97 protein-coding genes, 1 tRNA gene, 1 other RNA gene and 35 pseudogenes (1 of these 134 only partly in view) are annotated in these 115,343 nt (G+C 29.6%); 68 read left to right on the forward strand and 66 right to left on the reverse strand.

What is annotated here, in order from left to right; genetic code table 11:
- Positions 1–16: 16 nt before the first annotated feature.
- The 4 genes and pseudogenes from hisS to nadC all read right to left on the reverse strand — a co-directional run bounded on the left by hisS (position 17) and on the right by nadC (position 3,892).
- Positions 17–1,383: pseudogene (gene hisS / locus ACZ1HD_RS10000) on the reverse strand (histidine--tRNA ligase).
- A 103-nt stretch (positions 1,384–1,486) separates the two neighbouring features.
- Positions 1,487–2,431: a YihY/virulence factor BrkB family protein gene (locus ACZ1HD_RS10005; RefSeq protein ID WP_472687355.1), complete on the reverse strand. Its 945-nt coding sequence runs from the start codon at positions 2,429–2,431 to the stop codon at positions 1,487–1,489.
- A 26-nt stretch (positions 2,432–2,457) separates the two neighbouring features.
- Positions 2,458–3,030 carry a pentapeptide repeat-containing protein gene (locus ACZ1HD_RS10010; protein WP_340933430.1) on the reverse strand — a complete coding sequence of 191 codons (573 nt, stop codon included), beginning with the start codon at positions 3,028–3,030 and terminating at the stop codon, positions 2,458–2,460.
- A gap of 1 nt (position 3,031) precedes the next feature.
- Positions 3,032–3,892 (reverse strand): carboxylating nicotinate-nucleotide diphosphorylase, encoded by an 861-nt coding sequence (gene nadC / locus ACZ1HD_RS10015; RefSeq protein ID WP_472687356.1) that lies wholly within the window; start codon positions 3,890–3,892, stop codon positions 3,032–3,034.
- A gap of 87 nt (positions 3,893–3,979) precedes the next feature.
- On the opposite strand from nadC, the pseudogene rlmH reads away from it, so the two are divergent.
- A pseudogene (rlmH, locus tag ACZ1HD_RS10020) lies at positions 3,980–4,454 on the forward strand (23S rRNA (pseudouridine(1915)-N(3))-methyltransferase RlmH).
- Here rlmH and ACZ1HD_RS10025 read toward each other — a convergent pair.
- Complete coding sequence (locus ACZ1HD_RS10025) at positions 4,455–5,249, reverse strand: helix-turn-helix domain-containing protein (RefSeq protein WP_472687357.1); 795 nt, start codon at positions 5,247–5,249, stop codon at positions 4,455–4,457.
- 269 nt (positions 5,250–5,518) lie between these two features.
- On the opposite strand from ACZ1HD_RS10025, the gene ACZ1HD_RS10030 reads away from it, so the two are divergent.
- From ACZ1HD_RS10030 to ACZ1HD_RS10055, 6 genes and pseudogenes are all read left to right on the forward strand, one after another.
- A complete protein-coding gene (locus ACZ1HD_RS10030; protein ID WP_472687358.1) occupies positions 5,519–6,100 on the forward strand; it encodes a non-canonical purine NTP diphosphatase in 582 nt (193 codons plus the stop codon).
- Between the two features lie 19 nt (positions 6,101–6,119).
- Positions 6,120–6,374 (forward strand): iron chelate uptake ABC transporter family permease subunit, encoded by a 255-nt coding sequence (locus ACZ1HD_RS10035; protein ID WP_472687359.1) that lies wholly within the window; start codon positions 6,120–6,122, stop codon positions 6,372–6,374.
- Positions 6,358–7,150, forward strand: a pseudogene (locus tag ACZ1HD_RS10040) (iron chelate uptake ABC transporter family permease subunit). Before ACZ1HD_RS10035 ends, ACZ1HD_RS10040 begins: the two are co-directional and overlap by 17 nt.
- Positions 7,119–7,358 (forward strand): ATP-binding cassette domain-containing protein, encoded by a 240-nt coding sequence (locus ACZ1HD_RS10045; protein ID WP_472687360.1) that lies wholly within the window; start codon positions 7,119–7,121, stop codon positions 7,356–7,358. Before ACZ1HD_RS10040 ends, ACZ1HD_RS10045 begins: the two are co-directional and overlap by 32 nt.
- Positions 7,354–7,944: an ABC transporter ATP-binding protein gene (locus ACZ1HD_RS10050; RefSeq protein ID WP_472689325.1), complete on the forward strand. Its 591-nt coding sequence runs from the start codon at positions 7,354–7,356 to the stop codon at positions 7,942–7,944. Before ACZ1HD_RS10045 ends, ACZ1HD_RS10050 begins: the two co-directional genes overlap by 5 nt.
- 68 nt (positions 7,945–8,012) lie before the next feature.
- Positions 8,013–9,062, forward strand: a complete 1,050-nt coding sequence (locus ACZ1HD_RS10055) for a M28 family metallopeptidase (protein WP_079736833.1) — start codon at positions 8,013–8,015, stop codon at positions 9,060–9,062.
- 75 nt (positions 9,063–9,137) lie between these two features.
- Here the strand turns inward: ACZ1HD_RS10055 and msrA are convergent, their stop codons facing one another.
- Positions 9,138–9,791, reverse strand: a complete 654-nt coding sequence (gene msrA / locus ACZ1HD_RS10060) for a peptide-methionine (S)-S-oxide reductase MsrA (RefSeq protein ID WP_472687361.1) — start codon at positions 9,789–9,791, stop codon at positions 9,138–9,140.
- Positions 9,792–10,071: 280 nt separating this feature from the next.
- On the opposite strand from msrA, the pseudogene dnaX reads away from it, so the two are divergent.
- Positions 10,072–11,783: pseudogene (gene dnaX / locus ACZ1HD_RS10065) on the forward strand (DNA polymerase III subunit gamma/tau).
- On the opposite strand, the pseudogene ACZ1HD_RS10070 reads toward dnaX, so the two are convergent.
- Positions 11,759–13,601, reverse strand: a pseudogene (locus ACZ1HD_RS10070) (cation:proton antiporter). The pseudogenes dnaX and ACZ1HD_RS10070 overlap by 25 nt on opposite strands.
- A gap of 600 nt (positions 13,602–14,201) precedes the next feature.
- Here ACZ1HD_RS10070 and ACZ1HD_RS10075 point away from each other — a divergent pair.
- Together ACZ1HD_RS10075 and ACZ1HD_RS10080 are read left to right on the forward strand one after the other, a co-directional pair.
- Entirely contained in the window at positions 14,202–14,783 is a 582-nt protein-coding gene (locus tag ACZ1HD_RS10075) for a MiaE family protein (RefSeq protein ID WP_077809590.1), read from the forward strand.
- A 16-nt stretch (positions 14,784–14,799) separates the two neighbouring features.
- Positions 14,800–15,230, forward strand: a pseudogene (locus tag ACZ1HD_RS10080) (DUF4268 domain-containing protein).
- Between the two features lie 62 nt (positions 15,231–15,292).
- On the opposite strand, the gene ACZ1HD_RS10085 reads toward ACZ1HD_RS10080, so the two are convergent.
- Positions 15,293–15,631 (reverse strand): DUF4870 domain-containing protein, encoded by a 339-nt coding sequence (locus ACZ1HD_RS10085; protein WP_375240859.1) that lies wholly within the window; start codon positions 15,629–15,631, stop codon positions 15,293–15,295.
- Between the two features lie 178 nt (positions 15,632–15,809).
- Here ACZ1HD_RS10085 and ACZ1HD_RS10090 point away from each other — a divergent pair, with 178 nt between their 5' ends.
- From ACZ1HD_RS10090 to mnmE, 5 genes and pseudogenes are all read left to right on the forward strand, one after another.
- Positions 15,810–16,310, forward strand: a complete 501-nt coding sequence (locus ACZ1HD_RS10090) for a Dps family protein (protein WP_472687362.1) — start codon at positions 15,810–15,812, stop codon at positions 16,308–16,310.
- 49 nt (positions 16,311–16,359) lie between these two features.
- On the forward strand, positions 16,360–16,665 hold the full coding sequence (locus ACZ1HD_RS10095; protein WP_472687363.1) for a mechanosensitive ion channel family protein: 306 nt from the start codon (positions 16,360–16,362) through the stop codon (positions 16,663–16,665).
- Positions 16,666–16,700: 35 nt separating this feature from the next.
- Positions 16,701–17,063, forward strand: coding sequence for a mechanosensitive ion channel family protein (locus ACZ1HD_RS10100; RefSeq protein ID WP_472687364.1), 363 nt, complete (start codon positions 16,701–16,703; stop codon positions 17,061–17,063).
- Positions 17,048–17,260 (forward strand): hypothetical protein, encoded by a 213-nt coding sequence (locus tag ACZ1HD_RS10105; protein WP_472687365.1) that lies wholly within the window; start codon positions 17,048–17,050, stop codon positions 17,258–17,260. The genes ACZ1HD_RS10100 and ACZ1HD_RS10105 overlap by 16 nt, the downstream gene beginning before the upstream one ends.
- A 211-nt stretch (positions 17,261–17,471) precedes the next feature.
- Positions 17,472–18,748: pseudogene (gene mnmE, locus ACZ1HD_RS10110) on the forward strand (tRNA uridine-5-carboxymethylaminomethyl(34) synthesis GTPase MnmE).
- 58 nt (positions 18,749–18,806) lie between these two features.
- Here the strand turns inward: mnmE and ACZ1HD_RS10115 are convergent.
- From ACZ1HD_RS10115 to ACZ1HD_RS10135, 5 genes are all read right to left on the reverse strand, one after another.
- A complete protein-coding gene (locus tag ACZ1HD_RS10115; protein ID WP_375240858.1) occupies positions 18,807–19,286 on the reverse strand; it encodes a DUF4625 domain-containing protein in 480 nt (159 codons plus the stop codon).
- Positions 19,287–19,338: 52 nt separating this feature from the next.
- Complete coding sequence (locus ACZ1HD_RS10120) at positions 19,339–20,331, reverse strand: DUF4625 domain-containing protein (RefSeq protein ID WP_472687366.1); 993 nt, start codon at positions 20,329–20,331, stop codon at positions 19,339–19,341.
- A gap of 2 nt (positions 20,332–20,333) precedes the next feature.
- Entirely contained in the window at positions 20,334–22,526 is a 2,193-nt protein-coding gene (locus tag ACZ1HD_RS10125) for a TonB-dependent receptor (RefSeq protein WP_472687367.1), read from the reverse strand.
- A gap of 176 nt (positions 22,527–22,702) precedes the next feature.
- Positions 22,703–23,011 (reverse strand): hypothetical protein, encoded by a 309-nt coding sequence (locus tag ACZ1HD_RS10130; protein ID WP_340933404.1) that lies wholly within the window; start codon positions 23,009–23,011, stop codon positions 22,703–22,705.
- Positions 23,012–23,058: 47 nt separating this feature from the next.
- Entirely contained in the window at positions 23,059–23,436 is a 378-nt protein-coding gene (locus tag ACZ1HD_RS10135; protein WP_340933401.1) for a MerC domain-containing protein, read from the reverse strand.
- A 145-nt stretch (positions 23,437–23,581) separates the two neighbouring features.
- Between ACZ1HD_RS10135 and ACZ1HD_RS10140 the strand changes: the two genes are divergently transcribed.
- The gene (locus ACZ1HD_RS10140; RefSeq protein WP_472687368.1) at positions 23,582–23,833 is read left to right on the forward strand and encodes a Fur family transcriptional regulator; all 252 of its coding nucleotides are present in this window, start codon (positions 23,582–23,584) and stop codon (positions 23,831–23,833) included.
- Between the two features lie 202 nt (positions 23,834–24,035).
- Here ACZ1HD_RS10140 and ACZ1HD_RS10145 read toward each other — a convergent pair whose 3' ends face one another.
- From ACZ1HD_RS10145 to ACZ1HD_RS10215, 15 genes and pseudogenes are all read right to left on the reverse strand, one after another.
- On the reverse strand, positions 24,036–24,782 hold the full coding sequence (locus tag ACZ1HD_RS10145) for a hypothetical protein (RefSeq protein WP_472687369.1): 747 nt from the start codon (positions 24,780–24,782) through the stop codon (positions 24,036–24,038).
- Positions 24,776–25,615, reverse strand: a complete 840-nt coding sequence (locus tag ACZ1HD_RS10150) for an alpha-amylase family glycosyl hydrolase (RefSeq protein WP_472689326.1) — start codon at positions 25,613–25,615, stop codon at positions 24,776–24,778. Before ACZ1HD_RS10150 ends, ACZ1HD_RS10145 begins: the two co-directional genes overlap by 7 nt.
- 82 nt (positions 25,616–25,697) lie before the next feature.
- Positions 25,698–27,569, reverse strand: a pseudogene (locus tag ACZ1HD_RS10155) (alpha-amylase family glycosyl hydrolase).
- A 110-nt stretch (positions 27,570–27,679) separates the two neighbouring features.
- On the reverse strand, positions 27,680–28,735 hold the full coding sequence (locus ACZ1HD_RS10160) for a glycoside hydrolase family 31 protein (RefSeq protein ID WP_472687370.1): 1,056 nt from the start codon (positions 28,733–28,735) through the stop codon (positions 27,680–27,682).
- Entirely contained in the window at positions 28,717–29,997 is a 1,281-nt protein-coding gene (locus ACZ1HD_RS10165) for a TIM-barrel domain-containing protein (RefSeq protein WP_472687371.1), read from the reverse strand. The genes ACZ1HD_RS10160 and ACZ1HD_RS10165 overlap by 19 nt, the downstream gene beginning before the upstream one ends.
- A 36-nt stretch (positions 29,998–30,033) precedes the next feature.
- Entirely contained in the window at positions 30,034–30,582 is a 549-nt protein-coding gene (locus ACZ1HD_RS10170) for an alpha/beta hydrolase (RefSeq protein WP_472687372.1), read from the reverse strand.
- Complete coding sequence (locus ACZ1HD_RS10175) at positions 30,579–30,755, reverse strand: hypothetical protein (RefSeq protein ID WP_472687373.1); 177 nt, start codon at positions 30,753–30,755, stop codon at positions 30,579–30,581. The genes ACZ1HD_RS10170 and ACZ1HD_RS10175 overlap by 4 nt, the downstream gene beginning before the upstream one ends.
- A 378-nt stretch (positions 30,756–31,133) precedes the next feature.
- On the reverse strand, positions 31,134–32,651 hold the full coding sequence (locus tag ACZ1HD_RS10180; RefSeq protein WP_472687374.1) for an alpha-amylase family glycosyl hydrolase: 1,518 nt from the start codon (positions 32,649–32,651) through the stop codon (positions 31,134–31,136).
- Positions 32,648–32,983 carry a cyclomaltodextrinase N-terminal domain-containing protein gene (locus ACZ1HD_RS10185; RefSeq protein WP_472689327.1) on the reverse strand — a complete coding sequence of 112 codons (336 nt, stop codon included), beginning with the start codon at positions 32,981–32,983 and terminating at the stop codon, positions 32,648–32,650. The genes ACZ1HD_RS10180 and ACZ1HD_RS10185 overlap by 4 nt, the downstream gene beginning before the upstream one ends.
- Positions 32,984–33,026: 43 nt before the next feature.
- On the reverse strand, positions 33,027–33,551 hold the full coding sequence (locus ACZ1HD_RS10190) for a glycosyl hydrolase family 65 domain-containing protein (protein WP_472689328.1): 525 nt from the start codon (positions 33,549–33,551) through the stop codon (positions 33,027–33,029).
- Positions 33,530–34,411, reverse strand: coding sequence for a hypothetical protein (locus tag ACZ1HD_RS10195; RefSeq protein ID WP_472687375.1), 882 nt, complete (start codon positions 34,409–34,411; stop codon positions 33,530–33,532). The genes ACZ1HD_RS10190 and ACZ1HD_RS10195 overlap by 22 nt, the downstream gene beginning before the upstream one ends.
- Positions 34,381–35,331: pseudogene (locus ACZ1HD_RS10200) on the reverse strand (hypothetical protein). The gene ACZ1HD_RS10195 and the pseudogene ACZ1HD_RS10200 overlap by 31 nt, the downstream one beginning before the upstream one ends.
- Positions 35,332–35,396: 65 nt before the next feature.
- A pseudogene (gene pgmB, locus ACZ1HD_RS10205) lies at positions 35,397–36,054 on the reverse strand (beta-phosphoglucomutase).
- 3 nt (positions 36,055–36,057) lie between these two features.
- Positions 36,058–37,428 (reverse strand): annotated as a pseudogene (locus ACZ1HD_RS10210) (MFS transporter).
- 147 nt (positions 37,429–37,575) lie between these two features.
- Positions 37,576–38,598: a LacI family DNA-binding transcriptional regulator gene (locus tag ACZ1HD_RS10215; RefSeq protein WP_077809609.1), complete on the reverse strand. Its 1,023-nt coding sequence runs from the start codon at positions 38,596–38,598 to the stop codon at positions 37,576–37,578.
- Between the two features lie 196 nt (positions 38,599–38,794).
- On the opposite strand from ACZ1HD_RS10215, the gene ACZ1HD_RS10220 reads away from it, so the two are divergent.
- From ACZ1HD_RS10220 to ACZ1HD_RS10275, 12 genes and pseudogenes are all read left to right on the forward strand, one after another.
- A complete protein-coding gene (locus ACZ1HD_RS10220) occupies positions 38,795–39,229 on the forward strand; it encodes a carboxypeptidase-like regulatory domain-containing protein (protein ID WP_472687376.1) in 435 nt (144 codons plus the stop codon).
- 16 nt (positions 39,230–39,245) lie between these two features.
- Complete coding sequence (locus ACZ1HD_RS10225; RefSeq protein WP_472689329.1) at positions 39,246–39,635, forward strand: TonB-dependent receptor plug domain-containing protein; 390 nt, start codon at positions 39,246–39,248, stop codon at positions 39,633–39,635.
- A gap of 194 nt (positions 39,636–39,829) precedes the next feature.
- Complete coding sequence (locus ACZ1HD_RS10230) at positions 39,830–40,687, forward strand: TonB-dependent receptor domain-containing protein (RefSeq protein WP_472687377.1); 858 nt, start codon at positions 39,830–39,832, stop codon at positions 40,685–40,687.
- A gap of 53 nt (positions 40,688–40,740) precedes the next feature.
- Positions 40,741–40,998 (forward strand): annotated as a pseudogene (locus ACZ1HD_RS10235) (TonB-dependent receptor domain-containing protein); the annotation flags it as partial.
- 126 nt (positions 40,999–41,124) lie between these two features.
- Positions 41,125–41,658 carry a hypothetical protein gene (locus ACZ1HD_RS10240; protein WP_472687378.1) on the forward strand — a complete coding sequence of 178 codons (534 nt, stop codon included), beginning with the start codon at positions 41,125–41,127 and terminating at the stop codon, positions 41,656–41,658.
- A gap of 81 nt (positions 41,659–41,739) precedes the next feature.
- The gene (locus ACZ1HD_RS10245) at positions 41,740–42,855 is read left to right on the forward strand and encodes a RagB/SusD family nutrient uptake outer membrane protein (RefSeq protein WP_472687379.1); all 1,116 of its coding nucleotides are present in this window, start codon (positions 41,740–41,742) and stop codon (positions 42,853–42,855) included.
- Complete coding sequence (locus ACZ1HD_RS10250) at positions 42,809–43,348, forward strand: RagB/SusD family nutrient uptake outer membrane protein (protein WP_472687380.1); 540 nt, start codon at positions 42,809–42,811, stop codon at positions 43,346–43,348. The genes ACZ1HD_RS10245 and ACZ1HD_RS10250 overlap by 47 nt, the downstream gene beginning before the upstream one ends.
- 19 nt (positions 43,349–43,367) lie before the next feature.
- Positions 43,368–44,465, forward strand: a complete 1,098-nt coding sequence (locus ACZ1HD_RS10255; protein WP_472687381.1) for a SusE domain-containing protein — start codon at positions 43,368–43,370, stop codon at positions 44,463–44,465.
- Between the two features lie 255 nt (positions 44,466–44,720).
- Positions 44,721–45,047, forward strand: coding sequence for a SusE domain-containing protein (locus ACZ1HD_RS10260; protein WP_472687382.1), 327 nt, complete (start codon positions 44,721–44,723; stop codon positions 45,045–45,047).
- On the forward strand, positions 45,011–45,499 hold the full coding sequence (locus tag ACZ1HD_RS10265) for a SusE domain-containing protein (protein WP_472687383.1): 489 nt from the start codon (positions 45,011–45,013) through the stop codon (positions 45,497–45,499). The genes ACZ1HD_RS10260 and ACZ1HD_RS10265 overlap by 37 nt, the downstream gene beginning before the upstream one ends.
- 107 nt (positions 45,500–45,606) lie before the next feature.
- On the forward strand, positions 45,607–46,167 hold the full coding sequence (locus tag ACZ1HD_RS10270; RefSeq protein WP_472687384.1) for a cadherin repeat domain-containing protein: 561 nt from the start codon (positions 45,607–45,609) through the stop codon (positions 46,165–46,167).
- A gap of 64 nt (positions 46,168–46,231) precedes the next feature.
- Complete coding sequence (locus ACZ1HD_RS10275) at positions 46,232–46,729, forward strand: hypothetical protein (RefSeq protein WP_472687385.1); 498 nt, start codon at positions 46,232–46,234, stop codon at positions 46,727–46,729.
- Between the two features lie 61 nt (positions 46,730–46,790).
- On the opposite strand, the gene ACZ1HD_RS10280 is transcribed toward ACZ1HD_RS10275, so the two are convergent.
- Positions 46,791–46,961, reverse strand: a complete 171-nt coding sequence (locus ACZ1HD_RS10280) for a hypothetical protein (protein WP_472687386.1) — start codon at positions 46,959–46,961, stop codon at positions 46,791–46,793.
- A gap of 49 nt (positions 46,962–47,010) precedes the next feature.
- Between ACZ1HD_RS10280 and ACZ1HD_RS10285 the strand changes: the two genes are divergently transcribed.
- Together ACZ1HD_RS10285 and ACZ1HD_RS10290 are read left to right on the forward strand one after the other, a co-directional pair.
- Entirely contained in the window at positions 47,011–48,252 is a 1,242-nt protein-coding gene (locus ACZ1HD_RS10285; protein WP_472687387.1) for an alpha-amylase family glycosyl hydrolase, read from the forward strand.
- 62 nt (positions 48,253–48,314) lie between these two features.
- Complete coding sequence (locus ACZ1HD_RS10290; RefSeq protein WP_472687388.1) at positions 48,315–48,992, forward strand: T9SS type A sorting domain-containing protein; 678 nt, start codon at positions 48,315–48,317, stop codon at positions 48,990–48,992.
- A gap of 61 nt (positions 48,993–49,053) precedes the next feature.
- Here the strand turns inward: ACZ1HD_RS10290 and rimO are convergent.
- Positions 49,054–50,404 (reverse strand): annotated as a pseudogene (gene rimO / locus ACZ1HD_RS10295) (30S ribosomal protein S12 methylthiotransferase RimO).
- Between the two features lie 123 nt (positions 50,405–50,527).
- Positions 50,528–52,176 (reverse strand): annotated as a pseudogene (locus tag ACZ1HD_RS10300) (amidase family protein).
- Between the two features lie 75 nt (positions 52,177–52,251).
- Here ACZ1HD_RS10300 and ACZ1HD_RS10305 point away from each other — a divergent pair.
- Positions 52,252–53,322 carry a serine hydrolase domain-containing protein gene (locus ACZ1HD_RS10305; RefSeq protein ID WP_472687389.1) on the forward strand — a complete coding sequence of 357 codons (1,071 nt, stop codon included), beginning with the start codon at positions 52,252–52,254 and terminating at the stop codon, positions 53,320–53,322.
- A 69-nt stretch (positions 53,323–53,391) separates the two neighbouring features.
- On the opposite strand, the pseudogene ftsY reads toward ACZ1HD_RS10305, so the two are convergent.
- The 9 genes and pseudogenes from ftsY to ACZ1HD_RS10350 all read right to left on the reverse strand — a co-directional run.
- Positions 53,392–54,400: pseudogene (ftsY, locus tag ACZ1HD_RS10310) on the reverse strand (signal recognition particle-docking protein FtsY); the annotation flags it as partial.
- 195 nt (positions 54,401–54,595) lie between these two features.
- Positions 54,596–54,748 carry a DUF4295 domain-containing protein gene (locus ACZ1HD_RS10315; protein ID WP_077809619.1) on the reverse strand — a complete coding sequence of 51 codons (153 nt, stop codon included), beginning with the start codon at positions 54,746–54,748 and terminating at the stop codon, positions 54,596–54,598.
- Positions 54,749–54,801: 53 nt separating this feature from the next.
- Complete coding sequence (gene rpmG, locus ACZ1HD_RS10320) at positions 54,802–54,984, reverse strand: 50S ribosomal protein L33 (RefSeq protein WP_077809620.1); 183 nt, start codon at positions 54,982–54,984, stop codon at positions 54,802–54,804.
- 27 nt (positions 54,985–55,011) lie between these two features.
- Positions 55,012–55,250 (reverse strand): annotated as a pseudogene (gene rpmB / locus ACZ1HD_RS10325) (50S ribosomal protein L28).
- An 88-nt stretch (positions 55,251–55,338) separates the two neighbouring features.
- Positions 55,339–56,579: pseudogene (locus ACZ1HD_RS10330) on the reverse strand (competence/damage-inducible protein A).
- Positions 56,576–56,752: a hypothetical protein gene (locus tag ACZ1HD_RS10335; protein WP_472687390.1), complete on the reverse strand. Its 177-nt coding sequence runs from the start codon at positions 56,750–56,752 to the stop codon at positions 56,576–56,578. The pseudogene ACZ1HD_RS10330 and the gene ACZ1HD_RS10335 overlap by 4 nt, the downstream one beginning before the upstream one ends.
- Positions 56,753–56,895: 143 nt before the next feature.
- Positions 56,896–57,505 (reverse strand): annotated as a pseudogene (locus ACZ1HD_RS10340) (fumarylacetoacetate hydrolase family protein).
- Between the two features lie 54 nt (positions 57,506–57,559).
- Positions 57,560–58,459: a formyltetrahydrofolate deformylase gene (gene purU, locus ACZ1HD_RS10345; RefSeq protein WP_472687391.1), complete on the reverse strand. Its 900-nt coding sequence runs from the start codon at positions 58,457–58,459 to the stop codon at positions 57,560–57,562.
- Between the two features lie 49 nt (positions 58,460–58,508).
- Positions 58,509–59,345: pseudogene (locus ACZ1HD_RS10350) on the reverse strand (1,4-dihydroxy-2-naphthoyl-CoA synthase).
- Positions 59,346–59,411: 66 nt separating this feature from the next.
- Between ACZ1HD_RS10350 and ACZ1HD_RS10355 the strand changes: the two are divergent.
- Entirely contained in the window at positions 59,412–60,572 is a 1,161-nt protein-coding gene (locus ACZ1HD_RS10355) for an alpha/beta hydrolase-fold protein (protein ID WP_472687392.1), read from the forward strand.
- 1 nt (position 60,573) lies between these two features.
- Here the strand turns inward: ACZ1HD_RS10355 and ACZ1HD_RS10360 are convergent, their stop codons facing one another.
- From ACZ1HD_RS10360 to ffs, 6 genes and pseudogenes are all read right to left on the reverse strand, one after another.
- A complete protein-coding gene (locus ACZ1HD_RS10360) occupies positions 60,574–60,672 on the reverse strand; it encodes a hypothetical protein (protein WP_472687393.1) in 99 nt (32 codons plus the stop codon).
- Positions 60,669–61,025, reverse strand: coding sequence for a S1 RNA-binding domain-containing protein (locus ACZ1HD_RS10365; RefSeq protein ID WP_472687394.1), 357 nt, complete (start codon positions 61,023–61,025; stop codon positions 60,669–60,671). The genes ACZ1HD_RS10360 and ACZ1HD_RS10365 overlap by 4 nt, the downstream gene beginning before the upstream one ends.
- Positions 61,025–62,712 (reverse strand): annotated as a pseudogene (gene menD / locus ACZ1HD_RS10370) (2-succinyl-5-enolpyruvyl-6-hydroxy-3-cyclohexene-1-carboxylic-acid synthase). Before menD ends, ACZ1HD_RS10365 begins: the two are co-directional and overlap by 1 nt.
- Before the next feature lie 112 nt (positions 62,713–62,824).
- Positions 62,825–63,478, reverse strand: coding sequence for a fructose-6-phosphate aldolase (gene fsa, locus ACZ1HD_RS10375; protein WP_472687395.1), 654 nt, complete (start codon positions 63,476–63,478; stop codon positions 62,825–62,827).
- Between the two features lie 190 nt (positions 63,479–63,668).
- Positions 63,669–64,471, reverse strand: a pseudogene (locus tag ACZ1HD_RS10380) (SDR family oxidoreductase).
- Between the two features lie 139 nt (positions 64,472–64,610).
- An RNA gene (gene ffs, locus ACZ1HD_RS10385) (signal recognition particle sRNA small type) lies at positions 64,611–64,709 on the reverse strand.
- Between the two features lie 177 nt (positions 64,710–64,886).
- Here ffs and ACZ1HD_RS10390 point away from each other — a divergent pair.
- The 7 genes and pseudogenes from ACZ1HD_RS10390 to ACZ1HD_RS10420 all read left to right on the forward strand — a co-directional run bounded on the left by ACZ1HD_RS10390 (position 64,887) and on the right by ACZ1HD_RS10420 (position 69,999).
- Positions 64,887–65,408, forward strand: a complete 522-nt coding sequence (locus tag ACZ1HD_RS10390; RefSeq protein ID WP_340933349.1) for a DUF4199 domain-containing protein — start codon at positions 64,887–64,889, stop codon at positions 65,406–65,408.
- 51 nt (positions 65,409–65,459) lie between these two features.
- Positions 65,460–66,415: pseudogene (locus tag ACZ1HD_RS10395) on the forward strand (glycosyltransferase family 2 protein).
- A gap of 42 nt (positions 66,416–66,457) precedes the next feature.
- Positions 66,458–66,988 (forward strand): hypothetical protein, encoded by a 531-nt coding sequence (locus tag ACZ1HD_RS10400; RefSeq protein ID WP_472687396.1) that lies wholly within the window; start codon positions 66,458–66,460, stop codon positions 66,986–66,988.
- Positions 66,952–67,331: pseudogene (locus ACZ1HD_RS10405) on the forward strand (phospho-sugar mutase); the annotation flags it as partial. The gene ACZ1HD_RS10400 and the pseudogene ACZ1HD_RS10405, both read left to right, overlap by 37 nt.
- A 99-nt stretch (positions 67,332–67,430) precedes the next feature.
- A complete protein-coding gene (locus tag ACZ1HD_RS10410) occupies positions 67,431–67,670 on the forward strand; it encodes a hypothetical protein (RefSeq protein WP_472689330.1) in 240 nt (79 codons plus the stop codon).
- Positions 67,580–68,170 (forward strand): hypothetical protein, encoded by a 591-nt coding sequence (locus tag ACZ1HD_RS10415; protein WP_472687397.1) that lies wholly within the window; start codon positions 67,580–67,582, stop codon positions 68,168–68,170. Before ACZ1HD_RS10410 ends, ACZ1HD_RS10415 begins: the two co-directional genes overlap by 91 nt.
- Positions 68,170–69,999: an ABC transporter ATP-binding protein gene (locus ACZ1HD_RS10420; protein ID WP_472687398.1), complete on the forward strand. Its 1,830-nt coding sequence runs from the start codon at positions 68,170–68,172 to the stop codon at positions 69,997–69,999. Before ACZ1HD_RS10415 ends, ACZ1HD_RS10420 begins: the two co-directional genes overlap by 1 nt.
- Here the strand turns inward: ACZ1HD_RS10420 and ACZ1HD_RS10425 are convergent, their stop codons facing one another.
- The 3 genes and pseudogenes from ACZ1HD_RS10425 to ACZ1HD_RS10435 all read right to left on the reverse strand — a co-directional run bounded on the left by ACZ1HD_RS10425 (position 70,000) and on the right by ACZ1HD_RS10435 (position 72,185).
- Positions 70,000–70,350, reverse strand: a complete 351-nt coding sequence (locus ACZ1HD_RS10425) for a hypothetical protein (RefSeq protein WP_472687399.1) — start codon at positions 70,348–70,350, stop codon at positions 70,000–70,002.
- A gap of 156 nt (positions 70,351–70,506) precedes the next feature.
- A pseudogene (locus tag ACZ1HD_RS10430) lies at positions 70,507–70,713 on the reverse strand (DUF1647 domain-containing protein); the annotation flags it as partial.
- A 57-nt stretch (positions 70,714–70,770) separates the two neighbouring features.
- Positions 70,771–72,185 (reverse strand): annotated as a pseudogene (locus tag ACZ1HD_RS10435) (CCA tRNA nucleotidyltransferase).
- A 133-nt stretch (positions 72,186–72,318) separates the two neighbouring features.
- Between ACZ1HD_RS10435 and ACZ1HD_RS10440 the strand changes: the two are divergent.
- Both ACZ1HD_RS10440 and ACZ1HD_RS10445 read left to right on the forward strand, forming a co-directional pair.
- Entirely contained in the window at positions 72,319–73,122 is an 804-nt protein-coding gene (locus ACZ1HD_RS10440; protein WP_472687400.1) for an alpha-1,2-fucosyltransferase, read from the forward strand.
- Positions 73,123–73,219: 97 nt separating this feature from the next.
- Entirely contained in the window at positions 73,220–73,864 is a 645-nt protein-coding gene (locus ACZ1HD_RS10445) for a glycosyltransferase family 25 protein (RefSeq protein WP_472687401.1), read from the forward strand.
- Here ACZ1HD_RS10445 and ACZ1HD_RS10450 read toward each other — a convergent pair.
- A complete protein-coding gene (locus ACZ1HD_RS10450; protein ID WP_472687402.1) occupies positions 73,861–74,616 on the reverse strand; it encodes a glycosyltransferase family 2 protein in 756 nt (251 codons plus the stop codon). The two genes, ACZ1HD_RS10445 and ACZ1HD_RS10450, sit on opposite strands and share 4 nt — an antisense overlap.
- Positions 74,617–74,629: 13 nt before the next feature.
- Positions 74,630–75,445 (reverse strand): 2,3,4,5-tetrahydropyridine-2,6-dicarboxylate N-succinyltransferase, encoded by an 816-nt coding sequence (locus ACZ1HD_RS10455; protein ID WP_077809640.1) that lies wholly within the window; start codon positions 75,443–75,445, stop codon positions 74,630–74,632.
- Between the two features lie 120 nt (positions 75,446–75,565).
- On the opposite strand from ACZ1HD_RS10455, the pseudogene ruvX reads away from it, so the two are divergent.
- From ruvX to mazG, 4 genes and pseudogenes are all read left to right on the forward strand, one after another.
- Positions 75,566–75,974, forward strand: a pseudogene (gene ruvX / locus ACZ1HD_RS10460) (Holliday junction resolvase RuvX).
- Positions 75,975–76,114: 140 nt separating this feature from the next.
- Positions 76,115–76,731 (forward strand): annotated as a pseudogene (def, locus tag ACZ1HD_RS10465) (peptide deformylase).
- A gap of 1 nt (position 76,732) precedes the next feature.
- Positions 76,733–77,149, forward strand: coding sequence for a DUF5606 family protein (locus ACZ1HD_RS10470; RefSeq protein ID WP_077809643.1), 417 nt, complete (start codon positions 76,733–76,735; stop codon positions 77,147–77,149).
- A 58-nt stretch (positions 77,150–77,207) separates the two neighbouring features.
- Positions 77,208–77,987 carry a nucleoside triphosphate pyrophosphohydrolase gene (gene mazG / locus ACZ1HD_RS10475; RefSeq protein WP_472687403.1) on the forward strand — a complete coding sequence of 260 codons (780 nt, stop codon included), beginning with the start codon at positions 77,208–77,210 and terminating at the stop codon, positions 77,985–77,987.
- A 47-nt stretch (positions 77,988–78,034) separates the two neighbouring features.
- On the opposite strand, the pseudogene ACZ1HD_RS10480 reads toward mazG, so the two are convergent.
- The 3 genes and pseudogenes from ACZ1HD_RS10480 to rpmH all read right to left on the reverse strand — a co-directional run bounded on the left by ACZ1HD_RS10480 (position 78,035) and on the right by rpmH (position 81,921).
- Positions 78,035–78,600, reverse strand: a pseudogene (locus ACZ1HD_RS10480) (fasciclin domain-containing protein).
- A gap of 184 nt (positions 78,601–78,784) precedes the next feature.
- A pseudogene (gene carB, locus ACZ1HD_RS10485) lies at positions 78,785–81,639 on the reverse strand (carbamoyl-phosphate synthase large subunit).
- Between the two features lie 120 nt (positions 81,640–81,759).
- Entirely contained in the window at positions 81,760–81,921 is a 162-nt protein-coding gene (gene rpmH / locus ACZ1HD_RS10490; protein WP_077809647.1) for a 50S ribosomal protein L34, read from the reverse strand.
- Between the two features lie 230 nt (positions 81,922–82,151).
- Here rpmH and ACZ1HD_RS10495 point away from each other — a divergent pair.
- The 4 genes and pseudogenes from ACZ1HD_RS10495 (at position 82,152) to ACZ1HD_RS10510 (ending at position 91,270) form a co-directional block, all read left to right on the forward strand.
- Positions 82,152–83,764, forward strand: a pseudogene (locus ACZ1HD_RS10495) (CTP synthase).
- 249 nt (positions 83,765–84,013) lie between these two features.
- Positions 84,014–85,865, forward strand: a pseudogene (yidC, locus tag ACZ1HD_RS10500) (membrane protein insertase YidC).
- Between the two features lie 169 nt (positions 85,866–86,034).
- Positions 86,035–87,726 (forward strand): MBG domain-containing protein, encoded by a 1,692-nt coding sequence (locus ACZ1HD_RS10505; RefSeq protein WP_472687404.1) that lies wholly within the window; start codon positions 86,035–86,037, stop codon positions 87,724–87,726.
- 355 nt (positions 87,727–88,081) lie between these two features.
- Positions 88,082–91,270 (forward strand): T9SS type A sorting domain-containing protein, encoded by a 3,189-nt coding sequence (locus ACZ1HD_RS10510; RefSeq protein ID WP_472687405.1) that lies wholly within the window; start codon positions 88,082–88,084, stop codon positions 91,268–91,270.
- A 49-nt stretch (positions 91,271–91,319) separates the two neighbouring features.
- On the opposite strand, the pseudogene ACZ1HD_RS10515 reads toward ACZ1HD_RS10510, so the two are convergent.
- Both ACZ1HD_RS10515 and ACZ1HD_RS10520 read right to left on the reverse strand, forming a co-directional pair.
- Positions 91,320–92,453, reverse strand: a pseudogene (locus tag ACZ1HD_RS10515) (cysteine desulfurase family protein).
- A 13-nt stretch (positions 92,454–92,466) separates the two neighbouring features.
- The gene (locus ACZ1HD_RS10520; RefSeq protein ID WP_079738947.1) at positions 92,467–93,021 is read right to left on the reverse strand and encodes a Smr/MutS family protein; all 555 of its coding nucleotides are present in this window, start codon (positions 93,019–93,021) and stop codon (positions 92,467–92,469) included.
- 488 nt (positions 93,022–93,509) lie between these two features.
- On the opposite strand from ACZ1HD_RS10520, the gene ACZ1HD_RS10525 reads away from it, so the two are divergent.
- Positions 93,510–93,707: a low molecular weight phosphatase family protein gene (locus ACZ1HD_RS10525; protein WP_472687406.1), complete on the forward strand. Its 198-nt coding sequence runs from the start codon at positions 93,510–93,512 to the stop codon at positions 93,705–93,707.
- Here ACZ1HD_RS10525 and ppk2 (ACZ1HD_RS10530) read toward each other — a convergent pair.
- Together ppk2 (ACZ1HD_RS10530) and ppk2 (ACZ1HD_RS10535) are read right to left on the reverse strand one after the other, a co-directional pair.
- Positions 93,704–94,489, reverse strand: a complete 786-nt coding sequence (gene ppk2 / locus ACZ1HD_RS10530) for a polyphosphate kinase 2 (protein ID WP_077809652.1) — start codon at positions 94,487–94,489, stop codon at positions 93,704–93,706. The genes ACZ1HD_RS10525 and ppk2 (ACZ1HD_RS10530) overlap by 4 nt on opposite strands.
- Positions 94,490–94,493: 4 nt before the next feature.
- Positions 94,494–95,348: a polyphosphate kinase 2 gene (ppk2, locus tag ACZ1HD_RS10535; protein WP_079736887.1), complete on the reverse strand. Its 855-nt coding sequence runs from the start codon at positions 95,346–95,348 to the stop codon at positions 94,494–94,496.
- Positions 95,349–95,440: 92 nt separating this feature from the next.
- Between ppk2 (ACZ1HD_RS10535) and ACZ1HD_RS10540 the strand changes: the two genes are divergently transcribed.
- On the forward strand, positions 95,441–96,391 hold the full coding sequence (locus ACZ1HD_RS10540; RefSeq protein ID WP_340933304.1) for a lipid A deacylase LpxR family protein: 951 nt from the start codon (positions 95,441–95,443) through the stop codon (positions 96,389–96,391).
- Between the two features lies 1 nt (position 96,392).
- On the opposite strand, the pseudogene ACZ1HD_RS10545 reads toward ACZ1HD_RS10540, so the two are convergent.
- Positions 96,393–97,816, reverse strand: a pseudogene (locus ACZ1HD_RS10545) (ATP-dependent DNA helicase).
- A 103-nt stretch (positions 97,817–97,919) separates the two neighbouring features.
- Here ACZ1HD_RS10545 and ACZ1HD_RS10550 point away from each other — a divergent pair.
- From ACZ1HD_RS10550 to ACZ1HD_RS10560, 3 genes are read left to right on the forward strand one after another with little or no spacing between them, the layout of a single operon-like run.
- Positions 97,920–98,651, forward strand: a complete 732-nt coding sequence (locus ACZ1HD_RS10550; protein ID WP_079736890.1) for a hypothetical protein — start codon at positions 97,920–97,922, stop codon at positions 98,649–98,651.
- Positions 98,652–98,661: 10 nt separating this feature from the next.
- A complete protein-coding gene (locus ACZ1HD_RS10555) occupies positions 98,662–99,456 on the forward strand; it encodes a DUF3822 family protein (RefSeq protein ID WP_340933302.1) in 795 nt (264 codons plus the stop codon).
- Positions 99,453–100,013, forward strand: a complete 561-nt coding sequence (locus ACZ1HD_RS10560) for an RsmD family RNA methyltransferase (RefSeq protein WP_472687407.1) — start codon at positions 99,453–99,455, stop codon at positions 100,011–100,013. Before ACZ1HD_RS10555 ends, ACZ1HD_RS10560 begins: the two co-directional genes overlap by 4 nt.
- Before the next feature lie 2 nt (positions 100,014–100,015).
- Here the strand turns inward: ACZ1HD_RS10560 and ACZ1HD_RS10565 are convergent.
- The 5 genes and pseudogenes from ACZ1HD_RS10565 to ACZ1HD_RS10585 form a co-directional block, all read right to left on the reverse strand.
- Positions 100,016–100,968: pseudogene (locus ACZ1HD_RS10565) on the reverse strand (AAA family ATPase).
- Positions 100,968–102,350, reverse strand: coding sequence for a peptidylprolyl isomerase (locus ACZ1HD_RS10570; RefSeq protein ID WP_340933296.1), 1,383 nt, complete (start codon positions 102,348–102,350; stop codon positions 100,968–100,970). Before ACZ1HD_RS10570 ends, ACZ1HD_RS10565 begins: the two are co-directional and overlap by 1 nt.
- Positions 102,316–103,161: a hypothetical protein gene (locus ACZ1HD_RS10575; protein WP_340933294.1), complete on the reverse strand. Its 846-nt coding sequence runs from the start codon at positions 103,159–103,161 to the stop codon at positions 102,316–102,318. The genes ACZ1HD_RS10570 and ACZ1HD_RS10575 overlap by 35 nt, the downstream gene beginning before the upstream one ends.
- Position 103,162: 1 nt before the next feature.
- Positions 103,163–104,722, reverse strand: a complete 1,560-nt coding sequence (locus ACZ1HD_RS10580) for a peptidylprolyl isomerase (protein WP_375241132.1) — start codon at positions 104,720–104,722, stop codon at positions 103,163–103,165.
- Between the two features lie 81 nt (positions 104,723–104,803).
- Positions 104,804–105,085 carry a DUF493 family protein gene (locus ACZ1HD_RS10585; RefSeq protein ID WP_472687408.1) on the reverse strand — a complete coding sequence of 94 codons (282 nt, stop codon included), beginning with the start codon at positions 105,083–105,085 and terminating at the stop codon, positions 104,804–104,806.
- Between the two features lie 97 nt (positions 105,086–105,182).
- Here ACZ1HD_RS10585 and ACZ1HD_RS10590 point away from each other — a divergent pair.
- The 7 genes and pseudogenes from ACZ1HD_RS10590 (at position 105,183) to ACZ1HD_RS10620 (ending at position 109,663) form a co-directional block, all read left to right on the forward strand.
- A pseudogene (locus tag ACZ1HD_RS10590) lies at positions 105,183–105,721 on the forward strand (AAA family ATPase).
- Positions 105,718–106,458 (forward strand): RecQ family ATP-dependent DNA helicase, encoded by a 741-nt coding sequence (locus ACZ1HD_RS10595; RefSeq protein WP_472687409.1) that lies wholly within the window; start codon positions 105,718–105,720, stop codon positions 106,456–106,458. Before ACZ1HD_RS10590 ends, ACZ1HD_RS10595 begins: the two are co-directional and overlap by 4 nt.
- On the forward strand, positions 106,443–106,745 hold the full coding sequence (locus ACZ1HD_RS10600; RefSeq protein WP_472689331.1) for a helicase-related protein: 303 nt from the start codon (positions 106,443–106,445) through the stop codon (positions 106,743–106,745). The genes ACZ1HD_RS10595 and ACZ1HD_RS10600 overlap by 16 nt, the downstream gene beginning before the upstream one ends.
- A gap of 170 nt (positions 106,746–106,915) precedes the next feature.
- The gene (locus tag ACZ1HD_RS10605) at positions 106,916–107,503 is read left to right on the forward strand and encodes a RecQ family zinc-binding domain-containing protein (protein ID WP_472687410.1); all 588 of its coding nucleotides are present in this window, start codon (positions 106,916–106,918) and stop codon (positions 107,501–107,503) included.
- Between the two features lie 108 nt (positions 107,504–107,611).
- On the forward strand, positions 107,612–108,556 hold the full coding sequence (fmt, locus tag ACZ1HD_RS10610) for a methionyl-tRNA formyltransferase (RefSeq protein ID WP_472687411.1): 945 nt from the start codon (positions 107,612–107,614) through the stop codon (positions 108,554–108,556).
- 187 nt (positions 108,557–108,743) lie between these two features.
- Entirely contained in the window at positions 108,744–109,016 is a 273-nt protein-coding gene (locus ACZ1HD_RS10615; RefSeq protein ID WP_079736898.1) for an HU family DNA-binding protein, read from the forward strand.
- A gap of 89 nt (positions 109,017–109,105) precedes the next feature.
- Positions 109,106–109,663, forward strand: a complete 558-nt coding sequence (locus ACZ1HD_RS10620; protein ID WP_079736899.1) for a YqgE/AlgH family protein — start codon at positions 109,106–109,108, stop codon at positions 109,661–109,663.
- Here the strand turns inward: ACZ1HD_RS10620 and ACZ1HD_RS10625 are convergent.
- Together ACZ1HD_RS10625 and ACZ1HD_RS10630 are read right to left on the reverse strand one after the other, a co-directional pair.
- Complete coding sequence (locus ACZ1HD_RS10625; RefSeq protein WP_472687412.1) at positions 109,660–110,493, reverse strand: aminotransferase class IV; 834 nt, start codon at positions 110,491–110,493, stop codon at positions 109,660–109,662. The genes ACZ1HD_RS10620 and ACZ1HD_RS10625 overlap by 4 nt on opposite strands.
- A gap of 100 nt (positions 110,494–110,593) precedes the next feature.
- Entirely contained in the window at positions 110,594–110,977 is a 384-nt protein-coding gene (locus tag ACZ1HD_RS10630) for an START-like domain-containing protein (protein ID WP_472687413.1), read from the reverse strand.
- 107 nt (positions 110,978–111,084) lie between these two features.
- Here ACZ1HD_RS10630 and ACZ1HD_RS10635 point away from each other — a divergent pair.
- The 7 genes from ACZ1HD_RS10635 to ACZ1HD_RS10665 form a co-directional block, all read left to right on the forward strand.
- Positions 111,085–111,158 (forward strand) — tRNA-Met (locus ACZ1HD_RS10635).
- Positions 111,159–111,274: 116 nt separating this feature from the next.
- Positions 111,275–112,564: a tyrosine-type recombinase/integrase gene (locus ACZ1HD_RS10640; protein WP_472687414.1), complete on the forward strand. Its 1,290-nt coding sequence runs from the start codon at positions 111,275–111,277 to the stop codon at positions 112,562–112,564.
- Positions 112,564–113,055, forward strand: coding sequence for a hypothetical protein (locus tag ACZ1HD_RS10645; RefSeq protein WP_472687415.1), 492 nt, complete (start codon positions 112,564–112,566; stop codon positions 113,053–113,055). The genes ACZ1HD_RS10640 and ACZ1HD_RS10645 overlap by 1 nt, the downstream gene beginning before the upstream one ends.
- 694 nt (positions 113,056–113,749) lie before the next feature.
- A complete protein-coding gene (locus tag ACZ1HD_RS10650; RefSeq protein ID WP_472687416.1) occupies positions 113,750–113,953 on the forward strand; it encodes a hypothetical protein in 204 nt (67 codons plus the stop codon).
- Complete coding sequence (locus tag ACZ1HD_RS10655; RefSeq protein WP_472687417.1) at positions 113,946–114,257, forward strand: hypothetical protein; 312 nt, start codon at positions 113,946–113,948, stop codon at positions 114,255–114,257. Before ACZ1HD_RS10650 ends, ACZ1HD_RS10655 begins: the two co-directional genes overlap by 8 nt.
- Positions 114,230–114,979 (forward strand): P-loop NTPase family protein, encoded by a 750-nt coding sequence (locus tag ACZ1HD_RS10660; RefSeq protein WP_472687418.1) that lies wholly within the window; start codon positions 114,230–114,232, stop codon positions 114,977–114,979. Before ACZ1HD_RS10655 ends, ACZ1HD_RS10660 begins: the two co-directional genes overlap by 28 nt.
- Before the next feature lie 240 nt (positions 114,980–115,219).
- On the forward strand, positions 115,220–115,343 hold the beginning of the coding sequence (locus tag ACZ1HD_RS10665) for a DUF6371 domain-containing protein (RefSeq protein ID WP_472687419.1). The gene runs 809 nt beyond the window's last position; the window shows 124 of its 933 coding nt (coding positions 1–124); it begins with the start codon at positions 115,220–115,222; its stop codon lies off the right edge, out of view.

Here is a 115,343-nt window from a genome sequence, read left to right on the forward strand (position 1 = left end):
ATCTAACTATAATTTATTAAGCTTTTAATTCTGAAATTAATTCTTCTAATGAAACATCATTCTGTTCACCGTAAATCATATTTTTTAAAGTAAAAATATCATTCTCAACTTTAGAAACAACAAATTCTATTGCTCTATTTGTTACGTATTTCCATTGTCGTTTTTGCGCCTTATTACTTTCACCTAAATCTGGATAAAATTCTGATTTGATATTGTGATTTCTCAATTCTTTAATAGCTTTCATTTTTAACAAATCCGACTCTGCTTCAAAATTTAGAAAAACAACCTTAGGCTTTGGTAAATCTACAGATTTGAACAACCCTAATTCTTCTAATACTAAGTAAATTCTATCTAATCCGAAAGAAATACCAACTCCGAAACATCTTTTAAACCAAAGATTCCTGTTAAATCATCATATCTTCCTCCACCGCCAATAGAACCCATTTTTACGCCTTCCGGTGCTGCAACTTCAAAAATTGCACCTGTGTAATAATTTAAACCTCTAGCTAAAGTTACATCTATTTCTAAGTTAGCAGTTTCTAAACCTAAACCTTCAATAGAATCTATTACAAAACGCAACTCTTCTACTCCGTTTGTTCCTTCTACAGAAGAAGCCAACATTGCTTCTAAAGAAGTTAATTTATCTATATTAGAACCAGAAAAATCGAATAATGGCTGTACTTTTTCGATAGCATCTTCGGTAATTCCTTTAGATAACATTTCTTTTACAACACCATCCTTACCAATTTTGTCTAATTTATCTAAAGCAACCGTAAAATCTATTAATTTATCATGAGCCCCAATTACTTCTGCAATACCGGAAAGTATTTTTCTGTTATTCATTTTAATAGTTGTTTTTGCCAAACCTAGTTTACTAAAAACAGCATCATATAATTGTACAAACTCAACTTCTTGCCATAAAGATTTACTACCAACAACATCTGCATCACATTGAAAAAACTCTCTAAATCTTCCTTTTTGCGGTCTGTCTGCTCTCCAAACTGGCTGAACTTGATAACGCTTAAAAGGAAAAGTAATATCATTTTGGTGCTGTACAACATAACGTGCAAAAGGCACAGTTAAATCATAACGCAATGCTTTTTCTGATATTTGAGAAGTAACTTTTAAACTATTTTTTTCTGACAAAAGTTTTTCGTCAGCTTTTTTAAGAAAATCTCCTGAGTTTAAAATCTTAAAAATAAGCCTATCTCCTTCTTCACCATATTTACCCATTAAAGTTGATGAGTTTTCGAAACTTGGTGTTTCTATTGGCTGAAATCCAAAAGTTTCAAATGCAGTTTTTATCGTATTCATGATATACGTTCTGTTTGCTACTTCTGTTGGCGAAAAATCTCTTGTTCCTTTTGGGATGCTTGGTTTCATTAAAAAAAGTTTTTAGTTTTTAGTTTTAGCAGTTTTACCAAAACCAATTGCTTAAATTAAATATTCTCAATTAAAAATTGCGAGTGCAAATATCGTGAAAAAGTTATAATTTTTTAGGTGTTCTAAAGGTTTTATTTAACCTTCTTAAAGAGTAAATAGAAGCGTTTAATTCGAAACCAAGCAAAAGTATAATTGCATTTAGCCAAATAAACAACATCAATATTAAAAGTGTACCAATAGAACCATACAACTCGTTGTATTTGGCAAATTCGTTTACATAATAACTAAATAAATAAAAGGTTAAAATTGATAAGAGCGTAGTAAATACAGCTCCTGGAGAAAAAAACCTAGAATGTTTACCCTCTTTAACGCCATAATGATATAACATAGAAACTGTTAAAAATATCATCAATAAAAATATAAAACCTCTTACTAATTGAATCCAAATAATATTATCTTCTAACCAACCTAATGTTACCATGTTTTTTAGAATTAATTCGAAAAATATAATTAAAGATACCGTAACAAGTAAAAATAAAACGATAATTATAGATACTAACATTGCTACAAAATAAGAACGAAAAACGTTTCTTACTTCTTTAACATGATACGAATATTCGAAACCACCAAAAATAGCATTTACACCATTTGTCATTAAAAATATTGAACCAATAAAACCAAATGATAGCAAGCCTCCATATTGATTTTTGATAATATCGACTAACACAGAATCTACTGCATCAAAAGTTTTTGGTGGTAAAACATCAGAAATTACAGATAATAAACCTTCTTGAGCACCTTCTATTGGTAAAAATGGAATTAAAGTAAGCACAAATAACATAAATGGAAAAATTGACATAAAAAAACTATATGCAATTCCGCCTGCTCTTGTTGTTAAAGCCCCTTCTACAATACCAATAAAATACATTTCTAAAACATCATATAAAGACATACCTTCTAAACCCGGAATCTTGATTTTCTTACCGAGTTTTACCAAAATATTTATAATTGGTATTTTTTCTAATTTGTCTTCTATTTCTTTTGTCATTAGCTAATACTAATTAGTAATATATATTATTCTATTACAATTTTATAAGAAATTAAAAGTCCTTCGATAGAACTTCTACTAAATTTGGCGCCAGATAATTTATTTTGATTAGGATTGATATTAAAGTTTTTAGCACTTCTAAAATCAGATTTTTCAATATTTGTATTAAAGAAAACAGCTCCTTTTAAATCGGATTTATCAAACAAAGAGTTGTTTACAACTGCTTCTGTAAAATCTGCTGCTTCTAAATTACAATTCAGAAATTTAGAATTCGGAATTTTAAGTTTATAAAATGATGTAAAATTTAATTGACATTCTTTAAAAGAAAGTTCTAATAAAAAAGGATCTACATCATCAAACTTAACACCAATCATCTTACAATTTACAAAACAAACATCTTTAAAAGCAGTATTTCCTATAACTGTATTGCTAAAATTACAATCTATAAACTCACATTCTACAAACTGAATATTTGACGCATGAATTCCTTCGAAATTACAATTGTTAAAAACACAATTGTCATATTCTCCTTTTTTAATTTTGGTCGAAGTAAAATCTATTTTCGAGTAGGTTTCGCTATCAAAAAAACTATCTAGCATTTTAGTCTATTGCTTTTAAACTTAAATCTAAATTATAAACCGAATGCGTTAATGCACCGGAAGAAATATAATCTACGCCACATTCTGCGTATTTTCTAATCGTATCTTCGTTAATTCCGCCGGAAGATTCTGTTAAACAAGTATCACCAATTAAAGCTACAGCTTTTCTAGTATCTTCATAATTAAAGTTGTCTATTAAAATTCTATAAACACCTTCTACAGATAAAATCTCTTTTATTTCTTCTAAACTTCTTGCTTCTACAATTATCTTAATGTCTAAGTTTTTTTCTGCTAAATATTTCTTAGTTTTTGTAATTGCCGCTGTAATTCCGCCCGCAAAATCTATATGATTGTCTTTAATCATTACCATATCATACAAAGCAAACCTGTGGTTTTCTCCGCCACCAATTTTAACAGCCCATTTTTCTAGAGCTCTAATTCCTGGTGTAGTTTTTCCGGTATCTAAAACCTTTGTTTTTGTACCTTTTAACAAATCAGCAAAAAAAGTTGTTTTAGTAGCAATTGCACTCATTCTTTGCATAGCATTTAAAACCAAACGCTCTGCCATTAATATAGATTGCGATTTACCTGCAACATGAAAAACGACATCGCCATACTTAACTTTTTCTCCGTCATTTATAAAAGTTTCTACTTCTAAATCTTTATCTACATAAGAAAAAACTTGTTTTGCAAATTCTACACCTGCAATAATACCATCGTCTTTTACCAATAATTTTGCTTTACCAGTAGCATCCGCAGGAATACAAGAAAGAGACGTATGATCTCCATCGCCTATATCCTCGCGAATTGCATTTGTAATTATGAGTTCTAATTCTTTTTCAAATTGTTGTTTCGATATCATATTTTCTGTATTCTGATGTAAAAATAGTATTTTATATTATGAATTACGAATAACAATTTACTAATTGATAATTTGTAATTTCGCACCATGAAAATTAAATTATTAGCCATCGGTAAAACAGATAATAAAAACCTTTTATTATTGATTAATGAATATGAAAACCGATTGAAACATTACGTGAAATTTCAATTAGAAATTATACCGAGATATTAAAAATGTTAAAAATTTAAGCGAAATTCAGCAAAAGGAAAAAGAAGGAGAATTGATTTTATCGAAACTTCAAAATACCGATCAATTGGTGTTGCTAGATGATAAAGGAAAACATTATACTTCTATTGAATTTTCTAAATATTTACAGAAAAAAATGAATGCTGGTTTAAAACAATTGGTATTGGTAATTGGTGGTCCTTATGGTTTTTCTGATGCGGTTTACAAGAAAGCAACTGGTAAAATTTCTTTATCTAAAATGACTTTTTCTCATCAAATGATTCGTCTTTTTATTGTTGAACAAATTTATAGAGGTTTTACAATTTTAAAGAACGAGCCTTATCATCATGAGTAACTATTCAGTTTTATTACCGATTAAAATTCTGTAAAGTAAAATTATTTCGAAAATTTCTACAATTAGTTGGGTAAAAATGGCAATAGGAGCTAAAATAATTAGTAGTAAACATACACCTGTAATTATTTCTAAGATTCCTGTCCATTTAGATAAATCTCCAAAATTGATTAATCTTTTAATTGCAATACCAAAAAGAATGCTTAAAACACCATAACTTAGTAATTGTACAATACCAAAAACACCAATAAAGTCTTGCCATATATATAAGGATGTAATATCTAATAAAGAGAAAAAGAGCGTAAAAACAATAATTAAAAATGCGCTTATTTGTAATAAATAATTACGAAACAGAACTCCAGTAATCACAAATCCTCGGTAAAATAAAAACATAGAAATAATAGCTACACTTTTTATAATAATGTATATCATTTTAAAAAATGCACTGTCTTTTTCTAAACTTATTATATCTGCCCCTATTTCAAAGAAAACTGTTAAGAAATAAACAATACCAAAAATCATTGCAAGGTTTAGTTGCTTATTGATTCTATTTTTGTTTATTCTTAAAATTCCATCAAACTTACCAACTTGGTAAGGTTCTTTAAAAACGGTTTCATAATCAAAACCTAAAACTTCTAAAATAGCTTTAATTGTATAACTTCTAGGTGAAACATCGCCAGCTTCTATTCTTTGAATTGTTCTAACATTAATATTACATTGTTCTACCAATTCTTCTTGAGTAAAACCTTTTTGCTTTCTTAATTCTAAAATCTTTTTTCCTAGTGCAGGTTGTTCCATAATATGTTGTTTGTTAAATTCCATACAATGTTAATGCTGTTATTTAAAATTACAAATTAATTAGTTACTTTTTAACCCGACATTTTCACGACAAACCAATGATAACAAGGGTTTACAGAGAACATCATTTTTAAGTACTTTATTCTGTTCGATTAAAAAAACAACTTTTTAAAAGGTTTTAATACCTTAAAATAATTAAAGACTAATATAAACAATTCTTTTACCAACACTTTTGTTTGATTACTTTTGTAAAAAACTACGTTTTAAAAATGAAATTAGTCTTCGCCACAAATAACTTAAATAAACTAAAAGAAGTACAAGAAATACTTTCTGATTCTATAGAAATTTTAAGTTTAAAAGATATAAACTGTTTTGATGAAGTTGATGAAACTGAATTAACGTTAGAAGGCAATGCTAAATTAAAAGCAAATCATATTACAAAAAAGTATGGCTTTAATTGTTTTGCAGATGATACTGGATTAGAAGTAGAAAGTTTAGATAATAAACCCGGAGTTTTTTCTGCTCGATATGCTGGTGAGCCTTCAAATTCTGAAAACAACATGCAAAAGTTACTATTAGAATTAAAAGACAAAGAAAATAGAAAAGCGCAATTTAGAACTGCAGTTTGCTTAAATTTAAATAACGAACAATATATTTTTGAAGGAATTTGTGAAGGAGAGATTTTAAAAGAGAAACAAGGTGAAAAAGGTTTTGGTTACGATCCTATATTTAAACCTACAGGTTTTTCTGAATCTTTTGCAGAAATGTCATCCGAAGAAAAAAATAAGATTTCGCATAGAGGTTTAGCGATACAGAAGTTGGTTAATTTCTTAAATGAAAATCATTCTTAAAATTTTGTAAAACAAATTAATGCTTCAAAAGAACTATAAAAGACATTTTATTTTATTAGCTATAGTACTTCTTCTATTGTTTATTTTAAACATTAGTTTAGGTTCTGTTTCTATACCAATAAAAGACATTTTAAACATTCTTTTTACAAATAATACAACCAAAGAAAGTTGGCAAATCATAATTATAAATTTTAGATTGCCAAAAGCAGTAACCGCTGTTTTGGTTGGCTCGCGGTTTATCTGTTGCTGGTTTATTAATGCAAACATTGTTTAGAAATCCTTTAGCTGGTCCTTTTGTTTTAGGTATTTCTTCGGGCGCAAGTTTAGGTGTTGCTTTATTAATTTTAGGAAGCTCTTTATTTGGCGGTTATTTTTTAAGTAATTCGTTTTCTAATTGGTCTTTACCAATCGCTTCTAGTTTAGGTGCATTTCTTGTTTTATTTGCCGTAATAATCGCTGCCAATAAAATTAGAAATACGATGTCTATTCTTATAATTGGTTTAATGTTTGGTAGTTTGACTTCAGCAATTATTAGTGTTTTATCTTATTTTAGTGAAGCAGCACAAATTCAACAATTTATATTCAGAGTTTTGGTAGTCTTGGTAACTTATCATGGCCGAACTTTCTATATTTTTTATTATTTACATTTTTGGTGTTATTGCTACAATTGCAATAGTAAAACCTTTAAATAGTTTTTTATTAGGAGAAAATTATGCAAAAAGTTTAGGCATTAATATTAAAAGAAATAGAAATATCATTTTATTAATTACAAGTTTATTAACCGGTGTAATTACTGCTTTTGCGGGCCCAATTGCATTTGTTGGTTTAGCTGTACCACATGTTGCTAGAATGTTATTTACAACTTCTAATCACAAAATTTTAATTCCGGCAGTTTTAATAATCGGTGCAATTGTTATGCTTATTTGCGATACCATTGCCCAATTACCAACAAGCGAATTTACTTTACCTATAAATGCAATTACCTCTTTATTTGGAGCGCCAATTGTAATTTGGCTACTTGTTCGAAAAAGAAATTATTTGTTTAAATGAACGAAGAAAAAAACATATCGTAATTTCTATTGAAAACCTAAATATAGGTTATCAGCATAAAAAACAAGATAAAATTGTTTTATCTGATATTAATTTATCCATAGAAAAAGGTGAATTGGTCTGCGTTTTGGGTAAAAACGGAATCGGAAAGTCTACTTTGTTAAGAACACTTTCTAAAGTACAAAAACCAATTTACTGGCCATATTAATTTAGAAGGAAAAAGATTAAGTACTTACAAAGAATACGAACTTTCTAAAAAACTAAGTTTGGTTTTAACAGAACGTTTGCCGGAAAGTCAATTAACCGTATACGAATTGATTGCCTTAGGTAGACAACCACACACTAATTGGTTAGATACACTTACAAGCAATGATACCAAACAGATTGATTTAGCGATTTCTCAAACAGAAATTTCACACTTAAAAGATAAAAGGTTTTACGAATTAAGTGACGGTCAATTACAACGGGTTTTAATAGCAAGAGCATTGGCACAAGATACAGAAGTAATAATATTAGACGAGCCAACTGCACATTTAGATATGCATCAAACTTTAAACATTTTTGCACTTTTAAAAAGATTGGTTTTAGAAACTAAAAAAACAATTATTATTTCTTCACATGAAATAAATCTTGCTTTAAAAATGACTGATAAAATTATACTTTTAAAAGAAAATGAAGTACAATTTGGCACTACCGAAAAGCTTATTAAAAGCAATGCCTTCGATAATTTATTTCCCAATAATTTGTTAATATTTAACAAAACCTTACAACAATTTGTAATAAACAAAAGCTAATTTTGATGATAGTGTAACATTTTGTTACATTTGAATACTAATTACAAAAACAAATACTTTTTACATCGATGAAAAAAATACTTTATCTTGCTAGTGCTGTAGCTTTTATGGCTTGTGGTTCTAGTAAAAATGCTTCTAATGAAGATGCAAACGTAGATCATGCTGCTAAATATGCAGCAACAATTACAGCCAAAGATTTAGGTAATCACCTATTTACTTATGCTTCTGATGAGTTTGAAGGAAGAAATACTGGTGAACCAGGACAGAAAAAAGCTGTTGAATATTTAAAAAACTTTTATGTTTCTGAAGGAATTGTTTCGCCATTAGGTGGAGATGATTATTTTCAAGAAGTACCAGCAGAATGGATAAACAAAAATGTACGTAGAGGAAAATTTAAAGATTCTGAAAACGTAGTTGCTTTTATTAAAGGTACAGAGAAACCAGACGAAATTGTAATAATTTCTGCTCACTTAGATCATGAAGGTGTAAAAAATGGAGAAATTTATAATGGAGCGGATGATGACGGTTCTGGAACTGTTGCTATTTTAGAAATTGCACAAGCTTTTCAAATGGCTGCAAAAGCTGGTAAAGGTCCAAAACGTTCTATTTTATTTTTACACGTTACCGGAGAAGAAAAAGGTTTGTTAGGTTCTAAATACTACGCAGATGTAGATCCTTTATTTCCTTTAGCAAATACTGTTTGTGATTTAAATATCGATATGGTTGGTAGAATTGATGACAGACATAAAGAAGACCCAAATTACGTTTATTTAATTGGTTCTGATAAATTAAGTACAGAATTACATAACTTATCTGAAACTGTTAACAAGAAGTATACAAACATTAACTTAGATTACAAATATAATGATGAGAAAGATCCTAATAGATTCTATTACAGATCAGACCATTATAATTTTGCGAAAAATAATGTGCCAATTATTTTTTACTTTAACGGTACACATGCAGATTACCACAGACCATCTGATACACCAGACAAAATTAACTACGAGTTATTAGAAAATAGAACTCGCTTGGTATTTCATACTGCTTGGGAAGTTGCCAATATGGATAAAAGAATTATTGCTGATAAAGCAGAAGCTAAGAAAGAAACTAAATAATAGTTTTTTTAAATTAAAATTGAATAAAAAAAGCAACTCATAATGAGTTGCTTTTTTTTATTCATAACTTAAAGTTTAATGCGCACTTTTCTTTAATAACTGCGGATATTTTTTCTTAAACTTGTTTAACCTTGGCACAGAAACCGCCTTTACATAACTTTGGTTTGGATTTCTTCTTTCAAAATCTTGATGATACTCTTCAGCCTTATAAAATTTTGTGAACTTAGTAACTTCTGTAGCAATCTTACGCTTATAAACTTCGGCATTTAATTGCTTAATAGCATCTTCAATTATCTTTTTTTCATTTTCTGTTTTGTAAAAAGCAATCGATCTATATTGTGTTCCGTAATCTGGATGTTGCCCATTTTTTGTTGTTGGGTTATGAGAACCAAAGAAAACTGTAACTAACGTTTCAAAACTAACTTCCTTAGGATTATAATAAACCGCAACTGTTTCTGCGTGACCTGTTTTACCAGTTCCTATTTTCTCGTACGTAGGATTTAAAGTATTACCACCAGCATAACCAGAAACTGCCTCTTCTACCCCTACTAAACTTTCAAAAATTGCTTCTACACACCAAAAACATCCACTTGCAAAATAGGCAACTTCTGTGTGTTCTTGCGGAACATACGTTGCTTCTTTTTGGGTATCTTCTTTGTTTGTAAAACCAAAACAAGAAACTAATAATAGCGCAAAACTAGCTACAACAATAGATTTAATTATTTTCATATTCTTTATTTTTAATAATTGATAAAATAAAAATTGCACCAAATATAAAAAGCGAATATTTGGCACAATTTTCTGAACTTCTAACTCAAAATATATAAATCCTGAATTATTTATTTAGTCGCAAAATTACGCATCTTTTTACAGTTGTTTACAACTTTAGCATTTTGTTAAGAAAGCTGTTTGTGTAAAACCCCTTAGATGATTATTTTTGTTAAAGATTTATAACAAAATAAGCAATTGTTATTTTTAGCTTTGCTTACATCAATAGAAAATATAATTAATGGAGCATTTTATAGTATCAGCGCGTAAATACCGTCCTAATAATTTTGAGGATGTTGTAGGGCAACAAGCCATTACAAATACGTTAGAAAATGCTATAAAAAACAATCATTTAGCACAAGCACTGCTTTTTACAGGTCCGAGAGGAGTTGGTAAAACATCATGCGCCGAAATTTTAGCTAAAAAGATTAATCAGCAAGATTCAGAAACTTCAGAAAACGAAGATTTTGCTTTTAATATTTTCGAATTAGATGCAGCGTCTAATAACTCTGTAGATGATATTAGAAACCTAACAGATCAAGTTAGAATTCCGCCACAAACAGGTAAATACAAAGTTTATATTATTGATGAGGTACATATGCTATCTCAGGCAGCTTTTAACGCTTTCTTAAAAACGTTAGAAGAACCGCCAGCGCATGCTATTTTTATATTAGCAACTACAGAAAAACATAAAATTATACCAACAATTCTTTCTCGTTGCCAAATTTTCGATTTTAAAAGAATTGGTGTTTTAGACGCTAAAAACTATTTAAAAACAATTAGCGAAAAAGAAAATATTACAGCAGAAGACGATGCACTGCATATCATTGCTCAAAAAGCAGATGGTGCAATGCGTGATGCATTATCTATTTTTGATAGAGTTGTAAGTTTCTCCGGTAAAAATTTAACAAGAGAAGCTGTTACAGAAAATTTAAACGTACTAGATTACGATACTTATTTTGAAATGACAGATTTGTTAATAGATAATAAAATACCGGACGTTTTAAATGCATTTAACACGGTATTAAGTAAAGGTTTTGAAGGCCATCATTTTATTAATGGTTTGGCAAGTCATTTTAGAGATTTATTAGTTGCTAAAGATAAAGTTACTTTAGACTTACTAGAAGTTGGAGACAATGCCAAGAAAAAATATTTAGCTCAAGCAACAAAAGCTAGCATTCCGTTTTTAATGCAATCTATTAAAAAAGCCAATGACTGTGACTTGAATTACAGAGCTTCTAAAAATCAACGATTATTAGTTGAATTAACTTTAATGCAAATTGCCTCTATCACTTTCGATGGAGAAAAAAAGCCAGCTAATTACATAATTCCTGCAACTTTTTTCAATCTTTATCACCCGCAAAAAAGAAAAAACCAGCAGCTATTATAAAAAATGTTGCATCAGAATTAACTTCTAAACAAACTACAACAGATAAAAAAGAAGTTACAGAGGTTGCTAAGCCAAAACCTGTCTTAAAAAACTTTGGTCGTTTAAATAAACAACCTAGTAAATATTCTTTAAAAGGTTTTAATCAACAAACTAAAGTTAAAAAAGTTGTTGTTGAAGAAAATTTTGACAATCATCCTAAAGATTTCTTTACCGAACAAAAGCTACAAGAAACTTGGAAGGAATACGCACAAAATCTACATAAAAAAGGAGAACGAAGCATGGCTTCTATTGTAGGTACAGATATTCCTAAATTAGAAAAAGGTTATAAAATTTCATTTTCTGTACCTAATAAATTGATGAAAGATCAATTTTTAAAAGGAAGACCAAAATTATTAAATTTCTTAAGAGAAAGTTTAAATAATTACGGCATTGACATTAATGTAATTTTAAATGAAACTACAGAAAAGAAATTTGCTTACACTCCGCAAGAAAAATATATCAAACTAAAAGAAAAAAATCCGCTATTAGATAAATTACGTCAGACTTTTGAACTAGACTTATAAACATCACCAATATTTTTACCTAAGTAAGATAATATTAAATTCTCTTTAGTTTCTTCTGTTTTGTCAAACTCGGCACTAAAAATATACCTTGCCCTTTTTCTACAAATAACGGAATCGATTTTTCTTCTTTAGACAAAGCATCTAAAATGGCATTATATTCGGTTTCATTATCTATTTCTACTTCAATTATTGAAGGGTTTTCTCTATAAGCCTCACTTAAATTGATATAATCATCATTAGGTGTAAAAAGTTTTTACGTTCGTTAGCTGTTGCTTCTTTAATTTCTTTAGATGATGCTAATTTATAAGCTCCGTGTTCTCCAAATACATCAGAAAAACTATTTAAAGCATACTTATTAACCATATCACTACCTGTTAAAGCTATTAAATAGCCAACATCATTTAGCTCTATATTATCTGTTAAATCTCCGTCATAAATATCAACATTTAAAGCCTCTAAACCGTCCTTTGAAGCCTGTTCTATAAAGTTTTTATTAGAATCTATTAAAATGACTCTTTTACCTTTATCTTTTAAATAATTTGCTATTAATCTAGAAGGATTAGAAGCACCTACAAATAAAATAGCATCAGATTTTTTAAGAAAAACACCAATCATTTTTGCAAACATTCTTGCTGTAGTAGCGTTTAATAAAACTGTACCTAATACAATCATAAAAACCAATGGCGTAATATATTCTGCTCCTTCGACTCCTTGTTTTAAAAGTTTACTCCCAAATAAAGAAGCAATACCAGCAGCAACGATACCACGCGGTCCTACCCAACTTATAAAAATCTTTTCGTTTAATTTTAATTTAGAATTAAAAGTACTAGCAAAAACGGCTAATGGTCTTATAATAAAAACAACCAAGGCAAATAAAGCAGCAGTTTTCCAGGTATATAATAAAAGTAAATCTTCCATTTTAATATTTGCTGCTAGTAAAATAAATAGAATTGAAATCAGCAATACACTTAAAGATTCTTTAAAATATAATAGTTCTTTTAAGTTTTTTAATTTTCCGTTTCCTAAAACCATTCCCATTACAACTACAGCCAGTAAACCAGACTCGTGCGCAAACATATCTGATAAAACAAAAACCAATAATACCGTTGATAAAGAAACAACATTTAATAAGTAATGCGGAATTAATTTTTTGTTGACAGCATAAGCCAAAGCATGCGCAAAAGTAAACCCGAAAGTAGCACCAAATAATAATATTTTACCAAACTCCATTAATGCAGTTTTTGTAAATCCACTTCCACCTCCAACACTAATAAATTCAAAAACTAAAACGGCAACCAAAGCACCAATTGGGTCAATTAAAATACCTTCCCATTTTAATACTGTAGAGATGTCTTTTTTAAGCGGAATATTTCTTAAGATTGGTGTAATTACTGTAGGACCTGTAACAATAATTAATCCTGCAAATAGAAAAGATAAATCCCAACCTAGATCAAAAAAATATCTAGCTACAATTCCTGCTCCAAAAAAAGTAATGGCAGAACCCAACGTAATTAACTTTGTAATTACAGGACCAACGTTTTTTATTTCACTTCTTTTAAGTGTTAAACCACCTTCAAAAAGAATGATACTTATTGCCAAAGAAACAAAGTAATACAAACTTTCTCCAGGAAACAATCCTTTTTCGCCATTCCATATTGGTTCAATCCACTTAGACCCGTCTTCACTTAAATATGTTGCAGCAATTGGACCTACTAATAATCCTATTAAAATTAATGGTAAAATTGCAGGTATTTTAAATTTCCAAGCAAACCATTGGGCTAATATTCCTAATATGATAATTCCGGCTAACTCTAACATACTTCTTTGTAAATTTATTAATAGGTAAATTTAAGAATGTTTCATCAGCCTAAAAATATAAATGCACTTTATTTTTTATAATACATAAAACTTAAACAAAGATAGAATTACCAACAAAAACCTCTTCAAAAACAAGTTATAAACAAAAACTTTAGATAAAATAACATAAGATACTCATTTTAAATTAAATAAAATAAATTCAAAACGTTTTAAAAAATTTAAAAAAGCAATAAATCAATCAAAAACAACTTTTACAAACAAATAAATACCCAAAACAGACCTAATTACTTTGAATTATCAAAATCTATTCTAACTAAAAACAAAACAAACACTTTATATAAATATAATTAAGATACTGAAAAACAGATATTTAAAATTAAATTAAAAACACAATAAAAAGCTATTTAATATTCAAATAAAACTTAAAAAAGAACAAATATCAACAAACTGGCAGGCGTATTTATTTGAGTAAAAAATTATAAAATAATTACCATCATTGCAAGAGAATAAACTAATTTTGTCGTTTAATTAATTTGTTAAAAGTGAAATTTTTAATATCTTAATTACCTTAATAAAAATAAAATCTACTAGTTATAAAAGATGTTAGGATTACAATTTGAAACAGCTACTTCTTGGGCAGAAATTGCCAAAGTAAATTTAGAACAAATATTAACAGATCATGCTTTTCTAGAACAAAAAGCTGCTTCTAACGCAGTTTCTATTATTATTAATTATTCTGAAGAAACAGAGCTTGTAAAAGAAATGAGTAATATTGCCATAGAAGAAATGCAACACTTTAAAATGGTGCATTTATTGATGGTTAAAAGAGGAATGGTTTTAGGAAGAGAACAAAAAAATGATTACGCAGTAAGACTACAAAAGTTCTTTAACAAAACAAAAGACAGAACAAATGCCTTGGTACAACGCCTACTAATTGCCGCGTTAATAGAAGCCAGAAGTTGTGAGCGTTTTAAAGTTTTTTCTGAAAACATGGAAGATGAAGAACTTTCTAAATTCTATAAAAATTTAATGATTTCTGAAGCAAACCATTATACAACTTTCTTGTCTTTTGCTAGAAAATATCAAGATAGAGAAATTGTAGATGAAAAATGGAATGCTTTGCTTGCTTTTGAAGCAGAAATGATGAGAGAGCGAGGCAATAGTGCAAAGATTCACGGATAATAACACTTTATAGCACATGTTTTCTAAAGCAGAAGCAGAATTAATACGTAAAGAATTTTGGACTAGTTTTGGCAAATCTTTTCCAAAAAAATGGTTACTATACAACACTAAAGTAAAAGGCTTGTCTTTTAAATTTGTTGCAGATAGAAAAAAAGCTGCTGTTTGTCTAGATATCGAAAATCCGGATGAATTGGTAAACCTACTCTACTACGATCAAATGCTTTCTTTAAAAGTTCTATTAGAATCAGAAATACCGAAGTAATTTTTGATGATGATTTCTTGTTAGAAAATGGCAAAACTATTCATAGAATTTATGTTCCTTTTGATAAAAAGTTTAGCATTCATAATAAAAATACCTGGCGAGATTGTTATGAGTTTTTTGTTGATACCATGACAAAATTCGAAATGTTCTTCTACGAATATGAAGATGTTATCAAAAACATATAAATATTATAAATAAAAAAACCGTCTCTTTTAAAGACGGTTTTTTTGTGGACTATATTTAACTATTATTTTAAAAATTTGATACTAAAAGGATAATTTGGTTCTTCATTATTATTCACTTTAATGGCATTTATTATCGGAAAAATTAAATAAAATATACCAATGGTGATAAAACCTAAAATACCTAAGCCAAACAATAATATTAACGGTATGCAAATTATAATATAAATAAACATCGAAATTCTAAAATTTAGAATAGCTTTTCCGTGCTCATCAATACCAAAAACCTCATCTTTTTTTAGCAACCATAAAATTAATGGAACTAAAAAACCACCGATTCCTGTTATAAAGTCTAATAATTGACTTAAATGCATAACTACTAATAACTGTTTGTCTTCTTTCATGTGTATGTATAATTGTTTTTAAAGTTGATTACCTATTAGACGCTAAAACCCTTGTTCTGTTACAAAAAACTTCAAAAAACCTAGCAATATAGCATTTGAGTTAAGAAGAAAACTATTTGAGCAAAACGAAAACGAAGTACTAATGTAATTTTGTATTGAACAATTAAAACATATAATTATGAATTATTTAAATATAGAAAAAGATCAAATTTTACCAGTTGTAACAGAATTAAACGTGCTTTTAGCAGACTACCATGTATACTATCAAAAACTAAGAAACTTTCATTGGAATGTATTAGGAGAAAACTTTTTTGACCTACATAACAGATTTGAAGAAATGTATAATGATACAAAAACTAAAATCGATGAAGTTGCAGAAAGAATTATTACTTTAAAATACCACCCTATTAGTAAATTATCAGACTACATAGAAATTTCTAGAATAAAAGAATCTAGTCCGTTACTAACCGATAAAGAAATGGTTGCTACAATTATAGACGATCATAAGATTTTAATAGAACAATTAAGTAAAGTTATTGATAGAGCGGATAAAGCAAATGACGAGGGTACAATAGATTTAATTGGTGCCTACATTAGAGAGTTAGAAAAATCTACTTGGATGTTGAATGCTTGGTCTAAAAACACCAAAGATGCTTTAGATACTAGTTTTGTTAAATAGTACTTTTTATTTCCGATTGAAATAAAGTATTAATTAAATAAAATATAAAATGAATAAAATAGTAGAAAAGTTAGAAACCTGGAAAGATATATTTATTAAAAACATACCAAACATTGCAATTGCATTGGTAGTTTTAGTGATAGCATACTTTGCCTCTAGAGCAATGAATTCTATCGTAAATAAAACTATTGGTAAAAGAATTAGGCAAAAATCTGTTAGAGATTTAGTCTCTAGAGTTGCCTCTGCAATTACCATTTTAGTAGGTTTATATCTAGCCATGACAGTTTTAAAGTTCGACGATACATTAAAAACAATCGTTTCTGCAGCTGGGGTTTCGGTATTGTTATTGGTTTAGCCTTACAAGGTACTTTATCTAATACAATATCTGGTGTGGTTTTATCATTCAGAAAAAACCTAAATATTGGTAATTGGGTAGAAACAAACGGTTATGCAGGTGAAGTTATCGATATCAATTTAAACTACTTTGTCATTAGAGAAGCTGATAATAATATGGTTGTATTGCCAAACAAAACTATTTTAGAGAATCCTTTCAAAAATTATTCTTTAACAACTAAAATGAGGATTTCTATTGAATGTGGTGTAGAGTATGGTGCAGATTTAAAGAAAGTTGAAAAACTTACCACAGAAACAATCAGAAAAAACTTTAATCAAGATGAAATAGGTAAAAAAGTTGAATTTTATTTTACAGAATTTGGAGACAGTTCTATCAACTTCTTATGCAGATTCAGGTAGATTCAGAAAACGCTTTAGAGAAATTAAAAGCAAAAAGTAATGCGATTATGGAAATTAAACAAGCTTTTGATAACGAAGGAATTAATATACCGTTCCCGATGAGAACTTTAGAGTTTGTACCAAACAATAAACTAAATTTATCTCAAGTTAAAGAGAAACAAGATTCTAAAAAAGAAGAATATTTAGAAAACGCATAACTAAATACAATCATAAATTTCAATTAAATCTGTCAATTCATTTTGACAGATTTTTTTGTTCCATTCACAAAAATCTTTATGTATTTTTGCATCATGATTAAAAACGATACTATTATTGCTTTGGCTACACCATCTGGTGTTGGTGCAATTTCTGTAATTAGACTTTACTGGTGAAAACGCAATTGATATTGTAGATGCCAATTTTAAATCTATTAAAAAAGATAAAACATTAGTAACCCAAAAAACACACACAATTCATTTGGGTCATATTATCGAAAATTCTATAATTATTGATGAAGTTTTAGTCTCAGTTTTTAAAAATCCTAATTCTTATACTGGTGAAAATGTTGTAGAAATATCTTGTCATGGTTCTAGCTTTATTCAGCAAGAAATCATACAATTATTTCTAAAGAAAGGTTGTAGAATGGCTGATAACGGTGAATTTACAATGCGTGCATTTTTAAACGGTAAGATGGATTTATCTCAAGCGGAAGCCGTAGCAGACGTAATTGCCTCTAATTCTGCAGCAAGCCATCAAATGGCAATACAACAAATGCGTGGCGGAATTACAAACGAACTAAAAAACTTAAGAGCACAATTATTAGATTTTGCAGCTTTAATAGAATTAGAGTTAGATTTTTCGGTGAAGATGTAGAATTTGCAGACAGAACCAAATTTAAAGAATTGGTTGCAAAAATAACTTTTGTATTAAAACGTCTAATCGATTCTTTTTCTTTTGGAAATGCCATGAAAAACGGAATTCCGGTTGCAATTATAGGTGAACCAAACGTAGGAAAATCTACGCTTTTAAACGCTCTTCTTAATGAAGAAAAAGCTATTGTTTCTGATATTGCTGGTACAACAAGAGATGCTATTGAAGATGAATTAATTATAGATGGTGTTGCTTTTAGATTTATTGATACCGCTGGTATTAGAGAAACGGAAGATGTTGTAGAGAATATCGGAATTAAAAAAACGTATGAAAAAGCTGAAAATGCACAACTAATTATCTTTTTAATAGACTCTAATAAATATGCATATTCTAGAGAAGATTTTCTAGAAGAAATTGACACCATTAAAAACCGTTTTCCTAATAAAAGACTGTTAGTAATTGCCAATAAAATAGACACTTTATCTTGTCATGACAGTTCTATTTTACAATCGGATATTGAAAATTTACTTTTAGTATCTGCAAAAAGTAAAACAGGTCTAGAAACTTTAAAAGATGAATTAACCTCTTTGGTAAATATTGGTGCTTTAAGTAATAACGAAACAATTGTAACAAATTCGCGTCATTTTGAGGCATTAAACAATGCTTTATCTGCAATAAATTCTGTACAACAAGGTATCGATTTAGAAATTTCTACGGATTTATTTTCTATTGATATTAGAGAATGCCTTCGTTATTTAGGTAATATTACCGGAGAATATGACGTTGATAAAGATATTTTAGGACACATTTTTAGTAATTTTTGTATCGGAAAATAAAATTAAGATTTTTTTCAGCATTAATAAGCTGAAAAAAACCTAAGTTCTAGCTATTAAACTATTCTACTATTTTAATATCTACAGAAGTTCTAGATTGCCAACCAGTTTGGTCTGTTACAGAATATGCACAATGATAATCGCCAGTATCAATATCTTCCGGAATTTTAATTGATACATTAATTTCATAGTTAGTTTGTTCTCCTTCGATCTCAAAATTTTCTACATAAATTAACGGACTATCAGCTTGCTTTAAGGGTTCTAAGCTACATTCTGCAATTTGATCATCGTGCGTATGATGATCGAAATTATGGTGAATATCTATACTATAAGAAGCCAAAGCTTTATTATCTGTAACCTTAGCTCTAAAGCTATAAGTTTCTCCTCTTTTTAATTGAGTACATCCTTTAGGAAAACCTTCGTTGTAATTGATAGTTATTGTCGGTTTTTCTTCATCTATATCTACGCTGTCACTACCGGAACAAGCACTAATAAATAATGTAAATAATAACAGATAAAAATAATTTAGATTTGTTTTCATATAATAAGGTTTAAACCGCACACTAAATTAGTATGCGGTTAATTAGATTTAATTATGCAGTTACATCAATATGAGTTTCATATTCTTTAATGTTACCGTCTTCATCTTCTACAGTAAACATAATATGATACTCTCCTGCTGGTGCAGTTGCTGGTATATCAATGTGCTCATGAAATTCTACTGAATTTTTATCATGGTAACCCTCTGTATATTCTTTTTCAAAATCCCATTCTACTTCTCCGTCTCCTACTGCAAGATCATGTGCATGAATATCTACAGAAATACTGTGGATTCCGTTTACAGCATCAATCATAAATTCTGCGTGTAAATCTTTACCTCTTTGAGCTGTTGCATCCACAGACATATCACTTAAAGTAATTGGGTCTAAAACATCTACATGTCCTTCAACTTCTGTAGTATTTCCTAATTCATCAGTAACTATTAATTCTACATGATATTCTCCTGCAGGAATATTTGCAGGTACATCTACATGCTCATGAAAAGTTGGATTAATAACTAAGTATTTAGCATCTGTATAAACTTGCTCAAACTCCCATTCTACTTCGTTATCTCCAACTGATAAATCATGTCCGTGGATATGTAAAGTAATACTACTTACTACTGCTTCTGCAGTTATATCTGCTTCTAAATGAATATCAGAACCTTTATATGCAACTTGGTCTGTTGTATGATCACTTCCTTCCCCGAATTCGAAGTTAGAAATTACTGGTGCGCTTAATTCAATTTCTTCTTCACTACTACAAGATTGTAAAGTAATACCGACAAAAGCGATAATGGCTAAAAGTTTAAAATTTGTTTTCATAATTTTGGTTTTCATTGTGTTTAAATTAATTATTGTTTGTTGATTAATATTAAAAAGGAATTGTAAAGGATACAGATACGTTTCTACCTGCTTCGGCACATCTATTAATCTGTAAAAGCTAGTGTGATTAAAATATTTAGTATCGAAAACATTATTTAGTTTTACTCTCATTTCTACCGGATTGTTGTTTTTAAAAACATCTAAATCTGCTAAAAAAGACATATTTAAAACCTGATAACCAGCTGTTTTTTCTTCGGTGGCACAATTTCTTCTTGTGCTGCGGTTACTCTTAAATCTGCGATAAATTGCGGATTCTTAAAAAAGAATAAATTTTCTAACTTATAATTAACAGATAAAACAGTAGATAAAGGCGGAGAAAAAGGAAGTGTAAATCCTTCTTTTGGTCCGCTTGTTTGTCTAGAATACACATACTCTAAAGATGCATTTAATAATAGTTGCTTTGAAACAGCTGCACTTGCTCTTAACTCGCCTCCTACTCTAAACACTTTTGCTTGTGTGTACTCGTAAATTTGTAAAGTTTCGTAGTAATTTGGTGTCGGATTTAAATAGATATAATTATCAAAAATATTTACAAACGGACTTACACCAATGCTAAATCTATCATTTGAATGTTCTATATCTAAATCTAATTGATAAGAAACCTCTGGATCTAAATTGATATTACCTCTTTCATATCTATACATATGATAATTAACTCCATCCGAAGCCAACTCACTAGACAAAGGCATTCTAAAACTTCTACCTACATTAACCTTATAAGTTGTTTTATTATGAATATAACTAAGACCAAAAGAAGCACTTAAATTACCAAAGTTTACCGTTTTATTTTTTGATCTCTGTAAAAACACATTAGATGTAGAACCATCATTATTATTTACTCTAGATTGAAACCAATCAAAATATGCTTTTGTATCTACAAAACCATAATCATAACGCAAACCTCCTAAAAAATGTAAATTAGAATTAATCTCAAATTGATCGTATGCAAAAGCACCTGCCGTAAATCGATCATATTCTGGAATCAAAAATCCCCAACCACCAATATTATTATCTTGATATTCTACATTTAAACCTACAACCATATCGTGTTTATAATTAGGTTTAAAAGCATCTCTTACATTAAATGTAAATGTATTTTTCTTAAAAATTCTTTCTAAAGGATTTGGAGGAGTTGGCATAAACCCATGTGGCACAGGTTCTGAATGTTCTTCTCTATGATTGTTTTGAAATCCGAAGTCGAAATGCAACGTATGATTATCTAAATTAACTGTAGTGTTATTTGTAATTTTAAAGTGATTTACTTTGTGAAACGGCAAATCGACATCTCTATTAGAACGATCATAATCTATACTAGATGTTCTAACTTCTAAACCGTGTGCATTTGCAAAAAATCCGTTTTTAGCATTTACATTACTAAATACAGTTTCTGTAGTAATATTTTCTCCAACAAACCCAATACTAAAACTAGCATCTGCCTCATTACCTGCTGTGTTTCTTAAATTATTATCATGTAAATTAAAAATATAATTTTCATAATTAATTTGATCTGCTGGCACTTTGTAATCTGCATAATCTCTGTAAGTTAATCGACCACGATAAAACCAGTTTTGTTTTCGAGTAGAAATTCCTGCAGATACTCCTAACAAATCGTTATTGGTTTCTGCTAGAATATTTACTTCTCCTTTTGTTGAATTTGGTAACGGAATTTTATTTGGCTGAATATCTACAACACCGGCAATTGCATCCGAACCATATAATAAAGATGCGGGGCCTTTAATAATTTGAATATTTTCTATACCGTGTTGATCTATTTCTAAACCATGATCGTTTCCCCACTGCTGTGCTTCGTGTTTGATTCCGTTTTGCACAACCGCAACTCTATTAAAACCTAAACCTCTAATTACAGGTTTAGATTGACCGGAACCAATATTAATAGTGCTTACCCCAGGAATTTTACTAAGAGTTTGCATTAAACTATTTTCTCTATTACTTTTTAAAAATTCTTTTGAAACCACTTGAGATACAATTGGTGTTTCTTTAAGCTTTCTTTGTTTAGATTTTCCTAAAACTTTAATTTCGTTTAATGTTGTAGTGGCTTCATTCAAATAAATAGTTAACTCTTTGGATTCAGAATTAATAGTTTCTGATATTGTTTTGTCTATAAAACCAACATGAGAAACCTTAAAACTATAAGTACCTTTTATTAGATTATTTAATTTAAACTCACCTTTTTTAGAGGATATAGCATAGCCTTTCTTACCAATAACATTAGCACCTTCTATAGGTTTTAACGTTTTTGCATTTAGAACAGTTCCGTTAATTTGATAAGTCTTTTGTGCTGTTATATTAAAACAAATACTACAAAAGAGTATTAAACTCAATAAAAATTTAAACATAATTGTATTCTATAAGATTTATACAATATTCTCTAACAAGAATTTTGATAAAACCCGTACATTATTCCGTCTTAAAAAGACAAACTAAATTGTTATTAATCTACTAAAATGCAGATAATTAGATATTATTATTTACCTGTAAAAGTCTACAGTAAATACTAAAAGTTGATAGAAAATTAAACTAAAGAAGGTGGTGGTCTCGAAAGGAGTTTTCTTAGTTTTTTGTTTTTAGAAAGAGAAAAATTGTAGTTAACTATTTCTTCTTTTTGTAATGTAAAATTAGTAGTACTTACATCAAAATCAATTGAATTTGGTACAAGTGTAGGTGTTAAATTATGATCTATAGAACTGTCGCAAATAGCGCAATATATTACATCGTCACTCTCATCAGAATGCGATAAACTATGTATACCAGCCATTTTCATAGAAAGAAAAAGCGCTAGTAATAGATAGGTAATGCTATTTTTAACAATACTTAGTTTCATTATTTGTATTAACTGAAACCTCTAAAATTATTCAGAGATTTCCATTTCTAATTTGTTTTAAATCTTAATAATTTCCAATTTAAATAATGCGCATAAGAAACAATAAAAGCACCAGCAACGGTATTTACTATTTCAAATATTTCTGACAGATTTAATCTACCAAATGCAATTAATAAAAAACCTAAAAAAGCAATTATAAGTGGCTTACTATTTTTATGAATCTTTTTATAGCTGGGTAATAAAGAAATTATGACAAAAATAAGGCCGAGACTAATAAATGCCCATTCAATAAATTTATTTCCTAGAAAATGTAAACTACTTAAAGATGAAAATGAAAGTAATAAAGGTATTGTTGCACAGTGCATAGCACAAATTAAAGAGCTAAATAGAGCTACAATATCTATAGAGTTGTTATTAATTTTCATTTTTTTAATTCCCGTTAAACAAAGTAAATTAGCAAAACCTTCTCGTTAAAGCAATGTTGTCGCGTTAACAAGGTTGCAAACATATTATATTTTTTATAATATTGCAATAGAATCGCAATAATTATTGCAAATACATCGCATTAATATGAAAAGAAGAAGTACACCTACTAAACAAGCTGTTTTAGAAGTAATTACAAAAACAGGTAAAGCGATGAGTCAAGATGCTATTGAGAAAAAAATTGATATTGATATCAACAGAGCAACTATTTATCGCGTTTTAAATCGTTTTTGCGATGACGGCGTGCTACATAAAGTAGTCGCAGAAGATGGTAAACAGTATTTTGCATTGTGTAAAGAGTGTGATTCAGAAAAAAGAAGTACATCATTTTCACTTTAGATGTGTAAACTGTGAAACTATAGAGTGTTTACCAGATGAAGTAAACTTTACTGTACCAAAAGATTACCAATTGCAAAATGCCAATTGCGTTTTAACAGGAATTTGTAAAGAATGTGCCTAAAATTAAAAAGTTTGTAATAACATAAAAAAAGCCTCATTATTTTTAAGAATAATGAGGCTTTTTAAATTTATTAGAAAAAATTTAGTTATTTTTTTCAAGTAAAACAATATCAAATTCAGATTCTAATGTAACTACCCCTTGTTTTACTATCGAAGATTTTTTTGAATAAAAATCATGAAGAGTATCTCCATTTTCAAAAACAGATTTTACATTTATTACTTTTTTTCCTTTAGGTAAATTAATTCCAGCAATAATTTTATCATCATTTCTAATTCTAGAAAAAACCAAACCGTTTTCATCACTAATTAAATGATGTCTTCCTGCTCCTACTGCCATATGATTTGCTCTAAATTGACCTAATTTTTGCCAATGAGTCATAATTTTTTGAGTCTCTGCATCTTGCTCAATATCATTCCAATTCATAAAAGAACGTAAAGTTGCATCACCAACTGCGCCATCTATTGTTAAATCTCTTGCAGATTCGTCTCCGTAGTATACTTGAGAAGTTCCGGGAGTTAGCATTAACATTGTTGCCGTTTTATAAGGCTGTTTTCTTTCTTTATCAAAAGGTTGCCCATCATCATGAGAGGTTAAATAATTTAAAATTCCGTAATCTTTTAATCCATTATTTAAAATTGAATCATATTTACTAAAAACATCTTTAGCTGCCATTTGTTTCGCATTCCATTTAATTTCAAAATTTATCAAACTATTAAAAGCTTTGTCAAAATAGTTTACTTTTTTATCACCAAAATTAAATGCCTTTTCTGCTGAAATACCATAGTTATAAACTTCTCCTACCAAATAGAAATTCGAATTATCTAACACTTTTTCTGCATTATTTTTTTAAATTCTTCGAAAGCAAAATCACATTCTTTTTTAAATTCTTGCCAAACAAATTCTTCCGTATGCTTTACTGTATCAACTCTATAACCATCAATTCCAAATTCCGTAATATAATCTGTTAACCATTTCATGATATAAAAACGTGGCGCTCTAGGGTGTCCTGTTCTTTCAAAAAATTCGTCAAGTTCTTTTAATTCTTGTTCATACCTTCCTTCTGCTTTCCATTTTGCTACCAATTGTGGTGGCAACTCTACATTTTTATTACTCTCGGTTCTAATATCTGGTAAATTTTTAACTAAAGTACAAGTAATAGTGTTTTCGTAGTTACTATACTGACATTGTGGATCTGTTCTAACCCAATCTGATGGCCAAACTGAATCTTTATCTGTAACCGGACCTGTATGGTTAATTACAGCGTCTAATAATATTCTAATTCCGTTTTTATGAGCAACTGCAACCAATTCATTTAAATCTTCTTTGGTTCCGTAGTTAGGGTCTATTTTAGTCCAATCTTTTGCCCAATAGCCATGAAAACCATAAGAAACTCCTGTACCTTCATCTGTAGCTCCGTGAATTTGCTCTACAATAGGAGTCATCCAAATAGCATTGATTCCTAAATTTGTAAAATAACCTTCTTTAATTTTATTTGTAATTCCTTTGATATCTCCTCCTTTAAAACCTCTTAAGGTTCCGGTTTCTTTAGTTCTATCAAAATTGATATCATTTTCTAAATTCCCGTTATTAAAACGATCTGTTAAAAGAAAATAAATATTTGCTCCTTCCCAAGTAAACTCTTTTGTTTGCTTATCAGCAATCTTATTGTTTTCCGCTTTTTTTGACTACAGCTAATTGTTGCTGCTATTAAAAATAAAAATAATAGTTTTTTCATGCTAATTATTATTGAAGTTTTAAAATGTAAGATTCTAATGGATTAATTTGTAAGTCTAAAGTACCTCTACCCTCTTTAACCTTTAAACCAAAAGATTTTTCTAAGTATAATTGGTCTTTTACGACATAATCTCCGTCTTTTAAATTCCATTTTTTTATGATGTTTGCCGGAACTTCTAAATTGAACTCAAATTCTTTTTGATCATCAAAATTAGAAACAATTATCAATTTTTCGTTTTCAGACCAACGTACAAAAGATAATATTTTAGAAGAATAGTTAGCTGTATTGTCTCTGTTGTATTTATGAATATCTTTATAATTACCCATTAAAGCATCACTTTTAATAGTGAAATTTAACAATCGCTTATAAAAATCTCTTAAAGCCAATTCTTGCTTTGTAGATTTACCGCCATCAAATTGTTTATTATTTACCCACCTTTGTAAAGATGGTACACCAACATAATCAAAAATAGAAGTTCTAGACGGTGTTCCAAATCCTGCGTTTTCAGAACCATCTTCCCCAAATTCTTGCCCAAAATAAACCATAGTTGGTGCAGTAGAAATAGTTGTAGAAACTACCATTGCTGGTTTTCCTTTTTCTGCACTACCAGCAAATTCTGTACTTGCGATTCTTTGTTCGTCATGATTTTCTAAGAAATGTAACATATGATGTTCTATATCTTTCAATTCTTCTTGAATTGGCGGAATGTTATCTGTTAAACCATGACCTTGCATTACATGTTTTATAGTATCATACAACTGTACTTTGTCATATAAATAATCCATTTTTCCTTTTTTAATGTAATCTCTATACATTTTTGGATTGTATACCTCTGCCAATAAAAAAGCATTTGGATTTTTCATTTTAATTGCAGAATTCATAAAACTCCAAAATTCTACAGGTACCATTTCTGCCATATCATATCTAAAACCATCAACACCTTTTGCAGTCCAATACAAAGCAATATCCTTAAATTTTACCCAAGAATTTGGTACTTTTTTATCTTGCCAAAACTTAAAATGTTTTTTGTAATCTTCATTATCAAAACCTTGTGGCAATTCATCAAACTCTTTTTTCCTTCCGGCGAAATACCGTAATTTACTTTAACAGTTTCATACCAATCATAAAAACTAGGTTTTACAGATTTAGATCCATTTCCTGTCCATTTTGCTGGATATTCTTCAAATTTTAGATCAGACAAAACATTTTTTCTCCTCCTAAAGGTTTATAACCGTTTAAAAAATCTGGAACTTCAAATGCTTTATTTGGTGTGTAATAAAAATTATTATCGACATGATACACTACAGAAGTATCATCATCTGCACCAAAATCTTTTGTTCCTTTTGGGTTTGTTAAACTTTGATAGTTTCTAGCCACATGATTTGGTACAATATCTATAATAACTTTTAAACCATTTTTATGTGAACGATCAATTAAAGCTTCAAATTCTTCTAATCGATTTGCTACATTTTCTGCTAAATCTGGATTTACATTATAATAATCTTTTACAGCATAAGGAGAGCCTGCTCTACCTTTTACTACATCTGGGTCGTCATTAGAAATACCGAATGCTGTGTAATCACGAATAACATCATGATGCGGCACACCTGTGTACCAAATATGAGTAATTCCTAAATCTTTAATTTCTTTTAACGCCTTATCTGTAAAGTCGTTAAACTTACCTACACCATTTTCCTCTATTGTTCCCCAAGGCTTATTCGTTGTATTTGTGTTACCAAATAATCTTGTAAACACCTGATAAACAACTACCTTTTTTTACTCGACACAGATTTTTCTTTTATTTCTGATTTCTTTTCTGATGTACAACCTAATGTTATAATCAAAATTAAAGTTACTAAAGCGCTATTAATTCCCTTCATTATTTTTATTTATTTTAATGAAATTTTTATTTCTAATTCTTTATCAGTACTCCATGTCAAAGGAATCGAAAGTGTATTACTATCTATAGCAACTCTTTTTCTTTTTCCGTTTACTTTGATTTTTTTGGATTGAAATTGATATTATGTATAATTAATTGGATTTCTTTTTTCTTCGGATTCCAATTTTTACCTAAAACAACATCAAACTCTATTTCTAAATATTTCTTTGAAAAAGCAGCGTCAAACTCTAAAATTTCATAAGCGCCTTTTTCAAAAGAATTAGCTGTTTCGCCATCATCATTATAAAAAGTTCTTTTTGTTGCTTGCTTTTCTTTATTAAAGTAGTAATGAACTTGCAATTTATCCGAATTATAGTTGTCTGTACTTTGCACAACATCAGACATTAAAATAAATGCGCCTTCTCTTACATAAGTAGGTATTGAATTCTCTTTTACATTAACCATTTTAAATTGCCCGCCTTCTACTTTTTCATTTGTATAAAAATCTATCCAATTGGCAGTTTTAGGAAAAAATACTTGTTTTGTAATCACAGAATCTTTTAAAATTGGTGTAATTAAAAAATCTTTTCCCCACAAATAAGTAGATGAATTTGTAATTAATTCAGGCGTATCTTCTTCAAAAAAAACAGGACGCATTAAAGGTGTTCCTTTTTGATTATTTTGAAAAGCCAAATTGTAGTTATAAGGCAATAATTTGTAACGCAATTCGATAGATTCTTTTGCCAATTGCATTGTTTCTTTGCTTCTAAAAACGGGCTCGCTAGCTACTTCTTCTTGTGCATGCGGTCTAAATATTGGCTGAAAAACACCATATTGCAACCAACGTGTATATAAATTATCGTCTAAATTTGCTCCGGCAAAACCACCTAAATCAGAATGCATATATCCAAAACCTTGCATTCCCATTTGCAATGCAATTTCCGGTTGACTTTGCAATCCGCCCCAAGTTCTATTTACATCACCGGACCAAGGTATCATACCAAAACGCTGCGAACCAGCAGCGCCAGCACGCATTAAAATAAAGGGTCTTTCGTTTGGATACTCTTTCTGATAACCTTCAAAAATTAATCTAGCCCAATCATGACCGTAAATATTATGAATTTCATCTGCTTTTTTAGTTCCAAAATTTACCCAATACGGTAACACTTCGGTTCACCTAAATCTCCCCAAAGTCCTTTTACGCCAATATTTAATAAGTTCTTATAAATATTCCAAAACCAATCTTTTCCTTCTTTTTTGTAAATATTTACAATACCAGTATTTCCAAAGTAAAAATCATATTTAGCTGGCTTTTGCACAGAATCTGTGGCTAAAACTCCTTTCTCTGCAACTTCTTTCCATTTAGAAGAATTTGATAAAATAAAAGGCTCTGTAATTAATACAGTTTTTACTCCTTTATTTTTCAATCTAGAAATCATTCCTTTCATATCAGGAAAAGAATCTTTATCAACTTCTAAATTACCCATTGTACCTTGAATTGTTTTACCAAACCAATACAAATCTAAAATAACAGCATCTACAGGAATCTCTTCTTCTTGAAATTTAGCAATCGTTTTTTCTGTTTCTTGCTGTGAATGATAACCAAACCTGCTAGAAAAATTTCCTAAAACCCATCTTGCTGGCAATGGTTGTTTACCTGTTAACTTTGTATAATTTTCTATTAAATCTTCCCAAGAATCACCAACAACAACTTGGTATGTTTTACGACCAGAAATAGTTTCATAAGTTAAAGAATTGTCTTTTTTACTATCTAAATCTAAATACCCAATTGGTGCATTATCAAAATGAATCATGTATTTCTTAGATGAAATTACCAACGGCAAAGTAAAATTCATTAGTGATGCTTTTGTTTCATAACCATATTGCGCTCTGTTATATAAAGCTAATCGATTACCTCTTCTATTCATACCTAAAGCTCTAGAACCTCCACCAAATAAAATTTCGTCTTTAGATAAATTAAATTCAATTTTCTCTGTAAAATCATATACTATATTTCCTTTTACATTTTCTAAAGGAACATGTTTAGATTTATAATATCCTAATTTTTCTGATGTAACAACTTCTCCGTTAAATTGATATTCAATTTGAAAAGGTTTGTGATTGATGTGTACAGAAATTCCGGTTGTATTAAAAACACTTTTATCATCAGTAATTAAAGATGTTACAGTAACATTTGTAGGCTCCAAAATAACTGCATGCGATTTTTTTGTGTAAGCTTCTCCTTTCGGAATAAATGAAGTTTCCACAATTTTATCAGAATAAAATTCTATAAAATAAGTCCCATCATTTACATGAACTTCTAATTTATTTTTAGATTGATCAACATTTTGAAAAATTCTACTAGGATTTTGAGAAAATGAAGAAATTGATAAAAAAAGTAATAAAATAAATAGCTTAAGTGTTTTCATATTTTTTAAACAACTAAATTATAATGAGTGTATCTATTATTTCTTCAATAGAAAAGTTAACGGAATATGAATTCTATTTTGCCAAGAAATTTCTGAATGATCTGTTCCTTCGAAAAATAAGTTTCTATAATTGGCTTCTGTATAACCGTTTTCTAAAAAAACAGCATCTACTTTAGGTGCATACTGTGGATAATACTGGTCTAAAGTTTTGTTACCGTAATCAAAATATATTTTATGTGTTTTTGCATTCGGAATATTCTTTTCTAAATAAGTAAAAATGGCATTTGGTAACGGATTATTCTCTTTTGGTAAAGCGCCAACCCAATGTGTAGAGATACAAGCAGCGCCTTCAAAAATAGCTGGATATTGAGAAATTGCATACATAGACATTAAACCGCCCATAGAAGAACCAGCTATAAACGTATTTTCTTTATTTGTATGCACAGCGTAGGTTGCGTCTATGTAAGGTTTTAAATCTTTTACTAGAAATTGCAAGTATGCATCACCTGTTAAATCTTCTAAACCAAAACTACTATTAGAAAAACTTTTTAAAGTTTCTAACTCTTCTGCAGATAAAAAGTTCATAGCTTTTTCTGAAACAAATCTAGCCATCTTATTTCAGGTATGTTATGAATACCAACTACTATAAAATCTTTAGTAATACCTTCTTTCATTAATTTTGAAGCAACTTCATCTATTTTCCATTCCTGCTTATTCCAAGTAGATGTTTCATCGAATAACATTTGACCATCGTGCATATATAAAACTGCATATTTTTTTCATCAGAATAATTTTCTGGCAACCAAACATCTACAGGTCTTGGTGTAATGTGTTTTGTAGGAAAAGAATCAATACGGATTATTTTTCCTGCGGATAATTGCACAGATTTTAAAACTTCAGCATTAATCTTAGTTTTTTTAACTTCCTCTTTAACTATTTCTTGTTTTGTTTGTTTGCAAGAAAATAGCATGATAAGAGAGAATAATAATGATAAATTTTTCATATTTATATTTTTTTGAATTGTTATCGATACAATTTGATGGTTAAATCGAAATTTATAAAAGTAACAATACTAAAAGTTGAATTATAATTTTGTAGTTAAAATCGTACTTCCTTTTTCTGATAGTTCTATAACATCATTCCGAGATAAAATTTTCTCCGGTAATTAGGTTTTTAAACTTTTTACCTACTAAACCAACTTCTTTAAAACGGTTTAAATCTAGAGAGATAGGTTTTTCATTTTTATTAATGATATGAACAACTACCTCATCATTATAAATTCGGAATAAGAAATAAGTTCCTTTATATGGTGCAAAATGTAAAGTTTTACCTTGTTTAATTGCACCACTATTTTTACGATAATTTAAAATTGTAGCTACAAAATCTTGCATCGATTTTTGTTCTTCTGATAAACCTTCTTTTGTAAAAGCATTTATTGCATCGTCTTTAAAACCTCCAGGAAAATCGGTTCTTATCAAACCATGGTCTCCAGGCTTTGCAGTATCATTCATTAGAATTTCTGTACCATAATATATTTGAGGAATTCTAGGTAACATCAACATATAACTTAATGCTATTTTTGCTTTTACAGCATCTTCCTGCACTTCGGTAAACAACCTACTTTTATCATGATTATCTAAAAAAACCATAATATCTTTTGGTGAAGCATAATAAAAATCATTTGCCAAACCTTCGTATAATTTTACTAAACCTTTGTCCCAAGATTCTTCTTCATTAATACCTTCAATAATGGCTTTTTGCATTGGAAAATCCATGGTAGATTTTAAATTAGACTCATAACCGTCTTTGTTTTTTGTGCCTTTTTGCCAATAACCTACCAATAAAGGATTGTAACTCCATTCTTCTCCTACAATAGAAAAATTAGGATATTCATGCATAATTGCACCAGCCCAATCAGACATAAAATCTTTGTCCGGATAAGGATATGTGTCTTGTCTAATTCCGCCTAAACCTAACGTTTCAATCCACCAAATGCTATTCTGAATAATATATTTTGCCAAATACGGATTCCTCTGATTTAAATCCGGCATTGTCGATACAAACCAACCTTCGTTGTTTCCTTTTCTATCACTTTCTGAAGCATAAGAATCTTGATTAGTGGTTCTTCTATGATTAGAATTTATGTTGGTTTTATTGTTCCAGTTTTCTATGTTTTCTTCATAATTCTTTTGATTATTTACCCAATCTTCAAAAGGTAAATCTTTCATCCACCAATGTTCTAAACCGCAATGATTTGCAACTTGATCCATTATCAATTTCATGCCTCTTTTTCTTAATTCATCTGCTAATTTTTTATAGTCAGATAAATTACCAAAACGAGGATCTACTTTATAATAATCTGTAATTGCATATCCGTGGTAAGAACCATTGTACATGTTGTTTTCTAACACCGGTGTTGGCCAAACCGAAGTAAAACCAAGGTTTTCTATATAATCTAAATGATTTGTTATTCCTTGTATATCACCACCATGACGCTTGTAACCATGCGACCTATCAATAGTAGTTTCATGTAAATTTTTATTAATATCGTTAGATGCATCTGCATTTCCAAAACGATCTGGAGTAATTAAATAAATAGCATCAGAATTATTAAAACCTATAAAATCTTCTGCAGCTTTTACTCGAGATTTCAACTCGTAAGTATGTGTTTTTTTGAACCGTTTTCGAATTTAAAAACAATGTCAAATTTTCCTGGTTTTGTGTTTTTATCAATATCCAAATCAATAAAAAGGTAATTTTTACTTTTTGCTTTGTTTACTTTCTTAATTGTAACGCCTGCGTAAGAAATTGTTGGTGTAGCATTGCCAATACTTTCTTCTTTTACTAATAATTGTAGTGATGTATTTTTAAAATCTACAAACCAATTTGGCGGTTCTACTCTTTCTAAAAAAGTATTAGAAATAGAAACCTCAGAAACATTTTTAGAGGATTCTGATGTATTACAAGATTGTAAAGCAACTAAAATTGCAACTAAAAAATGTTTCTGATAAGTTTCATGAACAACTAATTTAAACTGTTAATAAGCTGTTAGGAGACACAACTACTTTTTCTCCGTTAACTAAAATGTTTATTTCTTGTTTTCCGTTCAACTCAAAACTTGTTCCGTTTTGAGAAACGTTAACTGTAATTACTTGATTTCTAAAATTTACTTTAAAAGAGTAAGATTTCCAGCCATCCGGTATTCTTGGTGTAAAAGAAAGTGTATTATTTACAATTCTCATACCTCCAAAACCTTCTACAATACTCATCCAAGTTCCTGCCATAGAAGTAATGTGTAAACCTTCTTCTACTTCATGATTATAATCATCTAAATCTAATCTAGAAGTTCTTAAGTAAAATTCATAAGCTTGCTCCATTCTACCTAATTTAGCAGCCTGAATACTGTGTACACAAGGTGATAAAGAACTTTCATGAACCGTAAATGGCTCGTAAAAATCGAAATGACGCTCTAATTCTTCCGTAGAAAACTGATCTTCAAACATATAAAAACCTTGTAATGTATCAGCTTGTTTTATGTACGGAGAACGTAAAATTCTATCCCAACTCCATTTCGGTTTATAGGTCTTTGGCTTTTATCTAAATCTGCAACAGTAATTAACTCTTTATCTAAAAAACCATCTTGTTGTAAGTAAACATTATGCTTTTCTGAAAAAGGAAAATACATATTGCCTGCAACATTTTTCCAAGAAGCCAATTCTTCATCAGTAATATTTACTTTTTCTTTAATTCTGATGTAATCTGAAATATGATCATTTTTAACAATATCAATATTTTCTAAAGCATACTCAATACACCATTTTGCTATGTAATTTGTATAAAAATTATTGTTAATGTTATTTTCATATTCATTAGGACCCGTTACACCTAACATTACAAACTTCTCTTTATCAGAAGAAAAGTTAACTCTTTGATGCCAAAAACGTGCAATTCCTATTAAAACTTCCAATCCTTTTTCCGGAATGTAAGAGTAATCTTCTGTAAAACGGAAATAATTAAAAATAGCAAATGCAATAGCACCATTTCTATGAATTTCTTCGAAGGTAATTTCCCATTCATTATGACATTCTTCTCCGTTCATTGTAACCATTGGATACAATGCTGCTCCGTTTTTAAAACCTAATTTAGCTGCGTTTTCGATGGCTTTTTCTAAATGCTCGTATCTGTATTCTAGTAAAGTTCTTGCTACAGATTGATCTTTAGTTGCCATGTAAAAAGGAATACAATATGCTTCGGTATCCCAATACGTACTTCCACCATATTTTTCTCCAGTAAATCCTTTAGGACCAATATTTAAAGAGGCATCTGTACCTAAATACGTTTGGTTTAATTGAAAAATATTAAAACGGATTCCTTGTTGTGCCTTTACATCACCTTCAATCGTAATATCAGACATTTTCCGATTTGTGCCCAAGACTGAATTTGCATTTCTAACAATGCATCAAAACCAAAACTAACGGCTTTATCTAATGCTTCTTTAGCAGCACCTAATAAAGCTTCTTTTTTATGATTTCTGTCTACAACATAACCACCAAATTTGTGAATTGTGTAGGTTTCATTCTGTTTTATATCTTCTGTATAGCTACAAGAAGCTGTTTTATCTGTTTTTGCATTTTCACAATCTGCAGAAACTTCATTGCCATTTACAAACAAACGAGACTGCATAAATGTGCATGTGTAAAAATGCGTTTTCATGGTTCTTGCCTCGATAAAAGATTGCTGATTATTTTGAGATACTTCTAAAACATCCCAAAATTGATCATCCCAATTGGTATCTTCATTTGTAATACCAGCGTCTAAATAAGGTGTGTAAGTAATTTTTGCATCAGAATTTATTGGTGTTACATTGTAACTTATTGCACCAACTTCATCTAACTCTAAACTTAAAAAACGTTTTGTGTCTACTTTTATTTTTACATCGTTTTGTAAAACAGCTTCAAAACTTCTAGACAACCAACCTTCTTTCATGTTAAGTTCTCTCTTAAATTTTGAAACTTCTTTACACGTGTGTAAATCTAATTTTTCGTTATTTACAAGTACGTTTATACCAATCCAATTTGGAGCGTTTAAAACTTTTGCAAAATATTCGGATATCCGTTTTTCCACCAACCAACTCCGGTTTTATCTCGGATAGTAAACACCTGCAATATAACTTCCTTGAAATGTACTACCTGTATATTGTTCTTCGAAGTTAGCTCTTTGTCCCATGGCACCATTACCAATACTAAACAAACTTTCTGAAGATTTTACCTTTTGAGCATCAAATCCTTCTTCTAGAATTGACCATTCATTTGGTTGTATATAATCTTGATTCATTTTTTTCTTTTAAGAGAAAAGAATAGAGAAAAAATAAAATTTTCTTATTTCTATCTTCTCCTTTCTTATTTTTCTAATAACTCTTTAATAAAATCGGTATTAATTTCTGTGAAGTCTACAAAATTAAATTGGGCTTCTGATAAGACTTTATCGTCTCCAATACCAATACTTACCATATTAGCTCCATTTGCAGCTTCTACACCAGCAACCGCGTCTTCAAAAACAACACAGTTTTCTCGGCAAAACATTTAATTGTTTTGCTGCCAAAAGAAATACTTCGGATCTGGTTTTGCTTTTGTAACATTGTTACCGTCTACAATTGTATCGAAATAATGCAATAAACCTACTTTTTCTAAAATTGGTTGTGCGTTTTTACTTGCAGAACCTAAAGCAATCGGAACATTATTTTCTTTTAAAAATTGTAAAATCTTAGGTACATCTCGGTAATATTTCTGATGCATCCATGTTTTTTATATACTCTAAATAATCTACATTTTTGTCGATCATCCAAGTATCAAACTCTTCTTTAGTTGCTTCTCTATTTCCTATTTCTAAAAGAATTTCTAAACAACGTTTTCTACTAACGCCTTTAAATAATTCGTTTTGTTCTTCAGTAAATTCAAAACCTAATTGATTAGCTAATTTTTTCCAAGCTAAATAGTGATATTTGGCAGTGTCAACAATAACACCATCCAAATCGAAAATAAATCCTTTCTTATTCATTTTTTAATTGTTCTCTTGATATGTAATTGCATTTTTTTCTGTAATTAAAAAATTACTAAGTCCTGCAATAATTAAACTTAAACCTGCTACAATCATAGCATTAATAGTTTCTTCTCCTAATAAATTAGATACAAAGTTGATACCTCCTAAAGCTGCAATTATTTGCGGTATTACTATAAACATGTTAAAAATCCCCATAAATACTCCCATTTTGGTAGGATTTACAGCACTAGATAACATTGCGTAAGGCATAGATAAAATACTACCCCATGCAAAACCGATAAGAATAAATGAAATTGCTAAATATTCTGGTGAAGGAATAAAATACATTAGAATAAAACCTAACCCTCCTAGTATAAGAGAACCCATATGTATGTACTTTCTGTTGATTCTTCTTTTTCTTGTGTACAATACAAGAATTAAAGCAAAAGCCATAGAAGACAAACCGTAAATACCCATGTAAGAACCTACTTCGTTAGAAGATTTTTGAAAAGCAGTATTTTCAACATCAAAAGCAGCTTTTTGCACTGGATTAGACATTACGTACTCTTTTTCTACAGGAGCAGGTGTTTTAAAAACATGTTCTGTTAATGCAGGGTTTGCCATAGACCACATAGTGAAAAAAGCAAACCAGCTAAAAATTGAACTACACCTAACTTTTTCATAATCGTAGGCATGTTTCCAATATTTTCTAGAATATCTGCAACAAATCTATTCTTTTGCGCCTTTTCTTCCTCAAAAGCTTGCATGTCTTCTGGCGGATACTCTTTCGTAGTAAAAACAGTATATAAAATACTTAATAAAAATACTACTGCACCAATTGTAAAAGCAACTTTAACAGACATTGGCACAATACCGAAGCTGCAGAATCGCTTACCCCAAATTGAGAAACCATCCAAGGCAAACTACTAGCAACCCAAGTACCAACACCAATAATAAGTGTTTGAATTACAAAACCATAAGATCTTTGAGAACTTGGTAATTTGTCTGCAACTAAAGCCCTAAAAGGCTCCATAGAAATGTTAATAGAAGCATCTAAAATCCATAGAAAACCAGCTGCTACCCATAAAGTAGGTGAATGTGGCATTATAATTAACGCCAAAGAACTTAGAATAGCACCAATTAAAAAGTAAGGTCTTCTTCGACCCCACTTAGGACTCCAAGTTCTATCACTCATGTAACCAATAATTGGCTGCACAATTAAACCTGTTAACGGAGCCGCAACCCGGAGAATAGGAATATCCTCTATTTCTGCACCAAGTGTTTGAAATATTCGTGACATGAAACCACCTGTTAAGGCCATTCCAAATTGAATTCCAAGAAATCCAAAACTCATGTTCCGATTTGCAAGAAACTTAATTTCTTTTTGTTCATTATCGTTATACTATAAAATTAATATTACGATAAGCATGTTAGACTTATCAATTATTATCATGTGTGGAATGTAATTTATTGATAAATCGTAATAATGCAACAAAAATAAGCTTAAATTATCAATTTGATAATAAAAACTTTACAAATCTACGACGACGGTTTCGTAGACTCTCTAAGCTTCAAATCGCTAGAAATTACAATAGTTTTAGGATTAAATTTTTCGCTTTCATTTTCTATTCTATTGATAAGCGCTTCTACTGCTTGCTTTCCCATTGTTAAGCCATGTTGAGCAATAGTAGTAATAGAAGGTGTAGAATATTCTGAAATTAGACCGTCTGTAAAACCAGTTACAGACAATTCTTCCGGTATACGAATACTCTTTTCTTTAGCAATTCTTATAGATTTTGCCGCATAAATTTCATTTACCGCAAAAATTGCATCAATATTATGATCAAAAACTGGTCTTATTTGTTCTTTAACGTTTTGTTTCTCGTCAATTTCAATAATCAAGTCTTTATCAATTGGTATTTTTCTTTCTAAAAGTGCTTTTTCATATCCTTTTCTTCTTAAAGTACCCACATTAACGTATTCTGGCGTGGTAAGAATAGCTACTTTTTTACAACCTGTATTTAATAGGTGTTTTGTTGCTTTGTAGCCTGCTCCGAAATCATCAACTACAACTTTATCGCATAAGATTTCATCTACTACCCTATCTAAAAGAACTAATGGTATTTCTTCTGATACTAGATCTTGAAAATGTTTAAAATCTTTATTTGCAAGGGTTTCATTTGCTATTGATACAATTAAACCATCTACACTACCATTTGACAAGACCTTTAAGTTTTCGACTTCTTTAGTATGAGACTCATCAGAAAAACAAACCATTATTCTATAACCTTTATCATGAGCACCTTCTTCTATACCTTTAATAATAGTAGAAAAAAAGTGATGTACTATTTTAGGGAGTATGACACCAATCAGTTTTGTTTTTTGATTTCTTAATTGTAGCGCTAAATTATTGGGCTTATAATTGTATAGATCTGCATAAGCTTGAATTTTTTCTTTTGTTTCTTTACTAATTTCGTGGCTGTCTTTTAACGCTTTAGAAACTGTTGAAGTAGAAACCCCTAATTCTTTAGCTATTGTTTTTATGGTAACTTTTTGCTTCATATTTTACAAAAATGCAATTTTTAATAGTCTTTTTTTATAATTTAATGATATTTTAAGTAAAGTTGTCAACACGAAACCGTTTTCGTAACTTTTAAAATATTGTATTTGCGAATCTAACTTCTATATTTACAGAGTGGAATGTAAATTTATTGTTAATAACAAATTCAAAATATAGTTATTATTTAACAAATTATACATGAAAAACTTTAAATTATTGTTATTTGGTATTCTTTTAAGTACTTCATTTACAATGTTTGCTCAACAAACTGTAAAAGGTATCGTAAAAGAAAAAGCATCGGGTGATCCTTTACCGGGTGTAAGTGTAGTAGTAAAAGGTACTACTAAAGGAACAGAAACCGACTTTAACGGAAACTTTAGATTAGAAAAGGTAAATACAGGAGCTATTCTTGTTTTTAGATACTTAGGGTATGCCGATAAAGAAATTACTATTGGTACAGAAGTAAACTTAACTGTAGAACTTACAGAATCTTCTGAACAACTAGATGAAATTATTGTTGTTGGTTATGGTACTACAACAATTAAAGATGCAACTGGCTCTGTAGAAGCTATTACTGCAAAAGAATTTACAAAAGGAAATATTGTAACTCCGAGAAAACTTATTAAATGGTAGAGTTGCCGGTGTAAACATTACAACAAGTGGTGCTCCTGGTTCTGGGTCTGAAATTACCATTCGTGGTGGTTCTTCTTTAAGTGCATCAAACGCACCATTAATTGTTATTGATGGTTTACCAGTTACCAATAACGGTACTGCTGGTAGTAGAGGAATCCTTTCTAGTATTAACCCGGCAGACATCGAATCTTTTTCTGTACTTAAAGATGCTTCTGCAACTGCAATTTATGGTTCTAGAGCTTCTAACGGTGTTATTATTATTGTAACTAAAAAAGGAAAAAGTGTTTTCTCTTTAGATTATGATTATCAATACAGTGCTGGTGAAGTTTTAGATAGAATTAATGTATTTTCTGCAGACGAATTTAGAAACCTTGTAAACTCTCAACCAATTTCGGTACAACTTTAGATACTAGTTTATTAGGTAACGCCAACACAAACTGGCAAGACGAAGTTTTACAAAATACAGTTTCTACACAACACAACATTACTGCAAAAGGATCTCTTTTTAATAAAATACCAACTAGATTATCTGTTGGTTTTTCTGAACAACAAGGTGGAATTATTACATCAGAATTTGACAGAGCTAACGTTTCTTTAGCAATGAACCCTTCTTTCTTTGAAGATCATTTAAAGGTTTCTTTAAACTACAACAGAGCATTTACAAATAGTAGATTTGCTGCTGGTGGTATTGGTGCTGCTTTAAGATACGACCCAACACAGCCTGTAAGAGCTGCAGGACCTTACGGTGGTTTTTATCAACATTACACAGGCGGAAGTTCTGATTTTTTATTAGCAAATGGTGGTACAAACCCAGTTGCTAGCTTATTACAAAATAACAACACTGGTAAATCTTTTAGACAATACGGTAATTTAAATTTAGATTATAAATTCCATTTTTTACCAGAACTAAAATTTGTTGTAAACGTTGGTTTCGATAGAACAGAAGGAAGTTACATTTCTAACGGATCTGTTTTAGGACCAAGAAGTTTTAATACAGTAGTAGTTGGTAATAATTCTTACGGAAACCAAAATAGACATAACGAATTATTAGATTCTTACTTTAATTATACAAAAGAGTTTAAAAACGTAAAGGCAGATATTACTGCAGGTTATTCTTACCAAGAATTTACTGGAGACGGTTTTAACAGCGGTAACTTAAATGACCCTAACAGCAGTAGAGATACTTACGTAAATACACCAGAGGTATTAATTGGTTTTTTTGGTAGAGCAAACTTTACATTTTTAGAAAAGTATTTACTTACATTATCTTATAGAAGAGATGGTACTTCTAAATTTAGTTCAGAAAACAGATGGGGTAATTTCCCTGCGGTTGTTGCAGCTTGGAGAATTAGTGACGAAGATTTCTTAAAAGATTCTGATGTAGTTTCTAACTTAAAGTTAAGAGCAAGTTATGGTATTACTGGTCAACAAGATATTAGCAACCCGAAATTTACTTAACTACTTACCGTTTTGGTAATAGTAACTCGCAATTTTTATTTGATGGTAACGCAATTCAATCTACAATACCACAACCATTTAATCCAGATATTAAATGGGAAGAAACTACAACGTTAGAGTTTGGTTTAGATTATGGTTTATTTGACAATAAAGTTTCCGGTACATTAGGCGTTTTTCAAAAGAACTCAAACGATTTATTATTTGATACTCCTATTGCAGATGGTACAAATTTTACCAATAACATTACAAGAAACATTGGTGAATTACAAATACAAGGTGTAGAATTCTCTTTAAATTCTGATGTAATTAAAAATGATGACATTGATTGGAACTTAAACTTTAACGCAACTTATATCGATAGAGAAATCACTTCTATTCCGTTAGGTAGAGATTTAAATGTAGGTTCTATTGCTGGTGGTACAGGTGCTACTATTCAAGTGCAAAGAGAAGGTTTTGCTCCTAATTCATTTTACGTTTATAAACAATTATATGACGCAAACGGTGCTCCAATAGAAGGTGCTTATGCAGATTTAAACGGAGACGGAATTGTAAATGCAGATGATAGATACATTAAAGACAATGGTCTTGCAGATGTAACTTTAGGTTTTCAATCTAACTTTAACTACAAAAACTTCGATTTATCTTTTAATTTAAGAGCAAGTATTGGTAATTACGCTTACAATAACGTAAACTCTTCTACTGCACAGTATGCTTTGTTACAAGATCAGCAAGTTTTAGGTAACATACCTACTTCTGTATTAGATTATAATTTTAGAAATACAGCAGATGTAATTTCTTCTGATATTTATTTAGAAAACGCTTCTTTCTTAAGAATGGATAACATTACTTTCGGGTACACCATCAATCCATTAATCAAAAAGTTCTCTCGGAAACAGCATTCGTTTATGGGCAGGTGTTCAAAATGTATTTACAGTTACAAATTACTCTGGTCTAGATCCAGAAATTTTTAACAACGGTATAGATAACCTAAACTTTCCAAGATCTAGAACTTTCTTGTTAGGAGCTAATATTAAATTTTAATCAAATTAATTATGAAAACAAATTTAACAACATATAAAGTAATGATGTTGGTAACGATATTTTTCGTTTCATTTACATCATGTACTAAAGATTTAGATATTACTCCTCAAGATGATCAAACATTATTAGGAGAAGACTTTTTCGCCAATGAAACTTCCTATAAAGAATTATTAGCTGGTGTTTATGCAAACTTATCTTTAACAGGTATTAATGGCCCAGAATCTTCTAACATTATTGGTTTAGATGCAGGTACAAGTCAGTTTGGTAGAACTTTATTATACTTACAAACTCTAGTTGCAGATCAAATAATTTGGTCTTATGAAAATGATGGTGGTGTTGCCGGGATTCAAAGAAATAACTGGACAGACCAAAACCCATTAATTTTAGGTATGTTTAGTAGAGCACATGCAACAGTAGCATTTGCTAATAATTTTTTAAGAGAAACTACTTCAGAAAAATTAGATAGTAGAAATGTTTCTACTGATGTAAGAGCAGATATTGTTACCTACAGAGCAGAAGCAAGATTATTAAGAGCAATGTCTTACTATTACTTAATAGATTTATTTGGTCAAGCAAACTTTGTAACAGAAGAAGATCAAGTTAATTCTATACCAAAAGCTGCAAACAGAGCAGAACTTTTTACTTATGTAGAAGCAGAATTAAAAGCTATCGAAGCAGATTTATTAGATGCAAAAACAAACGAACATGGTAGAGCAGATAAAGCTGTAGCTGCAATGATTTTAGCTAAATTGTATTTAAATGCAGAAGTATATATTGGTGAAGCAAAATATGACGAATGTGTTGTAGAGCTTAACAAAATAATTAACGCTGGATATTCTTTAGCACCAGATTATTTATTAAACTTTACTGCAGATAATGATACCAATGCGGCAACGAATGAAATTATTTTTCCTTTAGTTTCAGACGGTACAATTGTTCAAAATTACGGACCAACAACTGTTTTGGTAAACGGTTCTGTAGGTAGTTTAGAGGCTAACGGCGCACCATTAGGTGTTGGCGCTGGTGGCTGGGGAGGAGCAATCAGATTAAGAAAACAATTTGTACAATTATTTGATGGTGGTGTTTTCTTGCAAGACACAAGAAATAACATTATCTCTCGGTTCTAGAAGCATCGATATTTTAGATATTTCTAATAAAGACCAAGGTTATGTAATCGAGAAATTTTCAAATGCAAAATCTACAGGAGGTTTTGGTTCTGACCAAACTTTTGTTGACACAGATTTTCCTTTATTTAGATTTGCAGATGTTTATTTAATGTATGCAGAAGCTCACTTAAGAGGTGCTACAAATACATCAGAAGTAAATGCTTTAACGTACATTAATAATTTAAGAATTAGAGCTAACAACCCTGAGACAATTACTTCTGCTGAGTTAAACTTAGATTTTATCTTAGATGAAAGAGCAAGAGAATTGCACTTAGAGGCTCATAGAAGACAAGATTTAATTCGATTTGGTAAGTTTACTGGTGGTTCTTATAATTGGACATGGAAAGGTAACGGTACAAATGGTATTTCTTTACCAAGTCATTTAGACTTATACCCTATTCCTTCTGCAAGTTTAGCAACAAGTCCAAACTTACAACAAAACTTAGGTTACTAAAAACTAATACATTTTAAGAATGAAAAATATAAAAAGATTTTCAGTATTTGCAATCATTGGAATGCTACTATTAGCATTTAATGCTTGTGATGATAGTTCTGAATTATTCGAAATATCGACACCTACAGCAGCTAATTTATCAGAATTAAGTTTCTCTAAATTAGAACTTGATGCTGTTAACACAAACAACCCTGCTTTAACCCTTAATTGGGATAAAGCAGATTACGGACAACAAGCTGCCGTAAATTATACTGTAGAGTTTTCTGCAGACGAAGAATTTACAGCTCCAGCTATTGCTACTGTAGTTACTGGTTTAAACTCGGTAACTTTATCAGTAAACGAAGTTAATGCAGTTGCAGGAAATGCAGGTTTAAATCCTTTCGAATGGAAAGATTTATATGTTAGAGTAGTTTCTTCTTTAGGAACTCAAAATGGTGCAAAAACTCCGTCAAACACAATAACTTTAGAAGTATATCCTTTCTTTAATTACGTTTTTAACGATTTTTATATTGTAGGTGATGCAACTGCACCAGGTTGGAACAACAACAACAACAATCCTGCTTTATTTAGAGATGCTGATGATAGTAATACTTATTATTATACAGGTTTCTTTGCAGATAACGGACACTTTAAAGTTTTAGCTACAAAAGGTTTATGGACACCTCAATACGGTACAGATGATGGTTCTTCTGTTGGCGTAAACGATGGTACAGGTTCAGACCCGGAAAGATTTCCTACTGCTGGTGCTAGCGGAATTACAGCTGGTTTTTATACTTTTAAAATTAACTTTGCTAGTAACACTTTTTCTTTTGAACCTTTTGATGAAACAGGAATTACAAGTCCTGCAAGTTTATCTTTAGAAGGTACAAGTACTGCAAGTGTAGCCTTAACTCCTTTAGATTTTGATGGACATATCTGGACTGCTTCAAACGTAAAATTAAACCCAGGAAATGTAGAATTTGTTACAGATGCTGGTGCTAAGTGGGGTAATACAACTTCTTTCTCTGGAACAGCTACTGTTGGCGGTGGTGCAATTCCGGTTGTTGTAGAAGATGAATATGATGTTTGGTTTAATGACTTAACAGGTCGTTATATCTTAATTCCTTTGAATTTATAATTTCAAAATAACTTATAACAGCGATATAATGAATACATATATAAAAAAATTAAGCTACTTATTTTTATCATTAACACTTATTTTAGGTGCTTGTGATGCAAATGAGAGCTTAACAGTAACAAGCCCGAAGCTGAGTTTGTTTTAAAAACTCCTGGAATTAGCAATATTTTCTTAAATTTTGCTTTACCAGATAATCCTGCGTTCACAATTACTTGGAACGATGATATTAATACAGGCGCTACTTACAGCGTAGAAATGTCTTTAGATGCAGAGTTTAGTGCACCAGTTGTATTAGGTTCTACAGAAAATAAAAACTTTTCTATGACAGTTGCAGAACTTAACGACGTTTTAAGTGATGCTAACATTAAGTCTTATGAAGAAACTGGAGTTTATTTAAGATTAAATACAGGTTCTGAAGTTTCTAATACAATTTTATTTCAAGTATCTAAATTTGTAGTTACACCGCCTACTTTTACAAGTCCTGATAATGGTTTTAGTGTAGTTATTACTGATACAAATCCAGATGATATTGCATTAACTTTAACTTGGGAAGATCCGAAATTACTGCTAATAGTACAGTAGACGTAACTTATAATGTAGAAATGGATTTAGCAGGAAATAACTTTGCTGCTGCAACATTAATTGGTTCATCAGACACTAATACATTCGAAATTTCTCATGATAATTTAAATGATTTAGTAATTGCTGCTGGAGGAAAAGCTGATGAAGCAACAGATTTCGATTTTAGATTAATTGCAGTTGCAAAAACTGCTGGTGGAGATTTAAATAGAACATCAGAATTAATTACGCTTTCGTTAACAGCATTTAAAGCAGCAATACCAGATAATTTATATATGGTTGGTGCACACAATGGATGGAACAATGCAGATGCAACACAACAATTTTACAACGATGGTAATGGTGTTTTCTCTAGAGTTCAAACTTTTTCTGCAAATGATGAGTTTAAAATGATTCCTGTTTCGGTGACTGGGGTGGTGATTATGGTGAAGACCCTAACAATCCTGGTAAAATAGTACAAGAAGGAGAAAACAATATTAAAGTTGAAACTGCTGGAACTTATTTAGTAATTGTAGATTTTAATACTTTAAGCTTTAAGCTATCTAACATCGATACTTTATTTATGGTTGGTGCACACAATGGATGGAACAATGCCGATGCTTCTCAACAATTTAGCACATCAGGAAATGGAGTATTTACAAGAATGCAAACTTTTTCTGAAGGAGATGAATTCAAAATGATTCCTGTTTCTGGTGATTGGAGTGGTGATTACGGCGAAGATCCAAATAATCCTGGTAAAATTATTCAAGAAGGAGAAAACAATATTAAAGTTGCTGCCGCTGGTACATTTATGGTTACTGTAGACTTTAACGATTTATCGTTTAGTTTAGTAGAAGTACCTGTAAACTTATATTTAGTAGGTTCTCCTAATGGTTGGGATAATGCATCTGCACCCGCTTTCACAAAATTAGAAGATGGTGTTTTTGAAATTACACAAACTTTAACCGCTTCAGATGAGTTTAAATTTTTACCAGTACAAGGTTCTTGGGACAATGACTGGGGAGAAAGCGGAACTTATGCTGGTATGCTAGTTAGAGATAATGAAAGTAACGTAAAATCTCCTGGAGACGGAACTTATAAAGTTACTGTAGATTATACAAAAGGAACTGTTACAGTTCAATAAAAAATAATACTCTTTATAAAGGCTGTTCTTAATCGAATGGCCTTTATATTTTACAATTAACTATATGAAAAAAATTACCTCTTTACTTTTATTATTATTCTCAATAATAAGTTTAGCACAACAACAAAATGTAAATTATGCTGTTTCGCCTGTTTCTTTTGACGCTTCAGATGAAATAACAATTACTGTAAACAACATCAACCCTGCTGCTTGGGGTGTTACAGATGTATATTTATGGTCTTGGTCTTATGATTTAAATGATGCTAATGAAATGGATTCGCCTAACAATGGTAGTTGGACCAATTCAAGCGAAGCGCAAAAAATGACCAAAATTAACAATACAACATACGCTATTACCTTTACGCCTACTACTTTTTATAACAGAACAGAAATAGGAAGAATTGGAATGTTAGTGAAAGCAAAAAATGGCGACGGTGATAAGAAAACTCAAGACAAAATTTTTGAAGTTGGTAAATTTCAGGTGACTTTAAATGCTCCTGTAGAAAAAAACTCAATTTTAAATTCGGAGATCAGCTTTCTATTTCTGCAACTGCCGGATTAACTTCAAACTTTAATTTAAAAGCAAACGGTACTTCTATAGACCAACAATCTAATATTACAAATTATAACTTTTCTGCAACGGTTACAGAAAACACAGATTTTGTTTTAGAAACTACAAATAATGGTACAACTATTACAAACGAATTTTCTGCAATTGTAAAACCAACAGTTACAGAAGCTAGTTTACCTGCAGGATTAAAAGATGGTATCAATTTAAACCCTACAGATAACACAAAAGCAACATTAGTATTTTATGCGCCTTTAAAAGAATTTATACATGTATTGGGCGATTTTAATAATTGGACTGTAAACAATAATTATTTATTAAAAAAAGATAGTTCTAAAGATCGATTCTCGATTGAATTAACAAATTTAACGCCTCAGCAAAATTATACTTATCAATATTTAGTTGATGGTGAATTAAGAGTTGCAGATCCTTATTCTACAACAATTTTATCAGAAAATAACGATACTTATATTGATAATGTTACATATCCAGATTTACCTGCTTATCCATCAGGAAAAACTACAAACGTTGTAACTTTATTAAGAACTGGCGATGCAGATTTTGTTTGGCAAACAACAAATTTCACAAAACCAAAGAAAACAGATTTAGTAATTTACGAATTATTAATTAGAGATTTTGATGCTTTACATAGTTTTGATGCTGTAAAAGCAAGATTAGATTATTTACAAGATTTGGGTGTAAATGCAATAGAGTTTATGCCTGTTAGTGAGTTTGACGGAAATGAATCTTGGGGTTATAATACTTCATTTCATATGGCATTAGACAAGTATTATGGTAACAAAAATTCTTTTAAATTATTAATTGATGAATGCCATAGAAGAGGAATTGCAGTAATTTTAGATGTTGTTTACAATCATGCTTACGGTCAAAATCCGTATTACAGAATGTACAATACAGATAATGGTGGTTTTGGCGGACAAGCAGCTGCAAACAGTCCATTTTTTAACGCAACGGCAAAACATTCTTTTAGTGTTTTCAACGATTATAATCACAGCAAACAAGCTGTAAAAGATTATGTTAAAAGAACTACACAATATTGGATTGATGAATACAAAATTGATGGATTTAGATGGGATTTAACAAAAGGTTTTACTCAAAACTGTACTGCGAATGATGAAACTTGTACAAGTAATTACCAACAAGATAGAGTTGATGTCTTAAAAGAATATGCAGATTATCAATGGGAAAAAGATCCAAACTTTTATATTATTTTCGAACATTTAGGTAAAAATGAAGAAGAAAAAGAATGGGTAAACTATAGATTAAATGAAGGAAAAGGAATTATGGTTTGGGGAAATCATAACGGAAATTATAGTGAAGGAACTTTAGGTTTTAATTCTAATGGAAAATCTGATATTTCTTGGGTTTCTTATAAAGAAAGAGGTTTTTCTGTACCAGCAAACGTAAGTTACATGGAAAGTCACGATGAAGAAAGATTGATGTATAAAAACCTTCAATTTGGTAATTCTAGCGGTAATTATAGTGTAAAAACCTAGCAACTGCTCTTGACAGAGTTGAATTAGCTGGTGCTTTTTACTTTACAATTCCGGGACCTAAAATGATTTGGCAGTTTGGTGAATTAGGATACGATATTTCTATCAACGAAAATGGTAGAGTTGGTAATAAACCAATTTTATGGAATTATTTTGATGTGGAAGATAGAAAGGATGTTTACAACACGTATTCTAAATTAATTCAGTTAAAACTAAAGTATGATATTTTTGAATCTTCTAATTTCACCTTAGATGTTGCGAATTCTAATGGTCTTAAGAAAATTCAACTAACGGATACTTCTTCATCAGAAATGCAATATGTAACAATTGTTGGTAATTTTGGGGTTACAACTCAAAATATTAGCCCTTCATTTCAAACTTACGGTACTTGGTATGATCTTTTAAATGATAACGCCACAAAAACCGTTATAAACGTTAATAGCACAATTACCCTAGCTCCAGGAGAATTTAAAGTGTATGGTAATATGCCAGCAGCCCTTTCTACAGAAGATGTTTTCTTAGATAATAAAATAGTTGCTTACCCTAACCCTACCTTTAATAATTTTAGAATTAATGCTGATACTAAAAAAGTAGAAATCTATAATTTACAAGGAAGAAAAGTAAAGCAATTTAAAGGTAATTTTAACTCAAGATCAGAATTTTCTGTTGAAAATTTAAGTAAAGGAGTTTACTTTATTAAAGTTGATAATTTAGATTATTCTCTTAAAATCATAAAAAAATAACAACTTTTGCAAAAAAATAAAAAGGTCTTCAAATAATTTGAAGACCTTTTTTATTATACAATTATTTCCTTTTTTGGTTTAAAGGAACTGGTTTTTCTATTTTGTTTACGGGTGTACCATATAAATCATAATCACCTGCATCATGAATTTTTATATCAATAAACTCCCTATTTTTATATAGTGCTCTTTTGCATCAACAATTACATCGTTATCAACGTCAGGAGAATCAAATTCTGTTCTTCCATAGAAATACTCACCGTCTTTTCTATCAAATAAACATCTAAACGTTTTTCCTATTTTTTGCTGATTTAATTCCCATGAAATTTGAGATTGAACTTCCATTATTTCATTAACTCTTTGAAACTTAACATCAGCAGGCACATCATCTTCTAAAACATAAGCACCAGTATTTTCTTCATGAGAATATTCAAAAGCACCTAAACGCTCAAAACGCATTTCTTCTACCCAATCTTTCAACTCTTGAAACATTTCTTCAGTTTCACCAGGATACCCAACAATTAAAGTTGTTCTTATTGCCATTTCGGCACTGCTTCTCTAAATTTATGAATTAAAGCTGTTGTTTTTTCATGAGTTGTTCCTCTTTTCATCGATTTTAACAACTCTGTGTTTATGTGTTGTAACGGAATATCTAAATAATTACAAACTTTAGGTTCGCGTTTCATTACATCTAAAACATCCATCGGAAAACCAGTAGGAAATGCATAATGTAAACGAATCCACTCGATACCATCTACTTTTACCAAAGCTTCTAACAATTCTGCTAAAGCTCTTTTTTTATAGATATCTAAACCATAATAAGTTAAATCTTGTGCAATTAGCATAATTTCTTTAATTCCTTTTTCTGCTAATTTTGTTGCTTCTATAACAATATCTTCTATTGGTGTGGATTTATGTTTACCACGCATTAACGGAATCGCACAAAAAGAACATGGTCTATCGCAACCTTCTGCTATTTTTAAATAAGCATAGTGTTTTGGCGTTGTTGTTAAACGTTCTCCAATAAGTTCGTGCTTATAATCTGCTTGTAAAACCTTTAAAAGATTTGGTAAATCGTGTGTTCCAAAAAACTGGTCTACATTCGGAATTTCGTTTTCCAAATCCGGTTTATATCTTTCACTTAAACAACCAGAAACAAAAACTTTATCTACTTCACCCGCTTCTTTTCTTTTAGCATAATGCAAAATAGTATCAACACTTTCTTCTTTTGCTTTACCAATAAAACCACATGTGTTTATTACAACAATGTTTCCATCATCTTCCGGATCTTCATGAACAACATCTTTTCCGTTTGCTTTTAATTGTCCCATTAAAACTTCACTATCGTAAACATTTTTAGAGCAACCTAAAGTAACAACATTTATCTTATTTTTTTTGATGGTTTTTGTACGCATATTTCTAGCTTTTAGCCTAAGTAGTATTTACTTAAAACTTTAAATCATATTTATAATTGTTTTATTTACTTAAAAATAAAAACGAGTGCAAAAATAGTACTTTTTAAATGATTGGTATTCTTTCTATTGATAGTTTTTAGGCATTTTTCTAACTTTTGTTAATTGTTCGAAAGCATAGCCAATTTCTAAAAGTTTTCTTTCTGAAAAAGGAACACCTATAAAGGTTAAACTTATTGGTTCACCGCTATCTTTATATCCCATAGGTACAGTAAGTGTTGGGTATTTTGCTACTGCTGCAATACCGAATGATAATTGTTAATAGATAAGATTGCATCTAAATTTTGCTCTTTTAAAGCATTTAAATATTTAATTCCTTCATTATTTAATTGCTTCTTAATTGTTTCTAATTCACTTAAAGTTGTTTCATCTTTAACAATACCGTCAAACAACTGCTGCCCATAAGGCGCTCTAAGTAAACTATCTTTTAAATTAAAAATAGTAATATCTTTTACTGATTTATGCATTATGTTTTTATCGGCATTTGTAGATAAATATTTTGGTAAATCTATTTTCATATCAATGTTTAACAATGTTGTAAATCCATCAAAAGAAATTTCCGGCGGAGTAATTTCTTCAATTTCTACACCTACTTTTCTCAATTTATCAACAGTTAAAGCATATATCGAATCTGACAAAAGACTTTTAATTACACCTAATTTTTTTCCATCTAAACTATTTTTAAATCCGTTCTGAAAATAATCTTCATCAATAGATTTAGATGCCGAGTCTAGTTTATCAAAACCTAACATAGCATTCATAAAAATGGCATTATCAATAACATTTTTTGTCATTGGACCAGGTGTATCTAAAGTGCTAGAAATAGGCACAATACCTGTTCTACTTAAAACCCCAATAGTTGGTTTTAAACCCACCACAGAATTTAAACTAGATGGTGAAGTTATAGAACCCGCAGTTTCTGTTCCTACAGCTGCAACAGCAAAATTTGCTGCTACTGTAACACCACTTCCAGCAGAACTTCCTCCTGTTTCAAATTGACCTCTACCATAAGGGTTCAAGGTTTGACCACCAACAGCAGAATAGCCTAATGGGCAACCTGAGCAAAAGAAATAAGCCCATTCACTTAAATTTACTTTTCCTAAAATCAATGCTCCGTTTTCTTTTAGTTTATTTACAATAAATGCATCTTCTGTATTATTATTTTCTGCCAAGGCAATTGCACCAGCAGTTGTAGGCATACCTTTTGTATTAATATTATCTTTTAAAAGAATTGGCATACCAAAAATAGAGAAATCAGAAATAGACGTTTTACTTTGATCTTTTTCTCTTGCTTCTTTTAATACATTAGGATTAAGACTAATAATGCTATTTAATGATTTTGTAGAATCACTTTCAAACTTTCTAATTCTATATAAATAGAAAAGAGTTAACTTTTCGTAAGAAAGTTTACCGCTTTTTATGTTTTGCTGTATCGTTGGTATGTCTTTCTCTAAAATTAACGGTTTTAAACTGTTATAATCTTCATTAGAAAAAGTAGATAAATCATTTACAAAGGGTTTAAAAACTGTGTTCATATCTAAATATTTAGACTGAAACAATTTAAATTGCATTCTTTTATTTTTATGATTTTGCTGCTCTTTTAATGCACCTTGTTCATCATATTTTTTAAAAATTACATTAGGTTGTTTTTCTGCATTCTTGTCACATGCAGATAAAAAAAGACCGATTGATAAAATAAATAGTAGTTTTTTCATAAATTAAGCTATATTTTCAAATATACAATTTTAAACCATTTTAATAATTAACAGTCTTAAAAACAAAGATTTTACATGAAGCATCTTATTTGTTTTTTTACAACTCTATTACTTTTTTCTTGCAGTACAGAAAATAAAACTGAAGAAAATTTAGAAACCCCAAATCTAGAAACTTATTATCCTGATAATAATACTGATAATTGGGATGCTATTTCTTTAAATGATCTTAATTGGAATGAAGCTGAGCTACAACCGCTACTAGATTATTTAGACGAAAAAAACACAAAAGGTTTTATAATTCTATATGATGGTAGAATTGTAGTAGAAAATTATTTTAACAACCATACTGCTAGCACTAATTGGTATTGGGCAAGTGCTGGCAAAACACTTACTGCTACTGTTACAGGAATCGCAAATGACAATAATCTTATAAGTTTAGACGAGAAAGTTAGTACCTATTTAAATCAAAATTGGACAAGTATACCTATTGATAAAGAAAACTTGATTACTTGCGAAAATTTATTAAATATGACCTCTGGTTTAGATGATAGTTTAGGTGATTCTATTTCTGCTGACAACTTAAAATATATTGCTGATGCTAATAATCGTTGGGCATATCATAATGTATATTTGAAGATGCAAGATATTATCGCTACTGCAAGTAAGACTACCTTTAAAAGTTATTTTGAAAACAATTTAAAAAATAAAATTGGTATGTCTGGTAGTTGGATAAAACTAAATAACTTAAATATTTATTGGAGTACTACAAGAAGTATGGCTCGTTTTGGATTGTTAATTCAGAATAAAGGTAAATGGAATGATACACAAATTGTTTCTGAAGATTTTATTAGAAAAGCGACCAGTACATCACAAAACATAAATAAATCTTACGGATATTTATGGTGGTTAAATGGTAAAACTAGTTACCAACTGCCACAAAGTCAATTTGAGTTTAGTGGTTCTTTAATACCAAATGCACCAAATGATTTATTTTGTGCACTCGGTAAAAATGATCAAAAGATATACATTGTACCAAGTAAAAAGCTTGTTATTGTTAGAATGGGTGCATCAGCAGATGCTTCTAATTTTGCACTTTCTAATTTTGATAATAATTTATGGGAGAAAATAAACGCTCTTATAAATTAGTAAAAAAACAAAAAAGTCTCTAAAATTAGAGACTTTTTGATATAATTTAAAATGTAATTTTCTATTTAAAAAAGAATCTACAAACTCATGTTTGTTAAAAACCTGTAAATCTTCTATTCCCTCTCCTACTCCGATATACTTTACAGGAATTTTAAACTGATCTGAAATACCAATAACAACTCCTCCTTTTGCTGTTCCGTCTAACTTTGTTACAGCTAAAGAAGTTACCTCTGTCGCTTTTGTAAATTGTTTTGCTTGTTCAAATGCATTTTGACCTGTAGAACCGTCTAATACCAGTAAAACATCATGTGGTGCATCAGCAACAACTTTTTGCATTACTCTTTTTATTTTAGTTAACTCATTCATTAAATTAACTTTATTATGTAAACGACCTGCAGTATCTATAATTACAACATCGGCACCTTGCTTTACTGCAGATGTTAATGTATCAAAAGCTACAGAAGCAGGGTCAGATCCCATTTCTTGCCTTATAATTGGCACATCTGTTCTATCTGCCCAAACTTGTAATTGATCTATTGCAGCTGCTCTAAAAGTATCTGCTGCACCCAATACAACTTTTAAACCTTGTTTTTTAAATTGAGATGCCAATTTACCAATTGTAGTAGTTTTACCAACACCATTTACACCAACAACCATTAATACATAAGGCATTTTATTACCATTTGCATCATTTGGTATTTACGGTATTTTAAATTCTGTTTCGTTACCTAAATTTGTTTCTGATAATAAACCAGCAATTTCTTCTCTTAGAATTTTATTTAATTCTTCTGTACCTACGTATTTATCTTTAGCAACTCTAGCTTCTATACGCTCTATAATTTTTAACGTAGTATTTACACCAACATCAGAGGCAACTAATACCTCTTCTAAATTATCTAAAACATCATCATCTACTTTAGATTTACCGGCTACAGCTTTAGAAAGTTTATCAAAAAAATTAGTTTTTGTCTTTTCTAATCCTTTATCTAAAGTTTCTTTTTTCTTTTGAAAATATTTTTTTAAAAAAATCATTTTTATATTTTATTCTATACAAAAAATACGTTAAAAAACGTGCCATTTGTTGGGTTAGGTCAAATTGTCACTAAAAAAGCCTTTTGCGTTAGCGATAGAGGCTTTGTTGGAGCTCCTTGAAAAGAGCGACTGCCGAAAGCGCGACCTTTTTAGGAACGCCCAAAAGTACGGAATATTAGGGCACAAAAAAAACTACTTTCTAATTTTAGAAAGTAGTTTAGATATATTTATATAGTAAATATTACTTTTTTGCTAAGAAATCGTTTACTTTAGAAGGATCCATGATCTTCTCTACAAACATGTAAGCTCCTGTTTTAGGAGATTTAACCATCTTTATAGCTTTACTTAATCTTTTTGATGAAGTTTGTAACGATGCTACTGTTTTTTTTGCCATTGTCTAATGTTTTTTATCTATGTGCTCTATTCTGAGTTCTAGATATGTTTAAATTACTTAATTTCTTTGTGAACAGTCATTTTATTTAAAATAGAGTTAAATTTCTTAATCTCCATTCTATCAGGACTGTTTTTCTTGTTCTTAGTTGTAATGTATCTAGAAGTACCTGGTTTACCAGTTGCTTTGTGCTCTGTACATTCTAAAATTACTTGAACTCTGTTACCTTTTTTTGCCATCTCTGTATAATTTTAATCTGCTTAAACTTATTTAGTTAAAAAACCGTTAGCTCTTGCTTCTTTTATAACTGCAGAAATTCCTTTCTTGTTAATATTTTTTAAAGCAGATGCAGATACTTTTAAAGTAATCCATTTATCTTCTTCGGAATGTAAAAACGCTTTGTCATTAGATTAGCGTCAAACTTTCTCTTAGTTCTATTTAAAGCGTGAGAAACATTGTTCCCAACCATTGCTTTTTTTCCTGTTAATTCACAAACTCTAGACATCTTTTCGACAGTTTTATTAGTGTTATCTCTAAACGAGGTGCAAATTTACAAATAAATCTAGTTTTGAGCAAAATAATTTTACAAATTTTTAAAGAATTTCTTTCTGAAGAATTTCTAATGCTTTGCTTACAGTTCTATTAATCACTTTTTCTCTAGGTTGACCAAAATCAAACTCTCTTACAAACTTCTCATTATCAGATACAAAAGCAATAAAAACAACTCCAACACTTTTATCTGTCTTATCTTGTGTAGGTCCTGCGTTACCTGTAACAGCAATTGCATAATCTGTTTTTAATTTATTTTTTACACCTTTAGCCATTGCTAACGCAACCTGTTTGCTAACTATAGAATGCTCTTTTATAATTTCTGCAGAAACATTTAGTAAATTTATTTTAGCTTCTTCGGAGTATGCAACAATACTTCCTTTATAGTATGAAGAAGATCCAGGAACCGCGACCAAAGTTGCTGCAATTTTACCACCAGTTAAACTTTCTGCAGTCGCTAATGTTTTTTTATTTTTTATTAGCAACTCTCCTACTCGCTTTTCTAGGGAGTTATCGTCATCTAAACCAGTTATAAATTCGGAATCAATTTATAAACTTCCTCTACTTTAGATGTTAATTCTTTTTCTAAAAGTTCTCTATCTGTACCTTTTGCAGATAAACGTAAACGAACTTTACCAAAAGATGGTAAATACGCCAACTTTATATAACTTGGTAGATTGTCTTCAAAATGCTCTAATGTTTCTGCGATAGTACTTTCTCCGGCTCCATAAGTCATAATTGTCTTATGAAATATATAAGGTAACTGATATTGCTTTTGAATTCTAGGCAATACTTCATTTACAATTAATCCTTTCATCTCATAAGGTACGCCTGGTAATGATACAAAAACCGTTTCGTTTTCGAAAAACCACATTCCGGGTGCTGTACCAAATGTATTCATTAACAAAGTTGCTTTAGAAGGCAATTGTGCTTGTGTTTTTTGAATTTCTTTAAAAGGATGATTTATTTTTTTAAAAAGTGCTTTTATATGAGCAATAACTTCTGGATACTCTACAACCTCATCATCTTTAAAGTAAGTTGCAATTGTTTTTTTGGTAATATCGTCTTTGGTTGGCCCTAATCCGCCAGTTAAAATAACAATATCTACCCTTTCTTGTGCTTCTTTTAATGCGTTTAAAATATGCTGTTTATCATCTTGAATAGATGTTACTTGATAAACCGATACTCCTATTTTATTTAATTGCTGACCAATAAATTGAGAATTTGTATCTACAATTTGACCAATTAAAATTTCATCTCCTATTGTTATAATTTCTGCATTCATTCTTTTCCTATTTCATTTATATCTGTATCGTTTCCGTTATTTTTTGCTAGTCTTTTTCTTAAAAACACAAATAGAATATACGGAATAATAATACTTAATAAGACTGATAAATTTTTGTTGTAACTATATTCTTGGGTAATTTCAAAATCTTTAACAAAGCCATAAACTAGCAAATAAATTAATCTTATTGCTATGGATATAGTAAAGCCGATAAAAAAATAGATTGTTTGATTTTTCTGATAACGTTTTGATAAATAAACAAAACAACTACCTATAAATACAGAAGCTATTATTTGAAAAACAAAATTAACCAACTTTATTTTACTCTAATATTAAAAGCTTCTTTACCTTCTATTACACCTTTTAAAGTATCATTTTCGGCAACTTTGCCAACACCAGCTGGTGTACCTGTATAAATAATATCTCCTTTTTTTAATGTAAAATATTGAGAAACATATGCAATTAATTCATCAATTTTCCACAACATTGCATTAGTGTTTCCGTCTTGTACTATTGCATCATTTTTATACAATTGAAAATTTAAATTTTCTAAATCAAAGTTTTCCTTCGGATAGAACTCACCAACAACTGCGCTTCCATCAAAAGCTTTTGCTTTTTCCCAAGGCAATCCTTTCTCTTTGCATTTAGCTTGTACATCTCTTGCTGTTAAATCGATTCCTAAACCAATTTCATCATAATATTTATGCGCAAACTTTGTGTCTATATGTTTACCTACTTTATTTATCTTTACTAAAACCTCTACTTCGTAATGAACATCACTAGAAAAAGGCGGAATGAAAAAAGGGTTTTTTCTAGGTAAAATTGCTGAATCTGGTTTTAAAAAAACAACAGGATTTTCTCGGTTTTTCATTAGCCAATTCTTCTATATGTTTTGCGTAATTGCGCCCAATACAAATTATTTTCATACTCAATTACTAATTTTAATTACGAATATTACACCCGTAATTGATCATTTATAATTAAAAATTATTCTCCTGCTTCGGAAAAACAATAGCTCTATTTCCTGAAACTATTATTTGATGATTTAAATGATTTTTAACTGCTCTTGCTAAAACCAACTTTTCTATATCTGCACCAATTCTTTTTAACGTAAACGGTGTACTTTCGTGTGTAACAGGTTCTACATCTTGCTCGATAATTGGGCCTTCATCTAAATCTTCTGTAGCATAATGTGCTGTTGCTCCAATTAACTTTACACCTCTTTCATAGGCTTTTTTATAAGGATTTGCACCTTGAAAAGCTGGTAAAAAAGAATGATGAATATTAATTATTCTTTCCGGATATTTGTTAATAAAGTTAGAAGATAAAATTTGCATGTAACGTGCCATTATTGTCAAATCAATTTCATTGTCATCTAATAACTTCATTACCTGCGCTTCTTGCGCTTCTTTTGTATCTTTTGTTACTGGCAAATAATAATAAGGCACATTAAACATTTCTGCAATATGTCTTAATTTATCATGATTGCTTATAATTAACTTTACGTTACAATCTAATAAACCTTCTTTGTTTCTAGACAGCAAATCATATAAATTATGACTTGTATGAGAAACCATAATGGCTACATTTTGTCTATCATCACCATAATATACAGACCAATCTATTTGTAAAGGTTCAGACAACTCTACAAAACTATTTTCTAAAACAACTCTAGAAATTTCTGCACCTTCTGCATCTAAACGAATTCTCATAAAATATGTGTTCTCTGTGGCATTTACATATTGCTGACAACTAACAATATTAAAAGAGCGTTCGTAAAAGAAATTGGTAATTTTTGCCAATAATCCTTTTTGATCTGGACATTTTATAAGAAATGTTACTATTTGTGGTTTCATTGTAATTAATTGTGACGTATTCATATCAAATTACAAGATTAAATAATCTCGTTATTCTAAAATTTATTATTAGCTATGGAATCCATTTTTTGGAAAGTTAGGTTTTCTTTTTTCAAGAAACGCATCTCTTCCTTCTTTAGCTTCATCTGTCATGTAGGCTAAACGAGTTGCTTCTCCGGCAAAAACTTGTTGCCCAACCATACCGTCATCAGTTAGATTCATTGCAAATTTTAGCATTTTTATAGAAGTAGGCGATTTTTCTAAAATTTCTTGTGCCCATTTATATGCGGTATCTTCTAATTCATCATGCGGAATTACAGCATTTACCATTCCCATTTCATAAGCTTCTTGTGCAGAATAGTTTCTACCTAAAAAGAAAATTTCTCTAGCTTTTTCTGACCAACCATTTTTGCCAAATATGCAGAACCATAACCACCATCAAAAGAAGTTACATCTGCATCTGTTTGTTTAAAAATTGCATGTTCTTTAGATGCTAAAGTTAAATCGCAAACTACATGTAAACTATGTCCTCCGCCAACAGCCCAACCTGGTACAACTGCAATAACGGCCTTTGGCATAAAACGAATAAGACGTTGTACTTCTAAAATATTTAAACGATGATAACCATCTTCACCAACATAACCTTGATGTCCGCGTGCTTTTTGATCTCCGCCGAACAAAAAGAATAAACACCATCTTTTGTACTTGGTCCTTCTGCAGACAATAAAACAACACCAACACTTGTATCTTCGCCAGCATCATAAAATGCATCGTACAATTCTTTAGTAGTTTTTGGTCTAAATGCGTTTCTTACATTTGGTCTATTAAACGCTATTCTAGCAACACCGTTGCATTTCTTATAGGTAATATCTTCGTATTCTTTAACAGTTTTCCACTCGGGTTGTATCATATTTTTGTATTTTAGACGTTCTAAAAGAGAACAAAAGATTCTTATCTACAAAAATAAACATTCTAAATGATGATTAAGAAATCACCGCTATTAATATTCTTATTTTTTTCAATTTGTATTTTTTCTCAGAAAATTATTACCAAAACTATCAATTCTGATTATGTTGATGATAAAAGAGAAATTAAAATTTATTTACCTGAAGGATATGATGCTAAAGAAGAGAAAAATTATCCTTTAGCAATTGTTTTAGATGCAGAGTACTTATTTGATGCTTATGTAGGTAATGCGGTGCTTTTTGCAGCAAAAGACAAAGCACCAAAACAAATAATTGTTGGTGTCAAAATGGCATCCACAAGAAAAAAAGATACCTATTTTAATAGAAATAATGGTAATTTAACTGTAGAAAATAAAAAATTTTATCAATTTTTAAGAAATGAAGTAATCTTCGAGATTGAAAGTAATTACAAAACATCGCCATTTATTTCGATAATTGCAGAAGGAACGTCAGCAAACTTAGCTACAACTTTTTTAGCTGAACAAACGCCAATTATAAACGCATATGTATGTATAAACCCTACTTTTTCTGATTTTATTGGCACACAATTACAAAATTATAATTTACCTGGTTTAGAAAAAGAAGACAATACTTTTTATTTCTACACAAATAACTCGAACTCTTTTTCGGCAAACAAGCAGACTAAAATTTCTCAATTACAATCCGGACTTTCTAGCTTAGAAATTAAAAACTTCAATATTATAAACGATACGATTAATACAAATAGTAGTATTTCTGCTATTTCTGAAGCAATGCCAAGAGCTATTACAAAAGTTTTTGAAATTTATTCGGCAATTTCTAAGGAAGAATTTAATAAAAACATTAAAGATTTATCGCCAATTGATGCCATCTCTTATCTAGAAAACAAATATTTAGATATCGAGTTTTTATTTGGAAGTAACTTAGGTATTAGAGAGCAAGATGTTTTTGCTGTAGAAAAAATAGTTATCGAAAAAGAAAACGGAGATCAATTACTAAATTTCGGAAAAATGATTTTAAAACTTTTTCCTTCTTCACCTTTAGGCAACTATTACATTGGTCGTTATTATGAAGAAGGTAAAAATATTAAGAAAGCGTTATACCATTATAAAATAGGTTATGGTAAAATGGATCCGGCAGATCCTAATGCAGATGCGTTTTATGAAAATGTTTTAAGATTGGGCGGTCAATAAATTATTTAACCAATTCTATTCGATCTTCTTTAATGTCAATTAATTTTTGTCTGTAAAGATTACCAACCGCTTTTTTAAATGCTTTTTTACTCATTTTCATATGAAAACGAATTGAATCGGCGAGCTTTTATCTGTTAACAATAAAAAACCTTCTCTACTGTTTTTTAGCTTTTCTAAAACCTTTTCAACATCAGAGTCTATTACATTTCTAAAACCTTGTGGTCTTAAAGAAACATCGATTTTACCATCTTCACGAATCTTTTTAATATAACCAACAACTTCCATGTTTTCTTCTAAGTCCTGAAAAACTTCACTTCTAAAAAGTAAACCATCATACTCTTCATTAATTAAAACAATATATCCTAAACCAGTTTCGGTTTCTATAACAAGGTTTACTTTTTCACCTTCTTTCAAATTCATTTCTCCTTCATATGTATCTTCTTGTGATTCCATTATTTTATATATTTAAAATATTCTTTTAAAATTAAATCATTTTCTTTACTTGGTGTAAAGATTTCTAAAATTTTTGGTTTTTGAGTCTGTGTAGAATTTATCTCTACACTTTCATCAAAGAAACCTTTTAATTGTTGCGCAACAGTTTCTGTAGAAAAAGCTTTTAGATATTCGAAATTATGCATTTTACATAAATGTTCTGCAGTTAAGCAATGTGGTGTTTCAAAATATTTTGTTGCGTTGGTTGTTTTTGGTCCGGGTATAATTTTAAAAATACCGCCACCGAATTGTTAATTAAAATAATTCTAAAATTACTTGGTATATTTTTGTTCCAAAGTGCATTAGAATCATAGAAAAAGCTTAAATCACCAGTAATAAAAACCGTCTGATTTTTATTTGCAAAAGCAGCACCAACTGCCGTAGAAGTACTACCATCTATACCACTTGTACCTCTATTACAAAAAACAGTATTGCTTTTATCAATAGAAAATAATTGTGCGTATCTAATAATAGAACTATTACTAATTTGAATCTGACAATTATTAGGCAAATTAGCTAAAACTTGTTCAAAAACTTTAAAATCTGAATGTGCTGTTTGGGCTAAAAAACTAGCATGCTTCTCTCTTCTTTTATCTCTAATTGTTAACCATTTATCTTGATAAGTACTTTCTTTTTTAACAACCAAGTTGTTAAAATTCTTAAAAAATCTACTGGTTGTGTTTGTATAAATTCTGATAAACAGAAAAAAGTATTTGTAGCTTTTTTAGCATCAATATTCCAATGATGTTTTGGTTGATATTTTCTTAAAAACTGTTTAATTCTTTTCGAAACTATCATTCCGCCAAACGTAATTAAAACTTCGGCTTTAAGTTTTCAAACTGATTGTCATCCAAAGAAAATATCAACTGATCTATAGAATTTACAGCTTTATTATGATGTAAATTAGAGGTTGTTTCTGTAAAAATCAAAACCGAATCGTCATCAGCATATAAATCTATTAATTGGTGTAATTCCTCATCAGGATAACTAACACCAACTAAAATCATTTTCTTTTCTGCAACATTCCAAATATTCGATAAATTACCATAATCAATATGAGAATTATCTAAAGAACTCATCGATATATGCGGAAAATGATATTCTTTTAATTCAGAAACTGTTTCATACAAAGGCTCATCAAAAGGCACATTTATATGCACCGGACCTTGCTTAGAAACTGCTGTTTGTAAAGCTTCGCCAATTAATTGAGAATTTCGGTTTTAAACTTTTCGTTTTCGATTAAGTTTGCAGAAAATAAAATATGATTTTCGAAAACATTTTCTTGACGGATTGTTTGGCCATCACCAATATCAATTAAATGCTTTGGTCTATCCGCAGAAATTACCACCAAAGGTATATTGCTATAAAAAGCTTCTGCTATTGCAGGATAATAATTTAATAATGCAGAGCCGGATGTACATAAAACTGCAACAGGTTTTTGAGTTTGTTGCGCAATACCTAAAGCAAAAAAAGCAGCACAACGCTCATCTACTACACTTAAAGTTTCAATTTCTTTATGATTAGAAAAACCAACAGTTAAAGGTGCGTTTCTTGAACCTGGTGATATAACAACAGTATCAATTTCGAATTGATTACATGCAGATATTACAATTTGTGCGAGTTCTTTTTTGGATACATTACTATAAATTACAAAGTAGCAAAGTTACGAAGTACAAAAGTGAATAAAGACAAAAAAGCCAGAAAGTAAAAAATAACTTTTCTACTTTCTGACTAATTTTATGTAAAATCAACTATGTCGATTAGTTTCCTTTTTGGTAATCTGCTAAAAACTTAGCTAAACCACTATCTGTTAATGGGTGTCTTAACAATCCTTCGATAGCGCTTAAAGGACCTGTCATTACATCAGAACCTAATTTTGCACAATCTATAATATGCATTGTATGACGCACAGAAGCTGCTAAAATTTCTGTCTCGAAACCATAATTATTATATATATGACGAATCTCTGCAATTAGGTTTAAACCATCTGTAGAAATATCATCTAATCTACCAATAAAAGGCGATACGTAAGTTGCACCTGCTTTGGCAGCCAATAAAGCTTGTCCTGCAGAAAAAACTAAAGTTACGTTTGTTTTAATTCCTTTAGAAGAAAAATATTTACACGCTTTTACACCGTCTTTTATCATTGGTAATTTTACCACAATCTGCGGATTTAAAGCAGCCAAAGCTTCACCTTCTTTCACCATACCGTCGAAATCTGTAGAAATAACTTCTGCAGAAACATCACCATCTACCAACTCACAAATCTCTTTGTAATGGTTAATAATGTTGTCTTCTCCTGTAATTCCTTCTTTAGCCATTAAAGATGGGTTTGTTGTAACTCCGTCTAAAATACCCAAAGCCTGCGCTTCTTTAATTTGCTCTAAATTTGCTGTGTCAATAAAAAATTTCATTTGTATCTATTTTATTTTAGTTGTGTTCTATTTTTTTGGGCGTTCGAGCGGGCTTTACGCACTCGCTTTTTGTTCATACTTCACAAAAGAGCTCAAACAAAGCTACAATCCCTAACGCAAATATAGTTAGTTGAATATAATTTCTGTTCAATCAAAAACTATATTTTATTACTAGTTATAAACAGTAATATTACAATTTATAATGATTCATTAATAATTTTTCGAACCAAGTATCCGCAAAATTCGTTTTAATACAATAGAGAATTTCTCTAAAGTTCCGCCTACTTTATAATGTATTTTAGGATTTTTTGTATTGATAATTTTATACACTTTTTTAGCCATTTCTATAGGATCTTTACCTGTGTCTACATGCGCATCCATTAAATCTAAATTAGCTTTGTAATTTTCTTTGTACACAGAATCCTTAAAAAGTGGCGTATGGTATCTTCTAGAAATTATATCTGTTGCAAAATCTCCTGGTGCAATATTTACAATATTAATTCCGAATCTTTTTACCTCCATTCTTGTCGCTTCCGTTACCAATTCTAATGCACCTTTAGAAGACGAATAAATACCTCTAAACGGTAAACCCATATAACCAGCAATCGAAGTTGTGTTAATAATAACACCAAATTTTTGCTTACGCATAAAAGGTAAAACTGTTTTAATTACATCGATAGCACCAAAGAAATTTGTGTTAAAGGCGTTTCGCATTTCATCTGTTGGCGTTTCTTCTATAGGTCCTGTAACACCAATACCAGCATTATTTACTAAAATATCTATTCTGTCTTCTTTTTGTATGATACTAGAAACTGCCGTTTTTATCGTTTCAATTTTTAAAACATCCAAAGCAATTAATTCAAAAGAAAAATCTTGCTCATTTTTAGGATTTCTACTAGTACCATATACTTTATACCCTTTCTCAGATAAAAAAGTAGCAATAGATTTACCAATACCGGAAGACGCACCTGTAACTAAAATTACCTTACTCATAAATTTATATAGAATTCTTTAATAATTCTGCAAATATCTAAAAAGTAACTTTAGGAATCTAAGAAAACAGAAAAGTAAATAAGAGAATGAAGTTAAATAGAAAAAAGAGAAGTTTTTAGACGAAACTATCGGGTACAAAAAATGGCAAGCTACCTACATCACACCGCTACAACCTAATACCTTTGCTGCGTTCCCGCCCTGGAGGATTCAAAGGGAGCTAGTTGTGTAGAACTTGCCGATGCAAATTTACAATCTATTTTGATTAAAACAATTAAAATTTTATTAATTTTTTTGTAACATTTTTAAATTACTGAATACTAATATATTGTTGCGATAGAAATATAAAAAAAATTAAAATTTTATACTATCTCATCGAAATGAATATATTTGTATAACTAACTAATCAAAAAAACAAATGGACAATCAAGCAAACAGTAAAAGTATTATTCTAAACTATGGACTAATTTTAGGTATAGCAGGAGTTCTAGTAAATTTAACCATTTATGCAATGGGTATGCACTTGAACCCTCATTGGTCTGTATCTATACTACAAGGTGCATTATTAATTGGTTTTATTTTAGTGTCTATAAAAAAATATAAAGAAGCTAATGGTGGTTTCTTATCATGGGGACAAGGTGTTAAAGTTGGTGTTGGTGTAGCAATAGTAGCAGGTTTAATTGGTGTTATTTATAGTTATTTGTTTATGACTTTTTTAGAGCCAGATTTTATGAATCAAATGATGGAAGTGCAAAACCAAACAATGCTAGACCAAGGAATGACAGATGAGCAAATAGAAGCTGCAAATGAAATGAGTAAAAACTTTCAATCTCCTGGTATAATTGCTGCTTTTGCAATTATTGGTAGTGCAATCGGTGGTTTTATAGTTTCTGCAATTGCTGCAGCAATCATGAAAAAATCTGAAGAAGAAACTTACTAAATTTTAAATTTATAAGTTTAATTTTACAACTTATAACATTATATATTGAATATGGATATTTCGGTAGTAATACCACTTCTTAACGAAGAAGAATCTTTAGATGAATTATACAATTGGATTGCAAAAGTTATGCAATCCAATTGTTATTTATATGAAGTAATTTTTATTGATGATGGTAGTACAGATGCTTCTTGGAAAACTATAGAAAAACTAGCCAAAGAACACGAACCTGTTAAAGGAATTCGTTTTCAAAAAAATTATGGAAAATCTCAGGCTTTAGACGCTGGTTTTGAATTGGCAAAGGGTGCTGTTGTAATTACTATGGATGCTGATTTACAAGACAATCCGAAGAAATACCAGAATTATATAATCTTATAATAAAAGAAAATTTCGACCTAATTTACGGGTGGAAAAAGAAACGTTACGATAACGTTGTTACTAAAAATATTCCTTCAAAACTTTTTAATGCTGCTGCAAGAAAAACATCCGGCCTAAAACTACACGATTTTAATTGTGGATTAAAAGCTTATAAGAATGAAGTTATTAAATCGGTAAAAGTTAGCGGAGAAATGCACAGATACATTCCTGTTTTAGCTAAAAATGAAGGTTTTACAAAAATTGGAGAAAAAGTTGTACAACACCAAGCAAGAAAATACGGAGAAACAAAGTTTGGAATGGACAGATTTGTTAACGGATTTTTAGATTTAATCACAATCTCATTCCTTTCTAAATTCGGCAAAAGACCAATGCACTTTTTTGGACTTTGGGGAACTTTTATGTTTTTATTTGGTACAACAACCGCATTTTATATTGGTGCAGTTAAATTATATAAAGTTTTTAATGGCATCAAAACCATCTTAGTAACAGATAATCCTTGGTTTTATATTGCCCTTACCTCTATGGTTTTAGGAACCTTATTATTTTTAGCTGGTTTTATTGGTGAACTTATTATAAAAACCAAAACCAACGAAAAACACTACTCAATTAAAGAAAAACTAAATTTCTAACTGTATATTTGTAATTAAGTATCAATTAAAAATCAAGCCAAAATGAGCGAAATATTAGAAAAAGCAAAACAATGGTTAACACCTACATTCGATAAAGAAACACAAGATCAAATTCAGAAACTAATTAGTGAAAACTCATCTGAATTAACTGATAGTTTTTACAAAGACATGGAGTTTGGTACTGGTGGAATGCGTGGTGTAATGGGCGCAGGAACCAATAGAATAAACAAATATACATTAGGTAGAGCAACACAAGGTTTGTCTAATTACTTAATTGAAAACGTAAATAAAGAGCAAATAAAAGTTGTAATTGCTTACGATTGTAGACATAACAGTAAAAAGTTTGCTAAAATCGTATCAGACGTTTTATCTGCAAATAACATAAAAGTATTCTTGTTCGAAGATTTAAGACCAACACCAGAACTTTCTTTTGCTGTAAGGCATTTAGATTGTGATGCGGGTATAGTATTAACTGCGTCTCACAATCCGCCGAATACAATGGTTACAAAGTATATTGGGCAGATGGCGGACAAATTGTGCCTCCGCATGATGGCGGAATTATTGGCAAAGTAAACGCTTTAGATTTTTCTGAAATTAATTTTGATGCTAACGAAGATTTAATTGAAACAATTGGTAAAAATGTTGACGATGTTTTTATTGAAGCATCAGTAAAAAATGGCTCTTTAGCAGAAAATATCAATAGAGATAATTTAAAAATTGTTTTTACTTCTTTACACGGTACTTCTATTGTATCTGTGCCGGATGCTTTGGCTAAAGCGGGGTACACAGATGTTCATATCGTAGAAGAACAAAGAGTTCCTAATGGCGATTTTCCAACAGTAAAATCTCCGAACCCGGAAGAGCCGAAGCGTTAAAAATGGCTACAGATTTAGCTAATAAGATAGATGCTGATATTGTTATTGGTACAGATCCTGATTGCGACAGATTAGGTGTTGCAGTTAGAGATACTAATGGCAAAATGAAGTTGTTAAATGGTAACCAAACTATGGTTTTAATGACTGAATTCCTTTTAAAGAAATGGAAAGAAGAAGGTAAAATGAACGGTAAACAATTTGTAGGTTCTACTATTGTTTCTACTGAACTAGTTAACGACGTAGCTGCAAATTATAATGTTGAAACTAAAATTGGTTTAACAGGTTTTAAATGGATTGCCAAAATGGTGAAAGATTTCCCGAACTTGATTTTATTGGTGGTGGAGAAGAAAGTTTCGGATACATGGTTGGTGGCTTTGTAAGAGATAAAGATGCAGTTACAGCAACATTATTAGCTTGTGAAATTGCTGCTTACGCAAAACAAAATGGTAGCTCTTTCTACGAAGAATTATTAAATATTTATGTTGATAATAAATTCTACAAAGAGCATTTAATTTCTATTGTTAAAAAAGGAATGGATGGTGCAGCAGAAATTCAGCAAATGTTAAGCGACATGCGTAATAATCCTTTATCAGAAATTGATGGCGAAAGAGTAGAATCTTTATCAGATTATCAAGCTTCAACTAAAAAGAACTTAATTACTGGTGAGGTATCTAAAATTAACATACCTAAATCTAATGTTTTAATTTATCAAACTGCAAACGGAACAAGAATTGCGGCTAGACCAAGTGGAACAGAGCCTAAAATTAAATTTTATTTTAGTGTAAATTCTTCTCTTGATACAAAAGAAAATGCAGAAAAAGTAGAGGCTGAATTAGATGCTAAAATTCAACGAATTATTAAAGAAATGAAATTAAATTAATGGGATATTTTAAGGACATTTTAAAATACGAAAAGAAGTATAGAAAATTTACAGTTTTAAATATACTTTTTAATATACTTTATGCTATTTTTAATGTACTTTCTGTATTAGCATTTATTCCGGTATTAGGTATACTTTTTAGCACAAACAAAGAAGTTGTAAAAAAACCTACTTACCAAGGAATTACTAGAATTGGAGACTTTTTAAAAGAAAGTTTTTATCATTTTATTTCAGAAAAAATAGAAAACGAAGGCAATATAAAAACATTAGTTTTTATTTGCCTTTTGGCTATTTCTTTGTTTTTTCTAAAAAACTTATTTAGATATTTAGCATCGTATGTAATTACATTTTTAAGGACAGGTGTTGTAAAAGATTTAAGAGACAATTTATATCATAAAATTGTAGAGTTACCTGTTTCGTATTTTTCTGAAAAGAGAAAAGGAGACATTATTGCTAGAATGACTTCTGATGTTCAAGAGGTTGAAAATTCTATATTAACTTCTATAGAAACAATTGTTAGAGAACCTTTAACGGTAATTATTGCTATTTCTTTAATGCTTTTTATGAGCGTTAAATTAACCTTATTTGTTTTTATTTTACTACCTGTTTCTGGTTTTATAATTTCTTCTATAAGTAAAAAGCTAAAAGCAAATTCTATTAAAGCTCAAAAAGAAACTGGTAATTTTTTATCATTTATAGAAGAAACCTTAACAGGTTTAAGAATTATTAAAGGCTTTAACGCAGAAAATGTTATTGCAAATAAATTTAAAAACTCAACTTTAAAGTTTAAGGAGTTGATGACTAATGTAATTCATCGACAAACATTAGCATCTCCTATGAGCGAGTTTTTAGGGTCTGCAACAATAATTGCGATTCTTTGGTATGGTGGTACAGAGGTTTTGTCTAACAAAAGCTCTCTAAAACCTGATGAATTTATGGGTTATATTGTTTTGTTTTATACTGTTTTAAATCCTATAAAATTAATTACAACCACTTTTTATAATATACAAAAGGGTGAAGCTTCTGCTGAAAGAATTATGTCTGTTTTAAATACTGAAAATAGTATAAAAGATATACCAAATGCTCTGCAAAAAAATGCTTTTTCTTCAGAAATAGCATTTAAAAATATTTCATTTAAATATAAAGACGATTATGTTTTAAAAGATTTTTCATTAACGATTAAAAAAGGAGAAACAGTTGCTTTGGTTGGACAATCTGGTAGTGGTAAATCTACATTAGCAAACTTAATAACTCGTTTTTATGATGTAAATAAAGGTGAAGTTTTATTAGACAACAACAACATTAAAAATATCACTAAAAAATCTTTAAGAGATTTAATGGGAATTGTTTCTCAAGATTCAATTCTTTTTAATGATACAATAGCTAATAATATAAAGTTAGGAACTCAAGACGCCACAGATTCGGCAATATTAGAAGCTGCAAAAATTGCAAATGCAGATGAGTTTATTCAAAATTTACCCGAAAAATACGATACTAATATTGGTGACAGCGGTAATACACTTTCCGGCGGACAAAAACAGCGTTTGTCTATTGCTAGAGCTGTTTTAAAAAATCCGCCAATAATGATTTTAGATGAAGCTACTTCTGCCCTAGATACAGAATCTGAACAACTAGTTCAATTAGCTTTAGAAAAAATGATGCAAAACAGAACATCTTTAGTAATTGCGCATAGATTGTCTACTATTCAAAAAGCAGATAAAATTGTGGTACTTAAAAAAGGGGAAATTGTAGAACAAGGTAAACATGAAGAACTTCTTGCAAAAAAAGGAGAATACTTTAAATTGGTTACAATGCAAAGTTTATCTTAGTTAATCGATATCTTGGTGTGTTTTAAATCCGAATTTTCTATACACCATTTTTCTACCAATTTTAAACATGTTTTTATAAACTAGTACAGATAATATAGCTTGATCTTGTCTGTGATTTGATCTGCTACTTCCTTCCGGAGCAATACAAGCTTTATTTTTTGCACAGTCACTCCATTTTTTAATTACATTTCTTGCAGCTACATTATTATAATTAGCAGCAACACATGCACCGTTTAAATTTCGTTGATTTAATATTTTAGAGTCATTAGAAATACCTAAACAATCTAAAGATTTTTCATGCGTCCATTCAGAAACAATCCCTTTAGAAAAAGGTGAATAAAAACCATACAATTCTATTATCTTTCTAAGAGAATTTAACGGTTTAACAACTTTATTACCGCCATCTAACCAACATACAGAAGTTTTAAATTCATTTAAAACAGTATTAATAATTACAGGTTTCCAAGCATACTCACCAGCATTTACTTTTACATTAAAATATTCTGGATACTTAGCATAATCAAAATCTCTTAACTCGAAGTTTTTAAATTTCGATTTTATTTTTAGAACCTCATCAGAAGTTAAACCAAGGTTGTAAATTATAGTTTTTGTATTTTTTTCATGAACTTTTAAACTTTCTAAAAGCTGATAAAGGCTTTTAAAATGAGAACTATCAGAACCTGTTACGATAACTAATTCTTGTTTACTATCAATAAAAAAAGTCTAAGATCTAAAAATAAGGTTCTTATTTCTGTAAATAATTTCATGTATTTATACTGAAAGTGTTAAACCCAATTCTTTTCCTTTTTCGATCATAAATTTATAACAAGCATCGTGCTCATTAGGTATTTTACCATCTAAAATAGCTTCTTTGATAGCTTCTTTAATTTGACCAATTTCTCTACATGGTTGTAGATTAAATGCTTCGATAATTTCTTCTCCAGAAATTGGTGGTTGAAAATTACGTACTCTATCTCTCTCTTCTACTTCTTTTATTTTAGCTCTTACAATTTCGAAATTACTATGATATCTTTTAAATTTCTTAGGATTTTTAGTTGTAATATCTGCCTCACAAAGCGTCATTAAATCATTAATATCATCACCGGCATCAAAAACCAAACGTCTCACTGCAGAATCTGTAACATCGCTTGCTAAAACAATAGGTCTAGAACTAAGCATTACCATTTTTTTAACAAACTTCATTTTATTATTTAATGGCATTTTTAATCTCTTAAAGATTTTTTGAACCATTTTAGAGCCAACAAATTCATGCGAATGAAATGTCCAACCAACTTTTTTACTAAATCTTTTTGTTGGCGCTTTACCAATATCATGCAACAAAGCTGCCCAACGAAGCCAAACATCATCTGTATTTTCAGAAATATTATCAACCACTTCTAAAGTATGATAAAAATTATCTTTGTGCTTCTGCCCTTCTACCTCTTCTACTCCTTTTAAAGCAATTAATTCTGGTAAAATTTGCTTTAACAATTTTGTTTTTTCTAATAATAAAAAGCCAACAGATGGCTTTGAAGAAGACATAATCTTATTCAACTCATCAACAATTCGTTCTCTGGTAATTATATGTAATCGATCTGCATTTTTTGTTATTGCAGATAAAGAATCATGTTCAATTTTAAAATTTAATTGCGTTGCAAATCGAATTGCACGCATCATTCGTAATGGATCATCAGAATACGTAATATCCGGATTTAACGGTGTTCTTATAATTCCGTTTTCTAAATCCTCCATACCATTAAAAGGATCTAATAATTCACCAAAATTCGATTCATTTAAACTTAAAGCCAAAGCATTTATAGTAAAATCTCTTCTGTTTTGATCGTCTTGCAAACTACCTTCGGTAACCTCTCGGATTTCTACTTTCTTCTGTATAAGACTCTTTTACGGCACCGACAAACTCAATTTCTACATCTTTAAAACGTAACATTGCGGTTCCGTAGGTTTTAAAAACCTGAACCTTTGGTTTATTTGGTAATAAACTAGAAACTTTTAGCGCCAAATCGATACCGCTACCAATTGCAACTACATCAATATCTTTTGCTGTACCTCTTTTTAAAAAAGTCTCTAACAAAACCACCAATTACATAACTTTCTACTTGTAGCTCTTTTGATGCTTTAGATATAATATTAAAAATTTCTGATGAGATTGCTTCTGTATACTTCATATTCCTTTAAAAGTGTTCGCAAATTTATTATTTTCTAAGCTTTTAAACAGCAAATTAATCAAAGAAAATTGTAATAACATTTGTACTTTTGCGTATTGCATAAAAAATCACCTTTTTTTACTTAAAATTAACCATGATTATTGTTAGAATACTTGGCGGATTAGGAAACCAAATGTTTCAATATGCGTATGCAAAGTCGCTAGAAATGAAAGGTTACGAAGTGCAATTAGATCTATCTAAAATAAAAAAATACAAATTGCATGGTGGTTATCAATTAGATAAATATAAAATTGATCTAAAAACTGCAAACTCATTCAATTTATTCTTATCAAAAATAAATCCGTTTAAAACCTTAAAAGAAAAGAATTTATTATTCGATAAAAACTTAACCAACTTAAAAGGAAACGAATATTTAAAAGGATATTTTCAGACAGAAAAATATTTTTCTGATATTAGAAGTGAATTAATTCATCAATTTGTACTTAAAGAAGAACTTTCTAACTCTACTAAACTATATAAAACCGAAATTTTAAAATCAGAAACTAGCTGTTCTATACATATTAGGCGCGGTGATTATGTAACAGATTCAAAATCGAACACTATTCACGGAACTTGTAGTTTAGCATATTATAAAGAAGCTATTAAAATCATCAATAAAAAACATTCTAATGTTTCTTTTTTTATTTTTTCTGATGATATCAATTGGACAAAAGATAATTTAGTTATCGAAAATGCTGTTTATATAAACCATAAATGCTTACCGCATGAAGACATTTATTTAATGAGCTTATGTAAACATAATATTACAGCAAACAGCAGTTTTTCTTGGTGGGGAGCTTGGTTAAATAGAAATAAAAATAAAACTATAATTGCACCAAAAAATTGGTTTGTAGATAAAGTAAACGAAATTGCTTGCCAAAACTGGATAAAAATATGATGACTTATAAAGTTTACTACATAAATTTAGATAAAAGCTTAGAAAGAAGAAATTTTATGGAAAATCAATTTAAAAAATTGAATATTCCATTAACGGAATGCCTGCCGTTTATGGTAAAGAATTACCTAAAACTTATTTAGAAAAAGCAAAAAAACAACACAATATACTTACTCATTTTCCGAATTTAAACGATGGTGAAATAGGATTAACAAAAACGTATTTTGATCTTTGGAGTATTGTTGCCAACCAAAAAGAAGATTTTGCAATTATTTTAGAAGATGATGCATTATTAACTGATGATTTTTTTGATGATTTAGAAAAAATCTTAATTTCTGCCACTAATAAAGATTTTATTGATATTGCAGGTAGAAAAGGTTTTTTATCTATAGAAAGCAAAGAACTATTGAACAAGTTTGCAATACCTGCTTTACAAACAACAGGGCAAATAATAGGTAAAGATGCTGCTAAATTATTAGCTAAAAACTTAACCACATATTATGCACCAATAGATGTTTTAAAGCAAGATGTATTTAAACACAAAGTAAAAGTTTACACTACTGTTAAAAGTTATGTTAGTAGTAATGATAAAAATGTTGGTGGCACAACCATTCAACAAAAAAGTATGCCGAAAGTTAAAAAGATTTTAAGAGAAATTTTAAGACCAATTTGGCAACTAATTGCATTTTTAACCTATAAAAATTATCGATTTTTTAGAAATATTATCTTTTATAAAAGCAATTAATTTTCTTCAATACCTTTATTTAATAACCATAACTTTATATACCTAGTAAAAACAGAATACGCTAGTATTTTTGATAAAATTAATCCCGTTAATCCGTCTAAAAAACCTAAACGGATTACATAATGTATAAAAAACCTGGCAGTTGGCTTAATTAATAAATGAAAGGCATTTACTTTTTTACCTTTTTTATGAAGTTCTTGAGCTTTTAAAATCGAATAATGATTTATTTTAGCAATAAAATGATTATAATTTCTATAACCAAAATGATCGATTTTATTTTTAAGAAAACCTAACTCACCTTTAGAAACAATAGTTTCATGAACTACACCTCTATATTGACATTTATCTTTTAAAAATAATCGAACTACCTTATCTCTTTGCCAACCACTATAGTTTACTTTTTGATTTGCAAAATAGAAACTTCTACGAACATAAAACCCAACAAAGTTACCCGGATTTTTAACAGCTTTTAAAATTTCTTGTTTTACACTTTCTGTAACACGTTCATCTGCATCTAAAATATAGATCCAATCATAGGAAGCTTGCTGAATAGCAAAGTTTTTTTGAGAAGAAAAATCATCAAACTTTCGCTTGATGATTTTTACATTTAGCTTTTCGGCTATTTCTAAAGTTTTATCTGTACTATAAGAATCTATAACAATAATTTCGTCTGCAAAACTTACAGATTTAATTGCATCTGCAATATGAATCTCTTCATTAAGTGTAGGTATTATTGCCGATATTTTTGTCATAGCATATTAAGTCTTAAACAGCTACGTCATATTCACGTAACGCATCGTTTAAAGACGTTTTTTTGTTTGTACTTTCTTTTCTTTTTCCAATAATTAAAGCACAAGGTACATTAAATTCTCCGGCTGCAAACTTTTTTGTATAACTTCCAGGAATTACAACAGAACGTGCAGGAACTCTACCTTTCATCTCTACTGGTTCATCACCTGTAACATCTATAATTTTTGTGCTCATTGTTAACACAACGTTTGCACCTAATACCGCTTCTTTTTCTACATGGACACCTTCTACAACAATACATCTAGAACCTATAAAAGCACCGTCTTCTATAATTACTGGTGCAGCTTGTAATGGTTCTAAAACACCACCAATACCAACACCACCAGATAAGTGAACATTTTTACCAATTTGAGCACAAGAGCCAACTGTTGCCCAAGTATCCACCATTGTACCTTCGTCTACATAAGCACCAATGTTTACATAACTTGGCATTAAAATAGTTCCGGCAGAGATATAAGCACCGTGTCTTGCTACTGCATTTGGTACAACTCTAATACCTCTTTCTGCAAAGTTTTTCTTTAAAGGAATTTTATCGTGATATTCAAAAATACCTGCTTCTAAAGTTTCCATTTTCTGAATAGGGAAATATAAAACTACTGCTTTCTTTACCCATTCGTTTACCTGCCAACCATCTGTTGTAGGTTCGGCTACTCTTAACTCTCCTTTATCTAATAAATCAACAACTTTTCTAATTGTATCTATCGTGCTTTGCTCTTTTAACAATTCACGGTTTTCCCATGCTGATTCTATAATTTCTCTAATTTCTTTCATTTTAATGGTATAATTTCTGCAAATATAAATGTATCTGTAAAAACTGAAAGCGAAGATACATTTTTTAAACAGATATTTCTGCTTTGTTTAAAAATCGTATTTTTGCTAAAACAATTATAAATGGCTAGAATTTTAGCAATAGATTTTGGAAAAAAGAACAGGAATAGCTGTTACAGATGAATTACAAATAATAGCATCTGGTTTAACAACTATAAATACTGATGAACTTTTGTCCTTTTTAAAAGAATATACTTCTAAAGAAAAAGTAGAACTTATTTTAATAGGAAAACCAAAGCAAATGGACAATACTGATAGCGAAAGTGAAGTGTTAATATTACCATTTATGAAAAAGTTAGAAAAACTACTACCTCAAATTCCGAAGAAAAGAATAGACGAACGTTTTACATCTAAAATGGCTTTTCAAACGATGATTGATAGCGGAATGAAGAAAAAGCAGCGCAGAAACAAAGCCATGATTGACGAAATTAGTGCTACAATTATACTGCAATCTTATCTTTACAATATGTAAAATCGATTTCTTAATTACTTTTAGCTTATTAAATGTTAAAATCGGTTTAAAAATTATTGAATTTTAAAAATTCTCAATTCAAAAATTCGTCAATAGCAATTGTAAATTGTATTTTTGCAAACGTTTTTAAACAAAAATAAATGATATTACCAATTGTTGCTTACGGAGATCCGGTTTTAAGAAAAGTTGCTACAGAGATAACTAAAGATTATCCTGACTTAGAAAAACTAATTACCAATATGAAAGAAACTATGTACAACGCTTCGGTGTTGGTATAGCAGCTCCTCAAATTGGCAAAGCAATACGTTTATTTGTTATTGATGCATCTCCTTTTGCAGAAGATGAAGAATTATCAGACAAAGATAGAGCTGCATTAAAAGATTTTAATAAAGTTTTTATCAACGCAAAAATTATCGAAGAAGAAGGTGAAGAATGGGTTTTTAATGAAGGTTGTTTAAGTATACCTGATGTTAGAGAAGATGTCATTAGAAAACCAAATATTACTATTGAATATTTAGACGAAAATTTCGAAAAGCATACAGAATCTTTAGATGGTTTAGCAGCAAGAGTTTTTCAACACGAATATGATCATATAGAAGGTATATTGTTTACAGATAAACTTTCTTCATTAAAGAAAAGAATCATCAAAAAGAAATTAGAAAACATTTCTAAAGGAAAAATTAGAGCAGATTATAGAATGCGTTTTCCAAATCAAAAAAAGGTAAATAGTCTTAATATAAAGACACAAAATATATAACATGGAATTTAATAAAATTATAGCCGTAACAGGTAAAGCAGGTTTATACCAAGTAGTTTCTCAATCTAAAAACGCAATTATTGTTGCTTCTTTAACAGACAACAAACGTATCGCTATTAATGCGACTCAAAATGTTAGTTTGTTAGAAAACATTGCAATTTATACTTACGAAGAAGACATTCCTTTACTACAGGTTTTTAAAGCGATGTTCGAAAAGACAGAAGGTAAAGAAGCTATTTCTCACAAAGAAAGTGGTAAAAAACTAGAAGCATTTTTTGCTGAAGTTTTACCAGATTATGATGCAGAAAGAGTGTATACTTCTAACATTAAAAAAGTAATTCAATGGTTTAACCTTTTGGTTAAAGCTGGTATGGATTTTTCTAAAATAGAAGAAACTTCTGAAGAAAGCGCAGAATAATTTTTAAATTTATTGTTACTGTTTATTTGTAACTCTAAATTTTTACAAATTAATTTATATGAATTCTAGAAAAGAGCAACTAGCCGCATTTAATCGTTTGTTAGATATTATGGATGATCTTCGAGAGAAGTGTCCGTGGGATAAAAAACAAACATTAGTAAGTTTAAGGCATCTTACCATAGAAGAAACATATGAATTAGCAGATGCTATTTTAGACAACGATCTACAAGAAATAAAAAAAGAATTAGGCGATGTGCTTTTGCATATCGTCTTTTATGCTAAAATAGGTAGCGAAAAGAATTCTTTTGATATTGCTGATGTAGCCAATACAATTTCTGACAAATTAATAAATAGACATCCTCATATTTACGGCGATGTAAAAGTTGATAATGAAGAAGATGTAAAAAGAAATTGGGAAAAATTAAAGCTAAAAGAAGGCAATACATCTGTTTTAGAAGGTGTTCCTAAAAGTTTACCTGCAGTTGTAAAAGCAAGTAGAATTCAAGAAAAAGTAGCGGGTGTTGGTTTCGATTGGGAACAACCCGAACAAGTTTGGGAAAAAGTACAAGAAGAACTTGAAGAATTAAACGAAGAGATTAAAGCAGGAAACAAAGAAAATACCGAAAAAGAATTTGGTGACGTCTTATTTTCTATGATAAATTACGCTCGTTTTATTGATGTTAACCCTGAAAATGCTTTAGAGAAAACTAATAAAAAATTTATCAATCGTTTTCAGTTTCTAGAAAAAGCTGCTAAAGACGCTGGTAAAGATCTTTCTGAAATGTCTTTAACCGAAATGGATATTTATTGGGAGAAATCAAAAACATATTTTAAATAAAAAAAGCTCTCAAAATTTGAGAGCTTTTTTTATTCTATGCTTTGTAATTACTTAGGCATTACAACGCTATCAATAGCATGTATTACTCCGTTAGAAGCTGCAACATCTGCCATTATTACTTTAGACGTGTTTCCTTTTTCATCTTCTAAAATTACACTTTCACCATCTAAAGATGCAACCAACTTACCACCTTGAACAGTAGTTACTTCAAAAGCACCGTTATTAGCTTTTATTGCGGCAACAACAGCTGCTGCATCAAATTTACCGAAACAACATGGTAAGTCAAAATACTAGTTAAAGTTGCCTTATTTTCTGTTTTTAATAAATTTGCTATCGTTCCTTCCGGTAATTTTGCAAAAGCATCGTTTGTAGGTGCAAATACAGTAAAAGGGCCATCTGAACTTAAAGTACTTACTAAATCTGCGGCTTTTACTGCTGCTACTAAAGTAGAGAAATTTTCATTTCCTACAGCAACTTCAACAATATTTGGTGTTTGCACCTTTTCTTCAACCTTTGCAACTTCTTCTGTTTTTACATTATTTACTTCTTCTGTTTTAGCTGATTTACATGATGAAGCAGATAAAAGTCCTACAATTGATAATGCTAATAATATTTTTTTGTCTTCATAATTTGTGTTTTAGTTTTTAATTGTCATCAAAATTATGAAAACAAAATAGTAAATAGATTTTAAAATGTTCAATCTTTTGTTAAATAAATTAAACAAAAATAATTTATACATAAAAAAAACATCCAACTCTACATTTAGAATTGGATGTTTTAGTTGAAGTAAAAAATTATTATTTACTTAAATACATTTTTCTTCTTGAATATAAATTATAAAAATCATCATCTTTTAAACTATCTATAAATAGAATACTTTCTCCTGTAGATTTCATTTCTGGACCTAATTTCTTATTAACATTAGGAAACTTGTTGAATGAAAATACGGGTTGTTTAATTGCAAAACCTTCTAATTGAGGGTTAAAATCAAAATCAGTTACTTTATTATGACCAAGCATAACCTTTGTAGCATAGTTTACATAAGGTTCTTTGTATGCTTTTGCAATAAACGGAACTGTTCTAGATGCTCTAGGGTTCGCTTCGATAATATAAACAACATCATCTTTAATTGCAAACTGAATATTTATTAAACCTACTGTTTTTAATTCTCTTGCAATAGTATGTGTATGATCTTTAATTTGTTGCATAACAAATTCACCTAAATTAAAGGCTGGTAAAGTTGCATTAGAATCTCCGAGTGAATTCCACAAGGCTCAATATGCTCCATAATACCAATTATATAAACGTTACCATCTGCATCGCAAATTGCATCTGCCTCTGCTTCTATTGCACCATCTAAATAATGATCTAATAATAATTTATTATTTGGCATTCTTCCTAATAAATCTACTACATGCTTAATTAATTCTTCTTTATTAATTACAATTTTCATCCCTTGGCCTCCTAAAACATAAGAAGGTCTTACAAGAATAGGGAAATCTAACTGATCTGCTAATTCTAAAGCTTCATCTGCAGTTTCTGCGATACCAAATTCGGGTAAGGAATGTTATTGTCTTTTAACATTGATGAAAATCTACCTCTATCTTCTGCAATATCTAATGCTTCGAAAGAAGTTCCTATAATTTTAATACCGTAGCTTGTTAACTTTTCTGCTAATTTTAATGCAGTTTGTCCTCCTAATTGTACAATTACACCTTCTGGTTTTTCATGACGGATAATGTCATAAATATGCTCCCAAAAAACAGGCTCAAAATATAATTTATCTGCAGTATCAAAATCTGTAGATACTGTTTCTGGATTACAGTTGATCATAATCGTTTCGTAACCACATTCTGCAACCGCTAAAACACCATGAACACAGCAATAATCAAACTCTATACCTTGTCCAATTCTATTTGGTCCAGAACCTAAAACAATAATTTTCTTTTTATCAGAAACAATACTTTCATTAGCTATTGTTATTTCTCCTTCTGCGGTTTCGATTTCATTTTCGAAAGTTGAGTAATAATAAGGAGTTTTTGCTTTAAACTCTGCCGCACAAGTATCTACCAATTTAAATACACGTTGTACTTTTAATTCTTCTCTCTTCGTGTAAACTTCACTTTCTAAACATTTTAGCATGTGAGCTATTTGTCTATCACCGTAACCTTTTTGTTTAGCTTCTAACAATAAATCTCTCTCTATAGTGTCTATAGAATAGGTAGAAATTTCTTTTTCTAAGTGAAATAATTCTTCATATTGTTTTAAATACCACATGTCTATTTTTGTGATATCATAAATTTTACTTAGCGGAATTCCCATTGCAATTGCATCATAAATTGCAAATACACGGTCCCAACTTGCATTGGTTAATTTGTCTATAATTTGATTATAATCTGTGTATCCTTTTCCGTCTGCACCTAAACCGTTTCTCTTTATTTCTAAAGATTGAGTTGCTTTGTGTAATGCTTCTTGAAAAGAACGTCCGATTCCCATCACTTCACCTACAGCTTTCATTTGTAAACCTAAAGTTCTATCAGAACCTTCGAATTTATCAAAATTCCAACGAGGTATTTTTACAATTACATAATCTAATGTAGGCTCAAATAAAGCTGATGTAGATTTTGTAATTCCGTTTTCTAATTCATCTAAAGAATAACCGATTGCTAATTTTGTAGCTACTTTTGCAATAGGATAACCAGTTGCCTTAGATGCTAATGCAGAGGATCTAGAAACCCTTGGGTTAATTTCAATGGCAATTATATCTTCTTTTTCATCTCGGTGAAACTGCGAATTGTACATTACAACCACCCTCAAAATCTCCAATAGAGCGCATCATATGAATTGCCATATCACGCATTTTCTGATACGTTTTGTCAGAAAGTGTCATTGCTGGTGCAACCGTAATAGAATCTCCTGTATGAATTCCCATAGGATCCATATTTTCTATAGAACATATAATTACAACATTATCATTTTTATCACGTAATAATTCTAATTCATATTCTTTCCATCCCATCATTGCTTTATCAATCATCACCTCATGTATTGGTGATGCTTCTAAACCTCTACTTAATAATTCGTCAAAATCTTCTGGATCATAAACGATAGAAGCTCCTGCTCCACCTAACGTGTAAGAAGAACGAATTACTAATGGAAAACCAAATTCTTGTGCAATTTCTTTTCCTTTTAAGAAAGAAGTTGCAGTTGCTTGAGGTGCCATTGGCACACCAATTTTTATCATTAACTCTCTAAACTGCTCTCTATCTTCTGTTACATTAATGGCATCAATATCTACACCAATTAATTTTACATCAAAATCTTTCCAAATTCCTTTATCATCTGCCTCAATACATAAATTTAATGCAGTTTGTCCACCCATTGTTGGCAAAACAGCATCAATTTGAGGATGCTCTTTTAAAATTTGAATAATAGATTTAGTAGTAAGAGGCAACAAGTACACATGATCTGCCATAGAAGGATCTGTCATGATTGTTGCTGGGTTAGAATTAATTAAGATTGTTTCTATACCATCTTCTCTTAAAGATCTTAAAGATTGTGAACCGGAATAATCGAATTCACATGCTTGACCAATTACAATTGGTCCAGATCCAATAATTAAAATAGAATTTAGGTCTTTTCTTTTTGGCATGGTAAAAATTTGTTGTGTTGTTGTTTATTTTTGTAAAAATAGTTAATGATTAGATATAAAAAAAGGTGTTACTAAAAAATAGCAACACCTTTAAATCATTAACATTTGTTAATCATTATATTATCTTTTTGGTCTGAATTCTGAAGATACAGAAATTTTCTTTCTTCCTTTAGCTCTTCTTCTAGCTAAAACTTTTCTTCCATTAGCAGAAGCCATTCTTTCTCTGAAACCGTGTTTGTTTCTTCTCTTTCTTTTCGATGGCTGGTAAGTTCTTTTCGGCATTATATGTATTTTTAAATATCTTCTTGATTACTTTACTGTTGCTTAAAGATTTTCACCTCTTTTAAAGCGTGGGCAAATATACAACTGTTTTTATTTTTGACAAACACAAATTGTAAAAAAATTAAAAATATTTTTTCACGGTTCAAAAATATAAAATTTATAAATGTTTTTACCTTTTTTATTTGACAGAATTTTTAGAGTTAGTACTTTTGCCTAAACCTAACAACACCATGAGTAACACTAAATACGTTTTTGTAACAGGAGGCGTAACTTCATCCCTTGGAAAAGGAATTATAGCAGCATCTTTAGCAAAATTATTACAAGAAAGAGGCTTTTCTGTAACTATTCAAAAATTAGATCCATACATTAATATAGATCCAGGAACTTTAAACCCTTATGAACATGGCGAATGTTATGTGACAGATGATGGTGCAGAAACAGACTTAGATCTTGGGCATTACGAACGTTATTTAAACATACCAACTTCTCAAGCTAATAATGTAACTACAGGTAGAATTTATCAATCTGTAATTAATAAAGAACGTAAAGGAGAATTTCTAGGAAAAACGGTACAAGTAATTCCTCATATTACTGATGAAATAAAACGTAGAATTCAGCTTTTAGGTGAAACAGGCGATTTTGATATTGTAATTACAGAAATTGGAGGAACTGTTGGTGATATAGAATCTTTACCTTATGTAGAATCTGTGCGCCAAATGTTATGGGAAAAAGGCGAAGAAAATGCCATTGTTATACATTTAACATTAGTGCCTTATTTAGCTGCAGCCGGAGAATTAAAAACAAAACCTACACAACACTCTGTAAAAATGTTAATGCAAAGTGGTGTAAGTCCGGATATTTTAGTTTGTAGAACAGAACATGATATTTCTGATGACATAAAACGTAAACTTGCTTTATTTTGTAATGTTAAAAAGGAAGATGTTATACAATCTATAGATGCAGAAACAATTTATGATGTACCAAATTTAATGCTAGAACAAGGTTTAGATACGGTAGTTTTAAATAAATTAAAACTTACTTCTAAAAAAGAACCTGCATTAAAAACTTGGAATGAATTTGTACAGAAGCATAAAAACCCGCAACACGAAGTAGAAATTGCTTTAATTGGTAAATATGTAGAATTACACGATTCTTATAAATCGATTACAGAAGCATTTATTCATGCTGGTTCTTCTAATGAAACAAAAGTAAAAGTTCGTTGGGTACATTCAGAAAGCTTAACTCCTAAAAATGCTGAAAAAAATTACAAGGTGTTAATGGTATTTTAGTTGCACCAGGTTTTGGTGATCGAGGTATCGAAGGAAAAATTAGAGCTGTAAAATATGCTAGAGAAAATAATATTCCTTTCTTCGGAATTTGTTTAGGTATGCAAATGGCAGTTATCGAATACTCTAGAAATATCTTAGGCTTAGATAATGCAAGTTCTACAGAAATGAACAAAAGCACAAAACATCCAGTTATCAACTTAATGGAAAGCCGGAAAGATGTTACCGAAAAAGGTGGTACAATGCGTTTAGGTGCTTGGGATTGTGAACTTAAAAAGGATTCTAAAATATTTAAAGCTTACAAATCAGAATTAATTAGCGAACGCCACAGACACAGATTCGAATTTAATAATGATTATTTAGCACAAATTGAAGCTGCCGGAATGAAAGCAACAGGTATAAACCCAAAAACCGGTTTAGTAGAAGTTGTAGAAATACCAACGCACGATTGGTTTGTTGGTGTACAATATCATCCAGAATATAAAAGTACCGTTTTAAAGCCACATCCTTTATTTGTAGATTTTATAAAGGCTTCTTTAAAACAATCTAAAAAATAATAAAATGGTTTTCTAAAAAGTAATTATTACAATTTAGAAAACCATTCTTTTATATATAAAATGACAACCTAATTTTAGGAACACTATTTGAACTATTTAATATAGTAACAATAACAGTAGTAAAATCTATTAAATTATATTCAGTTTTGCTACATTTGTCGGCTTTTACTTTTTTTAAGTAAAGTAGAAATGACAAATTGACATTTAAAATAACATAATGGAACAAAAAAATTCGACTTAAATTCTTTTATTGGATTAATCTTATTGGGTGGTATCGTTTTCGGTGGATGAGCACACAAAAACCAGCAATTGAAGAAACTGATAATTCTACACAAACAAATGTGGCTAATTCAACAGAATCTTCTAACACTAATAACACTTTGGTTAAAGAAACTGCTTATCAAAATGATTCTTTAAAGCAAATAGCTTTAAAAAATGAATTGGGTGCGTTTGCACAAAGCGCAATGAATGCTACTTCGGAGTTTCTATATTAGAAAATGAGGTTGTTAAATTAACTATTGATAATAAAGGAGGTCAAATTAAAGAGGCTTTAGTTAAGAATTACAAAACCTACGATTCTTTGCCTTTATATTTAATCAAAGAAAAAAATGCATCATTCAATATTAATTTTGGTACTACAGACAATAGAATTTTAAATACTAAAGATTTATTTTTTGAACCAACTGTTACCAAAAACGGAGAAAATCAAATTGTTTCTATGAAACTAAAAGTTTCTGAAACAAAATTTTTAGAGTATAGATATGAAATGGAACCAGATAATTATATGGTTAATTTTTCTGTTCGATCTCAAGGATTGGGTAATGTTATAAATTCTTCTAATCCAATAAATTTAGATTGGTCTTTAAAAGGATTTAGAAATGAAAAAAGTATCAAGACAGAAAATACAATGTATACCAACTTCTACTACAAGGCAGAAGATGAAGTTGATGACATTAGTGCTGGTAAATCAGAAATTTTAAACGATGTAGATTGGGTTGCTTATAAACAACACTTTTTTACCTCTAACTTATTATCAGAAAAGCCATTTAATAACGCTACAATTACTTCTACCGATTTAGTTTTAAATGAAGAAATTGATACTGTATTTACTAAAAAATTCGAATTAAAAACACCTTTAGAATTATCTAACGGAGAACTAAATTATAATATGAAATGGTTCTACGGACCAAGTGATTATAATTTATTAAGTAGCGATAAGTATGCTGATACAGATTTAGATCAAATTTCTGATTTAGGTTGGGGAGTCTTCGGTTTTTTAAACAGAACAATATTTTATCCTGTATTTAATTTCTTAAAAGGATTTTTATCTAACTACGGATTAATTATTATTTTAATGACAATTGTTGTTAGAATTATAATGTCTCCTTTGGTTTACAAATCTTATTTATCAAGTGCAAAAATGAAGGTAATTAGACCAGAATTAACTGCACTAAACGAGAAATATCCTGGTAAAGAAAATGCAATGAAGCGTCAACAAGAAACCATGGCGATTCAAAGAAAAGCCGGAGTAAGCATGATGTCCGGTTGTATACCTGCACTTTTACAAATGCCAGTATTTTTCGCTTTATTTAAATTTTTCCCAACAAATTTATCTTTAAGACAAGAAAGCTTTTTATGGGCAAACGATTTATCTTCTTATGATACTGTTTTCAAATTACCTTTTAGTATTCCTTTTTATGGCGATCATGTAAGTTTATTTCCAATATTGGCATCTGTTGCAATTTTCTTTTACATGAAAATGAATCAAAGTCAGCAAGCAAATATGCAAGCACCTACTCAAGAAGGGATGCCGGATATGAGTAAGATGATGAAGTATATGATTTACTTCTCTCCTATTATGATGCTATTTTTCTTTAACAATTATGCAAGTAGTTTAAGTTTGTATTACTTTATATCAAACCTTTTAACAATTGCAATCATGTTAGTAATTAAAAACTTTGTAATTGATGAAGAAAAAATTCATGCTAAAATAGAAGAAAATAAAAAACGTCCGAGAAAAGAAAAAAGCAAGTTTAGACAAAGAATAGACGAAGCTATGAAACAAGCGCAAGAACAGCAAGCACAACAAAAAAGAAAATAAATTCTTTATAAATTTAAAAACCGAAACATCAAAGTTTCGGTTTTTTTTACATCAAATTGGTATCTAAAAAAAACAATATATTTGTAAACTATTAAAGTGCATAAAACCACTTTATTAACCCCTAAAATAATACTTTATGACCCCTAAATCTAAAAGTAATTGGCTATCTATGCCATTTATATTATTGCTATTTATTTCATTGTATAGTAATGCACAGACATCTGCAACCTTTACAGTAACACCAAATACTACAATTGCCCAAACACCAGGTGGTGCAGCCACATATAATACAACTATAAATGTACCGGTTAATTTTAATATATCAGATATTCATGTTTCTTTAGACATAACGCATACATGGAATGATGATTTAGATATTTTCTTGACTTCTCCTGCAGGAACAACTGTAGAACTTAGTACAGACAATGGAGGAAATGGTGATAATTATAATGTAATTTTTGACGATACTTCTGCAAATATATTACCTACATCAAATACTACGATTGCAGGAACATACAGACCAGAGGGTTCATTATCAGATTTTAATGATGAAGATGCCAACGGTAATTGGACTTTAACTATTACAGATGACACTAACCAAGACGGAGGAACTATAAACTCAATTTCACTAGAAATATTTGGAACTACAGTTACTCAGCAAAGTTTTGAAGACGGCTCTTTAAGTGGTTGGACTCAGGGAAATGGAGATGAATTTGATTGGTCTAACGGTAACAACACTACTCCATCAAATGGAACAGGACCTCAAAATGGTGGTTCTGATGGTACTAGATTTTTATTTATAGAAGCATCAAATCCAAGAGCAACTGGTCATAAAGCATATTTAGATAGAACTTTTGACTTTACTAACACAGCAAATAATAAAATTAGTTTCGATTATCACATGTATTCTACTGCTGCAAACTCCATGGGAACTTTAAATCTTAGAGTAAGTACAAACGGAGGTGCAAGTTTTTCTACTCCTATTTTTTCTGAAACAGGAAATAAAGGGAATGTATGGAATAGCAATGTTACTGACCTATCTGCTTACGACGGTTTAAATGTTGTATTGAGGTTTGAGGGTATAGTTGGTGGTGGTACCTTTTGGAGTTCTGATGCTGCGATTGATAATGTAATTGTAGCTGGAACGGCATCAACTGGTTCTGCACCAAGAATACCTATTACAATTACAGCAGATGCCAGTTCTAAAGAGTTTGGTGATGCAGATCCTGTATTTACATATCAAATAACTTCAGGTGCTTTAGATAGTGGTGATACCTTAGTTGGTTCTTTAGATAGAGATGCAGGTGAGGCCGTTGGAAATTACAATATCAATCAGGGAAGTATCTTAAATGTTAATAATCCTAAATATGATATTACATTTATTTCTGCTATATTTTCTATTGGTTCAAAGGATACAGATGGAGACGGTTATGCAGATGACATCGACGTAGATTTAGATAACGATGGAATATTAAATGTAGATGAAAGCTGTATAATTGCTGGTGCTGCAGAACCGGAATCTGATAGAATAAAATACTCAGACGAAGGTTATGACATGTATGTTATTGGTGGAAATGCAAATAATGGTAACGGATATAAAGAATCTGGTTTTGAAAAAGGAGCCTATGCAAAAGGTTTAAACCTAACCGTTTTAAATAATGCAAATGACTTTGTATTCTCTGCAGTTGGTGGTGAAGATAATGCAGCTTCTAGTGCTGCTACATTTGCAAATGGGTCTTTATCATATACTACAAACGCAAATACAACAGGTCGTAGAAATGAATTTAGAGAAACTACCGGAGCTTCATTTAGATCAGGAACTTCGGAGATGCACTTTATATTAAACCTTCAATTAATTTAACTGTTGGTGAAGTATATTCAATAGATATCGACTTTAATACAGCTGTACATGCATTTAGTTTCGATTTAGTAGATATTTTAGATACAACTCAAGATCCAGCAGATCTTTTAGTCCGATATGAAGTTTTTGCTGACTCAAAACTAATCGCTTATTTCGAAAGTGGTTTTATTGGTGATGATGCAATTGCAACTGTTAATATTTTTGACGGAAATAATATTAGTAGAGGAACCATGGTTGTTGGTCAAAATATAGAATCTACAATTGGTTTTATATCATCTACAAAAGTTAGCGAAGTTTCTATTGTTCATAAAGTTTTAAATGGTACTGTTTCGGGTCTTTTGTTGATTTACATGGTATGGATAACTTTGTTTATAGTACAGAGGATATTAGCTGTCTATCTGATGGTTTAGATGTTGATGGAGATGGCATACCAAACGAAAGAGATATTGATTCTGATAACGATGGAATACCGGACAACATCGAAGCTCAAACTACTTTAGACTATATAGCACCAAATTATGTTTATACAGTTAATGGTTTAGATACAGCTTACGGAACAGGATTGATACCTGTAAATACAGACGGAATTGACAATGCCGACTTTACAGATTTAGATTCTGATAACGACTCACTTTTTGATACATTTGAAGTTGGTTATACTATCGATACAGATAATGACGGAGTTACAAATGGCACTGTTGGAGAAAACGGATTGGATAATTCTTTATATCCTGCAGATGACTATTTAGATGTAAATGCAAGTATTGATGATCCAAATACACTACCAGATATTGATAACGATGCAACTACTATTGGAGATGTAGATTATAGAGATACACATCTTTCGGGTACGCCAATGATTACTCAATTTTATTTAGAAGGTACTAGTAGAGTTATAGAAATCACAAACATACATCCTACAAATAGTATTTTAGCAAACACTATCGAATTGTCTTTATTTGAAAACAAAACAGGTCCACAAACTTCTGTAATACCTAATAGTTTATTTACTGTTCCAACAGCACTTGCTCCCGGAGAGTCTATTATAATTAACAATACAACTTCAGGTTACACCGGTATTACTAATGACGGAATTACTTCTATCATTGGTGAGAACGATATTTTAGTTTTATCTCATCCAAAAAGTATCGCTACAGGTTTAAATGATTGGAAAAACAGGTACGAAAGCGCAATTAATCTTGAAAATGATAAAATCTATGTAAGAAGTGATGAAGTTCTTTCTACAAATAAAGATTTTACAAATACAGAATGGATTGTTTATGTTAATGAAGATTTAGATCCTTATAGAGAAAAAGATTTAGGTGGTCCAGAAAGACATCCTCATGATCCTGTAATATCTGAAATTGCGTCTGCAAATACAGAATCTAACTTAAGATTAGGTGTACACAGAGTAAATCCTACAATTTTGACAGGTGGTACTTGGTCTAACGGTTATCCTGATAGAACTAGAAGAGTTGTTATAAATCAAGATTATACTCATTCAGGAATTTTAAAGGCAAGACAATTAACCGTTAATTCTGGTAATAAATTGTCTATAGATAATAACCTATTAGTTGTATCTGAAGATATAACATTAGGTAATGCAAATAGTGAAATTAGATTGATTGGAAATTCTCAATTAATACAAACTCATGAAACTGCTTCTAAAGTAACTGGTGCCGGAAAATTATTAATAGATCAAAACTCGCCTACGCCAAGTAAATTTAGATACAATTATATGAGTTCTCCGGTTGGAGGAACATCTTTTACTATTGCTGATGTTTTAAAAGACGGAACATCTGCTACTTCTGCTACATCAAATATTGTAGATATAAACTTTGTAGGTGGTTATGATGGTGAAGTTTCTAGTCCAATTAAAATTTCAGAATATTGGATTTATACTTATGCTAGTGCAGATGGGAAAAGGTCTAGTTGGAGTCAGAAAAAAAGTACAGGATCTATACCTGTTACAGATGGATTTACTTTAAAAGGACCTGGAACACAACAAAATTATACATTTACCGGTACACCAAACGATGGTAATTTAAATACTGCTGTTGGCGGAAATCAATCTTATTTAGTTGGTAATCCTTATCCTTCTGCAATAAGCTCAACAAAATTTTTAGAAGATAACGAAGACTCAACAACAAGTACCTTATATTTTTGGCAACACGCTGGTGAAGAAGATGCATCAACTACACAAGCCGGACATTCTTTTAATGGTTATATTGGTGGTTATGCAACAAAGAATTTGGCGATGGGACTAGCTGCAAATGCACCTTCAATTTCAGGTCCTTTTGATTTTAATATGGAGGCTATTGATGCTACTACTACAGGAACTGCAACAAATGATGGAGGAAATAATGTAGTTTTATTAAATGCTTTAAATGAATATGTAGAATTTAATAGGTTATCAAGAGCTGTTGATGGTTTAACAATTAATTATAAATCTAATACACCTGCCTTAATAAGAGTTAAAATTAACGAAACAAACACTACAGAATACACATTACCTGCTTCTACTGTTTATACCGATTTTACAATTACAGATTGTATTCAGGTGAATAGCGATTTTACAATAGAATCTTTAAGTATTTTTAATTTATATATTGATAGTATTAATTTAAAAGACGATGACGGAGAAATTACTTGCCAACCAACCGCTGGTTTAAATGCAAATTCTGCATATAGCGAACCTTTAGAATACATTGCTGTAGGACAAGGTTTCTTTATAAGTGGAGACCAAGACGGAGGACCAATTGTTTTTAACAACAGCCAAAGAGAAAATATTGTTGAAGGAGCGCAGTCTACATTTTTTAAATCTAACATTAAACATAAAAAGAAAGTAACTGCTACTAGAAAACAATTACCTATTCTAAAATTAGGAATGAATTACACAGGACAAACTGGTACTGAATTGCACAGACAAATTGGTATATCTTTTAAATACAATAACTCTTTTAAATATGATAAAGGTTATGATAGTTTTACGTTTGATGTAAATAATACAGATTTCTATTGGAAATTCTCTGATAATAATGAAAAATATGCAATTACAGGAATTCAAAATATTACTGAAGATCTAGAAGTTCCTTTAGAAATAATAATTGGTCAAGATGATGAAATTAGTCTTGAAATAGATGAAATCAACTTTGATAATTCTGATTTATACATTTTAGATAAATTAGAAAACAAAACATACAATTTAAAAGAAGGTAAAGTAAAGTTTAATTTACCTAAAGGAGAATATACTGATAGATTTTTCTTAGCTTTTAAAGAAAGTGTTGTATTAAGTACAGAAGACAATATTCTAACAAACGACTTTAATATATTTTACAACAAAACAGATAAAAACATTAATATCGAATTGTTAAACGGCTTAGAAATGAGTAAAGTTAATTTATACTCTATACTAGGTCAAGAAATAAATACTTGGAGTTTGAACAATGAAAACAAGAAAACCTTAGATGTAAAAAATCTGTCTAAAGCAATTTACATTATAAAGATTAAAACGAATAGAGGTGATGTTTCCAAAAAATACTAATCAACTAGTGTTTTTTTATTAAAAAGAGAATCTTAAAGATTCTCTTTTTTTACTTTATAAAGTCTTTAATTTTAGTAATTGCAAAATCTAATTCTTCAATTGTATTATTTCTAGAGAATGAAAATCGGACAGAAGTTTTATCTTCTTCACCGTCAAATAAAATTTCAGAAAGTACGTGCGAACCTTTATTACTTCCACTCGGCAAGCACTACCACCGAAACAGCAATTCCTAATAAATCTAAACTAAATAAAAGCATATCGTTTTTAACAGGAAAACGAACACTTAAAATAGTAGCACTACTACTATCTAAATTACTTGAATTACCATTAAACTTTATTTCTTTTGATATTTTTTTAATTCAGAAATAAAATAAACCTTTAGAGTTTCGATATAATTTTTATTCTTTTCAATTGTTGCGTAAGAAATATTTAATGCTTTTTCCATTCCCAAAATAGCATGTACATTTTCTGTACTAGATCTAGCACCTTTTTCTTGTTCTCCTCCATGCATCATTGGCGTTATACCAAATCCTTTTCTAAAAAAAGCAAATCCTACGCCTTTTGGTCCATGAAATTTATGAGCACTTCCTACAAGAAAATCAATATTAATATCAGATAACTCTAGTTTATAATTACCAATCGCTTGCACAGTATCCGAATGAAAAAGTGAATTATGACTTTTACATAAATCAGCAACCTTTTTTATGGGTAATACATTTCCTATTTCATTATTAATCATCATTAAACTAACTAATGTTTTTTCTTCTGATGATTTTAAAAGCGTTTCTAAATGCTCTAAATCGATATCTCCATTATCTTTAACAAGAACAAATTCTAATGAAATATCATATTTTTCACTTAGAAATTTACATGTATTTAAAACAGCGTGATGCTCTATCTTAGAGGTTATAATTCTAGTAACACCTAAATTTAAAACAGCATTATTTAATATTAAATTATCTGCTTCTGTACCACTTGACGTAAAAATTATTTCTGCGGCAGACACATGAAATTGCTTCGCAATATTTTTTCTAGCAGTTTCTACACTCGATTTTGCTTTTCTACCAAATTGATGAATTGAAGATGGATTACCAAAATTTGTTGCCATAGAGTTTTGCATAACTTCTATAACTTCCGGATGCATTTGCGTGGTAGCTGCATTGTCTAAATAAATAGCATTCATACTAATTTTTTTATTAGATTGAGTTTTGAAAAATATAAACCTCTGTGGCACCTAAACCATATTGTTTATATGAAGCATCGTAATATTTAACTGGGTATTTATTTAAAAGTGAATGCAGTTCAGATTTTAAAACCCCTTCGCCTACTCCGTGTATAAAAACAATTTTAGAAATTCTTTTATGAATTGCAAATTCTAATTTTCTTTTTGCAGTATCTAACTGTAAATTTAACATATCGTAGTTATCTAAACCTTTTACAGATTTAGTTAGCTTGTTAATATGCAAATCTATTTCCATTAAAAATTCTTGCTTTTGTTTCTTAAAAAAACTGTTTTTCTTCTTAACCTCTGTAGTTTTTTCTTTTAAAAAGTTATTATTTATATCAGAAAATTTAGACAACTCATGTTGCTCTACTTCAATCTTAACCAATTCTTTTTCATCAAATTTAAAAAGCATGCCATCTAAAGATTCTATAGAAATTAAGTTGTTATCAATTGCAACCACTTTTCCTTTTAAAACATCGTCTAAAACTGCAACAGTATTACCAATTTCTAAACCCTTTCTTAACATTATTTTAATTAATTTAAAGATATAAGCTACTAACTTTACTACAAAAATAAGCATATGTCTAAAACTTTTGCCGTTTCTACAGAAAACTTCTTTAAACTCTCTTCAAAAAAATTATACTTCAAGATGAGAGAAAAGAAATACTTACTAAGATTTCTGAAAAAATTGCAAAGTTTTATATTGATAATGGTGCTGCAAACATAAATTTTATTTGTACACATAATTCTAGAAGAAGTCAAATAGCACAAATTTGGTCTTATTTTGCTGCTAATTACTTTACATTAAATATCAATGCTTTTTCCGGTGGAACAGAAGTTACATCTTTTAACAGAAACTCTGTAAAAACATTACAATCTGCTGGTTTCGATTTTAATGTAAAAGATTTCTCTCATCAAAATCCGAAATATTTAATCTCTTTTCTAGGTTGTAAAAAATCAATATTAGGCTTTTCTAAACGTTACGATCACGAAATTAATAAAGAACCCTATTTTGTGATAACAACTTGTAATGATGCTGATAAAAATTGTCCGTTTATACCAACTGCAGTAGAAAGGTTTCATTTACCCTTTGTAGATCCGAAATTTTCTGACGGAACTTCTGAGCAAACTAAAACATATTTAGAAACTAATGAAGAAATTGCTGCAGAAGTATATTATTTATTTAATGCTATTAAAAATTTTAGTCTTTAAATTTCTAAATCTTTATCATAAGGAATACTGTTAAGAACGTGATTAATAACGTTAATTCTCGCTTCTGTTTTTCTATTTGCTCTAATAACTTTCCAAGGAGAAATTGCTGTATTGGTTCTTTGAAACATCGCCTTTTTATAAACAGTATATTGATCCCATAGTAATTGAGCTTTCTCGTCTAACTTGGTCATTTTCCATTGTTTTAATGGATTGCTTTTAATGTCTGCAAATCGTTTAGCTTGTTCTTTTTTAGAAATAGACATATAAATTTTAACCAAATGAATTCCAGATTCTAAAATCATTTTTTCAAAATCGTTTACCTGATTCATAAAAATCTCGTACTCTTCTGCAGTACAGAATCCGTTTACAGGTTCTACAACAGCCCTATTATACCAACTTCTATCAAAAAAAACAATTTCACCAGCTTTAGGTAATTGTTCTACGTAGCGTTGAAAATACCATTGCGTTTTTTCATCTTCTGTGGGTTTAGGTAAAGCCACAATTCGCATATGTCTTGGGTTTATTCGTTCTGTTAATCTTCGAATAGCACCTCCTTTTCCGGCAGCATCTCTTCCTTGAAAAACAATTATAATACGTTCGTTATTATTAATTGCCCACGTTTGCAAACGAATTAATTCTACCTGTAATTTTTTTAACTTTTTCTGATAATCTACATAACGTAAACTCTTCTCTGTACTTAACGGATCTTTAGATAAAAGAGCTAGAAAACCTTTTTTAGTTGTTAACTTATTTAATTGCTTTTGTGTAAGTTTTTTATCCATAGTCTTAATCTATATTGGTATTAGACCTGTAATAACGCATTACAACATTTGGGTCCGGAGTTAGAGATATTTTTGAAGTTTTTCCTTCATAATCGAACTGAGAAATAACGTGTCTTATGGCTTCTAATCTTGCAACTTGCTTATCGTTGGTTTTAATCATCATCCAAGGGCTATATGCTGTATGCGTTTTAGAAAACATTTCCGACTTATAATGCGTGTATTTATCCCACAAAGCTTGTCCTTGTTTATCTACCGGACTGAATTTCCATCTTTTTAAAGGATTTTCTTTACGTTCTTCAAACCTTTTAAGTTGTTCATCTTTAGTTATAGACAACCAAAATTTTATAATTATTACGCCATCTTCATACATCATATGTTCAAACTCCGGCACCTGAACCAAAAACTCTTTATATTGTTTGTCTGTACAAAACCCCATTACAGGCTCTACAACAGCTCTATTATACCAACTTCTATCAAAAAAAACGATTTCACCAGGGTTGGGTAATTCTTTAATATATCTTTGAAAATACCATTGTCCTTTTTCTACTTCTGTTGGTTTATTTAAAGCTACTAACCTACTCGATCTCGGATTTAAATGTTCCATAAATCGTCTAATATTTCCTCCTTTTCCTGCAGCATCTCTACCTTCAAAAATAATAGCAACACGTTTATTTTCCTTAGAAATCCAACGTTGTAATTTTACCAATTCTATTTGTAAAAGACGTAGTTCTTCTGTATAAACATGAGTTTTAAGTACTTTTTTGTATAAACTACTTTTTTCTTTAATAAGTTCTAAAAGGTCTTCGTTACTTTTTAGGTTTTCAAAGTCTTCTGAAGTAAAATTTTTGCTTGTACTCATATATAATTTTTCGAAGATTAAAAATATTACTTTTTTTCTAAATAAAGTTAAATAAATATGAATTTAAACAAGTTGTTCTATATTTGTTTTCTATGAAAAAGAAAGTACTTTTTTTATTCTTATTTTGCTCTATTATTTGCTTTTCTCAAGAGAAATATTCTAAGGAAATTAGTTTTATTACAGATAACGATTTATACACATCTACTTATGATGATAGATATTATACCAACGGTATGTTTTTATCTTTTAAATATCTTTCTAAGAAAACCAATACTTCTTTAGATAAAAAAATTATTGAATGGCAAATTGGTCACGAAATGTTTACACCTGCCAAAGCAAACACAAAAAACATCGACGAGCATGATAGACCATTTGCTGGTTATTTATTTGGTGCATTTAGTATCAATAGAATTTATAAAAACAAACAAAACTTTAAAACTACCTTTCAATTAGGTATTATTGGTCCTGATGCATACGCTATGGAAATGCAAAATTTTATTCATAACATGTATGGTTTTGAAGAGGGCCAAGGTTGGAAATATCAGATTAAAAGCGCACTAGGTTTAAATTTTAATACTGATTATAATAGGTTTATTAGTAAAGATGAAAGCAATCATCTAGATCTAACTTGGGTAAATTCTGCAAAATTAGGTACAGTTTATACAAATATTTCTACAGGATTATTTACAAGAATAGGTTTTAAACCTTTACAAGATTTTGCAAATTCTATAGCTTTTAACACAAACTTAAATAATAAAAACTCTTCTTTCTACAGAGAATCAGAAGCTTTTATTTTTATAAAACCAACCATAAGATATGCTTTTTATGACGCCACTCTAGAAGGGAGTTTTTTAAATAACGGTAGCGAGATTACAAACGAACTTGTTCCTGTTGTTTTTAGAATTGAAGCTGGTTTTAAATTTACTGCGAACAGATTTAATTTTGGTTATACGTTTAATTATAACACAAATAAATCTAAAGGATTAAAATTTGATAATGGCCACAAATACGGTTCAATAAACATTAATTACCTTATTAAATAAATTATTCAATAAAAAATTCGTCTTTAAAACCAATAAGATATAATTTTTCTTGTGCTCCGGTAATTGCCGTGTAAAGCCATCTAAAATATTCTTTAGAAACTCCATCTGGTAAATATGGTTGTTCTATAAAAACAGTTTTCCACTGACCTCCTTGAGATTTATGGCATGTCATCGCATAAGAAAATTTAACTTGTAGCGCATTAAAATACTTATTCTTTTTTACAGACATAAATTGCTTGTATTTCGATTTTTCATGAGCATAATCTTCTAAAACCGCTTGATACAATTTATTAGATTCATCATAAGTTAAAGACGGACTTTCACTTACAAGTGTATCCAACAACAACACCGTTTCAAAAGGATGCATATCCGGATAATCAATCATTCTAATTTCTACTTCCGCAAACTTAAATCCGTATAATTCTTTAATAGAAAAAATTTTTAAAACTTCGCAAATATCTCCGTTTGCAATAAAACCTGCTTTAGAAGAATCTGGCAACCAATAATAATTATTCTTAACAATCATTATATAATCTCCAGCAGAAATTTCGTTTTCTTGACCTCTAATATTATATCTTATTTGTTGATTGTATTGGTTTGCCCTTTTGTTAGAACGTACAATAAAAGCAGTATCTTCTACTCCGCTACTTTCATAAGAAGTAACAATAGCATCTTCAATATCATAACCATCTTCTAACCTTTTTATGTCTACAAAATCTAAATCAAACTGAAAATTATCATCCTCGTTTCTTAACAACAATCTTAAAGATGTTGCGTTTGCTAAAATTCCGAATTTTCGTGTTGACGCATAACCTCGTCTAATTCTATTTCTGTTACTTGCTTGTCAAAATCGTATGTTAGAGTATCTTGTTCTAAAGCAGGTGAAACATCTAATTTAACCGGAGGTAATTGTGCGGTATCACCAATAAAAATAAGTTTACAATTATCACCAGAATACACATAAGATATTAAATCGTCTAGAAGTGAACTTGTATCAAATAACTTTTGGTTCTGTCTGCTATCCGGTATCATCGAAGCTTCATCAACAATAAAAATAGTATGTTTATGTTTATTAGGTTGCAAAACAAAAGCCACAGAACCGTTTGATTGTTTTTTAGGAAAATATATTTTCTTATGAATTGTAAAAGCTGGTTTCTTAGAATAAAGAGAAATAACTTTAGCAGCTCTACCAGTTGGTGCAAGTAATACTGCTTTTTTGCCTGCCGCCCGTAAAGAATTTACAAAAGTACCAATTGTAGTTGTTTTACCTGTTCCTGCATATCCTTTAAGCAAAAAAAGAGCATTTTTATCTTTGTTGAAAATAAAACTGCTTAGTAAATTTAAAAGTTCTTTTTGTTTTATTGTTGGTTGATGTGGGAATTTCTTTAACAATTCTTTGTTAAAATCTGCAGGTAATTCTATCATATATTAATTAAAATAACAAAGATACGTCGATTTATAAATAAAAATTTTTATCATTGAAAAAAATTGTAGATTTGCGATAGGACTATTAAAAAAAACATTAAAAATGGGATTATTAGGAATGATTTTAGCTGCGGTTTTAGCTGCAGTAATTATAGCTATTGTTATAGTTAAATATTTACCTCTAAAGTTAAGATGGATTCCATCTATTTTACTTTTATTCTTAGCAGTATTTTTAGGCTTTAAAATATACAACGGTATTATGGAGCCAATTAACTTTAACAAAGATAAGATTACAAGATATGCTAAAGTTGTAGATAATCTTAAGATGATTAGAGATGCAGAAGTAAAATATTACGAAGCAAACGGTAATTATACAAAAGATAAAAACGCTTTAATCAAATTTATAGATACTGCTAAATTAGCTTTAACAAATACAAAAACAATTGTAGAGACTGTTAACAAGGGTGGTGGTATTACAGATGAAGTAGAAAGAAGAGTTACAGATACAATTGGTTACGAACCTGTATTAAAATACTTTAAAGACAGAGATTACAAAACAATGTTTAGTGTACCTGGTTTAAAAGGAACTGAGTTTGAATTGGAAGTAGGAACTGTAGAAAAAGTACAAGGTTTAGTTGTACCTACTTTTATGGCAAAAACTCCTAAAAAAGCTTTATTAGAAGGCATGAACGAATCTTTAGTTAAGCAAGAATTAGAAGTAATTGCTGCTGATCAAATTAAAGGAGAATATGTTTCTGTTGGTTCTTTAGACGAAGTAACTACAGCAGGTAACTGGCCTCCATCATATGACAAAAAAGGTGATAAAAAAGAATAGTAGTATTTCTTTGAAAACATTAAAAGATAATAGATTATCCATCCAATTTAATTTGGATGGATTTTCTTTTTGTATCTATAATAATAGCTTAAATAAAGAAGTATATTTTTGTGAATACGAGTTTGAAACAACTTTAAATACACCGGAAAACTTACTTCTTAAAATTGAAGAAATATTTAAAAAAGACACAAAGCTTCAAAATGATTTCACTTCTGTAACAGTTATTCATCAGAATAATTTAGCAGCATTAGTGCCAGATCAGTTCTTTGATGAAAATGAACTAGCTACTTATTTAAATTATAATATAAAAACGTTAGTTACAGATTTTATTAGTTTTGATAGTATCGATGTACTTAAAACCAAAAACGTTTACGTTCCTTATGTGAACATCAATAACTATTTATTTCAAAATTTTGGCGAATTCGAATACAAGCATTACAGTACGGTTTTAATTGAAAAGTTATTAAAAGTAAATAAATCTAATAATAAAACAATGTATGTAAATGTTGGTAAAACAACTTTAGACATTGTGGTTATCGAGAATAAGCAATTGCTACTTTTTAATACATTTTCTTACAACTCTAAAGAAGATTTTATCTATTACATCTTATTTGTTGCAGAACAATTAAATTTAGACACTTTAGAGTTTCCTTTGTATTTTACAGGTAATATAACCTTAAATACTGCTATTTATAAATTAACCTACAAATACATTAAAAACATTTACTTTTTAGAAAGTGAAAAAGCTATTTTTAATGAATTAAAAATTCCGAAACACTCAAATTATATACTTTTAGGCTCATGAGAATTATTTACGGTAAATTAAAATCAAGACGCTTATCAGCGCCAAAAAACCTACCTGTTAGACCTACTACAGATATGGCTAAAGAATCTTTGTTTAACATCTTAAACAACACCTATTATTTTGATGCTATTTCTGTGATAGATTTGTTTGCCGGCACAGGAAATATTAGTTACGAATTTGCTTCTAGAGGTACTAAAACCATTTATGCAATAGATGCACACTTTGGTTGTATAAAGTTTATAAATTCTACTGCTAAAGCCTTAGATTTAGATATTAACACCTACAAAAGTGACGTTTATAAATTCTTAGAAAAAACAAATTTAACTTCTGATGTAGTTTTTGCTGATCCACCTTACGATTTTGAAGAAGATCAATTCCTAAAAATTGTAGATTTAGTTTTTGAAAGAGGTATTTTAAATGAAGACGGAGTTTTAATTGTAGAACATTCTAAGCATACAGATTTATCAAAACACGCAAAGCATAGCTACGATAAAAGATATGGCGGTAACGTTTTTAGCTTTTTTGAAAATCCGGCTAAAGAAGATGAAGAAGAATAATATTACAACAAAGAGTTGATAATATCTGCAATAGAAACACCTTCTGCTTCTGCTTTATAATTCTTAACAATTCTGTGCGATAAAATAGGAATTGCAACAGCTTTTACATCTTCAATATCTGGTGAATATTTACCATTAACTGCAGCATGAGCTTTGGCAGCTAAAATTAAGTTCTGAGAAGCTCTTGGTCCTGCACCCCAATCTAAATAGCTTTTTACCATTTCTGTGGCAGCCGAAGCTTTTGGTCTTGTTTTACCAACCAAACCTACAGCATATTCTATAACATTGTCTGCAACAGGAATTTTTCTAATTAATTTCTGAATTTCAACAATTTCATCACCAGTAAAAATAGCGTTGATAGTTTCTTTTAAGTTACTTGTTGTACTTTTTACAACTTGTACCTCTTCTTCAAAACTTGGATATTCTAAATTAATAGAAAACATAAACCTATCTAATTGCGCTTCGGTAAAGGATAAGTTCCTTCTTGTTCAATTGGGTTTTGTGTTGCCAAAACAAAAAACGGTAAATCTAATTTATAATGCGTACCGAGAAACAGTTACAGAACGTTCTTGCATTGCTTCTAATAAAGCTGCTTGTGTTTTAGGCGGAGTTCTATTTATCTCATCTGCTAAAATAATATTAGAGAAAATAGGACCCTTAATAAATTTAAATTGCCTGTTTTCATCAAGAATTTCACTTCCTAAAATATCCGAAGGCATTAAATCGGCGTAAACTGTATTCTTTTAAAATTTAAGCCTAAAGCATCTGAAACAGTATTAACTAATAATGTTTTTGCTAAACCAGGCACACCTATTAATAAAGAATGACCTCCACAAAAAACAGACAATAGTGTAAAATCTACTGCTTCTTTTTGACCGATAATTACTTTACCAATTTCTTTTTTTAAAGTTTCAAACTTTTGTACTAGGTTATTTACCGCTTTAACGTCTGACATTATTTACCTGTTTCTTTTTTCCAATTTTTATTAAAAGTACAACTCTTGTAATCTGATGATAATTTAATATAAGTATCTTTAATTTTATCATTAGACCACTTTTCTATTACCTCTTCTTTCTTTTTCTTTAAAGCCAGTGCTTGTATTTTAACATAATCATCTACAAGATCTGCTGTGTGTGTATCTGTTCTATCTTTCATTAAGATAAACTTATACATCTTCTCTCCTCCTCTAGCTTCATCATAAAAAACGTCTGTAAATTCACCTTTCTTTAAATCGTTAACTCTTGCATACATTGCAGGATCCATTCTTGTTAAATCGAATTTAGTCTCGCCCGTATAACCGTTAATAATTACTCCACCGTTGTTTTTAGAATCTTTATCATCAGAAAATTTTTTTACAGCTTCTTCAAAAGTTAATTTACCTGCTTTAATATCATTTTTAATTTCTTCTACTTTTAATCTAGTTTCTGTTAATCTAGATTCTGGTATTTCCGGTTGTAATAAAATATGAGATACAACTCTTGTATTTCCTTTAATTTCGTGAACCTGAATAATATGATAACCAAAAAGTGTTTTAAATGGCTCTGAAATTTCATTTTTTTCTAATGAAAAAGAAACTTCTTTAAACTCTTTAATTAAGTTAGCTTCTTTAGTAACCTGTATTCTTCCTCCGTCTTGCGTAACACCAGGATCTTTAGAATTAATAATTGCTTTCATTCTAAAACTAGCACCGTTTAAAATTTCTGTTCTAATTTCGTTTAATTGAGCAATTACTTTGTTATTTTCTTCTTCTGTAGGTTCTGCATTTAAAACTATTTGAGCCAATTCTATCTCTGCAGTAAATTCTGGTAAGTCTCCTTTTTCTTTTAAACCGTTAAAGTACAAACGTACCTCTTCCGGCGTAACATCTACTTTTTCTGTAATTTTTTGTTGTTCTCTTTCTATTAGCGCATTTTCTTTCTGAACATTAAACAGTTCACTTTTTAAATCGTCTAAATCATTAAACCCATAAGCAGCAATTGCTTTGTCTATAGAACCATATTCTTGTGCAAAAAACTGTATACTTCTGTCTACTTTAGAGTTAACCTCTGTATCTAAAACAGTAATACTGTCTATAACTGCATGATGAGAAAGTAATTTTTGTTCCATTAACTCTTCTAACATTTCACAATCAGAAATTTTAATTTTCCCTTCACTTTTAAATTCTACTTCTTGCTTAAATTTTGCAATATCAGAATCTAAAACAATATTTTTACCAATTACTACTGCTACACCGTCTATTTTAACTTTTTGTGCATTTAATTGTAATGATGTTACTGCAAATAATACAGCTGTAATAAAGATTTTAGTATATTTTGAAATTATTGTTTTTTGTGGCATCTTTTACTATTAGTTTTTCAATCTCTCTTATTAACTCGATTTTACGCTTGTGTAAAATCATTTCTTTTATCGTTGGCTTAATATAGCTTAATGGTGCTATATCATTTCTATTTAATACGTCTTTTATAGCCACCAAATATAAACCTAATGAATCTTGTTTTTGAATGAATTTTGATTTTTTTAACAGATTTTCTTTAGAAAATGGTAGTTTTAACAAAATCTTATCCAATTCTGTCCAAACAGAGTCGTTTAGTTGATACATTTTAAAGCTTAATTGCTGTCTTTCTAACTCTTCTGCATCTTCAATATCATCAGATTTAAATAATTCTATAATCTCTTTTTGATCTTTTATATTATTGTCAAAATTTAAATATTTAGATTTTACTAAAACCTCGTTCAATTTAAAGTTTTCATTATTGGCTAAATAATATTCTTCTATCTCTTGTTCGGTTACTAAAGTATCTAACTTTTGCTTAATTAAATCTTCTTTGTAATTATTAATTAATAAACTTTCTTTATAATCTTGTACCAACTTATTAATATCATCTAAAGATTCTGATGAATTATTGGTTTCTGCAGCTTTTAAAAATAATTTTTTTACAGCCCAGTCTTGTATTAAACTTTTAACTAAAATTAAACTGTCTTCTTTAGTAATATTTCTAGGTAAAAGATCTTTTAAATCTTCTTTAAATAGTTTTTCTGTATTTACAATGGCAACAATTTCAGAAGAGTGTTCTTCTTTTTCTTGCATTTCGAAATACTGACAAGAGGTAAATAAAAAAGCGCAAAAAATAACAAATACAATTCTCATTTTAATCTTTATAATAGTTTATCAATTTCTTTAACTGCTTTTTATGAATTTTTATTTTATTCTTTTTTCTTAAATCTGCAATCCATTTTTCTTCTAAATAATTTTGGTAATCATTCATTACCTCACCTTTTACAGTTTTTAATTCATTAGAATTGTAGTTGGCTTTATTCTTATCAAAATAAGATTTTAAACCCAAAGAATCTTTAGAAGATTTGTTCCAAATTTTTTGTTGCATTAATTCAAATAACAACAAACCATCTTCATATTCTTTTAAAGTATTAGCGTATTCTGGCTCTGTTTTTATTAAGTTTTCTTTGTAATAAGCTAAAATTTCTTTTTCTTTAAACATCTCGAACAACACAAAAATAGGTTTATGCCTTCTATTTTTTGTGTAATCTACAAATTTCTCTTGTGTAATTTTCTTGTTATTGATGCTTAATATAGTGTTTTGCAAAGAATCCTTAGAAAGTGATCTAATATTTTTTTGATTAAGAATTTGTTTTGCTTTTTCATTTTCTACAATTTTATAAGTTGCTTTTAACTTATTAATTATAGCTTTTTCAGACATTTGCATACGAGAACTTCTTTTAATTTTTTTACGAAGCTCTGTTTCCATTTCAGCAAAAGACTTAATAGGATGTTTTCTTAAAAGCTTTACAATATGCCAACCAAAACGGGTTTTAAAAGGTTTTGAATAATCGCCAACGTTTTTTAATGAAAATGCAGCATCTTCAAATTCTTTTACCATTCTACCAGTACCAAATCTGTTTAACTTTCCTCCTCTTCCTTTTGAACCGATATCATCTGAAAATAAGTTTGCTAATTTTTCAAAAGACTCATTATTTTGAAGTCTATTGTAAACCTCATCAATTTTAATTTTACTAGCATTTGTAGTATCTTTTATTAAAATATGTGCTGCTTCAATTTCTCCTTTAGATGGTCTTAAATCATCAACTTTTAAAATATGATACCCATACTGACTTCTAAAAGGCATAGAAACATCACCTACTTTTGTAGCAAACGCTACATCTTCAAATGAAGAAACCATTTGAAAAGCTTTAAAATAGCCCAAATTACCTTTATTACCAGGAATACCTCTTTTGGCATCTCCTTTTGCAGATCTATCTTCGGATGTTTCTACTGCTAGTTTTTCAAAACTTTCTCCGTTAACAATTCTATTTCTAATGTCTAAAATTTTATTGTGAGCAACTAAAGTATCTTTTGGCATTGCATCTTTAGAAGTTCTAATTAAAATATGTTTTGCTTTTACTTCATTTTTTGTTCTAAAGTAAATGTCTTTAACTAAGTCTGCAATAAAAGAAGTGTCTTGTAAATAGGGTGCTGCTAATTGGTTTTTATAAGTAGCAATTTCTCTTTTATATGAAGCTAAAGTATCTAACTTAATTTTGTAAGCTTCTTTAACCTTTAATAAATAATTGATGTATAAATCTAAATTTTTGGTTACATCTTTAGCTTCTTCATTATCTATAGCATCTAAATTCTTTTCATAAACCCGCTTAAAATCTGCTACAGAAATTTTTTCTTTATTAATTGTTATCAATGTTTTAGAATCTTGCGAATAAACATTAATTGCTAAAAACAATATACAAATTGATAAAAACCTACTTTTCATAAGACTTAACTATAATGATATAATACCTTTAATATTTTCTGCTTTTTTATAATATGCTATAACTTCATCCGAAGATTTAATTTTTAAAATAATAGAAACACTAACGTATTTACCTGTTTTAGATTTTTTTGTATTAATTACCGCGCCTGTATTATTAAAAATAGCTTCTACTTCTGCTACTTGATTTTCTGTACTTGGCACAATAAATTTATATAGATAATCTGCAGGAAACTTAGTAGTATCATCTAATTGAACTTTTAACTTGCTATAAAATTCGTTTTTATTACTCATAATAATTGTTAAAATTTTTCTAAACTATTTGCAAATTGCAAGACACAAAATTACATTAAAATTTAATTTTATAAACGGAATGATTTATTTTTGTCCGATGCAACAAAAAATTGTTCTTATTGGAGGACCAGGAACTGGTAAAACTACGATTATAAATCAGCTTGTAAAAAAAGGCTATTACTGTATGCCGGAGGTTTCTAGAGAAGTAACCTTAAAGGCAAAAGAAGAAGGTATCGAGCAACTTTTCTTAACAGAACCTTTATTATTTAGTAAAATGTTATTAGAAGGTAGAGAAAATCAATACCTAAAAGCAGCTGATTTAGACAATGATATTGTCTTTTTTGATAGAGGAATACCGGATGTACACGCGTACATGGATTTTTTAAAACAGAATATCCAGATTACTTTCTAGAAAAGTGTAAAAAATATGAATATACCAAAATATTTCATTTTTCGCCTTGGGAGGAAATACATACCACAGATAACGAACGTTACGAGTCTTTTGTTGAATCTGTACAAATTGATAAGTTTTTGGTAAAAGCCTATTCAGATTTGGGTTATAATTTAATAAATGTGCCTTTTGGTTCTATAGAAGAACGTACAAACTTCATTTTAAATTCGCTAACAAGCGAATGATGTTATCACCAGAAAATATATTAAAAAAATATTGGGGATTTACCTCCTTTAGAGCACCTCAAAAAGAAATTATTTCTGCTGTTTTAAACAACAAAGACACCATTGCATTATTACCAACTGGTGGCGGAAAATCTATTTGCTTTCAAGTACCTGCATTGGTAAAAGAAGGAGTTTGTATTGTGGTTTCGCCCTTAATTGCTTTAATGCAAGATCAAGTAGAGAATTTAAAACAGAAAAATATAAAAGCGGTTACAATACCTACCGGAAGTCAGCAAGATGAAATTGTAACACTATTCGATAAAATTAAATTCGGTAAAATAAAGTTTTTATACATATCGCCAGAGAGATTGCAATCATCTTTAATTCAGCAAAAAATTAAAGAATTAAATGTAAACTTGGTTGCAATTGATGAAGCGCATTGCATTTCTGAATGGGGACATGATTTTAGACCTTCTTATAGAAATATAAAAGTTCTTAAAGAAATTTTACCAAAAGTTGGTTTTATTGCATTAACTGCAACAGCCAATAAAAAAGTGTTGTTAGATATTGAAACCAATCTAGAATTAAATAACACTTTGCTTTTTAAAAAGTCTTTTTTTCGAGAAAACTTAGCATATCAAGTTTTTAAAATTGAAGATAAACTAGAAAGACTTACAAGTATTTTTAGAAAAACTAAAACACCAGCAATTGTTTATGTAAATTCAAGAAAAAAACTGAAGAAATCTCTAATTTTTTAAATGCTAAAAACTTTAAAAGCACTTTTTATCACGCAGGTTTAACTGTTATAGATAAAGAAAAGGCTTTTAATAATTGGATGTTAGAGAAAACACCAATAATTGTAGCAACCAATGCATTTGGTATGGGAATAGACAAACCTAATGTTGGGTTGGTAATTCATCTTAATTTACCAAATAGTTTAGAAAACTACGTACAAGAAACAGGTAGAGCTGGTAGAAATGAAAAAAATCTTTCGGTGTTTTATTATATAATGAACATGACATTTATTTACATCAAAAGCAAATAGAAAACTCTATACCTTCTATTTTAGAAATTAAAGAGGTTCATAAAAAGTTATATCAACAATTTAGAATAGCCTTAGGTGAAATTTCTGAAGAAGTTTATGCTTTTAATTTTTATGAGTTCTGTAAAAAGTACAACTTACAAGTTCTTAAAACAGATGCTATTCTAAAATTATTGGTTAATTATGGTATTATAGAACTTAATAGTAGTTTTAATAAAAAATCTACTTTAAAGGTCACAGCATCTCATTATTCAATCTTAAATTTTTCTAACAATAATAACTCTTTAAAAAACTTTATAAATGTACTTTTAAGAACTTACGGAGGTTTGTTTGAAGATGAAATAAAAATAAACGAATTCTTTATTGCCAAGAAAGCAGGAATAACTTCTAATAAAGTAATTCAGAATTTAGAATTATTAGAACAGCAACAGTTACTTGTATACAATCAATCTAACGAAAATGCTGCTTTAAATTTTCTAATGCCTAGAGAAGATGATAAAACTATCAATAGATATTCTAAAGAAATAAAACAATTTCTATTTCTAAAGGAAGAAAAAGCAAAAAACTTTATCGCTTTTATAAAGAACAACAAAGTTTGTAGAAGCAAGCAACTTTTGGCATATTTTGACGAAATTAAACAAGAAAACTGTGGCATCTGTGATGTTTGTTTAGCTAACAAAAAAGCAAACCAAAAGCTTATCCGAAGATATTATAGAACTTCTAAACCCAAACAAACAATTGTCTTCAAAAGAAATTACTAATTTTTTAAATGCTAAAGAGAAAGACATTTTAATACATTTGCAAACGCTTCTTGCAGAAGATAAACTAATATTAAATAATCTAAATAAATTTCAACTAAAAATATAAATATGAAAGATATGAGTATCGTTTTTATGGGAACGCCTGATTTTGCCGTGGCCATTTTAAAACATTTAGTAGAAAACAACTATACAATTGCAGGCGTAATTACTGCACCAGATAAACCTGCCGGTAGAGGAAGAAAAATAAATGAGTCTGCAGTAAAAAAGTATGCAAAATCTCAAGATTTAAAAATATTACAACCAACTAACTTAAAAAACGAAGATTTTTTAAGTGAATTAAAATCTTTAAACGCCAATTTACAAATTGTTGTTGCCTTTAGAATGTTACCTAAAGTTGTATGGCAAATGCCAGAATTAGGTACATTTAATTTACATGCTTCTTTATTGCCAGAATATAGAGGTGCAGCACCAATACATTGGTCTATAATTAACGGAGAAACAAAAACGGGTGTAACCACATTTTTTATTGATGATAAAATTGATACCGGAGAAATTATATTACAAGAAGAAATTACAGTTTTAGAAACAGAAACTGTAGGTAGTCTTCACGACAAATTAATGCATTTAGGTGCAAGTTTAGTTTCTAAAACTGTAGATTATATTGCAAAAGGAAATGTAGTTACCACAAAACAACCCGATTTAGAAGAAAAATCTGCACCAAAATTAAACCCAGAAAACACAAAAATAAATTGGACAGATAGTTTAGAAAATATTTATAATAAAATTAGAGGTTTAAACCCTTTTCCGGCAGCTTGGACTTTAATATATAATAATGATGAAGAAATTTCTGCTAAAATTTATGCTGTAAGTAAACAAATAGAAACACACACTTTTAGTTTTGGAAGTATTATTGCATCTAAAAAAGAATTAAAAGTTGCAGTAAATGGTGGCTATATTATTATTGATGAAATAAAACTTTCTGGTAAGAAAAAGATGGATGCAAAAAGCTTATTAAATGGCTTTCATTTTTCTTCGGATGCAAAAATGATGTAAAGCCTTTATTGATGCGGTTTGTAGAGTTTTTTGATTTTCAAAGCATGCTTTATTAACAATTGACCTACATTTATTAACAAAATGCCCTTTTTTGGGCCTTCATATTTGCGTAAACCCACAATCCGTCTATATTTGTTAAGCTATTAAGCAAAAAGTATAATAAAAATAATTTAAAAATCAATTCATTATGAACAAATCAGATTTAATCGATGCAATGGCTGCTGACGCAGGAATTTCTAAAGTAGCAGCTAAAGCAGCTTTAGAGTCTTTTACAGGTAACGTAACTTCTTCTTTAAAAAAGGGAGATAAAGTTGCTTTAGTTGGTTTCGGAACTTTTTCTGTATCTAATAGAGCTGCAAGAACTGGTAGAAATCCTCAAACTGGAAAAACTATTGAAATTGCTGCTAAAAATGTAGCAAAATTTAAAGCTGGAGCTGGATTAAGCGATGCTGTAAACTAATAATTACAGTTTTAAATAAAATAAAAGCTCTCTTTTTTAAGAGAGTTTTTTTTGTTAAAATTTTACCTATATTTAAATAAAAAAATTGAATGTCTAAACTCCTCCCAAAAAAAGGTAGGCTTTTGGTTGCAGAACCATCTATCTTAAACGACAATTCATTTAACAGAGCTATTGTTCTATTAACTGAACATACAGATAATAATTCTGTCGGTTTTATTTTAAATAAACCATTAGAGTATTGTATTAAAGATTTATTACCGGAAATAGATTGCGATTTTAATATATACCAAGGTGGCCCTGTAGAACAAGATAATTTATACTTTGTGCACAGAATACCACAATTGTTAGACAATAGCATAGAAGTTGCTAACGGTGTGTTTTGGGGCGGAGATTTTAAGCAACTAAAAGACCTTCTTAACAGTGGCTTGCTAGAAGAATCTGATATTCGATTCTTTTTAGGCTATTCTGGTTGGGATAAAGATCAACTAGAAGATGAATTAAGCGGAAACTCTTGGTTTGTTACAGAAAATAACTTCGAAAACATTTTTTCTAACGACGAAGAAAGTCTTTGGAAAAATAAATTACTAGAAAAAGGAGGTAATTATAAACTTTGGGCAAACGCACCAAACGATTTTAACTTAAATTAATTACCAGCAATTTGTAAAACATTTAAATTGGCTTGTAATTTTGTAGCCAAACTACTTGTAAATGTTTTTTTCTTGTATTTAGTTATTGCTTGTACCCCAACAATTGCATTTGTAATAAAAACTTCGTCTGCCTTTTGTATCTCAAACGGAGAAATCGTTGTTTCTTCGATAGTAAAATCTTTATTTTTAGTTAAGATTTCTATGATTTTTCCTCTTACAATACCTTTAATACATCCTTCTGATAAGGCAGGTGTTTTAACAACATTACCTTTTACAACAAATATATTTCCGTTGGTAACCTCTACTACTCCTTTTCTTTCATTTAAAAGAACGCAACTATCTAAATCATTTTCATTAGCATAAATACTTGCTAGAGTATTAAGCATTCTATTATTTGTTTTTACTGTAGATAGCAAACCAGAATAGTTGTAAAAATCTTTAAAAACATCAACTTTATACTCATTTTTAGAAACATAAGTATTTTCACTAGCTTCAATCGAATAATCAACTTTGTTAGTTTTTGGTGTATACAAACCACCATCTTTTCTATAAACATTTAAACGAACTCTATAAGATGGTGCGTCATCTATAACTGCTATTGTTTTTAAAATTTCTTTCTCTAAAAACTCTAAAGTAAATTCCATAGGAATTTTCATACGCAACATTCTCATCGAAGCCATCAATCTAAAATAATGATCTTCCCAAAAAACAACTTTTTTGTTTACAACTTTAATTGTTTCAAAAATAGCATCTCCGTATTTAAATCCTCTATTATCTATAGAAAGGTTTACGTTTTCTTTAAATAATAACTCACCGTTTAAATTAATCATCCTTTAAATTTTAAGAACTGCAAAAATACTACAAATCTTAGTATTATAAACATAAAAAAACCAGCAATAAATGCTGGTTTTTAAATTGTATTTTATCTAATTAAGCACCAATTGTGTGTCTTAATTCTTCTATTTGATTCTCCCAAAGCTGTTTAGCTTCGTCTACCTCATCTTCATCTTCTGCAAAGTCTGTTACTATTAAGGAAACATCTTTTGTTAATGGATCTACTTGAATTCTAATTTCGAAATAACTTTCATCATCTTCACTCTCTAACCACTTCCAACGCATTCTTTCACCTGCCTTTTTGGTTATTAAATTTGCTAACTCTTCTGTACCTTCCCAAACAAAGCTAAAAACTTTACCTCTAGAGTTTACTTTATCTGCAAACCATTCTTGTAAATTAGAAGGTGAAGATATGTATTGATATAGCATATTAGGCGATGCGTGAATTGGAATTTCTAATTCGAATTTTACTTTATCCATTGTTTGTTTTGTTAGGCGGACAATATAGGTATTAATTCAATTAAAAAAAATTAAAACACTTCTTGCAGGTTTGTAAAAAGTGTCTATATTTGCACCCGCAAACCAATGGCGAGGTAGCTCAGTTGGTTAGAGCGCAGGATTCATAACCCTGAGGTCACGGGTTCAAATCCCGTCTTCGCTACAAGTTTATAAACTAGATAAAACAACGAATTGTGTCTCACAATTCGTTTTTTTATGCCCTCATTTTATTTACTTTTACAAAGAGTACACGATATAGTACACGATTCACCTATGAAAATGAAATATTCTGATCCAAAATTCTACACTGGTGGTGTAGATATATCCAATTGGTCTAAACTCTCATCAAAAACTAAGAAGGAAGCACTACTTAAGAATTGGTATGTTTATTATTCTTTTAGAAATCCGGAAACAGGTAAATTGGTAAGACAAACTAATATAAAAGCTGGTGTAAACACCTATAAAAACAAAAAAGATCGATTATACATTTTAAATAAAAACAAAAAAGGTTTAATCATTCTATTACAAAAAGGATACAACCCATACCAAGAAAATGAAGGTTTAATTGAGTTTTTCGAAAAACAACTTTCAACAAAGGAAGAGAAAATAACAGATGTGACGAGCTCCTCTAAAAAAGAAATAAAATCCGATAAAAATAACACCCTACCTAAGCATACTATTGAAGATGCTTTCAATCTAGGACTTAAGATAAAATCAAAAGTTCAAAGTGCCACTTCCTATAAAAATTTTAATGGAAGAATTAATAGATTCAAAAAGTGGTTGGAAGAACAAAGTATAAAACCAAAAGATGATATCTCTAGCATAAATAAAAAAAATGTAATTCAATATTTAAATAGTGTATTGCAAACTTCAAGCGCTAGAAATAGAAACAATACTCGAACTGATATTAGTTCATTATTTCAAACGTTAGAAGACAATGAGATTATAAAAGATAATTTTATTAAAAAAATAAATATTCTAAAATCTACTCCAGAAAGAAATAAGACTTACACTCCTACTGAGCTAAATGAAATATTTGAATACCTAAAAAACACTAATAAGATTTTACATCTATTTGTTCAATTTGTTTCTTATAATTTCTTGAGACCAGTTGAAGTTTGCCGACTAAAAGTAGGAGACATTGATATCATTGACAAGAAAATTTATGTAAGGGCAAAAAATCAACCAGTCAAAATAAAAATAATTCCTACTATAATCATTGATCAGTTGCCAGATCTTAAAAAACTAAACCAAAATGATTTTTTATTTACACCCAATAAAATTGGTGATCAATGGGATATTACCGAAAATAATAAGAGAGATTACTTCACAAAACAATTCAAAAAAGTAAAAGATCATTTTGGATTAGGTAAAGAATATGGTCTATATAGTTTTAGACACACTTTTATAACCAAATTATATAATGAAATGTCTAAGTCTTATTCACCCTTTGAAGCTAAAAGCAGACTAATGTTGATAACTGGTCATAAAAGAATGGAAGCTCTTGAATTATACCTAAGAAAAATAGATGCAATACTTCGAGAAGATTATTCAAATTTATTAAAATAATGAAAACACATTTTTACAATACTTTACCATTATCAATTTATGAAACGAATGATTTAGAAAGCATAACTGAATATATTATAAGTAAAAATTATGGTAATAAGTATATCTCTCATGAATCCCCTGGAATATTTGAAGAAACTAATAAATTAGGAGAGTATCGTATTAATAAGAGTGATAAGCAGGTTAAAGAAAAGTTTATTTATACTAATGCTGTTTCACAAGAGTTTTATAAATATTTGCTTAACCATTACAGTGCAGGACTTGGAAATAATATTTTATTTAATCTTGATTTAAAAGAAGATGTTTTTGGACTTGATAAAAATGAACGTAAAAAGATTGGTTTAAAATATTTTAATTTTTATTACAATAAAGTCCCAAACAAAATAGGTTTGAAATTTAAGTTTGACGAAAATCGTCTAGTTGTACCAAACACAAAATTTGAGTACCTAAAAAGATATCAAGAAACTTTAATTAATAATGCTGGATTATGAGCTTGAATTAATAATACCATTTTTAGCTGGAGATAATAATTACTACAATAAAAATTTATTCGATAATAATACTACTATCAAAAATATATTTGAATTTGAAAATAATTTAAAAATCTTAATAGAATTAAATAATCAATTCAAGTTAGAGGAAAACAATGTATTTGCCACCAAACCAATTTCTAAAATAATCTACCGAGAAATACGCTGAAAATTTTCATTCTCTAAAACAAGTAGAGTTCATTGAAAATCAAATTTTAAAGACAGAAAAAATTAATAGAGCATTTGCTATATGTTTATATGATTTCTTCAATAATGTTCTATGTATAACAACGCCTTCAGCGAAAGTATTTGGAGAAATTATAAACAGTTATTTCAATTTTAACTTTAGTACTCTAAAGTTGAATGGAAATGAATCAAACACCCATAGAAATAGGGTCAAAAAAATCAAAAAAGATTGGGACAATTTCAGAAATTAGAATCCATTTTTTAAAATTTCCCACAAAAAGGAAAATTTCCCACAAATTTCCCACAAATTTCCCACAAATTTCCCATCCTACTTCCCTATTTTAAACTTTATGTTATTCCAATATTGCACCTAGTTAAATGCTGTTAATTAGGTAGTTGCCCATTGGTATGCTTTCATTATTCTTTTTAGCATGTATTTATAAGTATTAATTTATAAAATAAAAGAAGAATGAAAACAACAATTAACATTCGAATTAACTCAAGATTAAAAGATGATCTTGAAATCATCGCAGATGAGAACAACCAAAGCATTTCAAAATTATTAAGAGAGATAATATATGAATACACAGATGACTATTTTTCCGAAGAACTAGAAGATATTGTTATTGAATGTAATCCAACATCAACCAATAAATATTTTGACCATGAGTAAAGAAGCATTACACAATATTAGTCAAGATATATTTCATAATGAAAGTTTATTACAAAAAAATAATAAGGATGTAAATTCTCTAATTATCAATGATGCAAATTCTTGGATAAATAATGCAAAAAGCAGACCTATTCCTAAAATGTTATTTAGTGAACTTTGGTATGAAAATGAATTATGTATACTATTTTCAGACACCAATTTAGGAAAATCCATATTAGCTGTTCAAATAGCCGATAGTTTGAGTTATGGTGTTTCAATTAATGGTTTCAAATTAGAATGTGCACCACAGAAAGTACTTTTTTAGATTTTGAATTATCTGATAAGCAATTTGAAAATCGATATGCAGAAAATTTTACCAATCATTATCAGTTTCATCATAATTTTCTTCGAGCAGAATTAAATACTGAAGAAACTCTGCCAAGTAATTTTAAAAATTACGAAGAGTATTTATGTGCAACCTTTCCTGTTTATATTGAAGAAACACAGGCTACTATCTTAATTGTTGACAACCTCACATTTTTAAGTGCTGAAAACGAAAAAGCAAAAGACGCTTTGGTATTAATGAAAACTTTAAAACAACTTTCAACAACTAAAGGAATATCAATTTTAGTTTTAGCACACACACCTAAAAGAGATGATTCTAAACCAATTACAAAAAATGACTTAGCTGGTAGTAAAATGTTAATGAATTTTTGTGATAGTTGCTTTGCTATAGGCAAAAGTTCTCAAGACCCTTCATTTAGATATATCAAGCAATTGAAACAGCGAAATACAGAGCACATCTATCATGCAGAAAACATTATACTTTGTAGTATAGATAAAGCAACAAACTTTCTAGAATTTTGTTTTGAAGAATTTGATTTAGAAAACAATCACCTCAATACAAATAACACTATAAACAGTAATGAAATAAATGAGCAAATTAAACTGCTTATTTCTGAAGGACTTAATAATGTAAAAATTGGTGATAGATTAAGTCTAAGTGAAGGTGCAATAAGAAAAAGAAGAAAAAAATTAGGAATTTAATATGTTAGCTTCTGATGTTTATGTAATTGCTAAAGCTCTTCCGAGAAGAAGAACTTACAAAGCTATTTCATATGCTCAAAAGCGAAATGAATAAGAAAAACATTAACATAAAAGACAAATTACCAGATTTCACTGATAATGATGCAATTAAATATTTAATAGAAAATGTAGTAAAAAAATCGTACCAATCGTACTAAATAATTGGTACGATTGGTACGATTGGTACGAATAAAAATAATTATGAGTAAAAATTACAAATACAGTTTAGATCCATCAAGTAAGAAGTTTTTATGCCCTAATTGCAATAAAAAAACATTTGTCAAATTTATTAACAACGAAACTATGCAATACTTAAATCAAATAG

The sequence above is a fragment of the Polaribacter sp. HA6-7 genome, from assembly GCF_055693625.1.

Excerpts from the sequence above, each read along its gene's own strand:
- ACZ1HD_RS10275 (WP_472687385.1), top strand. The coding sequence starts at position 46,232 with ATGAAAAAAATTACCTCTTTACTTTTATTATTATTCTCAATAATAAGT.
- ACZ1HD_RS10215 (WP_077809609.1), bottom strand. The coding sequence starts at position 38,598 with ATGAAGCAAAAAGTTACCATAAAAACAATAGCTAAAGAATTAGGGGTT.
- ACZ1HD_RS10470 (WP_077809643.1), top strand. The coding sequence starts at position 76,733 with ATGGAATTTAATAAAATTATAGCCGTAACAGGTAAAGCAGGTTTATAC.
- ACZ1HD_RS10365 (WP_472687394.1), bottom strand. The coding sequence starts at position 61,025 with ATGGAATCACAAGAAGATACATATGAAGGAGAAATGAATTTGAAAGAA.
- ACZ1HD_RS10030 (WP_472687358.1), top strand. The coding sequence starts at position 5,519 with ATGAAATTAGTCTTCGCCACAAATAACTTAAATAAACTAAAAGAAGTA.
- ACZ1HD_RS10540 (WP_340933304.1), top strand. The coding sequence starts at position 95,441 with ATGAAAAAGAAAGTACTTTTTTTATTCTTATTTTGCTCTATTATTTGC.
- ACZ1HD_RS10510 (WP_472687405.1), top strand. The coding sequence starts at position 88,082 with ATGGATAACTTTGTTTATAGTACAGAGGATATTAGCTGTCTATCTGAT.
- ACZ1HD_RS10290 (WP_472687388.1), top strand. The coding sequence starts at position 48,315 with ATGATTTGGCAGTTTGGTGAATTAGGATACGATATTTCTATCAACGAA.
- ACZ1HD_RS10260 (WP_472687382.1), top strand. The coding sequence starts at position 44,721 with ATGTCTTTAGATGCAGAGTTTAGTGCACCAGTTGTATTAGGTTCTACA.
- ACZ1HD_RS10355 (WP_472687392.1), top strand. The coding sequence starts at position 59,412 with ATGATGATTAAGAAATCACCGCTATTAATATTCTTATTTTTTTCAATT.
- ACZ1HD_RS10620 (WP_079736899.1), top strand. The coding sequence starts at position 109,106 with ATGTCTAAACTCCTCCCAAAAAAAGGTAGGCTTTTGGTTGCAGAACCA.
- ACZ1HD_RS10195 (WP_472687375.1), bottom strand. The coding sequence starts at position 34,411 with ATGTCTGATATTACGATTGAAGGTGATGTAAAGGCACAACAAGGAATC.
- ACZ1HD_RS10360 (WP_472687393.1), bottom strand. The coding sequence starts at position 60,672 with ATGAAAATGAGTAAAAAAGCATTTAAAAAAGCGGTTGGTAATCTTTAC.
- ACZ1HD_RS10125 (WP_472687367.1), bottom strand. The coding sequence starts at position 22,526 with ATGTTTAAATTTTTATTGAGTTTAATACTCTTTTGTAGTATTTGTTTT.
- ACZ1HD_RS10420 (WP_472687398.1), top strand. The coding sequence starts at position 68,170 with ATGGGATATTTTAAGGACATTTTAAAATACGAAAAGAAGTATAGAAAA.
- purU (WP_472687391.1), bottom strand. The coding sequence starts at position 58,459 with ATGAATACGTCACAATTAATTACAATGAAACCACAAATAGTAACATTT.
- ppk2 (WP_077809652.1), bottom strand. The coding sequence starts at position 94,489 with ATGGATAAAAAACTTACACAAAAGCAATTAAATAAGTTAACAACTAAA.
- ACZ1HD_RS10615 (WP_079736898.1), top strand. The coding sequence starts at position 108,744 with ATGAACAAATCAGATTTAATCGATGCAATGGCTGCTGACGCAGGAATT.
- ACZ1HD_RS10140 (WP_472687368.1), top strand. The coding sequence starts at position 23,582 with ATGAAAAGAAGAAGTACACCTACTAAACAAGCTGTTTTAGAAGTAATT.
- ACZ1HD_RS10075 (WP_077809590.1), top strand. The coding sequence starts at position 14,202 with ATGTTAGGATTACAATTTGAAACAGCTACTTCTTGGGCAGAAATTGCC.
- ACZ1HD_RS10400 (WP_472687396.1), top strand. The coding sequence starts at position 66,458 with ATGAGCGAAATATTAGAAAAAGCAAAACAATGGTTAACACCTACATTC.
- ACZ1HD_RS10245 (WP_472687379.1), top strand. The coding sequence starts at position 41,740 with ATGAAAACAAATTTAACAACATATAAAGTAATGATGTTGGTAACGATA.
- rpmG (WP_077809620.1), bottom strand. The coding sequence starts at position 54,984 with ATGGCAAAAAAAGGTAACAGAGTTCAAGTAATTTTAGAATGTACAGAG.
- ACZ1HD_RS10645 (WP_472687415.1), top strand. The coding sequence starts at position 112,564 with ATGAAAACACATTTTTACAATACTTTACCATTATCAATTTATGAAACG.
- ACZ1HD_RS10650 (WP_472687416.1), top strand. The coding sequence starts at position 113,750 with ATGAAAACAACAATTAACATTCGAATTAACTCAAGATTAAAAGATGAT.
- ACZ1HD_RS10005 (WP_472687355.1), bottom strand. The coding sequence starts at position 2,431 with ATGACAAAAGAAATAGAAGACAAATTAGAAAAAATACCAATTATAAAT.
- ACZ1HD_RS10450 (WP_472687402.1), bottom strand. The coding sequence starts at position 74,616 with ATGACAAAAATATCGGCAATAATACCTACACTTAATGAAGAGATTCAT.
- ACZ1HD_RS10550 (WP_079736890.1), top strand. The coding sequence starts at position 97,920 with ATGGGATTATTAGGAATGATTTTAGCTGCGGTTTTAGCTGCAGTAATT.
- ACZ1HD_RS10165 (WP_472687371.1), bottom strand. The coding sequence starts at position 29,997 with ATGAAAACACTTAAGCTATTTATTTTATTACTTTTTTTATCAATTTCT.
- ACZ1HD_RS10415 (WP_472687397.1), top strand. The coding sequence starts at position 67,580 with ATGGATTGCCAAAATGGTGAAAGATTTCCCGAACTTGATTTTATTGGT.
- ACZ1HD_RS10305 (WP_472687389.1), top strand. The coding sequence starts at position 52,252 with ATGAAGCATCTTATTTGTTTTTTTACAACTCTATTACTTTTTTCTTGC.
- ACZ1HD_RS10520 (WP_079738947.1), bottom strand. The coding sequence starts at position 93,021 with ATGTTAAGAAAGGGTTTAGAAATTGGTAATACTGTTGCAGTTTTAGAC.
- ACZ1HD_RS10130 (WP_340933404.1), bottom strand. The coding sequence starts at position 23,011 with ATGAAACTAAGTATTGTTAAAAATAGCATTACCTATCTATTACTAGCG.
- ACZ1HD_RS10255 (WP_472687381.1), top strand. The coding sequence starts at position 43,368 with ATGAAAAATATAAAAAGATTTTCAGTATTTGCAATCATTGGAATGCTA.
- ACZ1HD_RS10575 (WP_340933294.1), bottom strand. The coding sequence starts at position 103,161 with ATGAGAATTGTATTTGTTATTTTTTGCGCTTTTTTATTTACCTCTTGT.
- fmt (WP_472687411.1), top strand. The coding sequence starts at position 107,612 with ATGAAAGATATGAGTATCGTTTTTATGGGAACGCCTGATTTTGCCGTG.
- ACZ1HD_RS10505 (WP_472687404.1), top strand. The coding sequence starts at position 86,035 with ATGCCATTTATATTATTGCTATTTATTTCATTGTATAGTAATGCACAG.
- ACZ1HD_RS10135 (WP_340933401.1), bottom strand. The coding sequence starts at position 23,436 with ATGAAAATTAATAACAACTCTATAGATATTGTAGCTCTATTTAGCTCT.
- ACZ1HD_RS10655 (WP_472687417.1), top strand. The coding sequence starts at position 113,946 with ATGAGTAAAGAAGCATTACACAATATTAGTCAAGATATATTTCATAAT.
- ACZ1HD_RS10315 (WP_077809619.1), bottom strand. The coding sequence starts at position 54,748 with ATGGCAAAAAAAACAGTAGCATCGTTACAAACTTCATCAAAAAGATTA.
- ACZ1HD_RS10560 (WP_472687407.1), top strand. The coding sequence starts at position 99,453 with ATGAGAATTATTTACGGTAAATTAAAATCAAGACGCTTATCAGCGCCA.
- ACZ1HD_RS10660 (WP_472687418.1), top strand. The coding sequence starts at position 114,230 with ATGTGCACCACAGAAAGTACTTTTTTAGATTTTGAATTATCTGATAAG.
- ACZ1HD_RS10230 (WP_472687377.1), top strand. The coding sequence starts at position 39,830 with ATGAACCCTTCTTTCTTTGAAGATCATTTAAAGGTTTCTTTAAACTAC.
- ACZ1HD_RS10170 (WP_472687372.1), bottom strand. The coding sequence starts at position 30,582 with ATGAACTTTTTATCTGCAGAAGAGTTAGAAACTTTAAAAAGTTTTTCT.
- ppk2 (WP_079736887.1), bottom strand. The coding sequence starts at position 95,348 with ATGAGTACAAGCAAAAATTTTACTTCAGAAGACTTTGAAAACCTAAAA.
- ACZ1HD_RS10570 (WP_340933296.1), bottom strand. The coding sequence starts at position 102,350 with ATGCCACAAAAAACAATAATTTCAAAATATACTAAAATCTTTATTACA.
- ACZ1HD_RS10220 (WP_472687376.1), top strand. The coding sequence starts at position 38,795 with ATGAAAAACTTTAAATTATTGTTATTTGGTATTCTTTTAAGTACTTCA.
- ACZ1HD_RS10595 (WP_472687409.1), top strand. The coding sequence starts at position 105,718 with ATGATGTTATCACCAGAAAATATATTAAAAAAATATTGGGGATTTACC.
- ACZ1HD_RS10095 (WP_472687363.1), top strand. The coding sequence starts at position 16,360 with ATGAATAAAATAGTAGAAAAGTTAGAAACCTGGAAAGATATATTTATT.
- ACZ1HD_RS10120 (WP_472687366.1), bottom strand. The coding sequence starts at position 20,331 with ATGTCTTTTTTAGCAGATTTAGATGTTTTTAAAAACAACAATCCGGTA.
- ACZ1HD_RS10175 (WP_472687373.1), bottom strand. The coding sequence starts at position 30,755 with ATGCACGATGGTCAAATGTTATTCGATGAAACATCTACTTGGAATAAG.
- msrA (WP_472687361.1), bottom strand. The coding sequence starts at position 9,791 with ATGAAAATAATTAAATCTATTGTTGTAGCTAGTTTTGCGCTATTATTA.
- ACZ1HD_RS10105 (WP_472687365.1), top strand. The coding sequence starts at position 17,048 with ATGCAGATTCAGGTAGATTCAGAAAACGCTTTAGAGAAATTAAAAGCA.
- ACZ1HD_RS10090 (WP_472687362.1), top strand. The coding sequence starts at position 15,810 with ATGAATTATTTAAATATAGAAAAAGATCAAATTTTACCAGTTGTAACA.
- mazG (WP_472687403.1), top strand. The coding sequence starts at position 77,208 with ATGAATTCTAGAAAAGAGCAACTAGCCGCATTTAATCGTTTGTTAGAT.
- ACZ1HD_RS10440 (WP_472687400.1), top strand. The coding sequence starts at position 72,319 with ATGATTATTGTTAGAATACTTGGCGGATTAGGAAACCAAATGTTTCAA.
- rpmH (WP_077809647.1), bottom strand. The coding sequence starts at position 81,921 with ATGCCGAAAAGAACTTACCAGCCATCGAAAAGAAAGAGAAGAAACAAA.
- ACZ1HD_RS10640 (WP_472687414.1), top strand. The coding sequence starts at position 111,275 with ATGAAATATTCTGATCCAAAATTCTACACTGGTGGTGTAGATATATCC.
- nadC (WP_472687356.1), bottom strand. The coding sequence starts at position 3,892 with ATGATATCGAAACAACAATTTGAAAAAGAATTAGAACTCATAATTACA.
- ACZ1HD_RS10585 (WP_472687408.1), bottom strand. The coding sequence starts at position 105,085 with ATGAGTAATAAAAACGAATTTTATAGCAAGTTAAAAGTTCAATTAGAT.
- ACZ1HD_RS10625 (WP_472687412.1), bottom strand. The coding sequence starts at position 110,493 with ATGATTAATTTAAACGGTGAGTTATTATTTAAAGAAAACGTAAACCTT.
- ACZ1HD_RS10010 (WP_340933430.1), bottom strand. The coding sequence starts at position 3,030 with ATGCTAGATAGTTTTTTTGATAGCGAAACCTACTCGAAAATAGATTTT.
- ACZ1HD_RS10085 (WP_375240859.1), bottom strand. The coding sequence starts at position 15,631 with ATGAAAGAAGACAAACAGTTATTAGTAGTTATGCATTTAAGTCAATTA.
- ACZ1HD_RS10115 (WP_375240858.1), bottom strand. The coding sequence starts at position 19,286 with ATGAAAACAAATCTAAATTATTTTTATCTGTTATTATTTACATTATTT.
- ACZ1HD_RS10270 (WP_472687384.1), top strand. The coding sequence starts at position 45,607 with ATGGTTGGTGCACACAATGGATGGAACAATGCCGATGCTTCTCAACAA.
- ACZ1HD_RS10025 (WP_472687357.1), bottom strand. The coding sequence starts at position 5,249 with ATGGAACAACCTGCACTAGGAAAAAAGATTTTAGAATTAAGAAAGCAA.
- ACZ1HD_RS10630 (WP_472687413.1), bottom strand. The coding sequence starts at position 110,977 with ATGGATAAAGTAAAATTCGAATTAGAAATTCCAATTCACGCATCGCCT.
- ACZ1HD_RS10445 (WP_472687401.1), top strand. The coding sequence starts at position 73,220 with ATGCCTGCCGTTTATGGTAAAGAATTACCTAAAACTTATTTAGAAAAA.
- ACZ1HD_RS10390 (WP_340933349.1), top strand. The coding sequence starts at position 64,887 with ATGGACAATCAAGCAAACAGTAAAAGTATTATTCTAAACTATGGACTA.
- ACZ1HD_RS10055 (WP_079736833.1), top strand. The coding sequence starts at position 8,013 with ATGAAAAAAATACTTTATCTTGCTAGTGCTGTAGCTTTTATGGCTTGT.
- ACZ1HD_RS10455 (WP_077809640.1), bottom strand. The coding sequence starts at position 75,445 with ATGAAAGAAATTAGAGAAATTATAGAATCAGCATGGGAAAACCGTGAA.
- ACZ1HD_RS10410 (WP_472689330.1), top strand. The coding sequence starts at position 67,431 with ATGACTGAATTCCTTTTAAAGAAATGGAAAGAAGAAGGTAAAATGAAC.
- ACZ1HD_RS10035 (WP_472687359.1), top strand. The coding sequence starts at position 6,120 with ATGCTTCAAAAGAACTATAAAAGACATTTTATTTTATTAGCTATAGTA.
- fsa (WP_472687395.1), bottom strand. The coding sequence starts at position 63,478 with ATGAAATTTTTTATTGACACAGCAAATTTAGAGCAAATTAAAGAAGCG.